104 protein-coding genes (1 of these 104 only partly in view) are annotated in these 111,354 nt (G+C 72.1%); 50 read left to right on the forward strand and 54 right to left on the reverse strand.

What is annotated here, in order from left to right:
- The first annotated feature begins 572 nt into the window (after window positions 1–572).
- The 3 genes from H288_RS0109575 (at window position 573) to mscL (ending at window position 2,655) form a co-directional block, all read left to right on the forward strand.
- A complete protein-coding gene (locus tag H288_RS0109575; RefSeq protein ID WP_020092368.1) occupies window positions 573–1,283 on the forward strand; it encodes a phosphatidylserine decarboxylase in 711 nt (236 codons plus the stop codon).
- A 7-nt stretch (window positions 1,284–1,290) separates the two neighbouring features.
- Window positions 1,291–2,166, forward strand: a complete 876-nt coding sequence (locus H288_RS0109580; RefSeq protein WP_020092369.1) for a phosphatidylcholine/phosphatidylserine synthase — start codon at window positions 1,291–1,293, stop codon at window positions 2,164–2,166.
- 69 nt (window positions 2,167–2,235) lie between these two features.
- Window positions 2,236–2,655 carry a large conductance mechanosensitive channel protein MscL gene (mscL, locus tag H288_RS0109585; RefSeq protein WP_020092370.1) on the forward strand — a complete coding sequence of 140 codons (420 nt, stop codon included), beginning with the start codon at window positions 2,236–2,238 and terminating at the stop codon, window positions 2,653–2,655.
- 4 nt (window positions 2,656–2,659) lie between these two features.
- On the opposite strand, the gene H288_RS0109590 is transcribed toward mscL, so the two are convergent.
- The 14 genes from H288_RS0109590 to H288_RS0109655 all read right to left on the reverse strand — a co-directional run bounded on the left by H288_RS0109590 (window position 2,660) and on the right by H288_RS0109655 (window position 16,738).
- Window positions 2,660–2,935, reverse strand: a complete 276-nt coding sequence (locus H288_RS0109590; protein WP_020092371.1) for a hypothetical protein — start codon at window positions 2,933–2,935, stop codon at window positions 2,660–2,662.
- A gap of 132 nt (window positions 2,936–3,067) precedes the next feature.
- Window positions 3,068–3,481: a DUF1236 domain-containing protein gene (locus H288_RS0109595; protein ID WP_020092372.1), complete on the reverse strand. Its 414-nt coding sequence runs from the start codon at window positions 3,479–3,481 to the stop codon at window positions 3,068–3,070.
- Between the two features lie 126 nt (window positions 3,482–3,607).
- The gene (locus tag H288_RS0109600; RefSeq protein ID WP_020092373.1) at window positions 3,608–4,348 is read right to left on the reverse strand and encodes a NepR family anti-sigma factor; all 741 of its coding nucleotides are present in this window, start codon (window positions 4,346–4,348) and stop codon (window positions 3,608–3,610) included.
- A gap of 163 nt (window positions 4,349–4,511) precedes the next feature.
- Window positions 4,512–5,297: a class II glutamine amidotransferase gene (locus H288_RS0109605; RefSeq protein WP_020092374.1), complete on the reverse strand. Its 786-nt coding sequence runs from the start codon at window positions 5,295–5,297 to the stop codon at window positions 4,512–4,514.
- Between the two features lie 78 nt (window positions 5,298–5,375).
- Window positions 5,376–5,687 (reverse strand): hypothetical protein, encoded by a 312-nt coding sequence (locus tag H288_RS0109610; RefSeq protein ID WP_020092375.1) that lies wholly within the window; start codon window positions 5,685–5,687, stop codon window positions 5,376–5,378.
- A 1-nt stretch (window position 5,688) separates the two neighbouring features.
- On the reverse strand, window positions 5,689–6,348 hold the full coding sequence (locus tag H288_RS0109615; RefSeq protein WP_020092376.1) for a cytochrome c oxidase subunit 3: 660 nt from the start codon (window positions 6,346–6,348) through the stop codon (window positions 5,689–5,691).
- A complete protein-coding gene (locus H288_RS0109620) occupies window positions 6,345–8,021 on the reverse strand; it encodes a cbb3-type cytochrome c oxidase subunit I (RefSeq protein WP_020092377.1) in 1,677 nt (558 codons plus the stop codon). The genes H288_RS0109615 and H288_RS0109620 overlap by 4 nt, the downstream gene beginning before the upstream one ends.
- The gene (gene coxB, locus H288_RS0109625) at window positions 8,018–9,007 is read right to left on the reverse strand and encodes a cytochrome c oxidase subunit II (RefSeq protein ID WP_020092378.1); all 990 of its coding nucleotides are present in this window, start codon (window positions 9,005–9,007) and stop codon (window positions 8,018–8,020) included. Before coxB ends, H288_RS0109620 begins: the two co-directional genes overlap by 4 nt.
- A complete protein-coding gene (locus H288_RS0109630) occupies window positions 9,004–9,492 on the reverse strand; it encodes a hypothetical protein (protein WP_020092379.1) in 489 nt (162 codons plus the stop codon). The genes coxB and H288_RS0109630 overlap by 4 nt, the downstream gene beginning before the upstream one ends.
- Entirely contained in the window at window positions 9,489–10,550 is a 1,062-nt protein-coding gene (locus tag H288_RS0109635) for a hypothetical protein (protein WP_020092380.1), read from the reverse strand. Before H288_RS0109635 ends, H288_RS0109630 begins: the two co-directional genes overlap by 4 nt.
- Window positions 10,547–11,113, reverse strand: coding sequence for a cytochrome c (locus H288_RS0109640; protein ID WP_020092381.1), 567 nt, complete (start codon window positions 11,111–11,113; stop codon window positions 10,547–10,549). Before H288_RS0109640 ends, H288_RS0109635 begins: the two co-directional genes overlap by 4 nt.
- Entirely contained in the window at window positions 11,110–13,107 is a 1,998-nt protein-coding gene (locus H288_RS0109645; protein ID WP_020092382.1) for a DUF3341 domain-containing protein, read from the reverse strand. Before H288_RS0109645 ends, H288_RS0109640 begins: the two co-directional genes overlap by 4 nt.
- A gap of 2 nt (window positions 13,108–13,109) precedes the next feature.
- Window positions 13,110–16,082: a TAT-variant-translocated molybdopterin oxidoreductase gene (locus H288_RS0109650; RefSeq protein WP_020092383.1), complete on the reverse strand. Its 2,973-nt coding sequence runs from the start codon at window positions 16,080–16,082 to the stop codon at window positions 13,110–13,112.
- Window positions 16,079–16,738, reverse strand: a complete 660-nt coding sequence (locus H288_RS0109655) for a cytochrome c3 family protein (protein WP_020092384.1) — start codon at window positions 16,736–16,738, stop codon at window positions 16,079–16,081. Before H288_RS0109655 ends, H288_RS0109650 begins: the two co-directional genes overlap by 4 nt.
- A 354-nt stretch (window positions 16,739–17,092) precedes the next feature.
- Between H288_RS0109655 and H288_RS0109660 the strand changes: the two genes are divergently transcribed.
- From H288_RS0109660 to H288_RS0109670, 3 genes are all read left to right on the forward strand, one after another.
- Window positions 17,093–19,678, forward strand: coding sequence for an ABC transporter ATP-binding protein/permease (locus tag H288_RS0109660; RefSeq protein ID WP_020092385.1), 2,586 nt, complete (start codon window positions 17,093–17,095; stop codon window positions 19,676–19,678).
- Window positions 19,679–19,848: 170 nt separating this feature from the next.
- Complete coding sequence (locus tag H288_RS0109665) at window positions 19,849–21,042, forward strand: murein L,D-transpeptidase family protein (protein WP_020092386.1); 1,194 nt, start codon at window positions 19,849–19,851, stop codon at window positions 21,040–21,042.
- Between the two features lie 205 nt (window positions 21,043–21,247).
- Complete coding sequence (locus tag H288_RS0109670; RefSeq protein WP_020092387.1) at window positions 21,248–22,189, forward strand: MBL fold metallo-hydrolase; 942 nt, start codon at window positions 21,248–21,250, stop codon at window positions 22,187–22,189.
- 9 nt (window positions 22,190–22,198) lie between these two features.
- Here H288_RS0109670 and H288_RS0109675 read toward each other — a convergent pair whose 3' ends face one another.
- The gene (locus H288_RS0109675; protein ID WP_020092388.1) at window positions 22,199–22,381 is read right to left on the reverse strand and encodes a hypothetical protein; all 183 of its coding nucleotides are present in this window, start codon (window positions 22,379–22,381) and stop codon (window positions 22,199–22,201) included.
- A gap of 271 nt (window positions 22,382–22,652) precedes the next feature.
- Between H288_RS0109675 and H288_RS0109680 the strand changes: the two genes are divergently transcribed.
- Together H288_RS0109680 and H288_RS0109685 are read left to right on the forward strand one after the other, a co-directional pair.
- Window positions 22,653–23,891, forward strand: a complete 1,239-nt coding sequence (locus H288_RS0109680) for a complex I NDUFA9 subunit family protein (RefSeq protein ID WP_020092389.1) — start codon at window positions 22,653–22,655, stop codon at window positions 23,889–23,891.
- Window positions 23,892–23,917: 26 nt separating this feature from the next.
- Window positions 23,918–24,946: a GDP-mannose 4,6-dehydratase gene (locus H288_RS0109685; RefSeq protein WP_020092390.1), complete on the forward strand. Its 1,029-nt coding sequence runs from the start codon at window positions 23,918–23,920 to the stop codon at window positions 24,944–24,946.
- 27 nt (window positions 24,947–24,973) lie between these two features.
- On the opposite strand, the gene H288_RS0109690 is transcribed toward H288_RS0109685, so the two are convergent.
- Window positions 24,974–25,753, reverse strand: a complete 780-nt coding sequence (locus tag H288_RS0109690) for a class I SAM-dependent methyltransferase (protein WP_020092391.1) — start codon at window positions 25,751–25,753, stop codon at window positions 24,974–24,976.
- A gap of 88 nt (window positions 25,754–25,841) precedes the next feature.
- Here H288_RS0109690 and H288_RS0109695 point away from each other — a divergent pair, with 88 nt between their 5' ends.
- Both H288_RS0109695 and H288_RS0109700 read left to right on the forward strand, forming a co-directional pair.
- Window positions 25,842–26,297, forward strand: coding sequence for an Rrf2 family transcriptional regulator (locus H288_RS0109695; protein WP_020092392.1), 456 nt, complete (start codon window positions 25,842–25,844; stop codon window positions 26,295–26,297).
- Window positions 26,298–26,371: 74 nt separating this feature from the next.
- On the forward strand, window positions 26,372–26,749 hold the full coding sequence (locus H288_RS0109700; protein ID WP_020092393.1) for a PH domain-containing protein: 378 nt from the start codon (window positions 26,372–26,374) through the stop codon (window positions 26,747–26,749).
- Window positions 26,750–26,781: 32 nt separating this feature from the next.
- Here the strand turns inward: H288_RS0109700 and H288_RS0109705 are convergent, their stop codons facing one another.
- From H288_RS0109705 to H288_RS0109720, 4 genes are read right to left on the reverse strand one after another with little or no spacing between them, the layout of a single operon-like run.
- A complete protein-coding gene (locus tag H288_RS0109705) occupies window positions 26,782–27,990 on the reverse strand; it encodes a CaiB/BaiF CoA-transferase family protein (protein WP_020092394.1) in 1,209 nt (402 codons plus the stop codon).
- 11 nt (window positions 27,991–28,001) lie between these two features.
- Complete coding sequence (locus tag H288_RS0109710; RefSeq protein ID WP_234080995.1) at window positions 28,002–28,856, reverse strand: IclR family transcriptional regulator; 855 nt, start codon at window positions 28,854–28,856, stop codon at window positions 28,002–28,004.
- Window positions 28,853–29,590 (reverse strand): enoyl-CoA hydratase-related protein, encoded by a 738-nt coding sequence (locus H288_RS0109715; RefSeq protein WP_020092396.1) that lies wholly within the window; start codon window positions 29,588–29,590, stop codon window positions 28,853–28,855. The genes H288_RS0109710 and H288_RS0109715 overlap by 4 nt, the downstream gene beginning before the upstream one ends.
- A complete protein-coding gene (locus tag H288_RS0109720; RefSeq protein WP_020092397.1) occupies window positions 29,587–30,615 on the reverse strand; it encodes a nitronate monooxygenase family protein in 1,029 nt (342 codons plus the stop codon). Before H288_RS0109720 ends, H288_RS0109715 begins: the two co-directional genes overlap by 4 nt.
- Window positions 30,616–30,952: 337 nt before the next feature.
- Between H288_RS0109720 and H288_RS0109725 the strand changes: the two genes are divergently transcribed.
- The 4 genes from H288_RS0109725 (at window position 30,953) to H288_RS0109740 (ending at window position 36,649) form a co-directional block, all read left to right on the forward strand.
- Window positions 30,953–33,022, forward strand: coding sequence for a 3-hydroxyacyl-CoA dehydrogenase NAD-binding domain-containing protein (locus tag H288_RS0109725; protein WP_020092398.1), 2,070 nt, complete (start codon window positions 30,953–30,955; stop codon window positions 33,020–33,022).
- 14 nt (window positions 33,023–33,036) lie between these two features.
- A complete protein-coding gene (locus tag H288_RS0109730) occupies window positions 33,037–34,221 on the forward strand; it encodes an acetyl-CoA C-acyltransferase (protein WP_020092399.1) in 1,185 nt (394 codons plus the stop codon).
- Between the two features lie 2 nt (window positions 34,222–34,223).
- Window positions 34,224–35,420, forward strand: coding sequence for an acyl-CoA dehydrogenase family protein (locus tag H288_RS0109735; protein WP_020092400.1), 1,197 nt, complete (start codon window positions 34,224–34,226; stop codon window positions 35,418–35,420).
- Between the two features lie 74 nt (window positions 35,421–35,494).
- The gene (locus H288_RS0109740) at window positions 35,495–36,649 is read left to right on the forward strand and encodes an acyl-CoA dehydrogenase (RefSeq protein WP_020092401.1); all 1,155 of its coding nucleotides are present in this window, start codon (window positions 35,495–35,497) and stop codon (window positions 36,647–36,649) included.
- A 114-nt stretch (window positions 36,650–36,763) separates the two neighbouring features.
- Here H288_RS0109740 and H288_RS0109745 read toward each other — a convergent pair whose 3' ends face one another.
- From H288_RS0109745 to H288_RS0109760, 4 genes are all read right to left on the reverse strand, one after another.
- Window positions 36,764–37,636, reverse strand: coding sequence for a tetratricopeptide repeat protein (locus tag H288_RS0109745; protein WP_020092402.1), 873 nt, complete (start codon window positions 37,634–37,636; stop codon window positions 36,764–36,766).
- A gap of 332 nt (window positions 37,637–37,968) precedes the next feature.
- Complete coding sequence (locus tag H288_RS0109750) at window positions 37,969–39,081, reverse strand: 5-(carboxyamino)imidazole ribonucleotide synthase (protein WP_020092403.1); 1,113 nt, start codon at window positions 39,079–39,081, stop codon at window positions 37,969–37,971.
- Window positions 39,078–39,578, reverse strand: a complete 501-nt coding sequence (gene purE, locus H288_RS0109755) for a 5-(carboxyamino)imidazole ribonucleotide mutase (RefSeq protein WP_020092404.1) — start codon at window positions 39,576–39,578, stop codon at window positions 39,078–39,080. The genes H288_RS0109750 and purE overlap by 4 nt, the downstream gene beginning before the upstream one ends.
- A gap of 78 nt (window positions 39,579–39,656) precedes the next feature.
- Window positions 39,657–39,917 (reverse strand): DUF465 domain-containing protein, encoded by a 261-nt coding sequence (locus H288_RS0109760; RefSeq protein WP_081636461.1) that lies wholly within the window; start codon window positions 39,915–39,917, stop codon window positions 39,657–39,659.
- A 131-nt stretch (window positions 39,918–40,048) separates the two neighbouring features.
- Here H288_RS0109760 and H288_RS0109765 point away from each other — a divergent pair, with 131 nt between their 5' ends.
- Together H288_RS0109765 and H288_RS0109770 are read left to right on the forward strand one after the other, a co-directional pair.
- On the forward strand, window positions 40,049–40,231 hold the full coding sequence (locus H288_RS0109765; protein WP_012318068.1) for a DUF465 domain-containing protein: 183 nt from the start codon (window positions 40,049–40,051) through the stop codon (window positions 40,229–40,231).
- 209 nt (window positions 40,232–40,440) lie between these two features.
- On the forward strand, window positions 40,441–42,369 hold the full coding sequence (locus tag H288_RS0109770) for a propionyl-CoA synthetase (RefSeq protein WP_020092406.1): 1,929 nt from the start codon (window positions 40,441–40,443) through the stop codon (window positions 42,367–42,369).
- 58 nt (window positions 42,370–42,427) lie between these two features.
- On the opposite strand, the gene H288_RS0109775 is transcribed toward H288_RS0109770, so the two are convergent.
- Window positions 42,428–42,901, reverse strand: a complete 474-nt coding sequence (locus H288_RS0109775) for a hypothetical protein (protein ID WP_020092407.1) — start codon at window positions 42,899–42,901, stop codon at window positions 42,428–42,430.
- Between the two features lie 187 nt (window positions 42,902–43,088).
- Here H288_RS0109775 and H288_RS0109780 point away from each other — a divergent pair, with 187 nt between their 5' ends.
- Window positions 43,089–44,207, forward strand: coding sequence for an NADH:flavin oxidoreductase/NADH oxidase (locus H288_RS0109780; protein ID WP_020092408.1), 1,119 nt, complete (start codon window positions 43,089–43,091; stop codon window positions 44,205–44,207).
- Between the two features lie 9 nt (window positions 44,208–44,216).
- Here the strand turns inward: H288_RS0109780 and H288_RS0109785 are convergent, their stop codons facing one another.
- Window positions 44,217–44,966 (reverse strand): phosphodiester glycosidase family protein, encoded by a 750-nt coding sequence (locus H288_RS0109785; protein ID WP_103985541.1) that lies wholly within the window; start codon window positions 44,964–44,966, stop codon window positions 44,217–44,219.
- 223 nt (window positions 44,967–45,189) lie between these two features.
- On the opposite strand from H288_RS0109785, the gene H288_RS0109790 reads away from it, so the two are divergent.
- From H288_RS0109790 to H288_RS0109800, 3 genes are all read left to right on the forward strand, one after another.
- The gene (locus H288_RS0109790; protein WP_020092410.1) at window positions 45,190–45,714 is read left to right on the forward strand and encodes a hypothetical protein; all 525 of its coding nucleotides are present in this window, start codon (window positions 45,190–45,192) and stop codon (window positions 45,712–45,714) included.
- Window positions 45,715–45,853: 139 nt separating this feature from the next.
- Window positions 45,854–47,158, forward strand: a complete 1,305-nt coding sequence (locus tag H288_RS0109795) for an MFS transporter (protein ID WP_026604804.1) — start codon at window positions 45,854–45,856, stop codon at window positions 47,156–47,158.
- A gap of 2 nt (window positions 47,159–47,160) precedes the next feature.
- Window positions 47,161–48,030, forward strand: a complete 870-nt coding sequence (locus H288_RS0109800) for an amidohydrolase family protein (RefSeq protein WP_020092412.1) — start codon at window positions 47,161–47,163, stop codon at window positions 48,028–48,030.
- A 102-nt stretch (window positions 48,031–48,132) separates the two neighbouring features.
- Here the strand turns inward: H288_RS0109800 and H288_RS0109805 are convergent, their stop codons facing one another.
- The 3 genes from H288_RS0109805 to H288_RS0109815 form a co-directional block, all read right to left on the reverse strand.
- Complete coding sequence (locus tag H288_RS0109805) at window positions 48,133–48,330, reverse strand: hypothetical protein (RefSeq protein ID WP_020092413.1); 198 nt, start codon at window positions 48,328–48,330, stop codon at window positions 48,133–48,135.
- Between the two features lie 68 nt (window positions 48,331–48,398).
- Window positions 48,399–49,718: an MFS transporter gene (locus tag H288_RS0109810; RefSeq protein ID WP_020092414.1), complete on the reverse strand. Its 1,320-nt coding sequence runs from the start codon at window positions 49,716–49,718 to the stop codon at window positions 48,399–48,401.
- Window positions 49,719–49,836: 118 nt separating this feature from the next.
- Window positions 49,837–50,397, reverse strand: coding sequence for a cupin domain-containing protein (locus H288_RS0109815; protein ID WP_020092415.1), 561 nt, complete (start codon window positions 50,395–50,397; stop codon window positions 49,837–49,839).
- 165 nt (window positions 50,398–50,562) lie between these two features.
- Between H288_RS0109815 and H288_RS0109820 the strand changes: the two genes are divergently transcribed.
- Both H288_RS0109820 and H288_RS0109825 read left to right on the forward strand, forming a co-directional pair.
- On the forward strand, window positions 50,563–51,897 hold the full coding sequence (locus tag H288_RS0109820) for an aspartate aminotransferase family protein (RefSeq protein WP_020092416.1): 1,335 nt from the start codon (window positions 50,563–50,565) through the stop codon (window positions 51,895–51,897).
- Between the two features lie 226 nt (window positions 51,898–52,123).
- A complete protein-coding gene (locus H288_RS0109825) occupies window positions 52,124–53,185 on the forward strand; it encodes an SDR family oxidoreductase (RefSeq protein WP_020092417.1) in 1,062 nt (353 codons plus the stop codon).
- A gap of 90 nt (window positions 53,186–53,275) precedes the next feature.
- Here H288_RS0109825 and H288_RS0109830 read toward each other — a convergent pair whose 3' ends face one another.
- Both H288_RS0109830 and H288_RS0109835 read right to left on the reverse strand, forming a co-directional pair.
- Entirely contained in the window at window positions 53,276–54,568 is a 1,293-nt protein-coding gene (locus H288_RS0109830; RefSeq protein WP_020092418.1) for an ArgE/DapE family deacylase, read from the reverse strand.
- Window positions 54,569–54,667: 99 nt separating this feature from the next.
- Window positions 54,668–55,558 carry a LysR family transcriptional regulator gene (locus H288_RS0109835; protein WP_020092419.1) on the reverse strand — a complete coding sequence of 297 codons (891 nt, stop codon included), beginning with the start codon at window positions 55,556–55,558 and terminating at the stop codon, window positions 54,668–54,670.
- Window positions 55,559–55,674: 116 nt separating this feature from the next.
- Between H288_RS0109835 and H288_RS0109840 the strand changes: the two genes are divergently transcribed.
- The 4 genes from H288_RS0109840 (at window position 55,675) to H288_RS0109855 (ending at window position 58,698) form a co-directional block, all read left to right on the forward strand.
- On the forward strand, window positions 55,675–56,661 hold the full coding sequence (locus H288_RS0109840) for a nitronate monooxygenase (RefSeq protein WP_020092420.1): 987 nt from the start codon (window positions 55,675–55,677) through the stop codon (window positions 56,659–56,661).
- 156 nt (window positions 56,662–56,817) lie between these two features.
- Window positions 56,818–57,456, forward strand: coding sequence for a L,D-transpeptidase (locus H288_RS32250; protein WP_020092421.1), 639 nt, complete (start codon window positions 56,818–56,820; stop codon window positions 57,454–57,456).
- 212 nt (window positions 57,457–57,668) lie between these two features.
- Window positions 57,669–58,154, forward strand: a complete 486-nt coding sequence (locus tag H288_RS0109850) for an SRPBCC family protein (RefSeq protein WP_020092422.1) — start codon at window positions 57,669–57,671, stop codon at window positions 58,152–58,154.
- Between the two features lie 199 nt (window positions 58,155–58,353).
- Window positions 58,354–58,698, forward strand: coding sequence for a hypothetical protein (locus H288_RS0109855; protein ID WP_020092423.1), 345 nt, complete (start codon window positions 58,354–58,356; stop codon window positions 58,696–58,698).
- Window positions 58,699–58,910: 212 nt separating this feature from the next.
- Here the strand turns inward: H288_RS0109855 and fdhE are convergent, their stop codons facing one another.
- The 5 genes from fdhE to H288_RS0109885 all read right to left on the reverse strand — a co-directional run bounded on the left by fdhE (window position 58,911) and on the right by H288_RS0109885 (window position 65,304).
- On the reverse strand, window positions 58,911–59,906 hold the full coding sequence (gene fdhE, locus H288_RS0109860) for a formate dehydrogenase accessory protein FdhE (RefSeq protein ID WP_020092424.1): 996 nt from the start codon (window positions 59,904–59,906) through the stop codon (window positions 58,911–58,913).
- Window positions 59,907–59,910: 4 nt separating this feature from the next.
- Window positions 59,911–60,633 carry a formate dehydrogenase subunit gamma gene (locus H288_RS0109865; RefSeq protein WP_020092425.1) on the reverse strand — a complete coding sequence of 241 codons (723 nt, stop codon included), beginning with the start codon at window positions 60,631–60,633 and terminating at the stop codon, window positions 59,911–59,913.
- A gap of 147 nt (window positions 60,634–60,780) precedes the next feature.
- Window positions 60,781–61,713, reverse strand: a complete 933-nt coding sequence (fdxH, locus tag H288_RS0109870) for a formate dehydrogenase subunit beta (protein WP_020092426.1) — start codon at window positions 61,711–61,713, stop codon at window positions 60,781–60,783.
- Window positions 61,714–61,728: 15 nt separating this feature from the next.
- Window positions 61,729–64,809 (reverse strand): formate dehydrogenase-N subunit alpha, encoded by a 3,081-nt coding sequence (fdnG, locus tag H288_RS0109875; RefSeq protein ID WP_081636462.1) that lies wholly within the window; start codon window positions 64,807–64,809, stop codon window positions 61,729–61,731.
- 153 nt (window positions 64,810–64,962) lie between these two features.
- Window positions 64,963–65,304 (reverse strand): hypothetical protein, encoded by a 342-nt coding sequence (locus H288_RS0109885; RefSeq protein ID WP_020092429.1) that lies wholly within the window; start codon window positions 65,302–65,304, stop codon window positions 64,963–64,965.
- 224 nt (window positions 65,305–65,528) lie between these two features.
- Here H288_RS0109885 and H288_RS0109890 point away from each other — a divergent pair, with 224 nt between their 5' ends.
- From H288_RS0109890 to H288_RS34755, 7 genes are all read left to right on the forward strand, one after another.
- A complete protein-coding gene (locus H288_RS0109890; protein WP_020092430.1) occupies window positions 65,529–65,714 on the forward strand; it encodes a hypothetical protein in 186 nt (61 codons plus the stop codon).
- A 411-nt stretch (window positions 65,715–66,125) separates the two neighbouring features.
- A complete protein-coding gene (locus H288_RS0109895; RefSeq protein WP_020092431.1) occupies window positions 66,126–67,136 on the forward strand; it encodes a sulfate ABC transporter substrate-binding protein in 1,011 nt (336 codons plus the stop codon).
- 11 nt (window positions 67,137–67,147) lie between these two features.
- The gene (gene cysT / locus H288_RS0109900; RefSeq protein ID WP_012318099.1) at window positions 67,148–68,002 is read left to right on the forward strand and encodes a sulfate ABC transporter permease subunit CysT; all 855 of its coding nucleotides are present in this window, start codon (window positions 67,148–67,150) and stop codon (window positions 68,000–68,002) included.
- Entirely contained in the window at window positions 67,995–68,876 is an 882-nt protein-coding gene (gene cysW, locus H288_RS0109905) for a sulfate ABC transporter permease subunit CysW (RefSeq protein ID WP_020092433.1), read from the forward strand. Before cysT ends, cysW begins: the two co-directional genes overlap by 8 nt.
- Before the next feature lie 16 nt (window positions 68,877–68,892).
- On the forward strand, window positions 68,893–69,918 hold the full coding sequence (locus H288_RS0109910) for a sulfate/molybdate ABC transporter ATP-binding protein (protein ID WP_026604806.1): 1,026 nt from the start codon (window positions 68,893–68,895) through the stop codon (window positions 69,916–69,918).
- Window positions 69,919–69,957: 39 nt separating this feature from the next.
- Entirely contained in the window at window positions 69,958–71,007 is a 1,050-nt protein-coding gene (locus H288_RS0109915; RefSeq protein WP_020092435.1) for a cysteine synthase A, read from the forward strand.
- Between the two features lie 121 nt (window positions 71,008–71,128).
- A complete protein-coding gene (locus H288_RS34755; protein ID WP_007563230.1) occupies window positions 71,129–71,284 on the forward strand; it encodes a hypothetical protein in 156 nt (51 codons plus the stop codon).
- 100 nt (window positions 71,285–71,384) lie between these two features.
- Here the strand turns inward: H288_RS34755 and H288_RS0109925 are convergent, their stop codons facing one another.
- The gene (locus H288_RS0109925; protein ID WP_020092436.1) at window positions 71,385–72,860 is read right to left on the reverse strand and encodes a serine protease; all 1,476 of its coding nucleotides are present in this window, start codon (window positions 72,858–72,860) and stop codon (window positions 71,385–71,387) included.
- A 224-nt stretch (window positions 72,861–73,084) separates the two neighbouring features.
- Between H288_RS0109925 and H288_RS35610 the strand changes: the two genes are divergently transcribed.
- The gene (locus H288_RS35610) at window positions 73,085–73,261 is read left to right on the forward strand and encodes a hypothetical protein (RefSeq protein WP_012318104.1); all 177 of its coding nucleotides are present in this window, start codon (window positions 73,085–73,087) and stop codon (window positions 73,259–73,261) included.
- Between the two features lie 37 nt (window positions 73,262–73,298).
- Here H288_RS35610 and H288_RS0109935 read toward each other — a convergent pair whose 3' ends face one another.
- Window positions 73,299–73,598: an alkylphosphonate utilization protein gene (locus tag H288_RS0109935; RefSeq protein ID WP_020092438.1), complete on the reverse strand. Its 300-nt coding sequence runs from the start codon at window positions 73,596–73,598 to the stop codon at window positions 73,299–73,301.
- 166 nt (window positions 73,599–73,764) lie between these two features.
- On the reverse strand, window positions 73,765–75,051 hold the full coding sequence (ccrA, locus tag H288_RS0109940; RefSeq protein WP_020092439.1) for a crotonyl-CoA carboxylase/reductase: 1,287 nt from the start codon (window positions 75,049–75,051) through the stop codon (window positions 73,765–73,767).
- 612 nt (window positions 75,052–75,663) lie between these two features.
- On the opposite strand from ccrA, the gene H288_RS0109945 reads away from it, so the two are divergent.
- The 4 genes from H288_RS0109945 to H288_RS0109960 all read left to right on the forward strand — a co-directional run bounded on the left by H288_RS0109945 (window position 75,664) and on the right by H288_RS0109960 (window position 81,589).
- Window positions 75,664–77,706 carry a protein meaA gene (locus H288_RS0109945; protein ID WP_020092440.1) on the forward strand — a complete coding sequence of 681 codons (2,043 nt, stop codon included), beginning with the start codon at window positions 75,664–75,666 and terminating at the stop codon, window positions 77,704–77,706.
- A 110-nt stretch (window positions 77,707–77,816) separates the two neighbouring features.
- On the forward strand, window positions 77,817–79,502 hold the full coding sequence (locus H288_RS0109950) for a methyl-accepting chemotaxis protein (RefSeq protein WP_020092441.1): 1,686 nt from the start codon (window positions 77,817–77,819) through the stop codon (window positions 79,500–79,502).
- Between the two features lie 40 nt (window positions 79,503–79,542).
- Window positions 79,543–80,637 (forward strand): glycosyltransferase family 4 protein, encoded by a 1,095-nt coding sequence (locus H288_RS0109955; protein WP_020092442.1) that lies wholly within the window; start codon window positions 79,543–79,545, stop codon window positions 80,635–80,637.
- 16 nt (window positions 80,638–80,653) lie between these two features.
- Window positions 80,654–81,589: an NAD-dependent epimerase/dehydratase family protein gene (locus tag H288_RS0109960; protein WP_020092443.1), complete on the forward strand. Its 936-nt coding sequence runs from the start codon at window positions 80,654–80,656 to the stop codon at window positions 81,587–81,589.
- Between the two features lie 13 nt (window positions 81,590–81,602).
- On the opposite strand, the gene H288_RS0109965 is transcribed toward H288_RS0109960, so the two are convergent.
- Complete coding sequence (locus tag H288_RS0109965; RefSeq protein ID WP_020092444.1) at window positions 81,603–82,526, reverse strand: class I fructose-bisphosphate aldolase; 924 nt, start codon at window positions 82,524–82,526, stop codon at window positions 81,603–81,605.
- Window positions 82,527–82,739: 213 nt separating this feature from the next.
- Between H288_RS0109965 and H288_RS0109970 the strand changes: the two genes are divergently transcribed.
- A complete protein-coding gene (locus H288_RS0109970; RefSeq protein ID WP_020092445.1) occupies window positions 82,740–83,264 on the forward strand; it encodes a histidine phosphatase family protein in 525 nt (174 codons plus the stop codon).
- A 4-nt stretch (window positions 83,265–83,268) separates the two neighbouring features.
- On the opposite strand, the gene H288_RS0109975 is transcribed toward H288_RS0109970, so the two are convergent.
- On the reverse strand, window positions 83,269–84,303 hold the full coding sequence (locus H288_RS0109975) for an alpha/beta hydrolase (RefSeq protein ID WP_020092446.1): 1,035 nt from the start codon (window positions 84,301–84,303) through the stop codon (window positions 83,269–83,271).
- Window positions 84,304–84,520: 217 nt separating this feature from the next.
- Here H288_RS0109975 and H288_RS0109980 point away from each other — a divergent pair, with 217 nt between their 5' ends.
- Together H288_RS0109980 and H288_RS0109985 are read left to right on the forward strand one after the other, a co-directional pair.
- Window positions 84,521–85,003 (forward strand): Hsp20 family protein, encoded by a 483-nt coding sequence (locus H288_RS0109980; RefSeq protein WP_020092447.1) that lies wholly within the window; start codon window positions 84,521–84,523, stop codon window positions 85,001–85,003.
- A gap of 173 nt (window positions 85,004–85,176) precedes the next feature.
- Window positions 85,177–86,175, forward strand: coding sequence for a GNAT family N-acyltransferase (locus H288_RS0109985; protein ID WP_026604808.1), 999 nt, complete (start codon window positions 85,177–85,179; stop codon window positions 86,173–86,175).
- A gap of 136 nt (window positions 86,176–86,311) precedes the next feature.
- On the opposite strand, the gene H288_RS0109990 is transcribed toward H288_RS0109985, so the two are convergent.
- Window positions 86,312–86,761, reverse strand: coding sequence for a DNA-directed RNA polymerase sigma-70 factor (locus tag H288_RS0109990; RefSeq protein ID WP_026604809.1), 450 nt, complete (start codon window positions 86,759–86,761; stop codon window positions 86,312–86,314).
- A 206-nt stretch (window positions 86,762–86,967) separates the two neighbouring features.
- Between H288_RS0109990 and H288_RS0109995 the strand changes: the two genes are divergently transcribed.
- From H288_RS0109995 to H288_RS0110010, 4 genes are all read left to right on the forward strand, one after another.
- A complete protein-coding gene (locus H288_RS0109995) occupies window positions 86,968–87,390 on the forward strand; it encodes a Kdo hydroxylase family protein (RefSeq protein WP_026604810.1) in 423 nt (140 codons plus the stop codon).
- Between the two features lie 16 nt (window positions 87,391–87,406).
- Window positions 87,407–87,706, forward strand: a complete 300-nt coding sequence (locus tag H288_RS0110000; RefSeq protein ID WP_010685588.1) for an antibiotic biosynthesis monooxygenase family protein — start codon at window positions 87,407–87,409, stop codon at window positions 87,704–87,706.
- Window positions 87,707–87,835: 129 nt separating this feature from the next.
- On the forward strand, window positions 87,836–93,127 hold the full coding sequence (locus tag H288_RS0110005; protein ID WP_026604811.1) for an alpha-2-macroglobulin: 5,292 nt from the start codon (window positions 87,836–87,838) through the stop codon (window positions 93,125–93,127).
- Between the two features lie 299 nt (window positions 93,128–93,426).
- Window positions 93,427–94,551 (forward strand): mechanosensitive ion channel family protein, encoded by a 1,125-nt coding sequence (locus H288_RS0110010; RefSeq protein WP_020092452.1) that lies wholly within the window; start codon window positions 93,427–93,429, stop codon window positions 94,549–94,551.
- A gap of 103 nt (window positions 94,552–94,654) precedes the next feature.
- Here the strand turns inward: H288_RS0110010 and rlmN are convergent, their stop codons facing one another.
- Window positions 94,655–95,929: a 23S rRNA (adenine(2503)-C(2))-methyltransferase RlmN gene (gene rlmN / locus H288_RS0110015; RefSeq protein ID WP_020092453.1), complete on the reverse strand. Its 1,275-nt coding sequence runs from the start codon at window positions 95,927–95,929 to the stop codon at window positions 94,655–94,657.
- Window positions 95,930–96,027: 98 nt separating this feature from the next.
- Here rlmN and H288_RS0110020 point away from each other — a divergent pair, with 98 nt between their 5' ends.
- Window positions 96,028–96,684, forward strand: coding sequence for a class I SAM-dependent methyltransferase (locus H288_RS0110020; protein ID WP_020092454.1), 657 nt, complete (start codon window positions 96,028–96,030; stop codon window positions 96,682–96,684).
- Window positions 96,685–96,840: 156 nt separating this feature from the next.
- Here the strand turns inward: H288_RS0110020 and grxD are convergent, their stop codons facing one another.
- From grxD to recQ, 5 genes are all read right to left on the reverse strand, one after another.
- Window positions 96,841–97,179, reverse strand: a complete 339-nt coding sequence (gene grxD / locus H288_RS0110025) for a Grx4 family monothiol glutaredoxin (RefSeq protein ID WP_012318124.1) — start codon at window positions 97,177–97,179, stop codon at window positions 96,841–96,843.
- A 39-nt stretch (window positions 97,180–97,218) separates the two neighbouring features.
- Complete coding sequence (locus H288_RS0110030) at window positions 97,219–97,713, reverse strand: DUF29 domain-containing protein (protein WP_020092455.1); 495 nt, start codon at window positions 97,711–97,713, stop codon at window positions 97,219–97,221.
- Between the two features lie 23 nt (window positions 97,714–97,736).
- Window positions 97,737–97,973, reverse strand: coding sequence for a BolA family transcriptional regulator (locus tag H288_RS0110035; RefSeq protein WP_007568343.1), 237 nt, complete (start codon window positions 97,971–97,973; stop codon window positions 97,737–97,739).
- Window positions 97,974–97,999: 26 nt separating this feature from the next.
- Complete coding sequence (gene purL / locus H288_RS0110040; protein WP_020092456.1) at window positions 98,000–100,225, reverse strand: phosphoribosylformylglycinamidine synthase subunit PurL; 2,226 nt, start codon at window positions 100,223–100,225, stop codon at window positions 98,000–98,002.
- Window positions 100,226–100,379: 154 nt separating this feature from the next.
- The gene (gene recQ, locus H288_RS0110045; protein ID WP_020092457.1) at window positions 100,380–102,221 is read right to left on the reverse strand and encodes a DNA helicase RecQ; all 1,842 of its coding nucleotides are present in this window, start codon (window positions 102,219–102,221) and stop codon (window positions 100,380–100,382) included.
- 83 nt (window positions 102,222–102,304) lie between these two features.
- Between recQ and H288_RS0110050 the strand changes: the two genes are divergently transcribed.
- Entirely contained in the window at window positions 102,305–102,544 is a 240-nt protein-coding gene (locus H288_RS0110050) for a type II toxin-antitoxin system VapB family antitoxin (protein ID WP_020092458.1), read from the forward strand.
- On the forward strand, window positions 102,544–102,945 hold the full coding sequence (locus H288_RS0110055; RefSeq protein ID WP_020092459.1) for a type II toxin-antitoxin system VapC family toxin: 402 nt from the start codon (window positions 102,544–102,546) through the stop codon (window positions 102,943–102,945). The genes H288_RS0110050 and H288_RS0110055 overlap by 1 nt, the downstream gene beginning before the upstream one ends.
- A 4-nt stretch (window positions 102,946–102,949) precedes the next feature.
- On the opposite strand, the gene denD is transcribed toward H288_RS0110055, so the two are convergent.
- From denD to H288_RS0110080, 5 genes are all read right to left on the reverse strand, one after another.
- Window positions 102,950–103,927 carry a D-erythronate dehydrogenase gene (gene denD / locus H288_RS0110060; RefSeq protein ID WP_020092460.1) on the reverse strand — a complete coding sequence of 326 codons (978 nt, stop codon included), beginning with the start codon at window positions 103,925–103,927 and terminating at the stop codon, window positions 102,950–102,952.
- A 26-nt stretch (window positions 103,928–103,953) separates the two neighbouring features.
- The gene (gene otnK, locus H288_RS0110065) at window positions 103,954–105,228 is read right to left on the reverse strand and encodes a 3-oxo-tetronate kinase (RefSeq protein WP_020092461.1); all 1,275 of its coding nucleotides are present in this window, start codon (window positions 105,226–105,228) and stop codon (window positions 103,954–103,956) included.
- On the reverse strand, window positions 105,225–106,007 hold the full coding sequence (otnI, locus tag H288_RS0110070; RefSeq protein ID WP_020092462.1) for a 2-oxo-tetronate isomerase: 783 nt from the start codon (window positions 106,005–106,007) through the stop codon (window positions 105,225–105,227). Before otnI ends, otnK begins: the two co-directional genes overlap by 4 nt.
- A gap of 12 nt (window positions 106,008–106,019) precedes the next feature.
- Window positions 106,020–106,928 (reverse strand): L-threonate dehydrogenase, encoded by a 909-nt coding sequence (gene ltnD / locus H288_RS0110075; protein ID WP_020092463.1) that lies wholly within the window; start codon window positions 106,926–106,928, stop codon window positions 106,020–106,022.
- A 106-nt stretch (window positions 106,929–107,034) separates the two neighbouring features.
- Window positions 107,035–108,357, reverse strand: coding sequence for an MFS transporter (locus H288_RS0110080; protein WP_020092464.1), 1,323 nt, complete (start codon window positions 108,355–108,357; stop codon window positions 107,035–107,037).
- A gap of 308 nt (window positions 108,358–108,665) precedes the next feature.
- Between H288_RS0110080 and H288_RS0110085 the strand changes: the two genes are divergently transcribed.
- Window positions 108,666–109,673, forward strand: a complete 1,008-nt coding sequence (locus H288_RS0110085) for a LacI family DNA-binding transcriptional regulator (protein ID WP_020092465.1) — start codon at window positions 108,666–108,668, stop codon at window positions 109,671–109,673.
- Window positions 109,670–110,350, forward strand: coding sequence for an aldolase (locus tag H288_RS0110090; protein WP_020092466.1), 681 nt, complete (start codon window positions 109,670–109,672; stop codon window positions 110,348–110,350). Before H288_RS0110085 ends, H288_RS0110090 begins: the two co-directional genes overlap by 4 nt.
- 173 nt (window positions 110,351–110,523) lie before the next feature.
- Here H288_RS0110090 and glyS read toward each other — a convergent pair whose 3' ends face one another.
- Window positions 110,524–111,354 carry the end of a glycine--tRNA ligase subunit beta gene (glyS, locus tag H288_RS0110095; protein ID WP_020092467.1) on the reverse strand. It continues 1,269 nt past the right edge of the window, so 831 of the gene's 2,100 nt are visible here — the last part of the coding sequence; the start codon falls outside the window, past its right edge; its stop codon occupies window positions 110,524–110,526.

Below are 111,354 nucleotides of genomic sequence, written 5' to 3' on the forward strand. Positions count from 1 at the left end.
TGCCCGGCGGGGTGAGGAAATGCCCCCGCGCCGACCCGCCTCTGGGCCGACCCTGAGCGACCTGCGGACCCGCCCACTACGAGGCGGGGGACGGCTGGAAGGCCACGGCGCCGATGCGGGTTCCGGAGGTGCGGGCACGGCGTACGAGCACGGCGTGCACGCACCTCGACAGAGACCGCTAACGGGGAGTCGCAGGACCGGGACGTCGGAGACGCCGCGACGAGACAGACGGCACCGGCCGGGGACCATGCCCGGCCGATGCCGCGGGGCGCCGCGGGGATCGGATCCCGCGCGTACTTGGCCGACACCTGGGTTCCCGCGGCGTCCCGCGTCCCTCGTGCTCGCCTCCCGGGCCATGCCCCCGGCGCCACGCGCGCGCCGGGACGATCACGCGTGTCCGCGAGCCTCGGCGTTTCGCGCCCGAATCGGCGCAGGAGCGCCCCCCGGCCGGAGCGGGCGCCCAAGCCCGCGGCGACCCGCGACCCCTGGAAAGTTGACGGCGGCCCGGCGGACTGCCATCCGCCCGTCCGACACGTCCGCCCGCCCGCGACATCCTCGAGTCCGAAGAGCCCATGACCGACCTGATCGAGACGATCCGCCGGACGCTCGTGCCGATCCACAAGGAGGGCTATCCCTTCATCCTGATCGGCATCGTGCTGACGGTGCTGGCCGGCTACTTCTCCCAGTTCTTCGGCTGGATCTTCCTGATCCTCACCCTCTGGGTCTGCTACTTCTTCCGCGATCCGGAGCGCGTCACCCCGGTGGCGGACGGGCTCGTGATCTCGCCCGCCGACGGGCGCGTGAACCTCATCGCCACCGTCCTGCCGCCGCCCGAGCTCGACCTGCCGCAGGTGCCGACCCTGCGGGTCTCCGTGTTCATGAACGTGTTCGACTGCCACGTGAACCGGGTGCCGGTGGCGGGCCGGATCGGCCAGATCCACTACACGCCGGGCCTGTTCCTCAACGCCGAGCTCGACAAGGCCAGCGACGACAACGAGCGCAACGGCATGGTCATCGAGACGACCCATGCCGGCCAGCCGAAGCGGGTCGGCGTGGTGCAGATCGCCGGCCTCGTGGCCCGGCGCATCGTCGGCTTCGTTGCGGCGGGCGACGTGCTCGGCGTCGGCGAGCGGTTCGGCCTGATCCGCTTCGGCTCGCGGGTGGACGTGTACCTTCCGGCCGGCTCGACCGTGCTGGTCGGCCTCGGCCAGAAGGCGGTGGCCGGCGAGACGGTGCTGGCCGATCTCGGCGGCGGCCCGGAGCGGCTGTTCAAGCGGATCTGAGGCGGCCATGGACGATCTCTTCCCGCCCTTCGCGCCCGACCCGAACGAGCCGCGGCCGCGCCGGTTCAAGCCGGTGCCGTTCCGGATGATCGCGCCCAACATGATCACCCTGATGGCGCTCTGCCTCGGGCTGACGGCGATCCGGCTCGCCTTCGAGGGCAAGTTCGAGCCCGCCGTCATCGCCGTGGTCGTGGCCGGGGTGCTCGACGGCATCGACGGGCGGGTGGCGCGGCTGCTCAAGGGCACGTCGCGCTTCGGCGCCGAGCTCGACTCGCTCGCCGACTTCGTGAATTTCGGCTGCGCCCCGGCGCTCATCCTCTACGGCTTCGTGCTGTTCCACCTGAAGTCGGTCGGCTGGATCGTGGCGCTGATCTTCGCCATCGCCATGGCGCTGCGCCTCGCCCGCTTCAACGCGATGCTGGACGACCCGAACCGGCCGGAATGGAAGAAGGACTTCTTCGTCGGCATGCCGGCGCCGGCGGGGGCGCTCACCGCGATGCTGCCGCTCTACCTGCACTTCCTGGGCTTCGGCATCGAGACCTGGGCGGCGCCCGCGGTCCTGATCTACGTGCTGTGCATCGCCCTCCTGGTGGTCTCCACGGTCCCGACCTACTCGGGCAAGACCATGGGCAAGCGGGTGCCGCGCAGCCTCGTCCTGCCGATCTTCCTGTTCGGCGTCGCGGCCTTCGGCATCCTGATCAGTTACCCGTTCGAGGCGCTGGTGGCGGTGAGCGGCGGCTACCTGCTGACCATCCCGGTCGTCGCCGCCCAGTATCGCCGGCGGCTCAAGGCAGAGCCGGCGCTCCCGGCCGGGGAGCGGCCCGCGGCCGGGGCGGATGCGCAGCCCGAGAGCGGTGCGGAGGCGCGGCCGCCGGCCGTCTAGCCGGACCGGGCGCTGGCCGCCGCGGGATTCTCCCCTACCTTGGCAGCGTTCGTGGAGGGGGTTCCGGAGATGCTCGAGGAATTCAAGAAATTCGCGCTGCGCGGGAACGTGGTCGATCTCGCGGTCGGCGTGATCATCGGCGCGGCCTTCGGGGCCATCGTCAATTCAGCCGTGCAGGACATCTTCATGCCGGTGATCGGCGCGATCACCGGCGGGCTCGATTTCTCGAACTACTACATCCCGCTCTCGTCCAAGGTGCAGGCCGGCTTGCCCTACGTGGACGCGAAGAAGCAGGGCGCCGTCCTCGGCTACGGCCAGTTCCTGACGCTGACGCTCAACTTCGCCATCGTCGCCTTCGTGCTGTTCCTGGTGATCCGGGCGATGAACCGTCTCCAGCACGCCGAGGTCAAGAAGCCCGACGAGGTGCCGGCCGACGTGAAGCTGCTCTCCGAGATCCGCGACCTGCTGGCGACGAAGCCGCGCGTCTGACGGCTCAGCCCGCGCGCGTGTCGTCGTCCGACGGCTTGACCCCGAAGGCGTCGAGGATCTGGTCGAGGGCCTGCCCGACGGCGCCGGTGCCCTCCTCGTGGGTCTTCAAGCGGGTCTCGAGCCTGCGGATCTGCGGCTCGAACGCGTCGGGCACCGGGTCGTCGCCCAGGAAGCGCGGCTTGTCGGTCCCGACCGGCAGGACGCTACGCAGCTGCTGGCCGAGATGGTCGCGCACCGGTTCCGGCAGGGTGGATTTCGGATCGGTGGGAGTGTCGCTCATGGTCGCCTCACGGGTCGAACCGTCGTCAACGGCCGGACGGATGAAGCGTTGCGCCGGCGGCCGCGTCTGCGGGAATGCCCCCGAAGCCAAGCTCCGGGGGCATTCGGGCCGGCACGAGACCGGCCCAGGGTCTTAGTCGATGACCTCGACGATGCGGTGACCGCGGTCGACCAGCACCGGGCGGTCGTTCACCACGGTGTAGCGGTAGCCCGGCTGCACGCGGTACTCGCTCGGCACGTCGTAGTAGGTCACGCCCGAGTTCGGCAGGGTGGTGCCGACGGCGACGCGGCCGTCGTAGTCGTACGAGCGGACGTTGCGCTCGCGGACGTAGCTGCGAAAGCGCGGGGCCATGTCGACGCCGAGGATGCCGCCCACCGTGCCGGTGGCCGCGCCGACCGCGCCGCCGACGATGCCGCCGATCGGGCCGGCCGCGTCGGCACCCGCGGCGGCGCCGCGCTCGGCGCCCGGGATGGTACCCTGGGCCTGAGCGGCCAGCGGCAGCGACAGGGCGAGGGCCGAGGCGGCGATGAGGGTCTTGAAGGTCATGCGGTGCGTCTCCGTTCCGTGGTGTTTCGCCGCGCTGGCGCAGCGAAGCTCGGGCCGGTAACGCCCGATCCCCGGAATCGGATGCATCTTTTTTTGTGGAGCGCCGGACCGCGGCTGGCCGGCCGCCTACGCGTCCTTGGGCATCGCCGACTGGATGAACCGGTCGGAGCCGAGATCCTCCTCGTCGTAGCCCAGGAGTTCCGCGAGGCGGCCGCGGGCGCGGCTGACGCGGCTCTTCACGGTGCCGACCTTGCAGCCCATGATCGTCGCGGCCTCCTCGTAGGAGACGCCCTCGGCGCCGACCAGCACCAGCGCCTCGCGCTGGTCCGGCGGCAGCTTGGCGAGCGCCGACTGCAGGTCCTCGACGTCGAGCCTGTCGCCCTGGTGCGGCGCGGTGGCGAGCCGGGCCGCGTAGGACCCGTCCTGGTCCTCGACCTCGCGGACACGCTTGCGGTGGTCCGAGTAGAAGATGTTGCGCAGGATCGTGAACAGCCACGCGTTCAGGTTCGTCCCCGGCTGGAACCGGGCGCGGTGCTGCCAACCCTTCAGCAGGGTGTCCTGGACGAGGTCGTCCGAGCGGGCCGGGTTCGAGGTCAGCGACAGCGCGAAGGCGCGCAGCGACGGCACGGCCGCGAGCAGGCCGTTGCGGAATTCCGGCTCGATCGCCTCGCCCCGGGCGCGCAGCGCCGCCTCGAGCTTCTCGATCAGCTCGGCGAAGCGGGACGGCAGCGTCTCCTCGCCGATCCGGTCGTAGACCGTGCGCAGGTGCTCCCCGAGATGCGTGCGGATGCCGGGCGCCAGGTTCGGGCGGCCATCCCGAGTCCCGTCCTCCTGGGACAGGACGGTGTCGGTGTCGTCGCGGGTCATGCGTATCGCGCTCGTCAACTCATCGTGGCTCGACCTGTGGTCCCGAGCGGGTCGAGGCGGAGCGCTTGCCGGCTCGAACCGGTGGTGAGGTCCGGCCGATGCGCTCCTGTTACCGGGATTCTAGCGCATCGGCCGCGGCCATGCACCCTCGGGCAAAACACACTTAAGCTAAGTTGGCCGGTCTCAACAGCCGGATCGCCCCGTCGCGCAGGGTCAGGACGTCGCCGCGGGCGAGATCGGTCCAGCACTCGTCCCGGGTCAGCGCCTGCGTGGCGATGACCGTCACCACGTCGTGCTCGGTGGTCTCCTGGGCGAAATCCACCTGCCAGTCCTCGTCGATCAGGGTGGCCTTCCCGAAGGGGGCGCAGCGGGTGAGGTAGCAGAGGCGCTTGCCGCAATGGGCGTAGAGGGTGCGGCTGTCGGTGAGCAGCATGTTGAACACGCCGAGCGCGTGCAGCTCGCCCGCGAGGTCGGCTACCGCCCGGTCGAGGGTCTCGGGGCGGGGCAGGGCGCGGAACCGGGCCTGGAGCCGGCCGAGCATCCAGCAGAAGGCGTGCTCGCTGTCGGTGGAGCCGATCGGCATGAAGCCGCCCAGCGGCAGCCGCTTCACGCCCTTGAGCTGACCGTTATGCGCGAAGGTCCAGCGGCGGCCCCACAATTCCCGGGAGAACGGGTGGGTGTTCTCCAGGCTGACCCGGCCGCGATTGGCCTTGCGGACATGGGCGACCACGATCCGGCTCTTGATCGGCATGTCGCGCAGGAGCCGGGCGAGCTGCGAGCGGGCGCTGGGCTCCGGCTCGTGGAAGCTGCGGCAGGTGCGGCCGTCGTAGAAGCTGATACCCCAGCCGTCGGCGTGCGGCCCGGTCTCGCCGCCGCGCCGGGCGAGGCCCGCGAAGGAGAAGCGGATGTCGGTCGGCACGTTGGCGCTCATGCCGAGCAGTTCGCACATCGTCTTTCAGCCGGGCCATGCGGGGAAGCGGCCCCGTTTAGGAGCGTTCGGCCGTCCCGACAACGGCTTTCGCGCGGGTCAGCGGGCGAGATAGTCGGTCAGCGTCATGCCGACCATGATGGCGACCCAGAAGAAGCCGAGCCCCGAGAATAGCCGGATCAGGGGCGGCTCGTGGATCACCTCCATGGAGACGAGGAGGATCAGCGCCACCATCACGGCGACGACCGCGAGCTCCACGATCCAGACCTGCGCGAAGGGGAGGGTGGCGCCCAGCGTCACGTTGACGGCGAGCAGGGCGAGCAGCGCCAGGAAGGTGAGGACGGGCGTGCGCAGGCGCTTCCGGAGCAGGGCGCGGTCGTCGGCGCTCAGGGTCGCGAGGGGGTTCCGCATCCTACCGGTTCACCACGTAGAGGATCGGGAAGGCGAGGATCCAGACCAGATCGATGAAGTGCCAGTACAGGCCGTAGACCTCGATCCAGTTCTGGTGCCGGGCGAGGAACCCGGCCCTGGCGGCCATCCACGTCATGCCGAGCAGGAGCGTGATGCCGGTGAACAGGTGCAGCGCGTGGAGCAGCGTCGCGACGTAGTAGAGGTTCACGAACAGCCGCGCCGCCGGCGTCTCGGCGAGGGCGAAGGGCCTGTCGCTGAGGAACGGCATCATGTGCTCGGCCCAGTCGGCGTAGTACTCGTAGCCCTTGAGCACGAGGAACAGGCCGCCCAAAGCCGCGGTCGCCAGCATCGCCCGGACCATGGCGCGCTGCCAGCCCATGCGCGAGAACTCGATCGCCATCGACATGGTCAGGCTGGAGCAGATCAGCACCACGGTGTTGGTGGCCCCGATCCAGAACTTCAGGTGCTTGGCCGCCGCGACCGTCGCCTCGGGGTGCTGGATCCGGGTGATCAGCGCCACCAGGAACAGGGCCGCGAACAGTAGCAATTCGGTGATCAGCCACGCCCAGATGCCGAGCGTCGCCGCTTCGCGCTGCTGCGCCACGCTCTCGAAATGGTGGGCGCGGGCGACCCCGACGCCGTCGGCGAGGGGCTCGCTCATCCGTGCTGGTCCCGGGCTTCCTGGGCCTGGATCGGGTAGTCGTAGGGGATGCGCGGCACCTCCGGCGGGGACAGGAAATTGTGCGTCGGCGGCGGGGACGACGTCTCCCACTCGAGCCCCTTCGCGTTCCACGGGTTGGCGGGCGCCTTCCGCCCGAACCAGAGGGAGTAGACGAGGTAGAGCATCGGGAAGAGGTAGCCCGCCGCCAGGATCGTGGCGCCGGCCGAGGACAGGACGTTCAGGAGCTGGAACTCGGCCGGGTAGGTCGCGTAGCGCCGCGGCATCCCCAGATAGCCGAGGATGAACTGCGGGAAGAAGGTCACGTTGAAGCCGAGGAAGATCAGCAGCGCCGAGACCCGCCCCCAGGGCTCGCTGTACATGCGGCCGGTGAATTTCGGCCACCAGAAGTGCAGGCCGCCGAGGAAGGCCAGCACCGTGCCGCCGACCATGATGTAGTGGAAATGCGCGACCACGAAGTAGGTCGCGTGGATGTGCTGGTTGATGGCGAGCGTCGCGAGGTAGAGCCCGGTGAGCCCGCCGAGCACGAACAGGCCGATATAGCCCATCGCGTAGAGCATCGGCGTGTCGAGGCGCAGCGCCCCCTTATGGATCGTCGCGGTCCAGTTGTAGACCTTCACGGCCGAGGGCACCGCCACCGCGAAGGACAGGGCGGAGAATACCAGCGAGGCCAGGTCGCTCTGGCCGTTGACGAACATGTGGTGACCCCAGACGAAGAAGGTCACCGAGGCCAGCCCGATCGACGCGTAGGCGACGAAGCGGTAGCCGAACAGCTTCTTCTGCGCGAAGGCCGGGACGATCTCGGAGATCACCCCCATGCCGGGCAGGACCATGATGTACACGGCCGGGTGCGAGTAGAACCAGAACAGGTGCTGGAACAGCACCGGGTCGCCGCCATAGGCCGGATCGAACACGCCGATATGGAAGGCGCGCTCCGCGATCAGCAGGATCAGCGCGGTGGTGATCACGGGCGTCGCCAGCAGGAAGATCAGGCTCGTGGCGTAGTGCGCCCAGACGAAGATCGGCAGCTTGAACCACGTCATGCCGGGCGCCCGCATGGTGTGGATCGTGACGACGAAATTGAGCCCGGTCAGGATCGACGAGAAGCCCACGATGGTCACGCCGATCAGCGCCGGCAGGACCCAGGTGTTCGAGAAGGCCGTGGAGAGCGGGGCGTAGAAGGTCCAGCCGGTATCGACCCCGCCCAGCACCACCGAGACCAGGGTGAACAGGGCGCCGGCCATGAACACGTACCAGCTGGTCAGGTTGAGCTTCGGGAAGGCGAGGTCCCTGGCCCCGATCATCAAGGGGATCAGGAAGTTGCCGAAGGTCGCGGGGATCGACGGGATCAGGAAGAACCAGACCATCACCACCCCGTGGATGGTGAAGGCCTTGTTGTAGGTGTCGTTGGTCATGATCGCGCCGTTCGGCACGATCAGCGCGAGGCGCACCACGCCCGCCGCCAGGGCGCCGATCACGAAGAAGCCGGTGATCGAGGCGAGGTAGAGGATCGCGATGCGCTTGTGATCGGTGGTGAGGAACCACGAGCGCAGGGTCGATTCCGCGTGCAGGTAGTCGGATTTTCGCCCGATCGTGGATTCGGGGGCGTGGGGTTCCCGGCGGGCGGTGCCGCCGACGCTGCCCGATGCGCTCATCGTGTCGCTCCCGGCAGCGTCGCGTCCGCGGCCTTGCCGGAGGCCGGACCCGCGTAGGATTTCAGGAAATCGATCAGCGTGCCGAGCTCGTCCGCCGGGATCCGGCCGGCGAAGCTCGGCATCACCTGCTTGCCACCGCCGGCGAGCCGGTCACCGTTCGGGTTCAGGATCTTCTCGCGCAGCCACGCGTCGTCGGCGGTGACGGTGCGCCCGTCCGCGAGCTTGACTTGGCTGCCGTAGAGGCCCGCGAGGCTCGGCGCCTTCACGGACGAACCGGGGTCGTGGCAGCCGGCGCAGCCATAGGCCTCGTAGAGCGCCCGGCCCGCCGCGACCTTGCCCTGCTGCGCGCCGGCGTGGGTCAGCCAGTCCTGGTAGTCGCCGGGATTCATGAAGGTGACCTCGCCGCCCATCACGGAATGGTCGGTGCCGCAATATTCCGAGCAGTAGAGATGGTAGGTGCCGGTTTTCTCGGCCTTGAACCACAGGTCGGTGTAGCGGTCGGGCAGGGCCGCCACCTGCATCCGCACGGCCGGCAGGTAGAGGGCGTGGATCACGTCCTGGCTGATGATGTGCAGCCGGATCGGCTGGCCGATCGGCAGGTGCAGGTTGTTGATCTCGGACTGGCCCGTCGGGTGCTGGAACTTCCACATCCACTGCCGGCCGATCACCTCGACCACCATGGCGTCGGGGGGCGGGTTCTTCGACTCGACGAACAGTCGGGCGCCCCAGACGAAGAAGATCAGCGTCAGCAGGAACGGGATCAGCATCCAGCTGATCTCGATGAGGTTCGACCGGATGCCCGAGGGGCTCCGATCCGCCTCGGAGCCCTCGCGGTAGCGCAGGGCGAAGTAGGTGATCGCCACGAAGACCGGCACGGTCAGCAGCAGCGTCAGCACCGTGAAGGCCAGGATCAGCCAATCGGTCTCGATCGCCGTGGCGGAGACCGCGGCGGGCCAGAGCTGGAGGGAATCGTGGCTCGGCGTCATCGCGCAGCGGGCTCCGCCGGTTCGAGGGAGCGGCCGACGGTCAGGTCCATGGCGCGCCCGATCGGGATGCGGGCGCGGGTGTGGGCCTCGTCCCGGTAGCCGTAGCCGGAGAGGCGCGCCGCGGCCTCGGCCCGCTCGCGGTCGAGGTCGGCGTAGGGGTCGGCCTGCAGGTTCGGCGGCGGCGGCGCCAGCCGCGTCGTCTGCTGCGGCGTCAGGGTGGGCAGCGCCCGGCGCTGGCTCGCCGCGAAGGTGCCCATCAGCCAGACCATCGCGCCGACGACCGCCAGCGCCGCGAGCGCGAGGCCCGCCATCACCAGCACGGTGTTGCGGACGTTGACGTCGCGCGTCTCGTGCCCGGGATCGTCGGGATGGCGCTGGGTGTTGGCCGCCGGGCGCGGCGGCCGCCCGTTCAGGAGGCCGCTGCCGCGCAGGGTCAGCCCCGCGAGGATCGCCGGGATCAGGCCGGTGGGTCCGTCCGCGCTCATGCCGGCCTCCCGGCGCGGCGGGCGGTCGCGGCCGCGCGGTCTGCGCGCGGACGCATCAGCGGGCGCAAAGCGGCCGCGAGGCAGGCCACGGCGCCGGCGGCCAGCACGTCGCTCGGCCGGAGGACGAAGCGGTCGCGCACCGCCGGGGTGATCAGCCAGAACATCTCCAGGGCGTGGACGGCGACCGCCGCGCCGGCCAGGATCCGGGTGGTCGGGCGGCCCGGCCGCAGGGTCGCGAGCCCGGCCAGGACCACGACCGCGCCGGCCACGATCGCCAGCGCCCGCCCGACCCAGCCGCCGCGGGCGAGGTACCACGCCACCTCGGGCGGCAGGTTGGCCGACCAGACGATCAGGAACTGCACGAAGTGCATGTAGGCCCAGAGGCCGAGGAGCACGACGAGGGGGACGAGCCGGCCCCGGCCGGGGGCCGTGCGGCCGCGCCCCACGGGCTCCGGCTCCTCCCAGGCCAGCAGGATCGCCGCCGCGAAGGCGAGGCCGCTCCACGCCGTCATCACCAGGAGACCCAGGAGGGTGGAGTCGAGCCGCGGATCCAGGGAGGCGACGACGTCGGTGACGAACAGCGTGCCGATGACCGCGTGCAGGCCCACCGCCGGCACGGTCCGCCCCTCGCCGGGCGCGTCGAACGGTCTGGCGAAGCGCAGCGCCAGCCAGGTCCAGGCCGCGAGGTAGGCGATGACCCGGACCGCGAAGAACGGCACCGTGAACCACAGGGCGGCCAGCGGCGTGCGCGCCGGGGCGCTCACCCAGGGATAGAGCAGCGGCGCGGCGGCCAGCAGCGGCAGCGCCAGCACGGCCGCGACCGGCATCAGAGCCGTCAGCCGGCGCAGGCCCGCCAGCATCTCGATGCCGCCGCGCTCGCGGACCCGCTTGCCGAAGCGCTCGGCCACGATGACCACCGGCAGGGCGCCGACCGGCAGGGCGAGGAGGACCAGCCACGCCGCGAGATACGAGGCCGCAGCCCCGCGCCAGCCGCCCGCGATCAGGCAGACGGCCAAGAGGACGAGGCCGGCGAGGCCGAGAAGGGCGGGGCGCCTCACCGCGTCGCCTCCAGTCGCGCGCGATCCGCCTCGGGCAGGCTCGCCACCGGAGCGTCCTGGCTGAGCTGGAGGGCGCGGACGTAGGCGACGATCGCCCAGCGGTCGGCCGAGGGGATCATCTGGGCCATGCCGAACATCGCCTTCCGGCCGTTCGAGATGGCGTCGTAGAGGTCGGACGCGGAGGCCGCGCGCACCGGCCCGGCGGTGAGGTCGCCGGCGGACGGGAAGCCCCGGGCCACGATCATCCCGGCGCCGCGGCCGTCCTGCCCGTGGCAGGGGGTGCAGAACACCCCGTAGCGCTCGCGGCCCTGGTCGAGCAGCGCCCGGCTGATCGCCTGCGGCTGCGGCGCCGCGCGGGCCGGATCGCTCCGCGGCACGGTGCCGGCCACCGGCTGGCGCATCGTGATCTCGCGGGGGAAGAACGGGTTCTTGTCCCAGGTCTTGGCCCGGGCCTGATCGGCCATGTCGGCCTCGCCGCAGGCGGCGAGCGGCGCGAGGGCCAGGCAGGCGAGGAGGGCGCGTGGCCCGGCGCGGCGGGCGGCGCGGCGGACGGCGCGCCTCATCGCGGGATCCGCCGGATCTCGAGGGGGCGCCCGGCCTCGGCCGGCAGGGAGGCGAGCCGCCGCTCGATCCGCGCCGCGTCGAACCGGTCGCCCCGCGCCTCCGCGGAGAGGAAGAACCGGTCCTCCGAGGCGCGCAGGAAGCCCGGGATGTTGAAGGCCGGATGGTTCAGCCGGGGCAGGCGGTTGAGCACGAGGAGCGCGAGGTGGATCGCCACGCAGCCCGCCATCATCGCGAAGGAGACGCTCGGGACCACGAAGGACGGCCAGGACAGGCGCGGGCGGCCGCCGATCAGGAACACGTAGTCGTAGGCCGTGGCGTAGATGCACAGCGCGAAGAAGCCGGAGCCGCCGAGCAGGGCGCCCGCCAGGGCGTAGGGCAGGATCGAGCGCCCCTCCAGGCCCAGGGGCCGCAGGGTGCGGGGCATCGGCACCGGTCCGTGCCCGTCGAGATGGACGTGGTCCGGGCCGATCCCGGAGACCGCCTGGAGGGCGGCAGCGAGGTCGCCCTGGCTCGCGAAGGTCGCGGACACGCCCCACAGGGGCGCGGTGACCGGGTTCTCCTCGGGGCGACCCGTGGCCCCGGACGCGGCCGCGCGGGCGGCCTCCTGCGCGGCCGGCGACGCCGTCAGGGCGAGGCGGCGGCTCTCGACGATCGAGACGGCCGGCAGGTAGCGCAGGAACAGGAGCAGCAGGGTCAGGAACAGCCCGATCGAGCCCGCGAAGGTGGCGATGCCCCAGATGTCGGTCGTGTAGGGCAGCCTCGAGGAGGGCAGGAAGTCCTGCGTCAGGGTGACGACCAGGACCATGACGTGGTCGGCGTAGGCACCGATCGCCACGAGCAGCCCCACCGCCGCGATCGCCGGCGGCGCCGTGCGGGCGCGGGCCGACCAGAGGATCTGCGCGGGCAGGACGAGGCACAGGACCGCCGTCCAGGACACCAGGGCGTGGTCGCCGGTCATGCGCCGGACCAGGACGCCGCGCCCCTCAGCGTCGCCGTTGAGGAAGGTGTCGAAGTACTCGGCCGCGTAGCAGTAGGCGCTGGCGCAGCCGAGGCAGAGCAGCAGCCGCCCGAGCACGTCGAGATGGCGGTCCGTCACCAAGGCGTCGAGGCCGTAGACGAGGCGGATCAGCATCACGGTCACCGCCGTGACGCCGACGCCCGAATAGACCGCGTTGACCAGGAAGCTCACCGGCAGCAGCGTGCTGTGCCAGCCGGGCATCAGCGAGCCCGCCAGCATGACCGAGGCCCCGGTCTGGACCGAGACCACCAGCAGCACGCCGAGGAGCGCCACCGTCCGGTAGGCCTGGACCCAGATCTGCCAGTGGGCCGCCGAGCCGCGCCAGCCCGAGGCGAGGATGCCGTAGACCTGCGCGCGCAGGAGGGCGAGCTTGCGGGTCGGCGCCTTCGCGTCGAACTGGCGGAGCGCCTCGACGTGGGCCCGGTCGCGCAGCGTCGCGAGGTCCGGCAGCAGGCCGATGAACCAGAGGCTGACGCAGATCACCAGGAACGACACGATGTCGATCGCGTCCCACAGGAGCGGCGAGCGGAACTGCGGCCAGAGATCGTAGGTGTTGGGGTAGGGCAGGTTCCAGAAGAAGAACCAGGGCCGCCCGAGATGGATGATCGGGTAGAGGCCGGCGGCCGCGGTGGCGAGCAGCGCCAGGGTCTCGGCGACTCGGTTCACCGCCCCGCGCCACTCCGCGCCGAGCAGGAGCAGGATCGCCGAGACCAGCAGGCTGCCGGAGGCGACGCCGATCCACCAGTCGTAGCTCGCGATGTCCAGCGCCCAGACGACGGCGTTGTTGTTCGCCCAGATGCCGGGGCCGGCGTAGAGCAGGTAGCCGAGGGTGAGGACGAACAGGCCGAGGAGCGAGGCCGCCCCCGCGAAGGCGATCCACCAGCGGCGGTTACCGGGATGCGTCAGCGGGATCTCCGCGACCGCGCCGCCGATGTCCTCGAGGGTCGCGTCGGGCCGGATCAGGGCGCCGGACATGCTCAGCCCTCCCGTCCGTTGGGATCGGCGGCCGGGGCGAGCCCGGCGAGGTAAGTGGTGCGCGGCCGCGTGTTGAGATGCCCGAGGAGCGCGTATTCCCGCGTGTCCCGGCGGGCGGCCGAGACCTGGCTCCCCGGGTCGGCAACGTTGCCGAAGGTGATCGCCCGGGTCGGGCAGGCGCCCTGGCAGGCGGTCTCGACGCTGCCGTCGGGGATCGGCGCGTGGGCGTCCTTGGCCGAGGTGATCCGCGCCGCCGTGATCCGCTGGATGCAGTATGTGCACTTCTCCATCACGCCGCGGGACCGGACCGTGACCTCGGAGTTGCGCTGCTGCTGCTCCACCGGGGTCGTGCCGCCGGTATAGTCGCGGTAGTTGAAGCGCCGGACCTTGTAGGGGCAGTAGCTCTGGCAGGTCCGGGTGCCGACGCAGCGGTTGTAGACCTGCAGGTTCAGGCCCTCGCTGTCGTGGAGCGTCGCCTCGACGGGGCAGCCGAGCTCGCAGGGCGCCTGCTCGCAATGCATGCAGGGCACCGGCTGGAAATGCGTGGTCGGGGCGTCGAGGCCGCCCGCGTAGTAGCGGTCGACCCGCAGCCAGCCCATCCAGCGGCCGAGCGCGACCTCCTCGCGCCCGACCACCGGGATGTTGTTCTCCGCCTGGCAGGCGGTGACGCAGGCATTGCAGCCGATGCAGGCATCGAGGTCGATGGCCATGCCCCACTGCGCGGCGACCCAGCGGTCCTGGCTCTCCGGGGGCGGATAGAACGAGGCGGGGGTCGGCGCGCCCTTCGGGTCGCCCGCGGGCGCGGCGCCGAGCGCCTGCACGCGCACGAGATCCTGCCCCTCCATCGTGCCGAGATGCTGGGTAGTGACCGGCTTGCGCACGCGGCCGGTCTTCGTCAGCCGGGCGCCGGCGAGGCGCCAGGTCGAACCGGCCGGGCGCAGGGGCGCGGAATCGTAGCCGAGGCCGCGGGCGAGGTGGTCCGGCACGTCGCGGCCGTAGCCCAGGGTGAGGGTGACGGTGTCGTCGGCCTGGCCGGGCAGGATCCAGGCCGGCCCCTCGACCGCGCGGCCGCCGGCCTCGACCCGCAGGATGTCGCCGGTCGCGATCCCCGAGCGCTCGGCGAGGCGCGGGCTCACCGCGACCACGTTCTCCCAGACCACCTTGGTCAGCGGCTTCGGGAGTTCCTGCAGCCACGCGAGGTCGGCGTGGGTGCCGTCCCAGATCGTCGGATCGGGCCGGAACAGCACCTCGACCTCGCCGGCGGACGCGGGGGATGGGGCGGCCGCGGGGGCCGCCGCCTGCGTCAGCGCGACGGTCTCGGCCGGGCGCGCGCTGTCCGCCCAGAAGCCGAGGCGCAGGGCCTCGGTGAAGCGGGCCTCGAAGGCCGCGTCGTCCTCGCCGGCGCTGCGCGCGCCCGCCTTGAGGAGGTCGAGGGCGTCCTGGCCGCTCTCCCCGCCCTCGCCGCCGGCCAGGAAGGCCAGCATCTCCGAGGGCGTCCGACCGTTGTAGAGGGGCGCGACGGTCGGCTGGATCAGCCCCACGGTCCCGTCGAGGGACCGGATGTCGCCCCAGGATTCCAGCGGGTGGGCAGCGGGCAGGTGCCAGTCGGCGTGCGCGCCCGTCTCGTCGTAGTAGAGTCCCGCGTGGATCTTGAGCGGGACGCGCGCCATCCGGGCGGCAAAGTCGAGGGCGCCCGGCGCCTCGTAGACCGGGTTGGCGCCGAGCACGACGAGCGCCTTGACGGCACCCTGATCCATGGCCTCCGCGAGCTCCGCGAGGGTCCCGGCGCCCGTCTCTTCCGCGGGCGCCGTGTGGACCAGGGTCGCGCCGGTGTTGCCGAGGGCGCCGTTGAGGCGGTGGACCAGCGCGTGCAGTTCCGGGCTCGCGGTCAGGCCGGCGGTGACGATGCCGCTTCCCCGGGCCTCGGTGAGCGCCGTGCCGGCGCCCCGCGTCCAGCGCGCGACGGGGTCGTCGCCCATCGGCGCCGCGCCGCCCGCAGCCAGGGCGAGGAGGTCCCGGGCGAGGTCCTCCAGCCGGCCGGCCGGGACCGCGAGACCGTAATCCGCCTTGGCGCTGGTCAGCGTCGGCGTCGGCGCCGCCGCGTGGAGGGTGAGGAGGCGCCCCTCCGCGTAGGCCGCGCGCCGCGCCTCGCTCCAGCGCCGCGACAGGCCGACCTGGCCGGGCCCGAGGTCCAGGAAATCGCCGTCCAGCGCCACGATGGTGCGGGCGCGGCCGAAATCCGGGATGGTCTCCAGCGGCCGGCCGTAGGCCTGGCGGGCGCCCTCGTAGATCCCGCCGCGGCCGGCCCCGGCGCCGGTGTACCAGCGCAGAGCCGGGTAGGCGGCCCGCAGCCGCACGATCTGGGCCGCCACGCCGGGCGACGTCACCGGGCCGGTGAGCAGGGCGAGACCCTCGCCCCGGCTCTCGCGCCAGCCCGGCATCCGCGCCTGGAGATCCGCCCGGAACGCCGGCCAGGAGCTCGGCCGCCCGAGATGCTGCACCGCCTGGGAGCGGAACGGGTCGTAGAGCCCGAGGACCGAAGCCTGGGCCAGCACGTCGGTGCCGCCGCGGCTCCAGGGATGCTCGGGGTTGCCCTCGATCTTCAGGGGGCGGCCGTTGCGGGTGGTGACCAGGATGCCGTTGCCGAAGCCGTCGAACACCGCCGAGGAGGCGTAGGACAGGTCCGTGCCGGGCACGATCCGCTCGGGCTGGTTGACGTAGGGCACCTCGTAGTCGCGGCCGTTGCCCCCGCCGCAGGCGTTGAGGCCGCCCAGCGCGAAGGAGGCGGCCATGAGCTTCAGGAAGCCGCGCCGCTCCGGGGCGGCGGCGAGCCGGGACGCCGACGGGAACTCGGCCGCCAGATAGGCGCGGAACTCGGGGCTGTCGGCCACGGCGTCGAGGCTGCGCCAGAAGCGCGGTCCGTCGCCGCCGGCGAGTTTTTCGCGCAGGGCCGCGATGTCGGGGGCGCCGGTCATCGGTGGCAGATCCCGCATTCGGTCAGCCGCTCCCCGCCGCGGATGTGGTACTGGGCCACGAGCTTGGGGCCCAGACTCGCCTGGTCGGCCGGCGGCTTCCAGGTCATGTTCCAGACCTGATCCGGCGTGCGGACGTACTTCTCCGGGGCCCGGTGGCAATCGAGGCAGAACTGCATCTCAAAGGCGTTGGCCCGGTAGGTCATCTGCATCGACGTGACGTCGCCGTGGCAGGTCGAGCAGCCGATCCCCTTCGTCACGTGGACGGAGTGGTTGTAGTAGACGTATTGCGGCAGCTTGTTCAGCCGCTTCCATTCCAGCGGCTTGTCCTGCGCGTAGCTGTCGCGCACCGGCTTGAGCATCTCGGAGCCGGTCCAGATCTGCGAGTGGCAGGTCATGCAGGTGTGCGTCGGCGGGATGCCGGCGGTGGCCTCCCGGTCGACCGTGGTGTGGCAGTAGCGGCACTGGATGCCGAGCTCGCCGGAATGGTGCTTGTGGCTGAACGGCAGCGGCTGGGCCGGCGCGATCCCGACGCCCGTGACGTAGTTCGAGCGCACGATCCCGGCCGCCAGGACCGGGACGCCCACCAGGCAGGCCACGCCGGTCATCAGCGCGAGGCGGTAGAGCGCGTCGGCGCCGGGGGTGAACAGCTGCGCCATCAGGCCGTCCCGGACGTCGAGCCGGCCGTGCCGTGCCCTTCGGTCTGCTCAGCCCCTCGCCGCACGCGTCACCCCATCCTCTGGTCCCGCCCGAGATCGGCTGCGCCGGCACGCCCACGCGATGCGGTCCGGGCGGACGCGGCGACCGGACCTCGCGGCGCGCTCCAGATCGCGCCGCGTGCAGAGAATCGAACCTAGAGCGCTTCCAGACCAGGGCTAGAACTTGGATCAGTCCGGCCGACATGTCGCACGGGGCCGGGCCGCGCCGGCCGCCCTTTCCGCCGCGGCCCCGAAGGCCTATGCCGCGGACGGCGGCGGACCGCGGCGGACCCGCCCGATGCTGTCCGGAGACGCATGGAATCCGATCCTCTCCTCCTGACGTGGCGCGCCGCGCGGCCGCAGCACACCGTCGCGGCGGCCCTCGCGGTCGGGGTCGGCGCGCCGCTCTGCGCGCTCGCGCTCCTGTGCCTGCGCGACCTAATCGCGGTCCTGCCGCGCGACGAGGCGCCGGTCCTCCCGTTCCTGCGCGTGGCGGCGGAGCTCCCGGGCCGGGAACTGGTGCTCGTCCCCGGCATCCCGATGCGCCCCGCCGAACTCGAACTCACGGCCTTCCTGTGCATCGCGGTCTGCGCGCTGGCGCTGGCGGGGGTCGGCTGGTTCGTGGCGCGCCTGTGCTTCAAGGCGCAGAACAGGGCCGGGGACGCCGTCCGCGAGGGCGTGCTGCAGGCGATCCTCGACGCGCCCGCGGGCGCGCGGGACGAGGCGCGCGGCCTCACCCGGATCGTCGGCGAGGTACTGGCCCGGGCCGACCGCCTGCTGGCCGCCGGCATCGTGCTGCCGGCGATGACCCTCGCGGCCCTGATCCTGGCCCTCGGCTTCGCGGCGCTCGCCGCGCCCAGGCTGGTCCCCGCGGCGGTGATCGGCCTCGCGGCGATCGGCCTCGCCTACGGGCTGGTGCTCGAGCGCGCGCGCGACCGGCACGATCTGCGCCTGCGCTCGAGCGCGCGCGCCGAGGAGAGCCTGAACGACCTCGTCCGGCGGCTGCCCGCCGTGCGCAACCACGGCGCGGCGGCCATCGAGCGCCGCCGGATCGCCGCCCGCGTCGCCGCGATGCGGGCCAATGTCGGGCGGGCCGAGGCGCGGCTGGCCTATGCCCGGGCGCCGGCCCTGGCCCTGGCGGTGATCCTTCCGGCGATCGCCGCCGGCACCGCGCTGTGGCGCTCGGGACCGGGCCAGCCGCCCGCGGCCCCGGTGGATCCGGCCGCCCTCGTGGCGGCCGTGGGCGCCTTCGGCCTCGCCGGCTGGCTCGCGGCGATCTGCGCGCGGCTCTGGATGGTCCGCAGGTCGGTGCGCCCGCGCCTGCGCGACCTCGCCCGCACCATCGCGGCCCTCGAGGGGCGGCGGGCCCGGGCCGCCCGCAGCGGCGCCGCCGCCCTGCCGCTGCCCCGGTCCGGAATCCTGGCCACCGAGGGCGTCGGCGCCTTCGATCCGGCCACGGGCGAGCGCCTGACCGGCGTCGACGTGGCCGTGTCGATGCCGGGGCACGTGGCGATCACGGGCAGCCGCGGCAGCGGCGCCCGCGCGCTGGCGGCGGTGCTGGCCGGCCAGGTCGAGCCGACGGCCGGCGCCGTCACCTACGCGGGCACGGACCTGCGCGACTTCGACGCCGCCGAGCGCGCCCGGCGGATCGCCTTCACGTCCGGCGAGGCGATCCTGATGGAGGGCTCCCTCCGGCAGAACCTGCTCTACGGCACCGATCCGGCGACCGCGCCCGACGACATCGCGCTGATCGGGATCAGCCGGCTCACCGGCCTCGACGGCTTCGTGTACGCCCGCGGGCTGACCGGGCGGCTCGACCCGGCCGCCCAGCCGCGGCTCGCCGCCGCGATCGTCGCCGCGCGCCGCACCATGCGGGTGGCGCTGGCCGCCAAGGGCGCCGAGCGCCTCGTCGAGCCCTTCGACCCCGACCGCTACAACAATCAGGCGAGCATCGGCGAGAACATCCTGTTCGGCGAGCCGGTGGGCGGCACCTTCGCGCCCCTGCGCTTCGCGCGCCACCCCTACCTGCGGGCGGTCCTGGAGGCCGAGGGGCTGGTCCGGCCGCTCACCGAGATCGGCCTGTCGGTGGCCCGCAGCACGGTGGAGATCTTCGCCGACCTGCCCAACGACCACCCCCTGTTCGACGCCTACTCGCTGTTCCAGGCGGCCGAGCGGGGCTATTTCGAGGATCTCGTGGCGCGCCTGCCCGGGGCGGCGAGCCTGCGGCGGGGACCGGCGGGCCAGCGCGACCGCGCGCGGCTGATCGGCCTCGCGCTGCGCTACAGCGAGTCCCGCCACCGCTTCGGCCTGATCGACGGCCCGTTCGAGGAGCGCCTCGTGCAGGCGCGCCGGTCCTTCGCCCGGATGCTGCCGGCCCACCTCGCCGGCGCGGTGGTCTTCCACGATCCCTCGCGGGTTAATCCGGCCGCGAGCCTGGAGGAGAACCTGCTGTTCGGCCGGATCAGCCTCGGCGAGGCCAATGCCGAGCCGCGGGTGCGCGAGCTGGTGCGCCGGGTGCTGGCCGACGAGGGCCTCGAGGCCTCGGTCTACGGCCTCGGCCTCGACAGCAAGGTCGAGATCCAGCCCAGCACCGGGGCGCTGGCGGACGGCGCGATCAACGCCCGCGAGCGGGTGGCGATCGAGCTGAGCCGGTGCCTCGCCCGCGACCCCGACATCCTCGTGGTGGCGGTCGCGATGGACGAGCGGAAGGCCGAGGGCGCGCGCGAGCGTCTCGCCCAACTGCGGCAGGCGCGGGCCGGGCGCGGCCTCATCGTCTTCCTGTCCGAGACGGGCCTCGCCGAGTGCGCCGCGCCGTTCGACGCGGTGATCGCCGTGGAGAACAGCGCGGTCGTCGCGCCCGTGCCGGCGGATGCCGAGCGGGAGCCGGAACCCGCGGCCTGAGGGGAACCGGCGGCGGTGCCCGTCCGCGGGGGAGGCGGCGCCTCCGCGGAGCGACGGGCGGGGCGACGGGCGGACCGGACGCGCAGCCTCACGGCCGCCGCAATACTCCGTCAGGTCGCGAGGCCGCGCCCGTCCGGCAGCCATCCCGGCCGATCCAGCGCGGACGGTTCATGCCCCTGTCGACCTCGCTTCCCCTCGCCGCCGGCCTCGTTCTGCTGGCCCTCGCAGGCCCGGCCGCCGCGCAGGCGGGCAAGGCCGAGGCGCCGATTCCGGCCGCGACCCTCGCGCTGATGGCGCAGAAGGGCGTGACGGCCGCCTCGCCGGTCCTGTTCCGGGCCTACAAGAAGGAATCGGAGATCGAGGTCTGGAAGAAGGGCGCCGCGGGCTACGTCTACATCAAGACCTTCCCGATCTGCCGCTGGTCCGGCCAGCTCGGGCCCAAGCGCAAGACCGGCGACCGTCAGACCCCGGAGGGGTTCTACGCCGTGCCCCGGCGCCAGATGAACCCGAACTCGCACTACTATCTGTCCTTCGACGTCGGCTATCCCAACGCCTACGACCGGGCCCATGGCGGCACCGGCTCCGCCGTGATGGTGCACGGGATCTGCTCGTCCATGGGCTGCTTCGCCATGACCAACGGCACGGTCGGCGAGATCTACGCCATCGCCCGGGACGCGCTGAACGGCGGGCAGGCGGCCTTCCAGTTCCAGTCCTACCCGTTCCGGATGACGGCCGAGAACATGGCCCGCCACCGGACCGATCCCAACATCGCCTTCTGGCGGGAGCTCAAGGCCGGCTCCGACCGGTTCGAGGCCAGCCGGGAGGAGCTGCAGGTCTCGGTCGTCGCGGGCCGGTACGCCTTCGCGCCCGCCCGGGATCCCGCCGTCGAGGCGGCCGTCACCACCCGCCGGGCGGTCGAGGAGGCGCGGATGGCCGCGCTCGCCGAGGCGGGCGAGCCCGCCGTGCGCACCACCTATTCCGACGGCGGGCAGAACGCCTTCTGGGCGGCCTACACGGCCCGGGGCGGCGCGGTGGGGGACATCAGCCGGCCGGAGGCCCTGGCCTTCGCCGGGCAGGAGGTGGTGGTCGTGCCCGGCCATCGCGTCCATCGCCCGGTGCCCGAGACGGTCTGGGCCGGCTGGGCCGCGCCCGGATCGGGCCTGTCGCCGCGGCAGATGGCGGGGTTCGTGCCGGTCTACGAGCGGGCGCCTGACCCGTTCGGGGCCCTGGTCGCGCCGCTCCCGACGCGGTACAGCGACGCACTCCCGTCCTGGCTGGCCGCGGGACTCGCCGGATCGGCGACCGGCCGCCCGATTCTGGCCGGGTCGCCGGCCGGTCTCCTGGCCGCCGCGGAGCCCCTCTGAGCATGCGAAGGCCCTTCGCGGCGGCCCGTGCGTGTGCGCGGACGCACATCACGACCGCGTGCGGCACACCAATTCATGATACGGCAGGGGATGAGCGGTACACCTGCTCCGTCGGCCTGCCGTATTCAAAGCTACCTTCCCGGAACGGCGACGGGGTTTCGATCATAAGTGATCGGGACCGACTGTCCGCGGATTCGTGATCGCCATGTCGAACAGTTCCGAGCCGACCATCCTGGCGGCCGACCAGGACCTCGCACTGCGCTTCTGGGGCGTCCGCGGCTCGACGCCCGTCAGCGGCCCGCAATACGCCGAGTTCGGCGGCAGCACGCCCTGCATCGAGGTGCGGTGCGGCCAGCGCATGTTCATCGTCGACGCGGGCTCGGGCATCTACAACCTCGGGCAGGGTCACCGGACCGATCTGCCCCAGGAAGTCGACCTGCTGTTCAGCCACCTGCATCTCGACCACACCGCGGGTCTGCCCTTCTTCAAGCCGGCGGTCCTCGATCCCGACCGGGTGATCAACACCTATTGCGGCAACCTCGGCGGCGAATCGGCCGGGCCGACCCTCGACCGCCTGTTCGCGCCGCCGCTCTTCCCGGTTACGCTCGACAAGCTGTGCTGCACCTTTCACCACCACGGCTTCGAGGCGGGTCAGACCCTGGCCTTCCCGGACGGCACGCGCGTCGCCACAATCCTGCTGAACCATCCGCAGGGATCGGTCGGCTATCGGTTCGAGCACGGCGGCCGACGCCTGTGCCTGATCAGTGACATCGAGCACAGCGACCCGTGGCCGGATCCGGAGCTCGCCGCCTTCGTCGCCGACGCCGACCTGATGGTCTACGACGGCATGTTCACCGACGGGGAATATCCGACCTGCCGGGGCTGGGGGCACTCGACCTGGCAGAAGGGCGTGGAGCTCGCCCGGAACGCCGGCGTGAAGGCGCTCGGGATCATCCACCTGCACCCGGCCCATTCCGACACGGCGCTGCGCGACATGGAGGCCGACCTCCAGGCCGAGATGCCGACGGCGTTCATCGCGCGCGAGCGCCAGAGCCTCATCGTCGGTGCCCCGCGGGCGGTCAGCGGCCGGCCGAGCGCGCGCCCGGCCGTGGCGCGGGAGATGCGCCGCCGGATCAAGGTCGCCTGAGGCCGGGCGTCAGACGGAGCGCCGTCGGCGCGTCCGGCTGTACCGGGCCCAGGTGAACAGCACGAACAGCGCGACACCGATGATCAGGATGCTCCAGCCGTAGTTGCTGACGAGCTGCGCGTCGATCGGGTGGCCGACGTACCCGAGCGCCACCAGCAGACCGAGCACCGCGATCGCCGCGGAAACGAGCATCCCTACAATCATCGAAGTCCCCGGCGCGTCCCATCCGCGCGATTCGGCAGGGCCGTATGGTGGGGAAGAATGCACGGCGGCGGCACCCGTTCCAGCCCCGTGATCAGCCTCCCGCGAGCCGGCGCGCGGTCCCTCGGCCGCGATCATCCGCCCAGCGCTGTTCACCGGAATGGCGCGGCGGCGCATTCGGCGGCTCCCATCGCGCCGAAGTTAGGCTAAGTAGGCCGCCTGACGGCGCCCCGAGGCGCGCGAGGAGCTCGAGACCACGGCGATGAGCGGCCAAGACAACACGACGGCGTCCGCGACGGCGCACACCAGCGAGCAGACGCATTCCGCCGCCGCCCCGGGCCCCCTGCGCCCGCAGGACCAGCTCGTGACCATCTACGGCGGCTCCGGCTTCCTGGGCCGGCACGTGGTGCGGGCTCTGGCCAAGCGCGGCTACCGGATCCGCGTCGCGGTGCGCCGGCCGGACCTCGCGCTGTTCCTGCAGCCGCTCGGGAAGGTCAACCAGATCGTCGCCGTCCAGGCGAACCTGCGCTACCCGGACTCGGTGGCCCGGGCCGCCGAGCGGTCGGACGTGCTGATCAACCTCGTCGGCATCCTGCAGGAGACCGGCTCCCAGAGCTTCGCGCGGCTGCAGGTCGACGGGGCCGAGGCGATCGCCCGCGCCGCGGCGCGCCAGGGCGCCCGGATGATCCAGGTCTCGGCGATCGGCGCCGATCCGGCCTCGCCGTCGCTCTACGCGCGCACCAAGGCGGAGGGCGAGGCGCGGGTCTTCGCCGCCTGCCCGGACGCGGTCGTGTTCCGGCCCTCGCTGATCTTCGGGCCGGGTGACAGCTTCTTCAACCGCTTCGCCGGCCTCGCCCGGGCGCTCCCGGTCCTGCCGCTGGCCGGCGGCCAGTCCCGCTTCCAGCCGGCCTTCGTGGGCGACGTCGCCGAGGCGATCGCCCGCGCGGTCGACGGCACCCTGGCGCCCGGCAAGGTCTACGAGCTCGGCGGCCCGGAGGTGGGCACGCTGGAGCATTTCGTGCGCTACATGCTGAAGACGATCCGGCGGAAGCGGGTCGTCGTGGACCTGCCCGTGCCGGCGGCCAAGCTCCAGGCCCGCATGCTGGAGATCGCCGACACGCTGACCTTCGGCCTGCTGCCGGATTCGCTGAAGCTGACCCGCGATCAGGTCACGCTGCTCCAGAACGACAACGTCGTCTCGGAGGCCGCCAAGGCCGAGGGCCGGACCTTCGAGGGAATCGGGATCACGCCGACCGCCGCGGAGGCGGTGGTGCCGGGCTATCTCTGGACCTTCCGCAAGGCGGGCCAGTTCGCCACCGATCGCGACGAGGAAGTCCTGTCCGAGGTGCCCGACACGCTGGCGTCGCAGCCCCTGGCGGCCGGCTCGCAGCACCGGCCGAAGACCGCCTCCGGCCCGGCGATCGGCGCCGATGCCGGCAGCTCGCCGGGGGCCGGGCAGGGCAGCATGGGCGTGCGCTGGGGAACCCGGAACCCGGGCTAGGTGACGCTCCCCGCCCGGATCGCGCCGTGAGCGCGCCCTCTCCCCACGGGTCCGGCGGCCCGGCCCCGCGGCGCGTCCTCGTCACCGGGGCGGCCGGTTTCGTGGGCGGCCACGTCCTGCCGCTCCTGGCGGGGGCGACGGCGGGGTCGACGGCGCGGGCGGGCGACTGCGTGGCCGGGATCGGGCGGGGGCGGTCGCCGCGCCTGCCGGAGGGCGTAACCTACGCGGCGATCGACCTCCTCGACGAGGCCGCGCTCGGCGGCTTCGTGGCGCGGTTCCGGCCGACCGCGATCCTGCACCTGGCGGGCCTCGCCTCGGTGGCGGATTCCGCGAGCGGCCCGGGCCAGACGTGGCGGGTCAACGTCAACGGCCTGATGAACCTCGTGGCCGCGGTGGAGGCGGTGCCGGGCTGCACCTTCTTCTTCGTCAGTTCCGGCGAGGTCTACGGCAGCGCGTTCCTCGCCGGCCACGCCCTCAGCGAGGCGGTCGAGCCGCTGCCGCGCAACACCTACGCCCGGTCGAAATGGGTCGGCGAGCAGCTGCTCCGCGACCTGCTGCCCCGCATCGGCGTGAAGCTCGTCGTGCTGCGGCCGTTCAACCATATCGGTCCCGGCCAGGATGAACGCTTCGTCGTGGCCTCCTTCGCGGGACAGATCGCCCGGATCGAGGCCGGCCTCGTGCCGCCCTGCCTGGAGGTCGGCAACCTCTCGTCCTACCGCGACTTCCTCGACGTCGCCGACGTGGCGAACGCCTACGCCGACCTGATCGGCCGCGCGGACTCCCTGGCGGACGGGAGCGTGTTCAACATCAGCTCGGGCCAGCCGCGGACGATCGCCAGCGTCCTCGAGGACCTGCGCGCCCGGGCCCGGGTGCCGTTCGAGATCCGCATCGCCCCGGAGCGGGTACGGCCGACCGAGATCCCCCTGGCCGCGGGCGATGCCGGCCGCCTCCACGCCGCCACCGGCTGGCAGCCGCGGGTCACGTGGGATGCGGCCCTGACCCGGGTTCTGGACGACGCGCGGGCGCGGCTCGCGGACGCGCGCGAGACCCGCTGAGGCGCCGGGCCCCGCGCGAAGCGGCGCTCAGCGCTCCGCGACGCCGATCAGGGCAGTGGAGGGGATCGGCAGGACGGGTCGTCCGGCCGCCATGCGCCGCGCCTCCGCGATCACCGCGGCCCGGTCGTCCGCGCTCAGGTCGACCCAGTCCGGCGACAGGCCGAACACCGTGTCGGGGTCGTCGAGCAGGGCGACGTCGAGCGCGTAGTCGAAGGTCACGCGGTCGATCCGCGGGGCCGCGTACCCGGCCGCGACCAGTTCCCGGGCGAAGCCGGCCGGATCGCCGAGCGCCCGCACCCCGTCGGGCATCGCCCGGCTCTCGCGCTCGGGGAACAGCCGGCGGCGGATCTCGCCGAGCAGCAGGAACGTCGCCGCGCCCTGATCCTGCCACGTCGCGACGACGCCCCGTCCCCCGGGTCGCGTCACGCGCGCCATCTCGGCGAGGCCCTTCCGCCAGTCGGGGAACATGATCACCCCGAAGATCGAGAACACCGCGTCGAAACCGCCGTCGGGCAGGTCGAGGGCCTGGCCATCCATGACCCGCGCGTCGACGTTGGGCAGGGCCGCGCCGGCGATGCGCGCGACCATGCCGGGCGCGAAATCGACCGCGAGGACCTGCGCCCCCGTCCGCGCCGCGGCCAGCGCGAGGGCGCCGGTGCCGGCCGCGACGTCGAGGACGCGGCTGCTCTCGGTCAGCCGCACCCGCGCGAGCGCCGCCTCGGCGAAGCGCGCCGTGAACGGGTGGGCGGTCGTCTCGTAGTGCTCGGCGACCTTGTCCCACCGATCGGGGTTCTCGAACTCGCGCACCGCTTCGGCTCCGCTCTATCACGTAACTTGATAAGTATCGTGATGCGGCACGGTTGCCAATCCCGGGCCCGGTGTGATGGATCGGCGGGTGCGCACCGATAGCCGCCTCTCCCGGACGCTCCATGTGCTGCTTCACATGGCCCGCCACGACGGACCGATGACGTCCGAGGCGATCGGGCGGATGCTCGGGACGAACCCGGTGGTCGTCCGGCGGACGATGGCCGGGCTCCGGAACGCGGGCTACGTGAAATCCGAGAAGGGGCACGGCGGCGGATGGTCCATCGCGGCGGACCTGAACGCGGTCTCGCTGCTCGACGTCCACCGCGCGGTCGGCGGCCCCCGCATCTTCGCGATCGGCAGCGATCGCGCGAACCCGGCCTGCGCGGTCGAGAAGGTCGTCAACGCGGCGGTCGAGGACACGCTGCGCGAGGCCGAGGCGCTCCTGGTCGCGCGGCTCGGTTCCGTCAGCCTCGCCGAGCTCGCGCGAAGCTTCGACGCCCGGTGCCGGCCCGACAGGCCGTCGGACGCCTCGACCTGCGCCTGACGGCGGGCGGTTGCCGCGGCGACGCTCAGGCGCCATCCTCGGCATCGACGCGGACCAGCACGAGATGAGCGGCCATGGGCCTACTGGACGGATTGCTCGGACACGGCTCGGCCGTCGACGCGGCCTCCCTGGAGCGCCGGCTCGACGGCATCCTGATCGAGGGCGAGACGGCGCGGCTCGCCTTCAAGATCATCCGGGACGTGTTCGTGTTCACCGAGCGCCGCGTCATCCTGATCGACGTCCAGGGCGTGACCGGCAGCAAGGTCGAGTTCCTGTCGGTGCCGTACCGCGCGATCGTGCGTTTCTCGGTCGAGACCGCCGGCACGTTCGACCTCGACGCCGAGTTGAAGATCTGGGTCTCGGGGGCGGCGGAGCCGATCCAGCGGACCTTGAAGAAGGGCGCGGATGTCCGGGGCATCCAGCGGGCCCTCGCCGAGGGCGTGCTGCGCTAGCCCACGTCACGCGCCGGCCGGCGACGGCCTGACTACCGGACCACGCCCTTGGCCCGCAGCGCGTCGCGCGCGTCCTCGGGATACTCCAGCTGTTCCGCCAGGATCTCGGCGCTCGAATCCCCGAGGCCCGGCGGCATGCGCCGCACCGGCAGCCGGCGGCCGTCGAGCCGGTAGGGTGGGGCGATGACGTGGGCGGTCGCGGATGCCGTCCCCGGTGCCGCGACCACCAGCCCGGCCTCCCGGGCGCGGTCGCAGGTGAGCGCCTCGCGCAGGCCCATCACCTCGCCGCAGGGGATGCCCGCCGCCCGGAGCCGGGCGATCAGCGGCGCGCGCTCCCACTTGGCGAGCTCGGCCTCGAGCACGGGGATGAAGGCGGCGCGGCTGCGCGACCGGTCGAGGTTGGTGGCGAAGCGCGGGTCCGCGACCCAGTCCGGCCGCTCCAGCACCTGCTCGCAGAAGCGGCGGTACTGCCCGTTGTTGCCGACCGTGATCACCACCGGCCCGTCGCCGGCCTCGAACACCCCGTAGGGCACGATCGACGGGTGGGCGTTGCCGTAGCGGGGCGGATCGATCCCCCGGGCGAGCGCCTCCAGGCCGTAATAGGAGGTCAGCGCCACGCCGCAATCGAACAGGGCGAGGTCGACGGTCCGGCCGCGCCCGGTCCGCTCCCGCTGGTACAGGGCCGCCAGCACCGCCTGGGCGGCGAACTGGCCGGTGAACAGGTCGACCGCCGCGACCCCGAACTTGAGGGGCGGTCCCCCGGCCTCGCCGTTGAGCGCCATCACGCCGGATTCGCCCTGGACCACGAGGTCGTAGCCGGGCCGGCCGGCCTCGGAGCCGTCGGAGCTGTAGCCGGCGATCGAGCAGTAGATCAGGCCGGAATTCTCCGCCGACAGGTCCGCGTAGCCGAGGCCGAGCTTCTCGGCCCCGCCGGTCTTGAAGTTCTGGACCAGCACGTCGCTCTCGCGGGCGAGCGCCTTGACGATCGCCAGCCCCTCCGGCGTGGCGAGGTCGACGCCGATCGAGCGCTTGTTGCGGTTCACGCTGTCGAAATACGAGGTGTTGCCGGGGCTCGTCGGCACGCCCCAGTCGCGGGTGTCGTCGCCGCGCTCCGGGTGCTCCACCTTGATCACGTCGGCGCCGAGATCGCCCAGCACCTGCGCGCACCAGGGTCCCGCCAGGACCCGGGACAGGTCGAGGACGCGGATTCCGGCGAGCGGCAGGTCGGCAACGGCATCCATCGCGATGGTCCTCAGGCTCCCATGACGCCGTCGAGGCTGCGCACGGCGTCGATCAGTCTCGGGCGCGCCACCTCCAGGAGGAAGCGCGCGTCGGTGATGACGGTGGGGGCACCGCAATTGACCGACATGGGCGGCAGCCCGCCGCCGGGATGGAACCCCACCGCGATGGCGCAGACCGTCTCCTGCCACTCGCCGAACGAGGTGCAGCAGCCGAGTTCCCGGTGCTCCTCCACCGCGCGGTCGAGGCCGGCGCGCAGCACCGGCCAGGCCACGGGATCCAGCGCCTTCAGGTCCTCGTAGATGCCCGCGCGCTCCCGGTCCGGGCAGACCGCCACGTAGGCGCGGCCCATTGCGCTGCGGGCCAGCGAGATGCGCGAGCCGGTGTCGAGGTTGAGCGAGATCGCCGCCGGGCCGCGCTGGCAGTCGACGTAGCGCATGCTGAGCCGGTCCCGCACCCCGAGGCCGACCGAGGCGTTGGCCGCCTCCGCAACCGCGCGCAGCACCGGCCGGGCGATGGCGCGGACGTCGAGGCCGCCCAGGGCGGCCGAGCTCAGCGCGATGGTGGCGGTGCCGAGCCGGTAGCGGCCGAGCTCGGCCATGTGCTGCAGGTAGCCGAGCTTGGTCAGCGTGTAGGTCAGCCGCGACACGGTGGAGCGCGGCAGGCCGCAGGCCTCCGCGATGTCGTGGTTGGCGAGGCTCGTGCGCCCCGGGCCGAAGCAGGCGAGCACCGACAGCCCCCGGGCCAGGGCCGTGACGAAGTGCCGGTCCTCCTTCGCGCCGGCGCCGGCCGCGTCGGGCTCGGCCGTGTCGAGCCCGATGTCGGATCCGGCGCGCGGGCCGGCCTCCACCTCCATCCGCCCGCTCATCGGCGCAGGAACGCCGCGAAGGCCGCCTGCGCCGCCGGACCGCGGCGGAGAGCGTGGAAGACCTCCGCCTCGGCGTCGAGCGCGCGGGCGACGCTGTCGTCGTGGCCGCGCCGCAGCGCCTGCTTGGTGGCGGCGATCGAGACCCGAGGCAGGACGGCGAGCGCGCGCGCCTTGGCGAGCGCGGTCTCCAGGGCCGTCCCGGCCGGGACGGCGGCGTTGATCAGGCCGGCCGCGGCGGCGTCCGCGGCCGTGAAGGGCTCGCCGAGCATCAGCAGCTCGGCGGCGCGCTTCGATCCCGCCACCAGGGGCAAAAGGTAGCTCGACCCGCCCTCCGGGCTGAGGCCCAGGGCCGTGAAGGGCAGGCGGAACCGTGCCCCGTCCCCCGCGTAGGCGAGGTCGCAGTGGAGCAGCAGCGTCGTGCCGATGCCGACCGCGTGGCCCTCCACGGCGGCCACGACCGGGAGCGGGCAGGCGCGCAGGGCCTTGAGGAAGGTGAGGCCGGGACTGTCGCCCCCGGTCTCGACGTCCTGGAAATCCTTGAGATCGTTGCCGGCGGTGAAGCAGCCGCCCGCGCCGGTGAGGACCAGGGCGCGCACCTCCGCGTCCCGTCCCGCGGCCTCCAGGGCGTCGGTCAGGCCCGCGTAGGTCGCCCGGTCGAGGGCGTTGCGCCGGTCCGGCCGGTCGATCGTGACGAGCCGGATCCCGGGCTCCGGATCGGCGAGGCGGACGCTCACGGAACGGCACCGCCGTCGCGGTCCGCAACGTAGTCCGCGGACTGGCCGGCCGTCCGCGCCCGCGCCGCCGCGTATTCCCGGGCGAGCCGGGCGACGAGGTCGGCGGTCGCCGGCGCGTCCGCGATGGTGCCGACACCCTGGCCGGCGCCCCAGACGTCGCGCCACGCCTTCACGCTGGCGCTGCCGAAGTCCATCGCGGTCTTGTCGCGCACCGGCAGGGCCTCGGGATCGAGCCCGGCGGCGCGGATGCTCGGCGTCAGGTAGTTGCCCGGAACGCCGGTGAAGTAGGGGGTGTAGAGGATGTCGGCGGCCGCGCTGCCGGCGATCATGTCCTTGTAGGCCGCCGCCGCGTTCGCCTCCCGGGTGGCGATGAAGCGGGTGCCCATGTAGGCGAGGTCGGCACCCATGGCCTGGGCCGTCAGAATCGCGGAGCCCGAGGTGATCGCCCCCGACAGGATCAGCGGCCCGTCGTAGAACCGCCGGATCTCGCCCACCAGGGCGAAGGGGCTCAGTGTCCCCGCGTGGCCGCCCGCCCCGGCGCAGACCAGGATCAGCCCGTCGACGCCGGCCTCCAGCGCCTTCTCGGCGTGGCGGACATTGGTGACGTCGTGGAACACCACCCCGCCATAGGCGTGGACCGGGCGGATCACCGCGTCCGGCGCCCGCAGGGAGGTGATGATGATCGGCACACGGTGCCGCACGCAGGCCTCGACATCCTGCGCCAGCCGGTCGTTGGAGGCGTGGACGATCTGGTTCACCGCGAACGGCGCGACCCGCCGCGACGGGTCGGCGGCGCGGGCCTCCGCGAGCGTCTGCGTGATCCGCGCGAGCCACGCGTCGAGGAGTTCGGCCGGCCGGGCATTCAGCGCGGGGAAGGAGCCGACGACCCCGGACAGGCACTGGGCGATGACCAGCTCCGGGCCGGAGACGATGAACATCGGGGCGCAGATCACCGGCAGGGCGAGCCGGCCGCGCAGGATCTCGGGCAGGCGCCCGCCCGGGTCGCGCTCGGGACCGTCGCTCACCGCCCGCTCCCCGCTGCCGGAACCCGCGCCGGACAGGCGCCCCCGGGCCGCTCGCCCCGATCCTTGCCGCGCACCGCGATCCTCCCCCGTGCCTCCGGCGGCCCGGCCTTCGCGCGCCGGGCGGCATCCGCAACCGAGTCTCGTTAAGGGCCGTTGTGATGGCATGGCCCCGGGCCGCGGGTCAAACGGCCGAGGCGACGCTTTTCTGCACTGCAGAACAGTTGGCTGCACCCCGATGACAGACCCTGCCCATCCTTGACGCTGGCGGGCACTCGGACCAACATCCCGCCGAAATGCGGACATTTATTCTGCATTGCAGAACAACAGGGAGTATCGGGTGGTTCGTCAGGAGGTCGACGGCGGCGTGGCCGTGCTCACGCTCGCCAACCCGCCGGTCAACGCGCTGGGCGCCGCGCTGCGGGCGGCCCTCGACGAGGCCCTGACGAACGCCATCGCGGACGCGTCGGTCCGGGCCGTCGTCCTGGCCGCGGAGGGCAAGGTGTTCGTCGGCGGCGCCGATATCGGCGAGTTCGGCAAGCCGCAGCGCCCGCCGAGCCTGCCGGACATCCTGGACCGGCTCGATGCCAGCCCGAAGCCGGTGGTGGCGGCGATCGGCGGCGCGGCCCTCGGCGGCGGCCTGGAGCTGGCGATGGCCTGCCACGGCCGCGTCGCGGCCCCGTCGGCCCGGATCGGCCTGCCGGAGATCAAGCTCGGGATCATCCCGGGGGCGGGGGGCACGCAGCGCCTTCCGCGCCTGATCGGGCCCGACGCCGCCTTCCCGATGATGCTCACCGGCGAGCCGGTCTCCGCCGAGACGGCGGCGGCGCTGGGCATCGTGGACGCCGTGGTGCTCGGCGACCTCGTCGCGGAAGCGCGCACCCGCGCCCTGGAACTCGCCGATTCCGGCGCCCTGCCACGCGCGCGCGACCGGTCCGAGACGCTGACGCCGGAAGCACGGGAAAAATTCGAGGCGCAGGCCGCCGAGGCGGTGAAGCGCGATCCCGACGCCACCAACGTCCACGCCCTGGCGCGGGCGGTGCGCGCGGGCCTGGAGCAGGATTTCGATGCCGCCGTGGCGGTAGAGCGGGCAGAGTTCCGCACCCTGGTGGAGGATCCGCGCTCGAAGGCCCTGCGCTACGCCTTCTTCGCCGAGCGCGAGGCCGGCCGGGTGCCCGGCCTGCCGAAGGACACGCCGCGCCGCCCCGTCCGCACGGCCGCGGTGATCGGCGCCGGCACGATGGGCGGCGGCATCGCCATGTGCTTCGCCAATGCCGGGATCCCCGTGACGGTGATCGAGACGGAAGAGGGCGCCCTGGCGCGTGGCCTCGACCGGGTGAGGGGGCTCTACGCCGGCTCGGCCAAGCGCGGCTCGATCACCGAGGCCCAGCGCGACGAGCGGGTCGGCCGGATCACGGGGGCGCTCGGCCTGGAGAACGCCGGGGAGGCCGACATCGTCGTCGAGGCGGCCTTCGAGGACATGGGCGTCAAGCGCGAGATCTTCACCAAACTCGACCAGGTCGCCAAGCCCGGCGCGATCCTGGCCACCAACACCTCCTACCTCGACGTGAACGCCATCGCGGCGGTGACCAACCGGCCGCAGGACGTGCTCGGCCTGCACTTCTTCAGCCCGGCCAACGTCATGCGCCTCGTGGAGGTGGTCCGTGCGGAGAGAACCGCGCCGGACGTCCTCGCCACCGCCCTCGACCTGGGCAAGCGCCTCAACAAGCTGCCGGTGACGGTGGGGGTCTGCTTCGGCTTCGTGGGCAACCGCATGCTGGAGCGCCGCAGCCGGGCCGGCGAGCGGCTGCTGCTCGAGGGCGCGCTGCCGCACGAGGTCGACGCGGCGGTGACCGGGTTCGGCTTCCGGATGGGCCCCTTCGCCATGAGCGACCTCGCGGGGCTCGATATCGGCTGGCGCTCGCGCAAGGATTTCGGCGGCCGGGCGCCGGTGGCGGACTCGCTCGCCGAGCAGGGCCGGTTCGGCCAGAAGACCGGCCGCGGCTTCTATCTCTACCCGGACGGCGCCCGCGCCGGCACGCGCGACCCGGAGGTGGAGGCGCTGATCGCGCGCGTCGCCGCCGAGCACGGCGTCGCGCGCCGCAGCTTCACGGCCGACGAGATCGTCGCGCGGCTCATGTACCCGATGGTCAACGAGGGCGCGCGGATCCTGGAGGAGGGCATCGTGGCCCGGCCCGGCGACATCGATACGATCTGGATCAACGGCTACAATTGGCCCGCCTGGCGCGGCGGCCCGATGCACTGGGCCGACACGGTCGGATTGAAGACCGTCGTCGAAGCCTTGTCGCGCTTCGCGGCCGAGACCGGCGACGACAGCCAGGAGCCGGCGCCGCTCCTGAAGAAGCTCGCCGCCGAGGGCGGCAGCTTCGCCGGCCTGAAGAACGCCTGAGCGGGAGAGCGATCATGACCGACGCGGTGATCGTCTCGACTGCCCGCACGCCCATCGGCAAGGCGCATCGCGGCGCGCTGAACCTCACCCGCGGCGCCGACCTCGCGGCCCACGCGATCCGCGGCGCCCTGGACCGGGCGTCCCTGGAGCCCGCGGCCGTCGAGGAGGTGGTGCTCGGCTGCGGCTATCCCGAGAATGCCACGGGCGGCAACGTCGCCCGCCACGCCGCCCTGGTGGCGGGGATCCCGGTCGAGTCGGCCGGCGTCACCGTCTCGCGCTTCTGCGCCTCGGGCCTGGAGGCGATCGCCAGCGCGGCGCACCGGATCATCCTCGACGGTGTGCCGGTGGCAGTGGCCGGCGGCGTCGAGTCGATCAGCCTCGTCCAGCCGAAGGTCCAGCGGGAGCTGACCCGCAACGCGTGGCTGGAGGCGCATCTGCCGGCGATCTACATGCCGATGATCGAGACCGCCGACATCGTGGCGGAGCGCTATCGGATCTCCCGGGAGGCGCAGGACCACTTCGCCCTGGAGAGCCAGCGACGGACCGCGGCGGCGCAGGAACGCGGGCTGTTCGACGACGAGATCGTCCCGATGAGCGCCGTCATGGCGGTGACCGACAAGGCCACCGGCGAGACCCGGGAGGTCGAGACGCGGCTCGCCAAGGACGAGGGCAACCGCCCGGACACGACCCTGGAGGGTCTCGCCAAGCTCAAGCCCGTGCGCGGGGAGGGGGCCTTCATCACGGCGGGCAATGCCAGCCAGCTCTCGGACGGGGCCTCGGCCAGCGTGCTGATGTCGGCCGACGAGGCTGCGCGGCGCGGCCTCGAACCGCTGGGCATCTTCCGGGGCTTCGCCTCGGCGGGCTGCGGGCCGGACGAGATGGGCATCGGCCCGGTCTTCGCGGTGCCGCGGCTCCTCGAGCGCCAGGGCCTGCGCGTCGCCGACATCGACCTGTGGGAGCTGAACGAGGCCTTCGCGTCCCAGTCTGTCTACTGCCGGGACACGCTCGGGATCGACCCCGAGAAGGTCAACGTCAACGGCGGCGCCATCGCGGTCGGCCACCCGTTCGGCATGTCGGGGGCGCGGCTTGTCGGCCACGCCCTGCTGGAGGGCCGCCGCCGCGGCGCGCGCTACGCCGTCGTGACCATGTGCGTCGCCGGCGGCCAGGGCTGCGCCGGCCTGTTCGAGATCGGAGGCTGACGATGGATCTCCGCTTTACGCCGGAAGAGATCGCGTTCCGCGACGAGGTCCGGAGCTTCTGCCGCGAAGAAATCCCGGCGGAGATCCGGAAAAAGGTCTCGGAGGGGCGCAGCCTCTCGAAGGAGGACTACGTCACGAGCCAGCGGATCCTCAACGCCAAGGGCTGGGCGGTGCCGCACTGGCCGCAGGAATGGGGCGGCCGGGATTGGACCCCGATCCAGCGCTACATCTACACCGAGGAGCTGTTCCAGGCGGCGGTGCCGCTGCCGCAGCAGTTCAACTGCTACATGTTCGGCCCGGTGCTGGCGACCTTCGGGCGGCAGGACCAGAAGGCGCGCTTCCTGCCGCGCGCCGCCAACCTCGACGACTGGTGGTGCCAGGGCTTCTCGGAGCCGGGCGCCGGCTCGGACCTCGCCTCGCTGAAGACCAGGGCGGTGCGCGACGGCGACCACTACGTCGTGGACGGCCAGAAGACCTGGACCACGCTCGGCCAGCACGCCGACTGGATCTTCTGCCTGGTGCGCACCGACTTCGAGGCCAAGAAGCAGCGCGGCATCTCCTTCCTGCTCATCGACATGACGACGCCCGGGATCACCGTGCGGCCGATCCTGACGCTGGAGGGGCGGCACGAGGTCAACGAGGTCTTCTTCGACGCCGTGCGCGTGCCCGTGGAGAACCTCGTCGGCGAGGAGAACCGGGGCTGGGACTACGCGAAGTTCCTGCTCGCCAACGAGCGCACCGGCATCGCCCGGATCGGGCTGACCAAGGAGCGGATCGCCCGCATCAAGCGGCTGGCCCGCGAGATGCCGGCCGGGTCCGGCACGATGTGGGACGATCCCGCCTTCCGCGCCCGCGTCGCGGAGGTCGAGGTCGAGCTGAAGGCCCTGGAGATCACCCAGATGCGGGTGGCGGCCAAGCAGGGAAGGGCGGATTCGGTGGAGCCGGACCCCGCTTCCTCGCTCCTCAAGATCCGCGGCTCGCAGCTCCAGCAGGCGGCGACAGAATTGCTGGTGGAGCTCGCCGGGCCCTTCGCCCTGGCGGCGCCCGCGCGCGGGGCCGGGGCCAACAACCTGCCCGGCGGCTTCGACTGGGTCGACGCGGCGGCGCCGAGCTACTTCAACAACCGCAAGGTCTCGATCTACGGCGGCTCGAACGAGATCCAGCACAACGTCATCGCCAAGGGCATCCTGGGGTTGTGAGCGGTCGCCTCGCCCCGTCCTCCCCCTCATCCTGAGGTGCCGGGCGCCTCCGACGACATCCGCGAGGGAACACCATGGATTTCGACCTGAACGAGGACCAGTCGCTCCTGCGCGACAGCGTCGAGCGGCTGGCCGCCGACCTCTACCCGTCGCTGGAGAGCCGGCAGGCGCGGCTCAAGGCGCCCCTCGGCTTCCCCGAGGACGGCTGGGCGGCCTTCGCGGAACTCGGCGTCGCCGGCCTGCCCTTCTCCGAGGACGAGGGCGGCCTCGGCGGCGGCCCGGTCGAGACCATGCTGGTCATGGAGGCGGTGGGCCGCAACCTCGTGGTCGAGCCCCTGCTCGCGAGCCTCGTGCTGGGCTCGACGGCCCTGCGGCTCGGCGGCAGCGCCGCGCAGCGGGAGCGCCTCGTCCCGGGACTCGTCGCCGGCGACCTCCGCCTGACCCTCGCCCACACCGAGCGCCAGTCCCGCTACGACCTCGCCGACGTGGCGACGACCGCCCGTCGCAGCGGCGACGGCTACGTGCTGAGCGGGGCGAAGAGCGTCGTGCCCAATGCCGACGCGGCCGGCCTGATGGTGGTCTCGGCCCGCGTCTCGGGCGAGCGGCGCGACCCGAGCGGGATCGGCCTGTTCCTCGTCCCGACCGACGCGGCGGGCGTCGCCATCGAGGCCTACCCGACCCAGGACGGCGGCCGGGCCGCCGAGGTGTCCTTCTCCGACGCGACGCTCCCGGCCGACGCCGCGCTCGGCGACCCGGAGGGCGGCCTGCCGCTCCTGGAGCGCGTGGTGGAGCACGGGATCGCGGCGCTCGCCGCCGAGGCGGTCGGCTCCATGGACGCGCTCCACAAGCTCACGGTGGAGTACCTCAAGACCCGCAAGCAGTTCGGCGTCAGCGTCGGCTCGTTCCAGGCGCTGCAGCACCGCGCCGTCGACATGCTGATCCAGCTTGAGCAGGCCCGCTCCATGGCGCTCTACGCCGCCATGATGGTGGACACGCCGGACGCGGGGGCGCGGGCCGCGGCCCTCTCGGCCGTGAAGGTGCAGATCAACAAGGCCTGCCGCTACGTCGGCCAGGAGGCGGTCCAGCTCCACGGCGGCATCGGCATGACGCTCGAGTATATCGGCGCCCACCACTTCAAGCGGCTCGCCATGATCGAGTACCAGCTCGGCGACACCGCCCACCACCTGCGCCGGATCACGCAGGACGAGAACGGCCTGCTAGCGGCGTAGTTCGCCTCGGGCGCTGGCACCGTCTCCGCTCGCGGAGCGAAGCGATCCGGCGGCGCCACGCTCGAACGTGTCGCGCTGCCCTTCGTCGCTCCGCTCCCCGCGATGACGGAGCGATCAGTTGAACAGCGTGCCGACACCGCCCTGCACGCGGCCGAGGCCGGCCCGCGCGACGGTGTTGTTGGGGTCGATCGTCGAGGCGCGCTGGTAGTTCTCCATCGCCTCCTTGCGCTGGCCCTGCTTCTCGTAGGCGAGGCCCCGATAGGCCCAGGAGGTGGCGTCCTTGGCGTTCACGTTGAGCGCGGCGTTGTAGTCCTCGATCGCCTTCGCGTACTGGTTGGTCGCGATCAGGCTCTGGCCGCGGGCCGCGTAGGGCGCGGCCACGAACGGGTCGCGGTCGATGGCGGCGTCGAAATCGGCGATCGCCTGGGTGTCCTGGCCCTGCTTCTGCTTCACGAGGCCGCGGGCATGGTACGCCTGCGCGGATTCGGGGCTCAGGCGGATCGCGACGTTGAGGTCGTTCAGCGCCTGGTCGAGGTTGCCCTGCGCGCGCTCGACATTGGCCCGGCCGATATAGGCCGGCCCGTAATTCGGATCGATCCCGATCGCCTTGGAGAAGTCCTGCAGCGCCGGGCCGTCGCGGCCGATCTGGCGGTTCGCCAGGGCGCGGTTGTTGTAGGCGGAGGCGGAGTTCGGATCGAGCTGGATCGCCTTGGTGAAGTCGCCGATGGCGTCGTTGAACTGGCCGGCGCGGGCGTAGGCGGCGCCGCGGGTGTTGTAGGCCGCCGCGTCGTTCGGGTTGCGCTGCACGACCTCGGTCAGGGAGGCGATGTTGACGTTCGTGGCGCCAGTCGTGTCCTTCTCCAGGACCGCGTATTGCCGCGGACCGGCCGCGCTGCCGACGGTCTCGCAGCCCGCGAGGCCGGCAGCCGAGACCAAGGCCGCGCCGATCAGTGCCGTCTTCCGTCCCAGCCGGTTGCGTACGTTCATTGCCCCACTCTCCCCGAGGCGTCGCCCGCTCCGCGCGCGCCCGCCCCGCCCCTCACAGTCCAAGAGCCCGCGCCGAGCGCCGGGCACGCCCGAGTTCGGGGCACCGTCGCGCATCACGGTGAAGGCCGGCTTAAGAAGCGCCGCGTCGTGATCCGGCCCCCGCCGGTCCCGGCGGGACCGAGCGGTGCGGGCGGGTTCGAGCGACAGCATACGGAACCGACCACACTGTCGTGGAAGCGGCGGGATGTGGCGAAGGTATGGCTCGACCGTTCCGCGGGGCCGCGGACGGCCCTCCGGCGATCACGCGGCGACGCGGGTGTGCCCTCGAAGCCTCAGGATCCGGTCGGACCCGGCCCGAAGCGCGTGACGTGGCCCATCTTGCGGCCGGGGCGCGCCTCGCCCTTGCCGTACAGGTGCAGGTGGGCACCGGGCTCGGCCAGCAGGGCGTGCCAGTCGTCGGCCTGGGCGCCGATCAGGTTGCGCATCTCGACGGGCAAACCGCCGACCCGGCCCGCATCGCCCAGCGGCCAGCCGCAGACGGCGCGGACGTGCTGGGCGAACTGCGAGGTCAGCGCGCCCTCGCTGGTCCAGTGGCCGGAATTGTGCACCCGGGGCGCGATCTCGTTGACCACCAGCCGCTCCGCCCCGTCCTCGCGGACGAGGAACATCTCGACGGCGAGCACGCCGACATAGTCGAGGGCGTCGGCGATCCGCCGGGCGATCTCGACGGCGGCGCGACCCGTCTCGGCGGACACGCCGGGCGCCGGCACCCGGGTCAGCGCGAGGATGTGGTCGCGGTGCTCGTTCTCGCAGAGATCGTAGGCCGCGAAGCTGCCGTCGCGCCCGCGCGCGCCCACCACCGAGACCTCGCGCTCGAACGGCACGAAGCCCTCCAAGATCAGCGGCGCGCCGCCGAACTCGGCGAACAGGGCGTTGCGGTCGCCCTCGGCCCGCTCGCGGAGCATGCGCTGCCCCTTGCCGTCGTAGCCGAAGCGGCGGGTCTTGAGCACGGCCGGCAGGCCGATCACCTCGATCGCCCGGTCGAGGTCGTCGGGCGTGTCCACCGCCCGGAACGGCGCCGTCGGGATGCCCAGGCCGTTGATGAACTCCTTCTCGGAGAGCCGGTCCTGCGTGGTCGAGAGCGCGCGCGCGTTCGGGTGCAGGGCGGCGTGCCGGGCGAGGACGTCGGCGGTGGCGTGCGGGATGTTCTCGAACTCGTAGGTCACGACGTCGACGCCGCGGGCGAAATCCGCCAGCGCCGCGGCGTCGTCGTAGGCCGCGCAGGTGGTCCGGGCGGCCACGTCGAAGGCGGGGCTGTCCGCGTCGGGCGCGTAGACATGCGCCTTGAGGCCGTAATCGGCCGCCGCGAGCGCGATCATGCGCCCGAGCTGGCCCCCACCGACGATGCCGAGGATGGAGCCGGGGCCGAGGATCTTGTCCGTCACGCGTTCTCTTCCGTCACCGGCCGTTCGGCCACCGAGGCGCTCTGGGCCGCGCGCCACGCCTCCAGGCGCTCCGCCAGGTCCGGATCGGTCAGCGCCAGGACGGCGGCGGCGAGCAGGGCCGCGTTCACCGCCCCGGCCCGGCCGATCGCCAGGGTCCCCACCGGGATGCCGGCCGGCATCTGGACGATGGAGAGCAGGCTGTCCTGGCCGGAGAGGGCCTTCGACTCCACCGGCACGCCGAAGACCGGCAGGCGGGTCATCGCGGCCGCCATGCCGGGCAGGTGCGCGGCGCCGCCCGCACCGGCGATCACCACCTTGAGGCCAGCTGCGACCGCGCCCTTGGCGAAGGCGACGAGCCGGTCCGGCGTGCGGTGGGCCGACACGATGCGCGCGTCGTACGGTACGCCGAGCGCGTCGAGCGTCTCGGCGGCATGACGCATGGTCGCCCAGTCGGACTGGCTGCCCATGATGATCGCGACCGGAGGAGGCGACGCCATCGTTGATCCCGGCAAAAGAGGGCGCTTACAGGCGGCGCGGGCCCGCGGCAAGGCGGGGCCGGAGGGCGTCCACCGGCATCAGGCGATGATGTCCGGCGTGAGCGCGTCCTCGATGTGATAGATGCGGTCGCGCAGCGTGAGCTTGCGCTTCTTCAGGCGCTGGATCTGGAGCTGGTCCCCGGCGACGCTGCGCTCCAGCGCCTCGATGGCGCTGTCGAGATCCCGGTGCTCCTCGCGCAGCCGCGCCAGTTCGCCCAGGAGGTCCGACTGCGCACCCTCACCCGCCTCGTCCGCCATCGTCACCTGAGAACCCGAAGACCGTTCGTCGCCCGAGAGCATGCGTCACGCTCCGGCGCCGGACAAGGCGGCGCGGTAAGCAATCATCAGACTTAGCAGCAGAAAACGCTTCGACAGGTCCGGCATCCTGTGCCAATCTCGTTGTGTCGAAACGATGACAGGAGATTCGACTCATGTCGCTGCAGACGCATCTGAACCAACTCGCCCGGAAGCACGAAGCCCTCGAGCGCGAGATTCAGGAAGCGATCCACAGACCTTCGGCGAACGACCTCCACATCGCCGAGCTGAAGCGACGGAAACTCCTCCTCAAGGACGAGATCAACAAGCTTCAGGCGGGCAACGACACGTTGCACTGACGCCTGAGACGTCCAATCCGATAGCGAATTCAAGCTGACGACCGCCGCATCGGGAGCCCCGGTGCGGCGGTTTTCTTTTGGCGGACGTCCGGCCTCGGCCACCGCGACCTGGGCGCGGCCTTCTCTCCGGTGGTCACTCCCGCGCGCGCCAGAATGGGCTACTCTGCGGCCCGCCGCCGGAGAGCGGTCCGCGAGGAAACGCCCAACCGATGACGAGAGCCAGCCTGCCGGGCCGCTACCCGGAGATCTACGAATCGGCCTGCCGCGACCCCGAGGCGTTCTGGCTCGGTGCGGCGCGGGCCCTCGACTGGGCGCGGGCGCCGGAGCGGGCCTTCGCGCCGGATTCCGGCCCCTACGGACGCTGGTTCCCGGACGGCACCCTGAACGCCTGCCACAACGCGGTGGACCGCCACGCGGACGGGGCCCGGGCGGATCAGGTGGCGATCCGCTACGACTCGCCCGTGACCGGGACCAAGCGCAGCATCACCTACCGGGCGCTGCGCGACGAGGTGGCGGTGCTGGCCGCCGTGCTGGCCGACCTCGGTGTCGGCAAGGGCGACCGGGTGATCCTGTACATGCCGATGGTGCCCGAGGCGCTGTTCGGCATGCTGGCCTGCGCCCGGCTCGGCGCGGTCCACTCGGTGGTGTTCGGCGGCTTCGCCGCCAACGAGCTGGCGGTGCGGATCGAGGACGCGGCGCCGAAGGTGGTGCTCGCCGCCTCCTGCGGGATCGAGCCGAACCGCGTGGTCGCCTACAAGCCGCTCCTCGACGCGGCGATCGCGGCCTCGCGGCACAAGCCGGAGGCCTGCCTGATCCTCCAGCGCCCGCAAGGGCCCGCGACCCTCGTCGCGGACCGGGATCGCGACTGGGGTGAGACCGTGGCGGCCGCCCGGGCGGCGGGGCGGAGCGCGGCGTGCGTGCCGGTCGCCGCCACCGACCCGCTCTACGTCCTCTACACCTCCGGCACGACCGGGAAGCCGAAGGGCGTGGTCCGCGATACCGGCGGCTACCTCGTCGCCCTGGCCTGGTCGATGCCGAACCTCTACGGCGTCCAGCCCGGCGAGACCTACTTCTGCGCCTCCGACATCGGCTGGGTCGTCGGCCACTCCTACATCGTCTACGCGCCGCTCCTGCACGGCTGCACCACGGTCCTCTACGAGGGAAAACCTGTCGGCACGCCCGATGCCGGCGCCTTCTGGCGGGTGGTCGCCGAGTACGGGGTGGTCTGCCTGTTCACCGCGCCCACGGCCCTGCGGGCGATCAAGAAGGAGGATTCGAAGGGCGCCCGGATCGCCGATCACGACCTCTCGTCCTTCCGCAGCCTGTTCCTGGCGGGCGAGCGCGCCGATCCCGACTCGGTCGCCTGGGCCGAGCGCGTGCTGGGCCGACCGGTGGTCGACCATTGGTGGCAGACCGAGACCGGCTGGCCGATCGCCGGCAACCCGATGGGCCTCGGCCTCCTGCCGGTGAAGCACGGCAGCACCTGCGTGCCGATGCCGGGCTACCGGGTCGAAGTGCTGGACGAGGGCGGCAAGCCGGTTCCGGCGGGCACCATGGGCACCATCGCGATCCGCCTGCCCCTGCCGCCCGGCTGCCTGCCGACGCTCTGGGGCTCGGACGACCGGATGCGGTCGAGCTACCTCGCCACCTTCCCGGGCTACTACGACACGTCGGATGCCGGGGTGATCGACGCCGACGGCTACATCACGGTCCTGGGACGGACCGACGACATCATCAACGTCGCGGGCCACCGGCTGTCCACCGGCGGCATGGAGGCGGTGCTGGCGAGCCACCCGGACGTGGCGGAATGCGCGGTCATCGGCATCCGCGACGCGCTGAAGGGGGAGGTGCCCTGCGGGTTCGTGGTGCTGAAGGCCGGCGTCGCCCGGCCGACCGAGACGATCGAGCGGGAACTCGTCGCCAAGGTGCGGGACGAGATCGGCCCGGTGGCGGCCTTCAAGCTGGCGCTGACCGTGCCGCGGCTGCCCAAGACCCGATCGGGCAAGATCCTGCGGGCCACCATGAAGCGCATCGCCGATCACGAGCCCTGGACGATGCCGGCGACGATCGACGACGCGGCGGCCCTCGACGAGATCGGCGACAGCCTGAAGGACCGGGGGATCGGCGCGGACCGGTAGGGTGCCGGACCGCGCCGCTTGCGCGTTGACGGGCGATCGCGGCCCGCCTCAATCCGCCTCAATCCGCGTCAGCGCCGTCGTCGTCGGTGTCGATATCGACCGTCGGCGCCGGCTGCGTGAGGGCGGGCGCGTAGGTCCCCGCGGTCGGACCCGTGGTGACCGAGGCCGGGACGCGCCGGGCGTTCGGCTCGGACGGGATCAGCGTCGCGGTGGCGGCCACGAGGCCGGCGAGGGACCGGACATCCTGCGGCTGCCGCGGATCGCGCGAGATCAGCGTCGCCTCCTGTTGCAGGCGGAGATTGCAGGCCTCCGAAGGCAGGCCTCCGTTCGGCGTACAGGCGTCGTGGCGGGCGCAGGCGGCATCGAGGGCGTCGATCGGCGGGAGTGGCGCGTTGTTGCCCGGTCCGCAGTAATTCCCGTGGATCAGCATCTTGGGGCCGCCGAAGGCGGCGGGCTGGGCCTGGGCGGTGCCCGCGAGGGCGGCGCAGCCGGCGGCCAGGGCGAGCGGGACGGCGAGTCTGGTGAGCATCATCTGGACCTCGGGCGATCTCGCCCCCTCAGGCGGTTCGCGTCGATTGCCGCAATGCGGCGACAGGCCAGGAAACGGGCGGCCACATCCGCAAGTTCCCGCAACGCCCGCCCGCAGAGGTGCTCTGCCGCACCGCACTGGCCGCCGCGCCCGTCCTGGGCCAGAGTGAACCCTCCACCAGGAGTTGCCGATGACCGCTCGCCTGTTCGAACCGCTGACACTCGACGCGCTCACGCTCGAGAACCGCATCCTCGTCGCGCCGATGTGCCAGTACTCGGCGCGGGACGGCGAGGCGACCGACTGGCACATGATGCATCTCGGCCAGCTCGCCATGTCGGGGGCCGGCCTGCTGACCCTGGAGGCCACCGCGGTCTCCCCGGAGGCGCGGATCACCGCCTGGGATCTCGGCCTCTACAACGACGGCTGCGAGCGGGCGCTGGGCCGGGTGCTCGACGCCGTGCGCGAGTACGCGCCGATCCCGGTCTGCATCCAGATCGCCCATGCCGGGCGCAAGGCCTCCAGCGAGGCCCCCTGGGCCGGCGGCCAGCAGATCCCGCCGGAGCACGCCTACGGCTGGCGCACCGAGGCGCCCTCGGCGGTCGCGCACGGCGAGGGCGAGGTCCCGCCCCACGCCCTCGACGGCGCCGACCTGAAGCGCGTCCGCGACCAGTTCGTGGCCACCGCCAAGCGGGCCGTGCGCCTCGGTATCGAGGCCGTCGAGCTGCACGGCGCCCACGGCTACCTGCTGCACCAGTTCCTGTCGCCGATCGCCAACAAGCGGACAGATGAATACGGCGGCAGCCTCGCCAACCGCATGCGCTTCCCCCTCGAGGTCTACGACGCGGTGCGGGATGTCGTGCCTGCCGGCAGCCCGGTCTGGCTGCGGGTCTCGGCCACCGACTGGGTCGAGGACGGCTGGGATCTCGACGAGACGGTGGAGCTGGCCCAGGCGCTCAAGCGGGCCGGATCGCCGGCGATCCACGTCTCCACGGGCGGCGTCTCGCCGAAGCAGGCGATCAGGCTCGGGCCGGGCTATCAGGTGCCCTACGCCGAGCGGATCAAGGCGGAGACCGGGCTCACCACCATCGCGGTCGGGCTGATCACCGAGGCCCGGCAGGCGGAGACGATCCTGCAGGAGGGCCGGGCGGACGCGATCTCGCTCGCCCGCGCCATGCTGTACGATCCGCGCTGGCCCTGGCACGCGGCGGCCGAGCTCGGTGCCCGGGTGCGCGCCCCCAAGCAGTACTGGCGCTCGCAGCCGCGGGAGTACAAGGACCTGTTCAAGGACACGGCCTTCGGCCAGCGCTGAGGGCGGCCCTCACCGCGGCAGCGCGCCGACCAGCGGCCCGAGAGGGCGGCTGATGTCGGTGCGGCCGAGGTTCGGCGCGTAGAGGCTGGAGACCGAGCCGTCGAGGAACAGGGCGTTGCGGCAGCCGAGATCGTCGCGGAACAGCCGCGCGAAGGCGCCGAAGGTCACCGGGCGCTCTGAGATCGCGAAGATCGCCACGTGCCCGTCGCCGGGCACGCCGACGCCGTTGCGGATCTTCTGGCTCGGCCCGTCGGCGGCGATCTTCGGGTGGATCTGGCCGTCGATCACCAGCATCGGCCCGGACTGCGTGGCGAAATCCGGCCGGATCTTCGCCCGCAGGTAGCGGGACGTGTCGACCACCCCGGCGCGCTCACCCTTCAGCCAGAAGATCCCGTTGGGCTTCAGGTGGAAATTGCCCGGCCCGTCCGCCGTGGAGACGCGCTTCAGCTCGTGCCCGTTCTCGACGTAGAGGCCGACCGGCGCCTGGTCCTTGTCGTACATGCCGGCGTTCATCGCGAAGGCGAGGCGACCGCCCTGCTTCTCGGCGAGGGTGCCGAGGGCGCCGTAGGGCTTGCCGTCGTCCTGGAGCCAGAACAGCCGCAGCCGCCGCTTCCGGAGGTCGATGGTGCAGACCGTGAAGGTCTCACCCTGCGCCTCGACCGCCCGACAGGGCTCCGTCGCGGCCGGGGCGGCCGCCCGGGCCGGGGCCGCGAGGGCGAGCAGCGTGATCAAGAGGGCGTGAGCCGGGCGCAGCATCATCATTCGTTCCAGGCAGCTCGGGGACGGCGAGTCGGGGACGGCGAAGCTCGTTCGGCCCGCCCTTCGCCCTGGAAAGCGGCGAATTTCGTGTCCGAGCCGCGCCCGGATGGGTCCGGACGCGGCCGGGTGCGTCTCGCGACCGCGCGCCGCGGCCGGGGCTGGACCGTTTTACCGGTTCGAGCGTTCTTAGCCGCAGAGGGCGTGTTTCCACGGAGATGACGTGATGAAGGGTGCAGTGCTCGGCTCGGCCCTGCTGGCGGCGGGTGCTCTGGCCTTGGCGCCGGCCAGCGCGGACGCGCGCGGCTTCGGCGGCGGCGGCTTCCATGGCGGCGGTTTCGGCGGCGGCTTCCACGGTGGCGGGTTCGGCGGCGGCTTCCGCGGCGGCGGGTTCGGCGGGTTCCGCAACGGCGGCTTCGGAGGCGGCTTCCGCGGCGTCGGCTTCCGTCCGGGCGGCTTCGGCTACGGCCGTGGCTTCTACGGCCGTGGCTACGGCTGGCGCGGCGGCTACGGCTACCGCGGCGGGTACGGCTACGGGCTCGGCGGCCTGGGCCTCGGTGTCGGGCTCGGCCTCGCGGCCGGCGGCCTCTACGGCGGCTACGGTGGCTACGGCTATCCGGGTTACGGCTACGGCGGCTACTACGCCCCGGCGGCCTACGATTACGGCTACGGCGGCGGCTGCTACACGGTCCCGCGGGTGCGCTGGACGCCCTACGGCTACCGCCGGGTTCTGGTCGAGCGCTGCTACTGAGCGTCGATCGAGCGTGAAAAGAACGGGACAGGCCGCCTCCGGGCGGCCTTTTCCTTTCCGGTTGCTTGCGTGACCCGCCGCATCGTTGGACAGCTCGGCCCGGGACGCTGATACTGGTATCGGGCGGCGGGAGGCGGTGATGAGTTCAGCAACCGGGCAGGGGCCCACGGGCGTGGACGCGGTCGAGATCCGCGACGCCAGCCTCACCGCCTTCTACCGATCGATGACGCCGCCGGAGCGGCACACCTTCTGGGCGTGCGCCGCCGGCTGGTGCCTCGACGGCATGGACTTCATGATCTACCCGCTGGTGATCGGCACGATCATGGCGCTGTGGCACGTCGATGCCGGCACGGCCGGGCTCGCCGCCACGGTGACGCTGCTGGCCTCGGCGCTCGGCGGCTGGCTCGCGGGCTTCGTCGCCGACCGCATCGGCCGGGTGCTGACGCTGCAGATCACGATCCTCTGGTTCTCGCTGTTCTCCCTCCTCTGCGCCTTCGTGCAGAACTTCGAGCAGCTGCTCATCGCGCGGGCGCTGCTCGGCCTCGGCTTCGGCGGCGAGTGGGCGGCCGGCGCCGTGCTGATCGGCGAGACGATCCGGGCCGAGTATCGCGGCCGGGCGGTGGGCTCGGTCCAGTCCGGCTGGGCGATCGGCTGGGGCCTCGCGGTCCTGTCGCAGGCGGTGCTGTTCTCGCTTCTGCCGCCCGAGACCGCGTGGCGCTGGATGTTCGCGGTGGGCGCGCTGCCGGCGCTGCTGGTGTTCTACCTGCGCCGCTACGTGAAGGAGCCGGAGGTCGCCGCCGAATCCCGTGCCCGGGCCGCCGCCACGGGCGACCGGCCGCAGATCTGGGAGATCTTCTCCGGTCCGATCCTCAAGACCACCCTGCTCGCCTCCCTGGCGGCGGCGGGCTGCCAGGGCGGCTACTACGCAATCACCACCTGGGTGCCGCGCTTCCTGACCACCGAGCGCCACCTGTCGATCGTGTCCTCCACCGGCTACCTCGCGGCCCTGATCATTGGCTCGTTCACCGGCTACCTCGTGGGCGCGTGGCTCGCCGACCGGCTCGGCCGGCGGCCCCTCTTCCTGATCTTCTCGCTGGGCGCCATCGCGGTGATCGTCGCCTACACGCAGATCCCGCTCTCGAACGGCGTGCTCTGGGTGCTGGGCTTCCCGCTGGGCTTCTTCGCCTCCGGCTACTTCTCCGGCATGGGCGCCTTCCTGACCGAACTGTACCCGACCCGCCTGCGCGGCTCGGGGCAGGGGTTCTGCTACAATTTCGGCCGCGGCATCGGCGCCCTGTTCCCGGCGCTGGTCGGCTACCTCGCGGAGCGCGCCGGTCTCGCCTCGGCCATCGCGATCTTCGCGGCCGTCGCCTACGGGATCTTCTTCCTGGCGGCCTTCGCGCTGCCCGAGACGCGCGGCAAGGTCCTCCACGCGGATTCCTGATCATGCCCGAGATCCGAGACTGCCCCGCCCCGGACCCGCATCCGGAAGGCCCGACCCGCTACGCCGTGCCGGAGGGCGCGGTCGACACGCACGCCCACGTCATCGGCCTGCCGCCGGACTATCCCCTGGTGGCGGACCGGAGCTACACGCCCCCGGCGGCGCCGGCCGAGCGGTATCTGGCGATGCTCGACGGGACCGGCATGGCCAACGGCGTGCTGATCCAGGTCAGCGTGCACGGCACCGACAACCGGCTGATGGTCGAGACGCTGCGCGCCCACCGACAGCGCCTGCGCGGCGTCGCGGTGATCCCGCTCGGCCTGCCCGACGCGGAGCTCGCCGCGCTGAAGGAGGCCGGCGTGGTCGGCCTGCGCCTCAACGTCCTGTTCGGCGGCGGGGTCGGGCTCGACGCGGTCGAGTCCTACGGGGCGCTCGCCCGCGAGATGGGCTGGCACCTCCAGTTCCTGCTCGATGCCCGCGAGTTGCCGCCGATCGCCGGCCGCCTGGCGCGGCTGCCCGTGCCGCTGGTCTTCGACCATATGGGCCACATGCCGACCTCGGCGGGCGTGGACCATCCGGGGTTCCGGGCACTGCTCGGCCTCGTCGCCGACGGCAACTGGGTCAAGCTCTCGGGCGCCTTCCGGGATTCCGTGACCGGGCCCCCCTACGCCGACACGATCCCCTTCGCCCGGGCGCTCAACGACGCCGCGCCGGACCGCTGCCTCTGGGGCTCGGACTGGCCGCACGTGGCCGCCTGGGACGGGCCGCCGCGGACGCGGGAACTCCTCGACCTGATGGCCGACTGGGTGCCGGACGCGGATCGGCGCCGGATGGTGTTCGTGGACAACCCACGGCGGCTCTACGGCTTCGGGTAGGGGCGGCCGTTCAACGGCCGCCGGAGAGCCCGCCGACATCGCGCGCGCAGCGAAGCACCCCAGGTTCGCGCGAGGCCCGGAAAGCGGAGCGCGGCGTCTCCGTCACACCCGCAGGTCGACGCTCTGGCCCTGTCCGGGAGGGGCCGGCGGGCCGGCGCTCGCCGCCTCGGCGGCGCTGTCCGCCACCAGCCCGGCGACCGCCTTGTCGGCGGAGAGCTGCTGCTTGGCGACGGCGATGCCGATCTGCTGGTTCTGGGACGAACCCAGCATCTGGACGGCGGCTGCGGCGATCGAATCCATGCCGCCGATCCTGGACCACCGGTCTGAATCCCGCGTTACCCGGATCCGGCGCCTTTGACCGGTCGCGCTCACCCGTCGAGGAAACCCCGCTGCCGCGCCCGGTAGCCGCCGATCGCCGTGACGCACAGGAACGACACGCCGGCCAGCGCCGTGCCGAACACCGCGATCGGCCACCAGTGGCCCTGGAAGCGCTCGGCCAGCACGGTGCCGACGATCGGCGTCAGGCCGCCGGCGAGCGCCCCGCAGAACTGGTACGCGATCGAGATCGCCGTGTAGCGCACCCGCGTCGGGAAGGCGCCCGCGAGGTAGCCGGCGATCACCGCGTAGAAGGTCGCGCTGCCGATGACGTTGAGGGCGAGCCCCAGCACGATCAGGGGCACCGACTGCGTCTCGACCAGCCAGAACAGCGGGTAGGGGGCCAGCATCGCCCAGACCAGCGTCCCCTGGAGGAACAGCCGTTCATTGCGGATCAGCTCGGCAATCCGGGCGCCCACCGGGGTCATCACCAGCTGGACCACGGCGGCGATCAGCAGGGCGTCGAGGATCGTCGCCCGCGCGATGCCGAGATACTGCGTGGTGAACGCGATCATGAAGGTGTTGAACAGGTAGACCGAGGCGATCGCGAAGGTGTTGGCCCCCGCCGCCAGCAGCACCGGCTTCAGGCAGGTCGTCAGCACCTCGCGCACCGGCGCCGGCGGCGGCCCGCCGGCGGCCCGGGCCTTCTCGAAGGCCGGGGATTCCGCGACGCCGAGGCGGATCGCGAGCCCGACGCCGAGCAGCAGGATGCTGACGAGGAACGGCACCCGCCAGCCCCAGGTCAGGAAGCTCTCCTTGTCGAGGAGGCCCGCGAGCCGGAAGGCCAGCAGCGACAGGATCTGCCCGGCCGGGCTGCCGAGCTGCGCGAAGGAGGCGAAGAAGGTGTTGCGCCCGGCCGGCGCGTGCTCGGCGGCCATCAGCACCGCGCCGCCCCACTCGCCGCCGACCGCGAGCCCCTGGATCAGCCGCAAGACGACCAGCATCACCGGCGCCCAGAGGCCGACCGACGCGTAGGTCGGCAGCAGGCCGATACACGAGGTGGCGATGCCCATCATCACGAGCGTCGCCACCAAGGCGCGCTTGCGCCCGAACCGGTCGCCGAGATGGCCGAAAATCAGGCCGCCGAGTGGTCGTGCGAGGAAGCCGACCGCGAAGGTGCCGAAGGCCGAGAGCGTCGCGATGTAGGGCGATTCCGCCGTGAAGAAGAGCGGCCCGAACACCAGCGCCGCCGCCGTGCCGTAGATGAAGAAGTCGTACCACTCGATCGTGGTGCCCACGAAGGCCGCGAGCGCCGCGCGCGCCGACTGGTTCTGTCCGGGCCCGGCGGCCGGGCTTGCGGTCGTGACGGCCATCGATCCTCGCGCGGCATTATGAATTCAAACGCCGCCCTGCATGCGCCACTCTGCTGGCCGACCGCAACGCCTGCACGCGACAGGGCGGGCGTTTCATCCGCCGCAGCCGGGCTCCGTCTCAGAAGCTCGGCGGCGTGCAGGCGCTCACCACCTCGCAGGGGTTGGGCCCGACGCAGCGGAACCGGTGCGGGCGGCGGCTGTCGAAGCTGTAGGCGTCGCCGGGGCCGAGGATCCGGCGCTCGGCATCCACCGTGACCTCGAGGCGCCCGGAGAGCACGATGCCACCCTCCTCGCCCTCGTGGGAGAGCGGCACCCGGCCAGTATCGGCGCCCGGCTCGTAGCGCTCCTTGAGGATCTGGAGCTTGCGCCCGAACAGGCTGTCGCCGACCTGACGGTACGAAATCGCCCCCTTGGCGGCCCGGCGGCCGATCTCGGTGAGGTCCTCGGCGGCGAAGAACGCCTTGCGCTCCGGCTCCGGCTCCAGGGCGAAGAACTCGGCCATGCCGATCGGCACCCCGTCGAGGATCCGCTTCAGGGCGCCCACCGACGGGTTCACCCGGTTGGCCTCGATCAGCGAGATCGCCGAGTTGGTCACGCCGGCGCGCTTGGCGAGGGTCCGCTGCGACAGGCCGTGGCGGGCCCGAACGAAGCGCAGGCGCGCGCCGACATCGATGCTCATCCGGCCAGGGCCCGTTTCAGGTGTTGCGGATCCCGCAACGGTGCCACCCGCGGCCCCGATCCTGCAAGGGGTTGGCGGCGACCAGAAAAGGACTTGTTGCCCGATCGGTGAAGGTGTCCCCTGGTCCCGCCGCCGATCCGCGTCGCCCGTCCCGGAGAACCGCCCATGACCGACCATCCGCTCCGCAATACGCCCGCGATGGACGCCTTCTGGATGCCGTTCACGGCCAACCGCCAGTTCAAGGCGGCGCCGCGCCTGCTCGTGTCGGCCGAGGGCATGCACTACACCGCCGACGACGGCCGCAAGGTCCTCGACGGCTCCGCGGGCCTCTGGTGCGTCAACGCCGGCCACGGGCGGCGGGGCATCGCTGCGGCCGTGGAGCGCCAGCTCGCGACCCTCGACTTCGCCCCGACCTTCCAGATGGGTCACCCCATCGCCTTCGAGTTCGCCGAGCGCCTCGCCGAGATCGCCCCGGGCGGTCCCAATAAGCGCCTCGACCGGGTGTTCTTCACCAATTCCGGCTCGGAATCGGTCGACACCGCCCTCAAGATCGCGCTCGCCTACCAGCGGGCGATCGGGCAGGGCACCCGCACCCGGCTGATCGGGCGCGAGCGCGGCTACCACGGCGTCGGCTTCGGCGGCCTGTCGGTCGGCGGCATCGTGTCGAACCGGCGGGTCTTCCCGCAGCTCAACGGCACCGACCACCTCCGCCACACGCACGACCCGGCCCGCAACGCCTTCGTGAAGGGCCAGCCCGAGCACGGGGCGGAACTCGCCGAGGATCTGGAGCGCCTGGTGGCGCTCCACGGGGCCGAGACCATCGCGGCCTGCATCGTCGAGCCGGTGGCGGGATCCACGGGCGTGCTGATCCCGCCGAAGGGCTACCTCGAGCGCCTGCGCGAGATCTGCACCAAGCACGGCATCCTGCTGATCTTCGACGAGGTGATTTCTGGGTTCGGCCGCCTCGGCGCGCCGTTCGCGACCGACTTCTTCGGCGTCGTCCCGGACCTCGTGACCAGCGCCAAGGGCCTGACCAACGGCACGGTGCCGATGGGGGCGGTCTTCGCGAGCCGCGCGGTCCACGACGCGCTGATGCAGGGCCCGGACGGGATCGAGCTGTTCCACGGCTACACCTATTCCGGGCACCCGATCGCCTGCGCGGCCGGCCTCGCGACGCTGGACATCTACCGGGAGGAGGGGCTCCTCACCCGCGTCGCCGACATCGCCGATGACTGGGCGGCGGCGATCCACGACCTGCGCGGGCGCAAGAACGTCATCGACATCCGCACCATCGGCCTCGTCGCCGGCGTCGAGCTGGCGCCGCGCCCGGACGCGCCGGGCAAGCGCGCCTACGACGTGTTCGTGGACTGCTTCGAGCGCGGCCTGCTCACCCGGGTGACCGGCGACATCATCGCCCTGTCGCCGCCGCTGATCATCGAGCGCGGCCAGATCGGCGAGATCGTCGACATCCTCGGCGCCGCGATCGACCGGGTCGCCTGAGAACCCTCCCGTCTCTGCGAGCGGAGCGAAGCAATCCAGGGTCGCGCCATGGTTCGAAACCGCGCGCTGCCCTGGGTCGCTTCGCTACGCTCGCGATGACGTGGGGCTCGCGATCACACAACCCTTGCGCGCCGCACAGGCGTCCCCGCCGCGCGGCGGGGTTGTCGCGACACCGCCCCTGCCCATCTGCCCCGGACCCGGATTTGGGCCGGGCACGAGGGTTTCCATGTCGAACACCGCCCTGATCGTCGGCGCCAGCGGGATCGTCGGCAGCGCCACGGCGGCGCTGCTCCATCGAGAGGGCTGGCGGGTCGCGGGCCTCGCGCGCCATCCGGTGCAGCAGGACGGCGTCGCGCCGGTGGCGGGCGACCTGCAGGATCCGGCCTCCCTGGAGGAGGCGCTCTCCGACCTCGCCCCGAGCCACGTGTTCCTGGCGACCTGGCAGCGGCGTCCGACCGAGGCGGAGATGATCCGCGTCAACCGGGCGATGGTGGAGAACCTGCTCGACGCGCTCCGCCCCAAGAAGAGCGTCCGCCACGTCGCCCTGGTGACCGGGCTGAAGCACTATCTCGGCCCGTTCGAGGCCTACGGCAAAGGCACCCTGCCGCAGACGCCGTTCCGCGAGGACCAGGGCCGCCTCGACATCGAGAATTTCTACTACGCCCAGGAGGACGCCGTGTTCGCGGCCGCCGCGCGCGACGGCTTCACCTGGAGCGTGCACCGCCCGCACACGATCATCGGCAAGGCGGTGGGCAACGCCATGAACATGGGCACGACGCTCGCCTGCTACGCCACCCTGTGCCGGGAGTTGGGGCGGCCCTTCATCTTCCCGGGCTCGGCCGCGCAGTGGAACGGCCTCACCGACATGACCGACGCGCGGCTGCTCGCCCGCCAGCTTCTCTGGGCCTCGACCGAGCCGAAGGCCGCCAACGAGGCGTTCAACGTCGTGAACGGCGACGTCTTCCGCTGGAGCTGGATGTGGGGCCGGATCGCCGCGTGGTTCGGGATCGAGGCGGTGCCGTTCGACGGCACGCACCGGCCGCTGGAGCCCCGGATGGCGCAGGACGGCCCGGCCTGGGCCGAGATCGCGGCCCGTTACGGCCTCGCCGAGCCGGATCTCACCAAGCTGGCCTCTCCCTGGCACACGGATGCCGATCTCGGCCGGCCGATCGAGGTCGTCACCGACATGAGCAAGAGCCGCCGCCTCGGCTTCACGACCTACCAGCCGACCGACGACGCGTTCTACGACCTGTTCGCCCAGCTCCGCGCGGACCGGCTGATCCCCTGACGGCGAGCACCGCCGTCATCGCGAGCGAAGCGACGCGACCCAGGGCGGCGCGACCCTGGATTGCTTCGCTGCGCTCGCAAGGACGGCGGCTCACCCCGCCTTCCGCTCCGTCCCGCACCACTCGGCCACGAACAGCGCCATGGTGGTCGTGATCCGCTTCACCGAGGCGAGGCTCACGCGCTCGTCGAAGCCGTGGATGTTCTGGGAGGTCGGGCCGTAGCAGAGGGCCGGCACCCGGTCGTAGAGGGCATGCACCCGGGTATCGAGGTAGCCCGCCGTCATGAAGCTCTGGAGCGGCGACCCGATCGCCCGCTCGTGGGCGCGGCCGAGCACGGCCTCGGCCTCCGAGCCTTCCTCCAGCACGTAACCCTCAGCGAAGAAGCCGTTGAACACCACCCGCGGCGGGCTGTTGGCCAGGAACGGGTCGGTGCGGGAGAAGCTGGCCACCGCGGCCTCGATCTCGGCGGCGGCCTGCGCGGCGGCAACGCCCGGGTAGAGCGCCACCCGGCAGTGGATCCGGCACCAGGCCGGGACCGAGGAGGCCCAGTCGCCACCCTCGATCTTGCCGATGTTGAGGTTGATCGGGTGGTCCTCGGTCTCGAAATGCGGGTGCGCGGCCTTCTCGGCGTTCCAGCGGGCCTCGACCTCCCGCAGCGCCCCGATCACCCGGTAGGTGGCGTCGATGGCGTTGGCGCCCGCGCCCATCTCGCGGACGTGGACCGGGACGCCCCGCACTTCCACCGTGAACCAGAGCACGCCGGTATTGGCGCGCACGAGCTTCTCGTCCTCGGGCTCGGGGATCAGCACGGCGTCGGCGCGGTAGCCGCGCAGATGGGTCATCAGGGCGCCGTTGCCGGTGGATTCCTCCTCGACCACCGACTGCACCGTCACGGAGGCCGCCGGCTGCAGGCCGAGGCGCGCCAGGGCGTCGAGGGCGAACAGGTTGGCGGCGTGCCCGGCCTTCATGTCGCCGGCGCCGCGGCCGTACATCCAGTCGCCCTGGATCACCGGATCGAAGGGCCGGTGGGTCCAGAGGTCGAGGGGCCCCGGCGGCACGACGTCGACATGGGCCTGCAGGATCAGCGAGCGCCCGGTCTCGGTACCCGGCCTGTGGTGGCAGACCACGATCGGCGCGTCCGAATGGTGCGCCGCGTCGATCTTCGAGCCGCCCGGATGGGCCGCGATGGCGGCCCGGTCCATGGCGAAGCGCTCGGTGGCGTAGCCGCGGGCACGGAACTGGTCGAAGACGTAATCCTGGCAGGCATGCTCCTCCCCGCGCAGGGACGCGAACCGGACCAGCGCCTGCGTGTGGGCGACCTGATCGGCGAAGCCCTCCGCCACGGAGGCTTCGATCTCGGCGGCGAGGGTGGGGTCGAGGGCCATGGAAACTCCGAACCGTCTGCGGCCGGGAGGAAGCGCCCGGGCCCGGGCCGCTGTCAACCGGCGGTTGCCGAGAGCATGGCGCGTGCCGGAACCGGGATCCTAGGTCACATCCGGGAGCGCCGTCCGCACCTGCTCGGCGAACCGCGCGAAGGCCGCGCTCGGCCGGTCGTCGGCGCGGTGGACCAGCAGCGTCGAGACGTGCCCGTCCCCGTCGGGCACCGGGTGAACCGAGACCCGGCCCGCGCGGTGCGCCGGCTCTGCCACGGCCCGCGGAACCAGGGTCACGCCCAGGCCGGCCGCCACGCAGCCGAGGATGCCGTCGAGGGTCCCGAATTCCATGCGTCGCACATGCACGAGGCCCTGGCGGGCTAGGAACGCCTCCAGGCGCCTCCGGTACGAGCAGCCGGCCCGGAACACGAGCACCTTCGCGTCGCGCGCCCGGGCCAGCCGGTCGAGCAGCGCCGCGAGGTCGCCGACGGCCGGGTGCGCCACCAGCACCAGCTCCTCCGTGAAGACCGGGAGCCCGACGAGGTCGGCCTGCGCGACCGGACCGGCCACGAAGGCCCCCTCCAGGCTCCGGTCGAGGACCCGGGCGATCAGGTGCTCGGTCGGGCCGGTCTCCAGCTCGATGTCGACGTCCGGGTGGCGCGCGGCGAAGTCGGCGAGCGGGCCGGGCAGTCGCAGGGCCGCGGTCGTCTCCATGGCGCCGATCCGCAGGGGTCCGCGCGGCTCGCCCTCGGCCAGCAGGGCGTGGCGCGCCTCCGCGAGCAGCTGTGCGACCTGGAGCGCGTAGGGCAGGAGCCGCTCACCCGCCCGGGTCAGCGTCACACCGCGGCTGCCGCGGTGGAACAGCGGCACGCGCAGGGCCTGCTCCAGGGCGCGGATCCGGCCGGTGACGTTGGACTGGACAGTGTTGAGCCGCGCCGCCGCCCGCCCGATGCCGCCGGTCTCGGCCACCGCCGCGAAGAACATCAGGTCGGTGCTGTTCATGTCATCTGCTTTTCCGATGCCTTCCTTCAGAAGGAATCATTTTTTCCGCCACCGCGCGAGCGTTAAGCCCTGGCGGGCGGCGCGCGCAATCGAGACGCTTCCCGGAGAGGGGACCCATGGCCTTGAGGACCAGACTCACCGACGCCTTCGGGCTGCGGCACCCGATCGTGCTGGCCCCCATGGACCCGGCCTCGGGGGGCGCCCTCGCGGCGGCGGTGAGCGCCGCCGGCGGCCTCGGCCTGATCGGCGGCGGCTACGGCGACCACGCGACGCTCGACCGGGAATTCGCCCGCGCGGGCAATCAGCGGGTCGGCTGCGGCTTCATCACGTGGTCCATGGCCCGGGACCCGTCGCTCCTCGACGCGGCGCTCGCCCGGTCGCCCGCGGCCCTGATGCTCTCCTTCGCGGATCCCGCGCCCTTCGCGGACCGGATCCGCGCCGCCGGCGTGCCGCTGATCTGCCAGGTGCACACCCTGGCGCATGCGAGGCGTGCCCTGGAGGTCGGCGCGGCCGCGGTGGTGGCGCAGGGGACGGAGGCCGGCGGCCACGGCCTCACCGCCCGCGGCACCGCGGCGTTCGTGCCGGCAGTCGCCGACCTGATCGCCCGCGAGCGCCCCGAGACGCTGCTCCTCGCGGCGGGCGGCATCGCGGACGGGCGCGGCCTCGCCGCCGCCCTGGCGCTGGGGGCTGACGGTGTCCTGATGGGGACGCGGTTCTGGGCCAGCCGGGAGGCGCTGATCCACCCGGCCGCGAAGCAGCGGGTCCTCGCCGCCACCGGCGACGACACGATCCGCACGCAGGTCTACGACATCGCCCGCCAGCGGGCCTGGCCGGCGCCCTATACCGGGCGACTCCTGCGCAACACCTTCATCGAGACGTGGCACGGCCGCGAGGACGCGCTGCGCGCGGTCTCGGCCGAGCGGCGCCGGGACGTGGAGGATGCCGACGCGGCGGGCGACTACGACGTCGCCAACGTCACGGTCGGCGAGGCTGTGGGGCTGATCGACGACCTGCCGGGCGCCGGCGACCTCGTCCAGCGCATCGCCGAGGAGGCCGAGGCCGCGATCCGCCGGATCTCCGGCATGGCCGCGGCTGCACCGTGAGGGCGCCGCCAGGGTGCTGTGATGGTGCTGTGAGGGTGCTCAGCAAAGCGTGACTACGCAGGGTTGCCGCGGACCGGAACCTCGGTGTTGCCGACGGTTTAGCGTGACGGCAAACCGTCGCGGTTTCTCGAGGCGCGTCTCGAGTCGGAGTCGCTCATGCGTATCGGTCTGATCTCCGTCCTGTCCGGGCTGCTCCTGTGCGCGGGGATCCCCGCGACGGCCAGCGCGGACGTGCTCGTCAACGTCGACAAGACCACCCAGCGCATGGAGGTCTCCGTCGACGGCCAGCCGCGCTATTCCTGGCCGGTCTCGACCGGCGTCGCGAGCTACGACACCCCGTCCGGCGCCTACCGCCCGTTCCGGATGGAGCGCACGCACTTCTCGAAGGAGTGGGACGACGCGCCCATGCCCTTCGCGATGTTCTTCACGACCCAGGGCCACGCCATCCACGGCACCAACCACGTCCGGAGCCTCGGGCGCGCGGCCTCGCACGGCTGCGTGCGCCTGTCGGTGCGCAACGCCGCGACCCTGTTCAACCTCGTGAAGAGCCAGGGCATGGGCCGGACGCGGGTGGTGATCGAGGGGGCGGATGTCCCGATGGCGGACCGCGGGCGGCGCGGCACCCGGCTCGCCCGGAACCGCAGCCCCTACGAGCCGGACGACCTGCTGGCGAACAGCGATCAGATGGGGCGCCGGTCGGTGCCGGCCTATTACCGCCCGGCGGCCCGGCCCGCCTATGCGCCCGCGACGGTCTACGGCTACCCGGCCGACGCCGACGAGACGGACGGCTGGTAGGCCTGATCGCGGCCCAGGCCCCGAGTATCAGCCGATCGGCGGCACGACAGCCCCTGCGCGCAGACGATCACCGGCCGCGTCGTCTGAGCGCGAAAGTCATGCGCCGCAGCGCCCGCCCATTGCCGAGCGCCCCCTCCCGGCCTAGCTCCTGCGCGGCCATCAGAGCCTGCGCGGCCCCTGCCGCGACCTGAGACGGACGGAGACACCCCGAGATGCCCTTCGCTTTCTGCCGGTCCCTTCCCCTCGCCGCCCTGGCGCTCGCCGCGGCCACCGTGCCGGGCTACGCCCTCGAGGTGACGCGCTCGGCCGACATCGCCGCGCCGCCGGCCAAGGTCTGGCAGACCATCGGCGAGTTCTGCGGCATCGGCGACTGGCACCCCGCCATCGAGAAGTGCGTCCTGTCGGACAAGGACGGCATGAAGGTCCGCACCCTCAGCCTCAAGGGCGGCGGCACCATCAAGGAGGAGCAGGTCTCCCGCGACGACAAGGTGATGAGCTACACCTACACGATCTTGGAGAGCCCGCTGCCGGTCTCGGACTACAAGTCGACCCTCTCGGTCGCCCCCGCCGGCTCCGGCTCGAAGGTGACCTGGAGCGGAACCTTCAACGCCAAGGGCGCGCCGGACACGGTCGCCACCGACGCGATCCAGGGCATCTACGATTCCGGCCTGAAGGCGCTCGCCGACAAGGCGAAGTAAGCCCGTCACGATTCGGAGCGCGCCGCCGACGCCGGATGCCGGCGGCGCGCACCAAGTCCCTCAGGCAACAGCGGAATCGCACGTTCGCGGCGAACCGCGTCCCGCGCTTCGCGCCCCTTCGGCATGTCGCCGGGGCGATTGACCCACCGCCAAGCTCGGCTCAGAACCTCGGCGGCGCGGCCCCTCGCGCCCCAACAGGATGATCGCCGTGCCCGCGTCCCGCCTCCCGATGCGCCTCAGCCTCGTCGCCCTCGCCGTCGCGGCGCTGGGCGCCTGCCAGCAGCGCGCCACGCCCGCGGTCACCGAGCCCTCGCCGATCGTGCCGGCGCCCCTGGCCCTGCCCACGGGCAGCGGTTGCGGCCCGGAGATCGCCCGCACGAAGGCGATCGTCGACAGCGACGTGGCCACCGGCAACCTCAACAAGCCGGTGGGCGACCGCTTCAGCGCCGACCTCGCCCACGCCGCCGCGGAGTGCTCGGCCGGCAAGTCGGGCGAAGCCCTGCACCTGCTCGCCGCCGCCAAGAGCCGCTACGGCTACCGCTGAGCGCGGGGCTTTCCTTTCCCGCCGCGCCTGCAGGATCGCGCTGTCGATCCTGCAGGCGCGTCCGACCCGGCCCCTCATCCCGCGGTGCGGAGCGCGGCGGAGGTCTCGAAGGCGGCCTCCAGGCGCCGCGCGCTCTCTGGAACTCGCCCTCGAGGCCCCCCGACACGGCCACCTCGGGACGAGGCCGTCGGTCGGGATGGGCGCATCCCGCGCTAGATCACGAACAGCAGGTTCAGTCCGGCGCGCCGGAACCCGTCCTCGGCGATCTTCAGGTCGAGCCCGTAGGACGCGATGTCGTCCGCCACCGGGTCGAGGGCCGGCGCTCGGTGCTGGTGGAGGTGCTTGATGTAGCTGTGGCAGGTCGTGCAGGTCTCGACCTGGACGTCCTTCGAGACCTCATCGAGCCCGTAATAGCTGACACTCTCGCCGTCGCCGCAGGCGGTGCAGCGGATCCGGACGTGGTTCCAGTACGTGCCGCAGACCGAGCAGCTGAGATACCGGGCCTTGTCGGCCGGGGTCCAGGAGACGATGACGCTCGCCACCGGCGCGCCGCCGCAGCACGGGCAGACGCCGTCCGCGACGGGCTTCAGCGTCCGCGTGTCGAGGCGCGCGGCCCGCTCGGCGAAGCGCACCTGCAACGCGGCTGAGACGAACAGGCATTCAGCGATCCGGTCGACCGGCAGCGCGCCCTCGAAAACCTGCACGGCGAGATCGCGGCGCTCCTCCGGCGCGGCGGCCCGCAGGGCATCCCGCGCCGCGGCCGAGGCCTCGGGCGCGGTCGCGAGATCCAGCGCGTCGAGCAGCGCCAGGAGGCACGCGTCGAAATCCTGGTCGGCCTCGAGGCTGTGCCGCGACAGCGGCGGCATGCCGTGCTCGCTCCGCAGCGCCTGATCGGCGGGATCCGGCGCCGGCGGGGCCGGAAACCGTGCCTGGATCGCCGCCTGGGCGCGGGCGACCTCACCGACGAACCGGAGATAGGCCTCCAGCGGGTGCCCTGGCGCGGCCTCCGCCAGGCGCGCGGCCCGGTCGGCGAACAGCGTCGCGGGATCGGGCAGGCGCACGAACGGGACCGAGCCCGAGATCCCGATCTTGTCGGGATCGGGCTTGAGCTCGCTGAAATCCCGGCGTCGGGGCTTCGGGGCCTCGGCGGGTTTCGGGGTCTTGTCCGCGGCCGGAGCCGCGGGTTTCCGCCTGAAGAAGTTGGCCACGCGATCAGGATCCGCGCTTGTCCACCGAGCCGCGGCGCGCCGGGCCGCCGGCCATCTGACGGAACCACTTGCGGTGATGCCGGTAGGCCCAGCCGCCCGTGACCGTGCCGCGGACCATCGCCCGGCCGGTGCCGCGCACCCAGATGCCGGCGTAGACGTGCACCACGATGATCGCGATGGCGATGACGGCGGCCAGCGAGTGCGCGAGCAGCGCCCAGCGCTGGGTCTCGATCGAGGTGAGGCCGCCGAAATAGGTGTTCCAGATCACGAGGCCGGTCACGAACATCACGCCGATCAGCGCGGTCTGGCCCCAGAACACGCCCTTCTGGCCGGCATTGTACTTGCCGAGCTCCGGCAGCCGGTCCTCGCGGTTGGTGACCACGTCGCCGATCTTCTTCGACCACTCGACATCGTCCTTGTTGGGGATGTTGAGCCGCCAGAAGCGCACGAACAGGAAGAGGAAGCTGATCGCCAGCGCCACGCCGAACCACGGGTGGACCGCCCGGGTCGCCTGCCCGCCGCCGAACAGGCCGGTCAGCGAGAACAGGTAGGGCGTGAACATCGCCAGCCCCGAGAGGGTCAGCAGCGTGAACAGGATCGCGGTGATCCAGTGGTTCACGCGCTGCACTCCGGTGTAGCGCGGGACGTACATCACCTCCGGCGCCTCGGACTTGGCGTGGTGGAGGGGGCGGGAATCGCCGTCCCGGACATCGTTCTGGATCGTCATCGGCCTTCACTCGCCTGACGGGGCCGCCCGTCGCGGCGGGCGGGCCGTGAAACTCGAAATCGGGTCTGGCGCCCGAGCCGTCTCCGCCCTACCGAAACCGTTCGGCGCGGCGCTCCCTCCCCCGCGGGGGAGGGAGACCGTCGCGTCTCAGTGCGGCCGGGCCTCGCCGCCATTCTCCCGGCGCTTGGCCTCGTCGTACTCGACCGCCTCTTCCTCCTCCTCGGGCACGACCTCGTTGGGGCCGGCCGTGACGTAGTGGAAGAAGCCCGCCACCGCCGCGAAGCCCATCGCGGCGAGACCGAACACCTTGGCGCCGCCCTTCCAGAAGGCGACCAGCGGCGAGATCTTCGGGTCGTTCGGCAGGCCCGCGTAGAGGTTCGGCTGGTCGGCGTGGTGCAGCACGTACATGACGTGCGTGCCGCCGACGCCGGCCGGGTCGTAGAGGCCGGCATGCGCGAAGCCACGCGACTTCAGGTCCTCGACCCGGTCGTGGGCCTGATCGATCATGGCCTGCTTGGTGCCGAACATGATCGAGCCGGTCGGGCAGGCCTTGGCGCAGGCCGGGGCCTGACCCACCGCCACTCTGTCCGAGCACAGGGTGCACTTGTACGCCTTGTGGTCGGTCTGGCTGATGCGCGGGATGTTGAAGGGGCAGCCCTTCACGCAGTAGCCGCAGCCGATGCAGTTCTCCTCGATGAAGTCGACGATGCCGTTGGAGTACTGCACGATCGCGCCGGGAGACGGGCAGGCCTTCAGGCAGCCCGGCTCGGTGCAGTGCATGCAGCCGTCCTTGCGGATCAGCCATTCGAGGTTGTTGGTCTCCGGGTTCTCGTACTCGGTGAACCGCATCAGGGTCCACGACTTCGGCGTGAGGTCGTGGGGGTTCTGGTAGGTGCCCGTGTTGACACCGATGTCGTCGCGCAGGTCGTTCCACTCCTCGCACGCCGACTGGCAGGCCTTGCAGCCGATGCACTTCGACACGTCGATGAGCTTGGCGACCTCCACCTGACGGCGGATCTCCGGCGGCGTCTCCGTGGAGGCGGAGCGCTGGCGGATGTCGAGGGAGCTGTAGTCAGCCATGTCTGCCGCTCCCCCTTACGCGACCGCGTCCGACGGAGGCGTGGTCGGCTCGATGTTCACGAGCCAAGCCTTGAACTCCGGCGTCTCGGTGTTCGCGTCGCCGACGACGGGCGTCAGCGAGTTCGGGTGCCATCCTTTCTTGGTGTGGCCCATGAAGCCCCAGTGCTGCGGGATGCCGACGACGTGGACGGGCTTGCCGTCGCAGATCAGCGGCTTGATCCGCTTCGTCACCACCGCCTTGGCCTTCAGGGAGCCGCGCTTCGACCAGACGCGGACCCAGCCGCCCTTGGCGATGCCCTTCTCCTTGGCGAGCTCCTCCGAGATCTCCACGAAGGCCTCCGGCTGGAGGATCGCGTTGATCCGGGCGTGCTTGGTCCAGCCGTGGAAGTGCTCGGTCAGGCGGTAGCTCGTCGCCGCGTAGGGGAACTCCTTCGCGTCGCCGAGGTCGGCGAGGTCGTCCTTGAAGATGCGGGACGCGGGCGCGCCCTTGATCTTCGGGAAGGCGAGGTTGGCCACCGGGGACTCGAAGGGCTCGTAGTGCGTCGGGAACGGCCCGTCGCGCATGAGGCCGCGGGTCCACAGGCGGGCGACGCCCTCCTGGTTCAGGATGAACGGGCCGACGCCCTTATCGGGGGCGACGGTGACGCCGTAATCCGGCACGTCGAAGCCGATCCACTGCTTGCCGTTCCACTCGATGAGCTTCTTCTTCTCCGACCACGGGCGACCCTCGGGGTCGCACGAGGCGCGGTTGTAGAGCACGCGCCGGTTGGCCGGCCACGCGAAGGCCCAGTTCGGCGCGATGCCGCGGTCACCGGGGTCGGTGTTGTCCCGGCGGGCCATCATGTTGCCCTTCTCGGTGTAGCAGCCCGAGTAGATCCAGCAGCCGCAGGCGGTCGTCCCGTCGTCCTTGAGCTGGGCGAAGCCGTCGACCTGCTTGCCCGCCGGGATGATCGTCCCGTTGAGGTCCGGCGTCGGCGCCAGCGTGTAGCCGTTGAGCTCGCGGGCGAGCTCGGTCGGCGTCGGCGCCTCGGCGATCGCGTAATCCCACTTCAGATTGACGATCGGGTCCGGGAAGGCCCCGCCATCCTTCTTGTAGGCCGCCTTCATGCGGAGGAAGATCTCCGACATGATCTCGATGTCGGAGCGGCACTCGCCCGGCGCCTCCTGCGCCTGCCAGTGCCACTGCAGCCACCGGCTGGAGTTCGACAGCGAGCCTTCCTCCTCCACGAACAGGGTGGTCGGAAGCTCGAACACCTCAGTCTGGATCTTGGTCGGATCGACGTCGTTGTACTCGCCGTGATTCTCCCAGAACCGGGCCGTCTCGGTCTTGAGCGGATCCATCACCACGATGAACTTCATCTTGGAGAAGGCTTCCGTCATCTTGGCGCGATTGGGGAACGACAGCAGGGGGTTGAAGCCCTGGATGACGTAGCCGGTCATCTTGCCCTGCTTGGCGAGCTCGAACCCGCGCAGCACGTCGTAGGTCGGCACGTCGAGCTTGGGCAGGTAATCGTACGCCCAGTCGTTCTCCTTGGTGGCCTTGTCGCCCCACATCGCCTTCTGGAACGAGACGAAGAACTTGTTGTAGTTCTGCCAGTAGCTCGTCTGCCCAGGACGCAGCGGCTTGAACTGCCGCTTGGCGATGTAGCTCGCGTAGTCGGGCTCCTTCTCCACCGGGATGTTCAGGTATCCGGGGATGAGGTTCGACATCAGCCCGATATCGGTCAGCCCCTGGATGTTGGAGTGACCGCGCAGGGCCTGCATGCCGCCGCCGAGCACGCCGATGTTCCCGAGCAGCGTCTGCACGATGCACATCGAGCGGATGTTCTGCGAGCCCTTGGAGTGATGGGTCCAGCCGAGCGCGTAGAGCGAGGCCATCGACTTCTCGGGGGAAGCCGTCGTCGCCATCAGCTCGCAGACCTTCAGGAAGGTCTCCTTGGGCGAGCCGCAGATTTTTTCCACCATCTCGGGCGTGTAGATCGCGAGATGCTTCTTGAGGAGCTGCATCACGCAGCGCGGATGCTGCATCGTCTCGTCGACCACGGCGTAGCCGTCGGGGCCGATCTCGTAGTCCCAGGTGGTCTTGTCGTAGTCGCGCTTGTCCGCGTCGTAGCCCGTGAACAGCCCCTCGCTGAAGTCGTAGCCCTCGCGGACCACGTACCCGGCGTTGGTGTAGGCGGAGACGTAGCGGTGCTGCAGCTTGTCGTTGTCGAACAGGTACTTGGCCACCCCCGACAGGAAGGCGATGTCGGTCCCCTGCCGGATCGGGCAGTAGAGATCGGCCACCGACGCCGTGCGGGTGAAGCGCGGATCGACGACGATCAGCTTGGCATTGTTATGGGCTTTCGCCTCCACGACCCACTTGAAGCCGCAGGGGTGGGCCTCGGCGGCATTGCCGCCCATCACGGTGATCACGTCCGCGTGCTTGATGTCCATCCAGAGGTTGGTCATCGCACCGCGTCCGAAGGAGGGCGCCAAACTGGCGACCGACGGACCGTGTCAAACTCTGGCCTGATTATCGAAGACCAGGGCCCCCATGCTTCGGACTGTCTTGTAGGTCAGCCACGCCGTCTCGTTGGTGGTGGCCGAGGCCCCGAGGAAGCCCATCGTGGTCCACCGGTTGACCGTGAGGTCGCCGTTCTTGGCCACGAAGTTCTTGTCCCGGTCCTCCTTCATGAGCTGCGCGATGCGGTCGAGGGCGAAGTCCCAGGACACGCGCTTGAACTCGGAGGAACCCGGGGCCCGATGGAGCGGGTACTTGGTGCGGGTCTCGGCGTGCACGAAGTCGAGCAGCGCCGAGCCCTTCGGGCAGAGCGTGCCGCGGTTGACCGGATGATCCGGATCGCCCTCGATGTGCATGACCGAGGAGCGCGCGTTCTTCGAACGGTCGCCGAGGCTGTAGAGGATGACGCCGCACGCGACCGAGCAGTACGGGCACGTGTTGCGGGTCTCGCGCATCTGCGCGAGCTTGAACGGCCGCACCGCGGCGGCCATGGCGGGCTCGAGTCCGCCGAATCCGAGCGCGCCCAGCGAGCCGCCAGCGAGGCCGGCGCCGGCCCCCTTGAGCAGGCCACGCCTTGAGACCTGGACCGTCATCTCCGCTCCGTAAAAGCGATCTGGTATAATTCCAAGCTGTCCCAAAAAAGCGTGCGCGAGGCAAGTGCGGTTGCGTGACACAGCAAGTTGCCGTGTCTCAGCCGAAGCAACACGTTTGTCGCACCGGCATCATCCTGCATGAGAACGGTTTTTTTACTTGCTGGGATTGGCCGGATTGGCGCCTGACGGGCCGGCCGTGCGGTGCTCCAGGGGCGCCTGCGGCTCGGTGGCGGAGGTGCCGCCGGGCTGGGCCGGCGGCACGGGACGGTCGGCATTCTCCTTGATCGAGTTGCCGCCCGGGTCCGGCGCGTCCTTGGCGGCCGACTGCTCCCGCGGCACCGGGGCCTGGCTCCAGCCGTCCTGCGCGCTGCGGGACTTGTCGCCCATTGCGTCGACGCCCTTGATCTCGCCCGGTTTCGTCTGCGCGAGACAGGGCGACGCCGCCGTCGCGAGACCGAGGAGCACCGACATCATCAGGGGAATCGAGCGGGACACGGGGCGCCTCCTGGCAGCAGGGGGAATGCGGGGAGAATGGCAGCGGGGGATGAAGAGCGGGGAATGCCCGGGCAACGTAGCCTTTGCGGCGGCAGTTCCGGCCTGCGACACCGACCCGGCACGGGGCACCGGGATCGCGCGGCGGCAGCGCGGCCGCGGCGGTGACGGCTCCTTAACCAAACCTTGCAACCGTACGTGTCCACAGGTGCGAGGATTTTCCGGTCATGTCGAAGCCGCATCCCGAACGCCCCTGCGAGACCGAGCGGTCGGTCGACGCGCCGCCGCTGAGCTCCGACATCCGGCGCCATCTCGGCCAGAACCTGCGCGCGCTCTTCAGCGAGACGCTGGCGGCCCCGGTCGACAAGCGGCTGGAGGCCCTGATCGCCCGGCTCGACAAGCCGAAGCGCTGACCCGGACCGCCGCCGGCAGGGGAGCGGAGGATCGCCGTCTTGCGGGCAACCGCGTGCGGCGCGAACCGCCGACGGCTCTCGCCGGCCCGCGGAATGCCGCCCGATGTGCGCTAGAGCACTTAAGATCGTTCGTTCTGAGAAACCCGATTCCGCGCACGAAATCTTCTCCATCGGCGACGCCACAGAGAAGATCCATGCGTTCTGATCGTCTACCGCCCTGAGTTATCTTGCATTTCCGGCACGATCGTCGATCCTGATCACGTTACGGCATCACGCGGGTCCACACCCGAGACTTGACTTCGTTCGGTAAAAAGAACGATTTCGCGCCTCCCGGGGACGCCTGTCCCCTGCGTCGCAACCGCGGATGGCTGGGGATCGGACGTGATGACGAACGCTTCAGGTCTGGGCCGGATGGCTCGGGCGATCGGGCTGACCCTTCTGGCCGGAGCCGGCCTGCTGACCTGCGCGCTGCCGGCCGCGGCCGAGACCGCGCTCCTCAACGTCTCGTACGATCCGACCCGCGAGCTCTACCGCGAGATCAACGCCGCCTTCGCGGAAGAGTGGAAGGCCAAGACTGGCGAGGCCATCACGGTGCGGGCCTCGCACGGCGGCTCGGGCGCGCAGGCGCGCACGGTGATCGACGGGGTGGACGCCGACGTGGTCACCCTCGGCATCCCGTCCGACATCGACGCGATCGCCAAGCTCACCCGCAAGATCCCGGAGGATTGGCGCAGCAAGCTGCCGAACCAGGGGACGCCCTACACCTCGACGGTGGTGTTCCTGGTCCGGAAGGGCAACCCGAAGGGCGTCAAGGACTGGGACGACCTGGTCAAGCCCGACGTGAAGGTGATCACCCCGAATCCGAAGACCTCGGCCGGCGGGCGCTGGAACTTCCTCGCCGCCTGGGGCTACGCCTACGGGAAGGACAAGGACGCCGCGAAGGCCGACGCCTTCGTCGGGCAGGTCTACAAGAACGTGCCGGTGCTCGACACCGGCGCCCGCGGCTCGACGGTGACCTTCGCGCAGCGCGGCCTCGGCGACGTCCTGCCGACCTGGGAGAACGAGGCCTACCTCGTGCTCCAGGAATTCGGCGCCGACAAGTTCGACATCGTCTCGCCGCCGACCTCGATCTACGCCGAGCCGCCTGTGGCCCTGGTGGCGGTCAATGCCGAGCGGAAGGGCACCACCAAGGCGGCCCAGGCCTATCTCGACTTCCTCTACGGCGACCGCGCCCAGGCGATCTTCGCCAAGCACCATTACCGGCCGATCCGGCGGGAGGCGGCCGCCCCGGCGGACCTCGCCCAGCTGCCCGAGATCAAGCTGTTCAAGATCGAGGACCTCCAGGGATCCTGGGACGAGATCCAGAAGCGGAACTTCGACGCCGGCGGCCTGTTCGACCGTCTGAGCCGGGCCGGCCGCTGAGGCTTCAGATCATGGTCCAGACGCCCCGTCCCCGTCGGACGTTCCGACGGCCGAGCGTGATCCCGGGCTTCGGGATCAGCTTCGGCTACACGCTGACCTGCCTCGGCCTGATCGTCCTGCTGCCGCTGGCCGGACTGGTGGTGAAGGCCTCGGGGCTCGGCCTGTCGGGCATTTGGGAGGTCGCCACCGATCCGCGGGTCGCCAGCGCCCTGCGGATCAGCTTCGGCGTCTCGGCCATCGCGGCGCTCGTCGCCTCGGCCTTCGGCTTCCTGGTGGCCTGGGTGCTGACGCGCTACCGCTTCCCGGGCCGCAAGCTGGTCGACGCCGCCGTCGACCTGCCCTTCGCCCTGCCCACCGCGGTCGCCGGCATCGCGCTCGCCTCGCTCTACGCGCCGGACGGTCTGCTCGGCGCGCCGCTCGCGCGCCTCGGCATCCAGGCGGCCTACACGCCGGTCGGCATCTTCATCGCCATGGTGTTCATCGGCCTGCCCTTCGCGGTGCGGACCGTGCAGCCGCTGATCGCCGAGATCGACAAAGAGATCGAGGAGGCGTCGGCCACCCTCGGGGCGACGCGCCTCGTCACCCTCACCCGGGTGGTGCTGCCACCGCTGATCCCAGCGGTGCTCACCGGCTTCGCGCTCGCCTTCGCCCGGGGTGTCGGCGAGTACGGCTCGATCATCTTCATCGCCGGCAACCTGCCCTACGTGTCGGAGATCGCGCCGCTGCTCATCGTCATCAAGCTCTCCGAGTTCGACTACGGCGGCGCGGCGGCCATCGCGACGATCATGCTCGGGATCTCGTTCCTGACGCTGCTCGCCATCAACCTCATCCAGGCCTGGTCACGGCGGCGGTTCGGCTATGTCTGAGATCTTCTCCCCCGCCTTCGTGCCGGCCGCCAAGCCGGCCCCGGTCGCCTCGGAAGGGGTCGGCGTCCGCGCGGTCCTGATCGGGATCGCCGTGGCGTTCCTGGCGCTGTTCCTGGTGCTGCCGCTGTTCGCGGTCTTCCTCCAGGCCTTCTCGAAGGGGCTCGGGGCCTTCCTGGACGCGTTCCGGGAGCCCGACGCCTGGAGCGCGATCCGCCTGACGCTGACCGTGGCGGCGATCGCGGTGCCGTTCAACGTCGTGTTCGGGCTGGCCGCCTCCTGGGCGATCGCCAAGTTCGAGTTTCCTGGCAAGTCGCTGCTGATCACCCTGATCGACCTGCCGTTCTCGGTCTCGCCGGTGGTCTCCGGGATGATCTACGTGCTGCTGTTCGGGTCCCAGGGCCTGTTCGGCTCCTGGCTCGTCGATCACGGCATCCAGATCCTGTTCGCCTTGCCGGGGATCGTCCTGGCGACGGTGTTCGTGACCTTCCCGTTCGTCGCCCGCGAGCTGATCCCGCTGATGCAGGAGCAGGGCACCGCCGAGGAGGAGGCGGCGCTGACGCTCGGCGCCTCGGGCCTGCACGCGTTCCGGACGGTGACGCTGCCCAATATCCGCTGGGGCCTGCTCTACAGCGTGCTCCTCTGCAATGCCCGGGCGATGGGCGAATTCGGAGCGGTGTCGGTGGTGTCGGGCCACATCCGCGGCCTGACCAACACCATCCCACTCCACGTGGAGATCCTCTACAATGAGTACAACTTCGTCGCCGCATTCGCCGTCGCTTCGCTCCTCGCCGTCCTTGCCCTCATCACCCTCGTCCTCAAATCCGTCCTCGAATGGCGCTTCGCGGGTGAGCTCGCGCACGGCCGGGCACACTGATCGCCCCTCCACGGCGATCCGGGTCGAGAACGTCTCGAAGACGTTCGACACAGCGGCGGTGCTGCACGACCTGTCGCTGGACGTGCGGGCGGGCGAGCTGATCGGGCTCCTCGGCCCGTCGGGCTCGGGCAAGACGACGCTGCTGCGGATCATCGCCGGGCTCGACGCGCCGGACCGGGGCCGGATCCTGTTCGGCGGCGACGACGCCACCGGCCTGCCGGTGCAGGAGCGGGCCGTGGGCTTCGTGTTCCAGCACTACGCCCTGTTCAAGCACATGAGCGTGGCCGACAACATCGCCTACGGGCTGAACGCGCGGCGCCGCGTCGACCGGCCGGCCAAGGCCGAGATCAAGCGCCGGGTCGGCGACCTGCTCGACCTGATCCGCCTCTCCGGCTTCGGCGACCGCTACCCGTCGCAGCTCTCCGGCGGCCAGCGGCAGCGGGTGGCGCTCGCCCGGGCCCTCGCGGTCGAGCCGCGGGTTCTCCTGCTGGACGAGCCCTTCGGCGCGCTCGACGCCCAGGTCCGCAAGGACCTGCGCCGCTGGCTGCGCGAGATCCACGACCGCACCGGCCAGACCACGATCTTCGTCACCCACGACCAGGACGAGGCGCTGGAGCTGTCCGACCGCGTGGCCGTGCTCGATCGCGGCCGCCTGGAGCAGGTCGGCACGCCCGACGAGGTGCAGGAGAACCCGGCCTCCGCCACCGTGATGAAGTTCCTGGGCGATTCCGTCGAGGTCGAGGCGATCGCCGAGGGCGGCCGGGTGCTGGTCCGGGGCCGGGAGACGCCGGTCGTGGCGCCCGCCAGCCTGTTCGGCCCGGTCAAGCTCTACGTCCGGCCCTGGCAGCTGCAGCTCGCCGAGCCCGAGGCCGCGCACCTGTCGGGCACCGTGCGCAGCTCGTACCGGACGCAGGGGCGCCAGCGGATCGAGGTGGCCGACGCCGAGGGGCGCGTCCTCGCCGTGGAGGATTTCGACGGCGTGCGCTACCCGGCCGGGCACCCGGTCGGCCTGCGGATCAACGGCGGGCACGTGTTCGGGTGAGGCTCGCCAGCGGCCGCGCGGCACCCTAGGCTCCCGACCATGACCGTACCGAGTCGCGAACCCGCCTCCGACGTCCTGGCCGCCATCGGCCAGACGCCGCTGATCCGCCTGCGCCGCGCCTCCGAGGAGACCAGCTGCACCATCTACGGCAAAGCGGAGTTCCTGAATCCCGGCCTGTCGGTGAAGGACCGGGCGGCGCTCTCGATCGTGCGGGACGCGGAGTCGCGGGGCCTGATCCGCCCGGGCGGCACGATCGTCGAGGGCACTGCCGGCAACACCGGCATCGGCCTCGCCCTGGTGGCCTCGGTGCGCGGCTACCGGACGCTGATCGTCATCCCGGTCACCCAGTCCGAGGAGAAGAAGCAGACCCTGCGGCTCGCGGGCGCCCGGCTGGTGGAAGTGCCGGCGGTGCCCTTCGCCAACCCGAACAACTACGTCCACGTGGCCCGGCGGCTCGCGGAGAAGCTCGCCGCCACCGAGCCGGCGGGCGCCTTCTTCGCCGACCAGTTCGACAACGTCGCCAATCGGCAGGCCCATGTCGACGGCACCGGCCCGGAGATCTGGGCGCAGACCGGAGGCCGGGTCGACGGCTTCGTCTGCGCGGCCGGCACCGGCGGCACGCTGGCCGGCACCGCCGAGGCCCTGCGCGCCCGCAATCCGCAGGTGCGGATCGCGCTGTCGGATCCGGAGGGTTCGGCCCTCTACGCCCACTACACGACCGGCACCCTGAAGGCCGAGGGCTCCTCGATCACCGAGGGGATCGGCCAGGGGCGGATCACCCGGAACCTCGAGGGCTTCACCCCCGACCGCGCCTTCCAGATCCCGGACCGCGAGGCCCTCGACATCGTCTTCGAGCTGATGCGGGAGGAGGGGCTGTCGCTGGGCGGCTCGTCGGGCATCAACGTCGCCGGGGCGATCCGGCTGGCCCGGGACCTCGGGCCCGGTCACACGATCGTGACGATCCTCTGCGACGGGGCGGCCCGCTACGCCTCGAAGCTGTTCAACCCGGCCTTCCTCACCGAGCGCGGCCTGCCGGTTCCGGGCTGGCTCGACGCGCCCGCGGAGGCTCTGCCGGACTGGCACGCCTGAGGCCGGGGTCTCATCCGGAATTTTCCTCACAAAAGCGTGGCTTGGCGTTGAACGGAACGGAATGTCGCAGCGTTTGAACGGTCACGCTCGCACCAGCGCGACCGTCCGGAGAACGCGACCGATGTCCCTCGTCACCATCCTGCTCATCATCCTGATCATCCTGGCCTTCGGCGGCGGCGGCTTCCTCGGCGGCGGCGCGTATCGCGGCCCCGGCTTCGGCCTGGGCGGCATCCTGCTCATCGTGCTGATCGTGCTCCTGGTCACCGGGCGGCTCTGAGCGGCGGCCCGTCGCCTGGGCGGACGACTTGTCCGCCCAGGCTCGTGAACGCCGGCGGATCCCGCGCGAGCGACAGGGGATCCGCAGCGCGACCCCCATCTCAGCGGCAGGTGATCCCCACCACGGCGGGCGCGACCCCGCCGGGCCCGCCACCCGAGTGCGGCGCCGCCGCGGCGATGCCCTGGGCGGCGAGGAAGGCGGAGATCGCCCGCGCCGAAACGACCGGCAGGCGTGCCGGCGGCACCACCCCGGCGACCCGGCGCGGCGCCGCGGGATAGCGGGCGACGAGACCGACGAGGGCCCCCGACCGGTCCAGCACCGGCGCGCCGCCGGAACCCGGCTGGAGCGCCGCGATCACGTCGCCGCCCCGCGCCTCACCGGGAGCGGCCTGGACCCCGTCCGCACCCGGCGCCAGGGCGATCACGCTCTCCTCGGCACCGACGGGCTCGGTCCGGAGCGCGGGCCGGAGCGGGGCGGGGGCGCCGGGCACATCGAGGAGGGCGAGGCCGGCGGGATCGGTGGCGAGCACCCGCGCCGATGCCGCGCCGATCCTGGGCTGGGCGCAGCCCTCCAGCACGGCTGCGGCGGTCAGCACGCGTCCCGGCGCCACCGCGAGACCCGCGCCCGCGGCCGGCGCGGGGGAGAGGCTCGCCGGCCTCAGCGGCGCGGCCTGCGGCTGGGGCGCCGGGTGGGCGGCGACGCGGGCCGCCGGTGCCGGACCCGGGCTCGGGGGTAGCTGCGCGGCCGGCGCGGCGGCGGGATCGGGAAACGGCACGAAAGCGTTTGCCACGGCGATCACGAGCCGGTCGACCTCCGGCGCCAGGGCGCGATCGTAGCCGAGCAGGAACCCCCGCACGCCCTCCGGTCCGGATGCGTAGCGGATGTAGGACAGTCCCGGCCCGGTCTCGGCGGTGACCACCACGGTGTCCGGCCGCCGCAGCTTGTAGGTCACCTTGCGGCCGGGGAGCGGCGCGGTCGCCTTCTCGAACAGCGCGTCCAGGCTCTCGCTCCCTGGCGGGAAGGCGCGGGATTCGAGGGTGACGCGGCCGTCCTGGCTCTGCCAGCGGGTTCCGGAGGGGAGGGCGGTCCGTTTCGCCAGGAGTCTCTCGGGCACGCCCATCACGGCGCCGGTCCCGGGATCGACCGCGACGCGGAAGCGCGCCGCGTTCCGCGCCGCCGCGCCGGCGGCCAGCAGCGCCGCCCGGCCGCGCGGATCGAGGGGGTCGGCCCCGCCGGTCCGGGCGCCGTAGGCGGTGAGCGCCTCGAGAGTCCGGCGCCCGAAGGCCCCCGACACGACGGCGTTGAAGTTGCCGGTCCAGACCAGGGCGTCCTGGACGGCCTTGCGGTCGGCCTCCGGCAGGGCCTCGAAGCCCGCCCGCATCGCCTCGAAGACGGGGTCGGCCGGCGCGCCGGCCGCCGACGCGGGTCTGGGGGCGGCCCGGGCGGGCGCCGGCCGGTCCTGGGCCCCGACAGGCCCGGTGCCGAGGGCGATCAGGATCGCGAGGGCCGTCGCGCGCCGGGCGCGGCCGCGCAGGGTATCCGGGTTCCGACACCGCGACGCGTCACCCGAATCCATGCCCGCCCCCGACCCTTTCTGCCCCGCGTCGTCCCGATCCTGGCAGAGGCCGCCGCGACAGGCCAGATCAATCCGGTGCCGGGCCGGTGTCGGCCCGGTCCCGGCAGCCGTGCGTCCGGCGCCGCGATGCGCTACAGGGCCGATGTCCGGCCATGGGCGGCGGCCGGATCCCGGATCGGTCGTCCGGCCACGCGATGCCGCCACGGTTCGACGCGGAGCCCGGCATGAGCGACACGAACAACACCTTCAAGAAGGCGCCCAAGCGCAAGGCCGCCAAGGGCAAGAGCATCAGCGTCTCACCGGAGATGCGGCAGGCCTACGCCGACCTGATCCAGGAGCGCGCCGAGAAGCAGGAGGCCTACGGCCGCCACCTGCCGCAGGACGAGACGCGGCGGCGGTAGCGCGGGCGGCCGAAGGAAGCGCCGCCCCGCATCGGCCTCAGCGCTTGCGCACGAACTCGGTGCGCAGCACGAGGCCCTTGATGGTGTCGTGGCGGCAGTCGATCTCCTCCGGATCGTCCGTGAGCCGGATCGACCGGATGACCGTACCCTGCTTCAGGGTCTGGTTCGCGCCCTTGACCTTGAGGTCCTTGATCAGCGTGACCGAATCGCCGTCGGCCAGGACGTTGCCGGCCGCGTCGCGGACGGCTCTCGCCTCGGCGGGCGCGGCCGCGGATCCGGGCGGGAGCCACTCGCCCGTCGCCTCGTCGTAGACGTAAGCCTCGTCGTCGCCGCTCAAAACCGTGCCCCCTGTCCGGATCGGGGCCGGGTCCTGTGAGGATCGCGTGGGCCCGTCATCAGCGCCCCGGCACACCGAATCGGTCGCCGAGTCGGCGCGGGACGCCGCGAGCCTAGCCGATCGGGCCGTCCCCGCGCGAGAGCGGGAACCGGCCCGACGGAGCGCCTTACCGCTTCAGCGGACCGGCCTCGATCACGTCCTCGACCGTGCGCAGGCCGGCGCGCGGGGAGTTGACGAGGCAGGCCATGTTACCCGGCGGGTGCTGGTTCTTCCACATCTTGGTGTGGGCCTGGGGGATCTTGTCCCAGGGGAAGACCTCGCTCATGCACGGGTCGATCCGCCGGTCGAGCACGAACTGGTTCGCCGACGAGGCCTGCTTGAGGTGGGCGAAGTGCGAGCCCTGGATGCGCTTCTGCCGCATCCAGACGTAGCGGGCGTCGAAGGTGATGTTGAAGCCGGTCGTGCCGGCGCAGAACACCACCATGCCGCCGCGCTTCACCACCAGCGCCGAGACCGGGAAGGTCGCCTCGCCCGGATGCTCGAACACGATGTCGACGTCCTGCTTGCCGGTGATGTCCCAGATCGCCTTGCCGAACTTCCGCGCCTCCTTGGTCCAGGCGTGGAACTCGGTGCTGTTGACCTTGGGGAGCTGACCCCAGCAGTCGAAGTCCTTGCGGTTGATGACGCCCTTGGCGCCGAGGCTCATCACGTAGTCGCGCTTCGACTCGTCCGAGATCACCGCGATGGCGTTGGCGCCCGAGGCCGCGCAGAGCTGCACGCCGAACACGCCGAGGCCGCCGGAGGCACCCCAGATCAGCACGTTCTGGCCCGGCTTCACCGTGTGCGGGGCGTGGCCGAACAGCATGCGGTAGGCGGTGGCGAGCGTCAGCGTGTAGCAGGCGGCCTCCTCCCAGGTGAGGTGCTTCGGCCGGACCATGAGCTGGCGGGACTGCACCCGGCAGAACTGCGCGAACGAGCCGTCGCCGGTCTCGTAGCCCCAGATCCGCTGCGAGGGCGAGAACATCGGGTCGCCGCCGTTGCACTCCTCGTCGTCGCCGTCGTCGCGGTTGCAGTGGACGATGACCTCGTCGCCGACCTTCCAGCGCTTCACCTTGGAGCCGACCTTCCAGACGATGCCGGAGGCGTCGGAGCCCGCGATGTGGTACTCGCCCTTATGGACGTCGAAGGGCGAGATCGGCTCGCCGAGGCCGGCCCAGACGCCGTTGTAGTTGACGCCCGCCGCCATGACGTAGACCAGCACCTCGTCGTCGCCGATCTCCCAGACCGGCAGCACCTCGAGCTGGTGGGACTGTTCCGGGGGTCCGTGCCGCTCGCGCCGGATCGCCCAGGCATACATCTTGGCCGGCACATGACCCAGCGGCGGGATCTCACCCATCTCGTAGAGGTCCTTGACCTCCCCGCCCGTCGGACTGATCGCAGCGCTCGCCGCCATCTCGCTCTCCTCTCGTCCCGCGTGTTTCTCACGGCCGCGGTTCTCCATCGCGCTATACCGGCGATGCCGGAGGCGTCCAAGTGGGCCGAAAGTCGAAAGCCGACGGTTTCCGACATGAAAAAAGCGCGAGCACAGGGCGCGCAGCCACGTATTCAAAATCGGCTTTCCGGCAGACCAAGTATTATTCGGCGCCGGCCTCGGTCGCCCCGGCCCCGAGACCTTGCCCGACTCCACCGCCGCGCACCCGAGCTACCCCGGGCCGTCCGGCGAGCACATGCACCTCTAAGTCATTGTTTCGACTTGCTCTCTCGCGCCTGAACAGCGGCCAATCCCGCGAAGAACAGTTCAGGTGGACATTATACCAGCACTGATAAAGCGGATCGGGACCGTCGCGCGGCACCGTCCGGACCGCGGGTGCGGGCGGCGCGCGGGCGGCGGCGCGCCGCGGCGCCTTCAAATCCCGCTGTTCCGGCGGGCAAGTTTTTTCATGAGCCGCGGATGCCCGCGCGGGCGTCTTGCACTTCCGTCCCGGATGACGCGTGCTCAAGCCTTCGCTACGGTGACCGCAAGGCCGCGCCCCGCGCGGATACAAAGATCACACGGAGGCGAGGAATGGGCGCGAGCGTCGCCGAGACCAGGAGCGACAAGTCGAGCCGCGACAAGCCCTGGATCATCCGCACCTACGCGGGGCACTCGACCGCGGCGGAGTCCAACAAGCTCTATCGGGGCAACCTCGCCAAGGGTCAGACCGGCCTATCGGTTGCCTTCGACCTGCCGACCCAGACCGGCTACGACCCCGACCACGAGCTGTCCCGCGGCGAGGTCGGCAAGGTCGGCGTCTCGATCGCGCATCTCGGCGACATGCGGACCCTGTTCCAGGACATCCCGCTCGCCCAGATGAACACCTCGATGACGATCAACGCCACGGCCCCGTGGCTGCTGGCGCTCTACCTCGCGGTGGCCGAGGAGCAGGGCGCGCCGATCGCCGCCCTCCAGGGCACGACCCAGAACGACATCATCAAGGAATACCTGTCGCGCGGCACCTACGTGTTCCCGCCCGCGCCGTCCCTCCGGCTCACCAAGGACGTGATCCTGTTCACGACCAAGAACGTGCCGAAGTGGAACCCGATGAACGTCTGCTCCTACCACCTGCAGGAGGCGGGGGCGACGCCGGTCCAGGAGCTGTCCTACGCGCTCGCCATCGCCATCGCGGTGCTCGACACCGTGCGCGAGGACCCCGAGTTCGACGCCGCGAGCTTCCCCGAGGTGTTCGGCCGGATCTCGTTCTTCGTGAACGCGGGCCTGCGGTTCGTCACCGAGATCTGCAAGATGCGGGCGTTCTCGGAGCTCTGGGACGAGATCGCCCGCGAGCGCTACGGCATCGACGATCCGAAGAAGCGCATCTTCCGGTACGGCGTGCAGGTGAACTCCCTGGGGCTCACCGAGCAGCAGCCCGAGAACAACGTCCACCGCATCCTGATCGAGATGCTGGCGGTGACGCTGTCCAAGCGCGCCCGCGCCCGCGCGGTGCAGCTCCCGGCCTGGAACGAGGCGCTCGGCCTGCCGCGGCCCTGGGACCAGCAATGGTCCATGCGCATGCAGCAGATCCTGGCCTTCGAGACCGACCTCCTCGAATACGACGACATCTTCGACGGCAGCCACGTGATCGAGGCCAAGGTCGAGGAGCTGAAGGCGCAGACCCGCGCCGAACTGGAGCGGATCGGCGGCATCGGCGGCGCGGTCGCGGCCGTCGAGACCGGGGCGCTCAAGCGCGCGCTGGTGGAATCGAACGCGCGCCGGATCTCGGCGATCGAGGCCGGCGATCAGATCGTGGTCGGCGTCAACAAGTGGCAGCAGGGCGAGCCGTCGCCGCTCACGGCCGGGGAGGGGGCAATCTTCTCCGTCTCCGAGACCGTCGAGATGGAGGCGCAGAGCCGGATCCGCGAGTGGCGCGGCCGCCGCGACGAGAACGCCGTGGGCCAGGCCCTCGACGCCCTGGAGCAGGCGGCGCGCTCCGGCGCCAACATCATGCCGCCCTCGATCGAGGCGGCCAGGGCCGGCGTCACGACCGGCGAGTGGGGCGCGCGCCTGCGCGCGGTGTTCGGCGAGTACCGGGCGCCCACCGGCGTCACCGTGGAGACCGTCTCCAGCGGCGCGGCCGAGGAGGCCAAGCTCCTGATCGCCGATCTCGGCGAGCGGCTCGGCGAAACGCCGAAGCTCGTGGTCGGCAAGCCGGGCCTCGACGGCCACTCCAACGGTGCCGAGCAGATCGCGCTCCGCGCCCGGGACGTCGGCTTCGACGTCACCTACGACGGCATCCGCCAGACGCCGGCCGAGATCGTCGCGAAGGCCAAGGAGACCGGCGCCCACGTGGTCGGCCTGTCGATCCTGTCCGGCTCCCACGTGCCGCTGGTGCGGGAGGTCCGCGCCAAGATGCGCGAGGCGGGGCTCGACCACATCCCGGTGGTGGTCGGCGGCATCATCTCGCCGGAGGACGAGCTGGTCCTCAAGAACATGGGCGTGCGCGCCGTCTACACGCCGAAGGACTACGCCATCGACCAGATCATGGTCGGGCTCGCCAAGGTCGTGGAGAAGGGTCTGGATCGACGGGACGGCCCGGCGGATCCGCCGCGCGCCGAGGCCCAGGTCTACTAGCGGACCGAGACTGCCCGGACCGCACGCGGTCCGGGCAGGACCAAACAACCTTAATATTTCTCAGACAAGCATAGGCCCCGGTCCCACGTGCGGGACCGGGGACGAATCCTATGCGCGCCGGTATCTCCATCGCGGCCAAGCTCGGCCTGTGTCTCGCGGCCCTGGTGCTGCTGATCGCCGCGACGAGCGGCCTCTCGCTGGCCGAGCTCGGCCGCATCGAATCCGCCGCCGCGCAGCTGCGCGACACGCGCATCCCGGCCACCGACGCCCTCGGCCGGATCGGCATCAACTTCATGCGGCAGCGGGTCAACGCCGTCCGCCTGATCACCGCCGACACGCCGGCGCTGCGCGCCGAGGTCGCCGACCAGATCGCCAAGCGCGACGCGCTGCTCGCGGCCCAGTACGCCCGGTACGAGGCCCTGCCGCTGACCCAGCCCGAGCGCGAGGCCTACGCGGTGTTCCGCCAGCACGTGGCCACCTACGCCGAGCAGCAGCGGGAGGCGGTGGCCAAGGCCGAGGCGGGCGACGTCGCCGGCGGGCAGCGGATCTACAACACGGTGATGTCGGACAGCATCCGCGCCATCATGGCCGACTGGGAGAAGCTCGTCGCCCTGAACGGCGACGGATCGCAGGCGAGCGGCACGCTGATCGCGCAGACCTACGACGCCGCCAAGCGGAACGTGCTGGCGCTCGCCGGCCTCGCCCTGCTGGTGGCCCTCGGGGCCTTCGTGCTGGTGACCCGCGGCGTCAGCGGGCCGCTCCGCAAGATCGCCGCCGTCACGCAGCGCCTCGCGGCGGGCGACGCCGAGGTGGCGATCTCCGGGCAGGAGCGCCGCGACGAGATCGGGGCGCTCGCGGGCTCCGTGGTGGTGTTCCGCGACAACCTCGTCCGCGCGCGCGCCCTGGAGGCCGAGACGGCGCTGGCCCGCGCCGATGCCGAGACGCAGCGCCGGGCCGCGACCCGGGCCATGGCCGACGCCTTCGAGCAGGCGGTGGGCGGCATCGTCGGCGGCGTGTCGGCGGCCGCGACCGAGCTGGAGGCCACCGCCCGGACCCTGACCGGCAGCGCGACCGAGGCCGCCGGGCAGTCCGGCACCGTCGCGGGCGCCGCGAGCGACGCCGCCGCCAACGTCAACACCGTCGCGGCCGCCGCCGAGGAGCTCGGCTCCTCGGTGCAGGAGATCGGCCGGCAGGTCAGCAGCTCGGCGGAGCTCGCGCGGGTCGCGGTCGCCGAGGCGACCAACACGGTGGCGCTGGTCCAGGACCTGAGCGGCGCGGCCGCGAAGGTCGGCGACGTGGTGGCGCTGATCTCCGGGATCGCCGCCCAGACCAACCTGCTGGCGCTCAACGCCACGATCGAGGCGGCGCGCGCCGGCGCCGCGGGCCGCGGCTTCGCGGTGGTGGCCTCGGAGGTCAAGGCGCTCGCCGAGCAGACCGCCCGGGCCACCGAGGAGATCACCGGCCAGATCGGCCGGATCCAGTCCTCCACCGGGCAGGCGGCGTCGGCGATCGACGGGATCGGCCGGCGCATCCGCGAGATCGACGGCGTGGCCTCCAGCATCGCGGCCGCCGTGGAGCAGCAGGGCGCGGCCACGCAGGAGATCGTCCGCAACGTCGCCGAGGCGGCCGCCGGCACCGGCGCGGTCACCGGCACCATCGCGAGTCTCGCCCAGTCCGCCGAGGAGACCGGCGCCGCCGCCGCGCAGGTGCTCGGGGCCGCGAGCGAGATGTCGCGCCAGTCCGAGCATCTCGGGGCCGAGGTCGCGCGCTTCCTCGCCACGGTGCGGGCGGCGTAACCCCCTCACGGTCGGGCGGCGGATCGCGTAGGACGGCGCCATGCCGCCCAACTTGCCGCCCGACGCGCCGCCCGCCCTGTCCGCCCTCCCGTCCGCCCTGCCGTCCGCCCTGACCGCGATCCTGCTCCTGGCGGTGCCCCTCGCCGCGGCGCTCTCGGCGGGCCTGATCCTGCGCCTGCGCCCGCTGCTGCAGCGCTACGCCCTCGCCCGGCCGAACGCCCGCTCCAGCCACACCGTGCCGACCCCGCAGGGGGGCGGGATCGCCGTGGTGACGGCGCTGGTCACGATCTCGGGCCTGCTGATCGCGGCGCCGGAGATCGGCGGCCGGCCGGACTGGATCTGGCTCGCCGGCGGCGCCCTGGCCCTGGCGGTCCTCGGCGCCGTGGACGACGTCCGGCCGCTGCCGGCCGCCCTGCGGCTCGCCGCGCAGGCCGTCGTGGTCGGCCTGCTGGTCTGGCACCTGGACGGGCGCCTGCTGCCCGGCCTGCCGCTCTGGCTGGAGCGCGGCCTCGCGCTGCTGGCCGGCCTGTGGTTCGTCAACCTGACGAACTTCATGGACGGGCTCGACTGGATGACGGTGGCGGAGATCGTCCCGGTGGCGGGCGCGCTCCTGCTCATCGGCCTCGCCGGGCACCTGCCGCCGCTGCCGACCCTGGTGGCGGCGAGCCTGCTCGGCGCGGTGCTGGGCTTCGCGCCGTTCAACCGGCCGGTCGCGCGGCTCTTCCTCGGGGATGTCGGCTCGCTGCCGGTCGGGCTCGTCACCGCGTGGCTGCTGTGCCAGCTCGCCCTGGCGGGCGGACTCGCCGCCGCCCTGCTGCTGCCGCTCGTCTACCTCGCCGATGCCAGCCTGACCCTCGCCGCGCGGGCGGCGCGGGGCGAGCGGGTCTGGGAGGCGCATCGCGGGCACTATTACCAGCGGGCCACCGTCAACGGGCTCACCGTGCCCGGCGTGGTCGGACGGGTGTTCGCGGCCAATCTCGCCCTGGCGGCGCTCGCCGCCGCGACCTTGTTTTGGCCGTCCTGGCCGGTCACGCTCGCCGCATCGGTCGCCGGGCTCGCCCTGGTCGCCGCCCTGCTCCGCCGCTTCGCCCGCGCCCCGGCGCCGGCCCCAGCCGAAGGTGCCGCCCAGCCGTGACAGAGGCCGCCCAGCCGTGACCGGACTCATCGCGCTCACCGGGGCGACCGGGTTCATCGGCCGCCACCTGCTCGCCGACCTCACCGCGCGCGGCTACCGGGTCCGCGTGCTGCTGCGCCGGCCCACGACCGTGCCGGAGGGCGCGGCGAGCGCGGTCGTCGGCGACCTGACCCGCCCGATCAACATGGCGGCGGCCCTCAGCGGCGTCGACGCGGTGGTGCACTCGGCCGGCCTCGCCCACGCCAATCTCGGACCGGCGGCGTCGGGGGCACCGGAGGACGACTACCGCACGCTCAACACCGAGGCGACGCGCCGGCTGGCGGAGGCCGCGGCGCGCGCGAAGGTGTGCCGCTTCGTGTTCCTGTCGTCGATCCGCGCGCAGGTCGGGGCGAGCGCGCCGGGCGTGGTCGGGGAGGGCGATCCGCCCCGGCCCACCGACGCCTACGGCCGCTCCAAGCTGGAGGCCGAGGCGGCGCTCGCCGAGACCGGCCTGGACTGGGTCGCGCTCCGCCCGGTCCTCGTCTACGGCGCCGGCGTGAAGGGCAACATGGCCGCGCTCCTGCGGCTGGCGCGCAGTCCCTACCCGCTGCCGCTGGGCGGCCTCGCGGCGCGGCGCTCGCTGATCTCGCTGGAGAGCCTGTCGGGTGCCGTGGACGCGGTGCTGGCGGCGCCCGCCCCCCTGAACCGCGCCCTCGTCGCGGCCGACCCGGACCCGCTCAGCCTGCCCGAGATGATCGCGGCCCTCCGACAGGGTCTCGGCCGCGGCCCGGGCCTCGTCCCGGTCCCGGCCGGGCTCCTCCGGCTGGCCTGCCGGCTGACCGGCCGGGACGCGCAGTTCGCCCGCGTCGCCGAGGGTCTCGTCGCCCGCGCCGACGGGCTCGCGTCCCTCGGCTGGCGGCCGGCCGGGCCGACCCGCGACGGGCTCGCCCGGCTGGCCCGCGACGGCGGCTGAGGCGCGGCCCGCCTCAGCGGCCCGCGTAGATGTCGGTGATCTTGCCGAGCAGCGACAGGGCGTCCGCCTTCGAGCGCTGGAACGCGTTGCGGCCCACGATCGAGCCGAATCCGCCGCCCGCCTGGATGGCGCGGATCTCGTCGAGGAAGCTGGCCTCCTCGGCCTGGGCGCCGCCGGAGAAGATCACGATCCGCCGGCCGTTGAACGCGCACTGCACCACGTGGCGGACGCGCTCGGCCGCCGTGCCGATCGGGATGCCGGTCGATTCGTAGACCTTCTTCGCCGCCGGCTGCTCGATATGGGCCGAGGGCAGCTTCACCTTGATGATGTGGGCGCCGAGCTGCGCGGCGATCTGGGCCGCGTAGCCGATCACGTCGATGGCGGTCTCGCCCTCCTTCGACAGGGCCGAGCCGCGGGCGTAGGACCAGATCACCACGGCGAGGCCGACGCTCTTGGCCTCCTCGGCGATCGCGCGGATCTGCCCGTACATGGCGTTGCGGTGTGCGGAGCCCGGGTAGATCGTGAAGCCGATGGCGCAGGCGCCGAGCCGCAGGGCGTCGGCCACCGAGCCGGTGATCGCCTGCTCGGGATCCTCCTCGTCGGCCAGGAGGTCGTGATCGTTGAGCTTCAGGATGAGCGGGATGCGCCCGGCATAGTCGCGCGCGCCCGCCTCGAGGAAGCCGAGCGGCGCCGCGTAGGCGTTGCAGCCTGCCGCCAGGGCCAGCTCGAAATGGTAGTGCGGGTCGTAGGCCGGCGGGTTCGGGCCGAAGCTGCGGGCGGGCCCGTGCTCGAAGCCCTGGTCGACGGGCAGGATCAGCATCTTGCCGGTGCCGCCGAGCTTGCCGTGCTCCAGCATCCGGGCGAGGTTGGTGAGGGTCCCGGGGCTGTCGGCCCCGTACCACGACAGGATCTCGGTGACGCGGGCGGATCGGTCCATCGGGCAGCCTCCTGGCCAGAGACCGTCGCGCCGCGGATCGGGCCGCGGGCCGTGCTGCGGACGGCTCCCGGTCGGAACGGTGCGGGCAAAGCCGCGGTTCCCGCACGCGGCGCTTTCGGCTAACCGGGCGGGAGCGGGCGCCGCCCGGTCCGGCCGCGCGCGCCCGAACCGGCAGCCCGAGACCGGCCCACGAGACGCGTCAGAGGTTCGCTCATGCGCAGGCTGATCCTGCTGCGGCACGCCAAGTCCGACCGTCCGCCGGGCGTGGCGGACCACGAGCGCCCGCTCAGCGCGCGCGGGAAACGGGCCGCCCCGGCGGTGGGCACCCACCTCGCGCGGGAGGACCTGTGCCCGGACCTCGCCCTGGTCTCCACCGCCGCGCGGACCCGCGAGACCTGGGCCGCGATGGAGGCGGCCCTCGGCAGCCCCGAGACGCGCTGGCATTCCGAGATCTACGAGGCGCCGGCGGACCGGATCCTCGGGGTGATCCGGCAGGCGCCCGACGCGGCCGCCACGCTGATCGTCGTCGGCCACAATCCGGGCCTCGGGGACCTCGCCGCAATCCTCGCGGGCTTGGGACCGCGGGCGGCCCGGGACCGGCTGGCCCTGGAATTCCCGACCGCGGCCTTCGTGGTGATCGACTTTGACGGCGACCGCTGGGCGGAGATCGCGCCGGACCGCGGGCACCTCGACCGGTACGTGCGCCCGCGGGACATCGACCCGGATCTCGGCGGCTGACGCCTCAGGCGACCGGCACCGCCACGGCGTGCGCCTCGACCTCCGCGTGGGTCGGCAGGGGCGAGCCCGGCACGAAGGCCTCGAAGGCCGCCCAGAAATCCTGCCGGATCGCGTCGCGCTCGGTCAGGATCTCGTGTCGGGAATCCGGCAGGACCAGGATATGGCCGGCCTTCAGCCGGGCGGCGAAGCGCTCGGTTTCCGCCGTGCCGCAGACCGGGTCGGCGCCCGCCGCGACGATCAGGGTCGGCAGCCCGATCCGCGGCGCCGCCCGCGGGTCGCGCAGCCGCGCCATCGCACGGAACGCCTCGGCGAGCCACGCGATCGTCGGGTCGCCGACCGCGCCGGCGCCGACCTGCCGCGCCGCCGCGGCGTTGCGGGCGTAGCGGATGGGATCGCGCGACAGGCGGTTGCCGGCGTACGGGTTGGTGGCGATCGAGACCGGCTTGCCGAACGGGATGTAGCGGCTCCCGAGGCCGAGCCGCTGCAGGCTCCGCGACAGGATCGCGGCGCCAGCCGGCCAGCGGACCATCCGGATCGACAGCATCGGCGCCAGGGTCACCAGCCGCCGGAACGGCAGCGCGCCGTCGAGGGCCGCGAGGAGCGCGACGCATCCGCCCATGGAATGCGCGAGGCCGACATGGGGCTCGGGCATCAGCGGCACCAGGATCGTCTCGGCCACCGCCCGCAGGTCGAGCCGGTAATCGTCGAACCGGGCGACGTGGCCCTTGTGGGGGTCGTCGACCCGGCGATCCGATTCGCCCTGGCCGCGCCAGTCGAAGGCCACGACCGCAAAGCCCCGGGCGCGCAGCTCGTGGATCGTCTCGTAGTACTTCTCGATGAACTCGGCCCGGCCCTGCAGCAGGCAGACCGTGCCCCGGCAGGTGCGCGCCGTGGTCTGCCAGTAGGCCGCCCGCAGGGTGCAGTCGTCGCGCGTGCCGACGGCGATCAGCGTGCCGCCCGGCGGGACCGGGTTGTCGGGGGTGCTGCGCAGCGTCAGGAGCGGCGGCTCGCGCCCGGTGTCACCGTCGAAGCGTCTCACTGGCCTCACCTCAGCGCCTCCGCGCATCGTCCGATACACGCCCGGATGCACTCTGCGACCGTAGCGAAAAAATCTCGTTTCCGACCCTCGCCGGGGGTCTTGAAGCGCGATTTTCCCCCTCCGATATCTCGTCTGTGCCGGCCGTCAGGCGGCACGAGAGACGGGTCCGGCCCATCGGGCGGACCGGAATTGCATGTTGCTCAGACGAGGATATGTCATGCGTCAGTTCGATCTCGCTCCCCTGTACCGTTCCACCGTCGGCTTCGACCGCCTGTTCTCCGCCCTCGACCAGTTCGCGAGCGCCGAGGCGGCCCCGACCTACCCGCCCTACAACATCGAGCGGACCGGCGAGAACGCCTACCGCATCACCGTCGCGGTCGCCGGCTTCACCGAGTCCGACCTGTCGATCGAAGTGCGGGAGAACGCGCTCACGCTGAAGGGCGAGCGTAAGGCCGAGGGCAGGGCGGAGTTCCTGCACCAGGGCATCGCGGCCCGCGCCTTCGAGCGGCGGTTCCAGCTCGCCGACCACGTCCAGGTGACGGGTGCGGCGCTCGAGAACGGCCTCCTTCACATCGACCTCGTCCGCGAGGTTCCGGAGGCGAAGAAGCCCCGTCGCATCGAGATCGCCTCGGCGGCGCGCGCCAGCGCCCCGGTGATCGAGGGCGACGTCCGCAGGGACGCGGTCCAGCAGGCCGCCTGAACCCGCCCTGCGCGGGAGCCGTTCAGGTCCACATCAGGTACCGATCAGGTTCTTGGAGCGCCCCGGCCCCGGCCGGGGCGCTTTCTCGTGGCGGCTGTCATAATGGCGTGTGGCCGTCGTGCTCTCTGTCGGATTCGACGGTGCAGGGACGCGCACCCGGAGTGAACCCGACGATGGTCGCCAATCTCGCCCGCGGAGCCTACAGCGCGCTCGGAGCCGGCTGGCACAGGGGCGTGCAGTGGGGCGTCGGCGCGCCGATCGCCAAGCTGCGCCGCCGGTCGGTCCCGCTGCCGGGCGTCGAGGGCGTGGGCGGAATCGACGACGTGCTCTCGGCCGAGCGGGCGATCCGCCTGCCCGAGCCGTTCGAGGGCCGCAGCCTCGGCCGCATCGGCAGCCTCGAGGTCCGGCTGGCGACGCGGAAATCGGAGATCCGGCGGGCCCAGCGGCTGCGCTACAAGGTCTTCTACGAGGAGATGTCGGCGGTGCCCTCCGGGCTCGCCGCCCTGTCCCGCCGCGACGTCGACGGTTACGACGCGGTCTGCGACCACCTCCTCGTCCTCGACCACGCGGCGGCGCGGCGGAAGAAACCCTTCGTCGAGCCGCGCCCGAAGGTCGTCGGCACCTACCGGCTGCTGCGCGGCGAGGTGGCCGAGCGGCATACTGGCTTCTACTCGGAGAGCGAGTACGACCTCGCACCGCTTCTCGCCGCGCAGGGGCACCGGCGGCTCCTCGAGCTCGGCCGCTCCTGCGTGCTCAAGCCCTACCGGAGCAAGCGGACCGTCGAGCTGCTGTGGCAGGGGATCTACGCCTACGTCCTGCACCACCGGATCGACGCGCTGATCGGCTGCGCGAGCCTGGAGGGCACCGACCCGGATCGGCTGGCCCTGCCGCTCGCCTTCCTGCACCACCACGCCCGCGCGCCGGAGGGCTGGCGGGCCCGGGCGCTGCCGGAGCGGGCGGTGGCGATGGACCGGATGCCGCGAGAGTCGGTGGACGCCAAGGCGGCCCTGCAGGCGCTGCCGCCCCTGATCAAGGGCTACCTGCGCCTCGGCGCCACCTTCGGCGACGGCGCGGTGATCGACCGCCAGTTCGGAACGACGGACGTGTTCGTCGCGCTGCCGGTCGAGGTGATCGGAGCGCGCTACCGGGGCCATTTCGCGCCGGCCGGGTGAGAGCGCGGGGCATCGGAGGCGGGAGCCCGTACCGTCCTCGCGAGCGGAGCGGAGCGATCCAGCGTCGCCGCGCTTCGCAGGGTCGCGCTGCCCTGGGTTGCTCCGATCCACGCGCGAGGACGACGGCGGCCGCCCCTCAGAGATCCCCCAGCGCCAGCTGACCCTGGTTGCGCGCCTTCGGCGGCGCGGCCTTGCGCTCCTTGGCCCGCCCGGAGGCGGGGCGCGCGGCGGCCGCCTTCCTGGGCTTCGGGTCGCCGCGCATCCGGGCCACCGCCTTGTCGCGGGCCACGGCCTCCGGGGCGTTCGGGTCGTCGCTCAGCCACTTGCCGCGCTTGATCACCTCGTTCACGCGGCCCTGGTTGACCCCGACCTTGAAGGCGATCTCCTGCTGGGTCATGCCCGTCGTGGCGTGCAGGTCCAGGATCGCCCGGGCGAGTTCCGGGGTCATCTTCTGTCCGGTCAGCCGCCGGGCGGGCTTCACCGTCCGGGTGGCGCGGTCGCGCTCGCGCAGGCGCTCCAGCAGCGCCAGCGCCATGTTCATGCCGTGCTCGCGCAGGGCCTCCTCGAATTCCTTCAGGGTCGCCATCGGCGCCATCCTCCGCCGGGCTCTCGGGCCGGGTGCTGGCCGGGGAACGTGCCGGGAACGAAGCGGTTGCGCAAGCCGATCCGGCGGGTGCCCTCCGCCGCGCCGGTGGATGACACCCGCCGTCCACCGGAAATGCGCGGCCCTGGCCTCCCTCCGGCGGCTCCGCTAGAGGGGGCCGGACCGTGACGGCCGCGGGCGCGCAGACGATGATCACCCCGATCCGCAGAATTGTCCCCGGCGAGGCGTCCGGCTCCCGGGCGCGGGGGCTGGAGGCCGCGGCGGTGCTGCTGTTCCCCGATCTGCCCTTCCCGTTCAGCGCGTTCGAGCGCCGGTTCACCGAGCAGCCCTTCGCGGACGGCAGGGCCGAGAACGTCAGCATCCGCGGCGCGGCCGCCGAGCTGCGCGGCGCGGCCGGCACGCCGGAGGTGCAGGAGTCCCTGCGCCAGCTGCTGATCCGCGTCCCCGCCTTCACCCGAGACCCTCTCTCGGACCTCGTGATGCACGGCGCCATGGGCGGCCGCTACATGCTGGAGCAGACCGCCTACCTGCCGGTCGCCGCCCAGGCCGACCCGGACCTGAACCCGCAGCGCATCCTCGCGGCCAAGCTCGGCCGCGCCCTTCGCACCTGAGACAGGAACCGCACCGATGATCCTCGAAATCGCGCAGATCGAGATCAAGCCCGGCCTCGAGGCCGAGTTCGAGAAGGGCATCACCGAGGCCTCGGCGATCTTCAAGCAGGCCAAGGGCTGCCGGCACTTCGAGGTCCGGCGCTCGATCGAGCATCCGCAGCGCTACCGCCTGCTGATCCACTGGGACACGCTGGAGGCCCACACCAAGGACTTCACCGGCTCGCAGCCCTGGCAGGATTATCGCGCCCTGGTCTCCCACTGCTTCGCCGGCCCGGTGGCCGTCGAGCACGCCGAGCAGGTGCTGAAGGCGTTCTGAGCCTCGGCGCGGGGCCGGGCAGGGACCCCGGCCACCCGGAGCGTTGCGAGCCCGACCGCCGGTGCTAGGCTCCCGCGCGATCGAGCCCGAAGCGAATCATCGGGAATGCGGCTGGTGGGGAACAGGCTGATGGCGCGGCTCGGACGGCTCGCGGGTGCCCTGGCGCTCCTCGGAGGGATCGCCAGCGGTCCAGCCCTCGCCCAGACCTCGCCGGCGGCCCGCACCGCGCCCCGGCCGGCCACGGCCGTCGCCGCGCCGTTCGCCAGGACCTTCGTCCGGGCCGACCTCGCCAGCGCGGCGGTCCGCCTGGAGACCGCGCTGAAGGCGGAGGCCGGCGGCCCGCTGCGGCCCGCCGGCCAGTCCCGCGCCGCCGGACTGGCCCTGCTCGCCGCCGACAAGCCCGACGAGGCGCTGGCGCCTCTGACCGCCGCGGTGGCGGCCGATCCCGCCGACGCGCGCAACTGGCAGGCCTATGCCCGGGGGGCCGCGGCGGCCCTGGGTGCCCTCGAGGACAACGACTACCAGGGCCGGTCGCGCCTGCGCGGGCGGGTGACGGCCGCCGCCTACCGCGCCTACGAGCGCGCCGGCACGGCGGCCGACGCCGCGGCCGCGCTGGCGGCGCTCGGCGCCGCCGAGGCCGAGCAGGAATCCTGGCGCCCGGCGCTCGACGCCTACGCGGCGAGCCTCGCGCTGGCCGAGACCGATTCGGTCCGGGAGACTTACGAGACCGTGCGGGCGCAGCACGGCTTCCGCATCCTCGACTACAAGGTCGATTCCGACGCGGCCGCTCCCCGGGCCTGCTTCACCTTCTCGGAGGCGATCCGCCCCAAGACCGACTACGCTCCCTTCGTCGCCGTCTCGGGCAGCAGCGCGGCCGCCGTGACCGGGGAGGGCTCCCAGGTCTGCGTCGACGGGCTCAAGCACGGCGGCCGCTACGCCATCGTGGTCCGCCAGGGCCTGCCCTCCGCGGTCGGCGAGAGCCTGCTCAAGGCCGCCGATTACGAGATCTACGTCCGCGACCGCGCCCCGCAGGTGCGCTTCACCGGGCGCAACTACGTCCTGCCCCGGACCGGCCAGGCGGGCGTGCCCCTGGTCTCGGTGAACGCGCCCAAGCTCGACGTCGAGGTGCTGCGGATCGGCGATCGCGGCCTGCTGCCGACCCTGCGGTCGGAGGATTTCCTGGGCCAGCTCAGCGGGTCCACCGCTCGGACGATCGCGTCCGAGAAGGGTCAGCGCGTCTGGAAGGGCACCCTCGACACCGCCAAGGCCGAGCTGAACCAGGAGGCCGTCACCGCCTTCCCGGTCCTCCAGGCCGTGGGCAAGCTCGAGCCCGGCCTCTACGTGATGCTGGCCCGCCCCTCCGGCACGGCCGCCGCCGACGAGGAGTACGACACCCAGGCGACCCAGTGGTTCGTGGTCTCCGATCTGGGGCTGACCGCCACCAAGGGCCGGGACGGGGTCACCGTGGTCCTGCGCTCGCTCGCCTCCGCGCAGGTGATGCCGGGCGCCGAGATCCGGCTGGTCGCCCGCAACAACGAGGTGCTGGGCACCCGGACCACGGACGCGCAGGGCCACGTCGCCTTCGATCCCGGGCTCGCCCGCGGGGAGGGCGGTCTGGCGCCGAGCCTCGTGGTCGCCCAGGCGGGCGGCGATTACGGCTTCCTCGACCTCAACCTCGGCGCCTTCGACCTCACCGACCGCGGCGTGAAGGGACGGCCCGAGACCGGCGGCCTCGACGCCCACCTGTTCCCGGAGCGCGGGGTCTACCGCACCGGCGAGACCGTCCAGCTCACCGCCCTGCTGCGCGACCCCCGCGGCGCCGCCGTGCCGGACCTGCCGCTGACCCTGGTGGTGAAGCGGCCGGACGGCGTCGAGTACCGGCGCGTCTCGGTGCCCGACCAGGGGCTCGGCGGCCGGGCCCTGCCGCTGCCGCTCCTGTCGGGGGCGATGCACGGCACGTGGCGGGTCTCCGCCTACACGGACCCGAAGGCGCCCGCGATCGGCGAGACCAGCTTCCTCGTGGAGGATTACGTCCCCGAGCGGCTGGAGGTGACCCTCAAGGCCCGGCAGGCGGCCCTGAACCGGGGCGAGGCCGCGCAGGTCGACGTCGCCGCCCGCTACCTCTACGGCGCCCCGGGCTCCGATCTCGACGTATCGGGCAGCGTGACCGTGCAGGTGGCGGCCACCAGCGGCATCAAGGGGCTGGAGACTTATTCCATCGGTCTCGACGACGAGGCCGTGGAGCCGACGACCCAGGAGTTGCAGGACCACGCCACCACGAACGCGCAGGGTGCCGCCACCGTCACGGTGCCGGTACCCCAGGTCGCGGCACCGCGGGCGCTGGAAGCGAAGATCACGCTGGCGGTCGGCGAGCCCGGCGGCCGGGCGCTGTCGCGCAGCCTGACCCTGCCGATCCTCCCGGCCAGCCCGGTCCTCGCCCTGCGCAAGGGCTTCACCGACCTCAAGGAGGGCGGGATCGCGGGCTTCGACGTGGTGTTCGCGCGCCCCGACGGGGCGCTCGTTGCCCGGCCGGGCGTGAGCTGGACCCTGTCGCGGATCGACTCCTCCTACCAGTGGTACCGGGCGGACGGGCGCTGGTCGTTCGAGGCGGTCAAGTCCGCCCGGCGGGTCGCCAGCGGCACCGTCGACCTCACGGCCGCCGGCCCGAGCCGGATCGAGGCGCCGGTCGGCCTCGGCCGCTACCGGCTGGAGGTCTCGACCGCGGGCGCCCCGGAGGCGGGTGCGAGCCTCGGCTTCGAGGTGGGCTGGGGCGGCTCCGAGACCGCGGAGGCGCCGGACCTCCTCGACCTGACCCTCGATAAGGCCGCCTACGCGGCCGGCGACACGCTGCGGGCCAAGCTCAGCCCGAAGTTCAAGGGTCAGGCCAGCCTGATGGTCGTCAGCGACCGCGTGCACCAGACCCTGGAGGTCAGCGTGCCCGAGGGCGGCACCACGGTCAGCATCCCGGTGAAGGCCGAGTGGGGCGCCGGCGCCTATCTGGTGGCCACCGCCTACCGGCCCCTCGACCAGGCGGCCAAGCGCCTGCCCGGCCGGGCGCTGGGCCTGGCGTGGTTCTCGGTCGACCGGGAGCGGCGCAGCCTCGGGGTCGCCCTGAAGGCGCCGGAGCGGGCGCGCCCGCGCCAGGACCTGACCCTGCCGGTCCAGCTCACCGGGCTGAAGGCCGGCGAGCCGGCGCGGATCACCGTGGCGCTGGTCGATGTCGGCATCCTCAACCTGACCCGCTACGCGGCGCCGGACCCGACCCAGTACTTCCTCGGCCAGCGGGCGCTCGGGCCGGAGGTCCGCGACCTCTACGGCTACCTGATCGACGGCATGCAGGGCTCGGCCGGGGCGATCCGCTCCGGCGGCGACGCGGGCGGCGGCGAACTCGCCGATTCCCCGCCGACCCAGGCGCCGCTGGCGCTCTATTCCGGCGTGGTGACCGTGGGGTCGGACGGCGCGGCCAGCGTCACCTTCCCGATCCCGGCCTTCAACGGCACCGGCCGCGTCATGGTCACCGCCTGGAGCGGCGACCGGGTCGGGCAGGCCCAGGCCGACGTGATCATCCGCGATCCGGTCGTGCTCAGCGCCACGCTCCCGCGCTTCCTCGACACCGGCGACCGCTCGCGCCTGTTCGTGGCCCTCGACAACGTCGAGGGGCAGGCGGGCGAGTACACGGTCGACCTGAGCCCGACCGGCCCGGTCGTGGTCGGCGCCAGCGCGCTGCGCCAGACGCTGCGGCTGGAGGCCGGCGCGAAGGGCCAGTTCGCGATCCCCCTCACCGCCGCCGGACCCGGCACGGCCCGGCTCGACCTCGCCCTGTCGGGGCCCGGCCTCCCGGCCGCCCTCAACCAGAGCTTCGCCCTCGGGATCTCGCCGGGGACGGGCGCCCTGCTGCGCCGCTCGGTGCGCAGCCTCGCCCCGGGGGCGAACCTGACGCTGACCTCGGACCTCCTCGCCGACCTGCAGCCGGGCACCGGCAGCGTCTCGCTCTCGGCCACGGCCCTGCCGGGGGTCGACGTGGCGGCCCTGCTCCGGGCGCTCGACCGCTACCCCTACGGCTGCTCCGAGCAGGTGGTGAGCCGGGCGATGCCGCTGCTCTACGTCAACAAGCTCGCGGCGCTGGAGAAGCTCGCCCTCGACGCGGGCGCGGACGAAAGGGTGCGCGAATCGATCGAGCGCCTGCTCGCCCGCCAGGATTCGAGCGGCGATTTCGGCCTGTGGTCGGCGCAGGGGTCGAGCGACCTCTGGCTCGACGCCTACGTGACCGACTTCCTGACCCGCGCCCGCGAGCGCGGTTTCGCGGTCCCGCAGAAGGCCTTCGCCCAGGCCCTCGACTACCTGCGCAACGCGGTGGCCAACGCCACCGAGGTGCGCAACGGCGGCGCCGACCTCGCCTACGCGGCCTACGTGCTCGCCCGGAACGGCCGGCCGGTGATGGGCGACCTGCGCTACCTCGCCGACACCAAGATCGGCGACTTCTCCTCCGCCCTCGGGCGGGCGCAGCTCGCCGCCGCCCTGGCGCTGCTCGGCGACCGCGGCCGCGCCGCCAAGACCATGGAATCGGCGCTCACGGTCCTGCGCGCCGAGCGCGACAAGGGTGTCTACCGCGCCGATTACGGCTCCCGCCTGCGCGACGGGGCCGGGCTGATCACGCTCGCCGCCGAGAGCGGGCTGGCGCAGGGGGCGCTGGGCCCCGCGGCTTCCGTGCTCGGCGAGGAGCAGCAATCCGAGCGTGCGACGAGCACGCAGGAGAATGCCTGGCTGGTGCTCGCGGCCGAGAGCCTGTCGAACGAGGCGGGCGCCCTCTCGTTCACCCTGGACGGCGCCCCGCAGACCGGGATGCTGGCGCGGGTCTACCGGGAGGCGGCCCTGGCCGACCGGGGCGTTCAGCTCACCAATACCGGCCGCGCGCCTGTGCAGGTGGCCGTGACCGTCAACGGCAGCCCCCTGGTGCCGGAGCCGGCGGCGCAGCAGGGCTACACGATCGAGCGCAGCTTCCGCCGCCTCGACGGCAGCGTCGTCGATCCGGCGAGCGGCCTGCGCCAGAACGACAGGCTGGTGGTGGTGCTCAAGGTCACCGAGGCCAAAGCGGAGGCGGCGCGGCTCCTCTTGGTCGACCCGCTGCCGGCGGGGCTGGAGATCGACAATCCGAAGCTCCTCGACGCCGACGCCCTCCAGGGGCTCGCCTTCGCCAAGTCCGACGTGCAGCCGGTCCACACCGAGTTCCGGGACGACCGGTTCGTGGCCGCCTACGACCGCGACCCGAGCCAGTCGGCCTTCTTCACCGTGGCCTACACGGTGCGGGCGGTCTCGCCCGGGACCTACGTCCATCCGGGCGCCACGGTGGAGGACATGTACCGGCCGGCGCGGTTCGGCCGGACCGCCTCGGGCAGCGTGACGGTCGGGGCCGCGAAGTAGGGCGGACGGCGTTCGCGCGCTCCGCTCAACTTCAACCTCCCGTCATCGCGAGCGCAGCGAAGCGACCCAGGGCCAGCACGAGGTCGGTGAGCGTGGCGCTTCCCTGGATTGCTTCGCTCCGCTCGCAAGGACGGTGGTGCTGAGGGCATCGTCCGGCCTCGGCCTCGGCCTCGAGCACGGAGGCGCAACCCGCTGCGCCGAGCCGCTGCGTTGCGGCGGGCACATGGTGCGCTGCGGAACCGCCGCGAGCACCCACCCATTCCCACAGGTCCCGTTCGGAACCCGTGGAGCGATGCCCGATGCCGGACCTCGACGCGCTCGCCGGCTCCGCAGCCCGCGCGCTGGCCTACCTGCCGTGGTGGGCCGAGAGCCTGATCCTCATCGTCGCCTGCTGCGCCGTGGTGATGCCCCTGCACGGGATCGTCTACCGGGCGATGAAGCAGGCGGTCGCGACCAAGAGCCTGTTCTGGCGCTCGCTGGTCTCGCGCACCCGCGGGCCGAGCCGCCTTGGCCTGATCGTGGTGGCGATCAGCCTCGCCTCGACCACCGTGCACCTGTCCTGGGAGGTGCGGATCGCCCTCAACCAGATCCTTCTGGTGGCCTTCGTGACGCTGACCGGCTGGTGCTGCGCCACCGCGCTGCACATCGCCACGGTGATCTACCTGCGGCGGTTCAAGCTCGACGCCGAGGACAACCTCCTGGCGCGCAAGCACTTCACGCAGATGCGCATCCTGGAGCGGGCCGGCGTGACGCTAGTGGCGCTCGTCACCCTGTCGGTGGCGCTGATGACCTTCGAGCCGGTGCGCCAGTACGGCGTCAGCCTCCTGGCCTCGGCGGGCGCGGCGGGCCTCGTCCTGGGCCTCGCCATGCAGCCGGTCCTGTCGAACCTCGTGGCCGGCATCCAGATCGCCATCACGCAGCCGATCCGGATCGAGGACGCCATCATCGTCGAGAACGAGTGGGGCTGGGTCGAGGAGATCACCGCGACCTACGTGGTGGTCCGCCTCTGGGACTGGCGCCGGCTGGTCCTGCCCCTGACCTACTTCATCCAGAAGCCGTTCCAGAACTGGACCCGCGACGGCGCCTCGCTGATCGGCAGCGTGTTCGTCTACGTCGACCACCGGGCACCGGTCGCAGCGATGCGCGAGAAGCTCGCCGAGATCGCCAGGGCCACGCCCCTGTGGGACGGCAAGGTGGTGAACCTCCAGGTCTCGGACGCAAAGGAATCCACGATCGAGATCCGAATGCTGGTGAGCGCCCGCAACGCGCCCCAGGCCTGGGACCTGCGCTGCGTGGTCCGCGAGGCGATGATCACGTGGCTCCAGGCCGAGCACCCGGAGGCCCTGCCGCGGCACCGCACGGAATGGGTCGGGGCCGCGGAGATGCCGCTTCGCCGTGCGGAGGAGCGGCGGTTTGCGGCGTGAGCCACCTCGTCATCGCGAGCGCAGCGAAGCGACCCAGGGCTGCGCGCCATCTGTGCGCGTGGCGCTACTCTGGATTGCTTCGCTGCGCTCGCAAAGACGGGTGTCAGTCGTCGGCGCCGGCGTAAAAACTCTCCACGCCGATGCCTTCCTCCTGCATCAGCCGGGCGCGGGCGCGCAGCTTCTCGGTCTCGCTCTTGAGCTGGCCGCAGGCCGCCAGGATGTCCCGGCCCCGGGGCGTGCGCACCGGCGAGGCGTAGCCGGCGTTGAACACGATCTCGGAGAAGCGCTCGATCCGGTCCCAGTCCGAGCACTCGTAGCGGCTGCCCGGCCAGGGGTTGAACGGGATCAGGTTGATCTTGGCCGGGATGCCCTTGAGCAGGCGCACCAGCTCCCGCGCGTCCGCGTCCGAATCGTTGACGCCCTTCAGCATCACGTACTCGAAGGTGATCCGGCGGGCGTTGCTCAGGCCCGGATAGACCCGGCAGGCCGCGAGCAGCTCGGCGATCGGGTATTTCCGGTTGAGCGGCACCAGCTCGTCGCGCAGGTCGTCGCGCACGGCGTGGAGCGAGATCGCCAGCATGGCGTTGGCCTGCTCGCCGAGCCGCGGGATCTGCGGCACGACCCCCGACGTCGAGACCGTGATCCGCCGCCGGGACAGGCCGAGGCCCTCCTGGTCCGACATTACCCCGACCGCGTCGACCACGGCGTCGAGGTTATAGAGGGGCTCGCCCATGCCCATGAACACGATGTTGGTCACGAGCCGGCCGACCTCGCCGGCCCCGCCGGCGTCGCGGCTCGGCATCTGGCCGGGCCAGTCGCCGAGCTCGTCCCGGGCGGTGACGAGCTGCTGGACGATCTCGGCCGCCGAGAGGTTGCGCACGAGGCGCTGCGTGCCGGTGTGGCAGAACGAGCAGGTGAGCGTGCAGCCGACCTGGGACGACACGCAGAGTGTGCCCCGGTCAGGGCCGGGAATGTAGACGCACTCGATCTCAGCGCCGCGGTTGTGCTCCTGCCGGTTGGTCGGCGCCATGCGCAGCAGCCACTTGCGGGTGCCGTCGCGGGAGACCTGCCGGCTCGCCACCTCCGGCCGCTCCAGGGTGAAGTGCTCGGCGAGCTGCGCCTTCAGCGCCTTGCCGACATTGGTCATCTCGGCGAAGTCGGACGCCCCGCGGAAATTGACCCAGTGCCAGACCTGGCCGGCGCGCATCCGGCTCTCGCGCTCGGGCACGCCCATGCCGATGAGCTGCGCCTTGAGGGCGTCGCGGGTCAGGCCGACCAGCGAGGGGCGGCGGCCGGGCAGCGCCTCGGGGAGGAGATCCGGCGCCTTCTCGATCGCGGCATCGGCCGCGCGGGCGCTGTCGAGCGACGGCGTCGCCATGGCGTTCAAACGATCCATACGTTGGAAAGGGTCTGATATACGCGATCGCGGCAGCGAAGGCGAATGCGTGCCGCCCACAGGGGCCCTGACGGAGAGCCATGGCGACCGACACCCGAGCCGGGCAGGCGATCTACAATCCGCGGACGCTGCAGATTTACGACCTTGTCGTGCTGCGCCTGTCGAACCCGCTGGTCTGGCGTTGCCCCACGGCGCGGATCCTCGATCTCTACGACCGGCACGCGGGCCTCGCGCATCTCGACGTCGGGGTCGGGACCGGCTGGTACCTCGACCGATGCCGGTTCCCGGCGCCCGCGCCGCGGGTCGGCCTGATGGACCTCAACGCCGACAGCCTCGCCTTCGCGGCCGACCGGATCGCGCGCTACCTGCCCGAGACCTACCGGGTCGACGTGCTCGCCGCCCCGGCCACCGGCATCGCGCCGTTCGACTCGATCGGGATGACCTACCTGCTGCACTGCTTGCCGGGCGACATCGCCGCGAAGGCGAGGGCCTTCGACACGGTGCGACCGTGCCTGGCCGATGACGGCGTGGTGTTCGGCGCCACGATCCTCGCGGGCGGCGTCCCGACCACGGGGGCGGCGCGGGCGCTGATGCGGGTCTACAACCGCAAGGGGGTGTTCTCGAACACCGCCGACACCCTGCCGGCGCTGCGCGCGGCGCTGGAGCAGCGGTTCCGGTCGGTCGAGATCACAGTCGTCGGCTGCGTGGCGCTGTTCGTCGCGCGGGAGCCGCGCTGATCCATTCGCCGTCTTTGCGAGCGGAGCGAAGCAATCCAGCGGCGCCACGCCCGCCGAGCTCGAGCCGCCCTGGATTGCTTCGCTGCGCTCGCAAAGACGGGCACGAAAAAGGGCGCCGGCGGGCGCCCTCTTCCAATGTGCCGAGTCTCAAAAGAGTCAGGCGGCGGCGGTCTTCACCGGCACGCCTTTCTCGGACAGGAAGGTCTGCAGCTCGCCCGACTGGAACATCTCGCGGGTGATGTCACAGCCGCCGACGAACTCGCCCTTCACGTAGATCTGCGGGATGGTCGGCCAGTTCGAGAAGGCCTTGATGCCCTCCCGGATCTCCTGGTCGGCCAGGACATTCACGCCCTTGAACGGCACGCCGAGGTAGTTGAGGATCTGCACCACCTGCCCCGAGAAGCCGCATTGCGGCATCTGCGGCGTGCCCTTCATGAACACCACCACGTCCTGGGAGGCGATCTCGTTCTGGATGGTCGTGTTGACGTCGGTCATCGCTCTGTCCTTGCTTGTCGCTTGTATGTGAGGCCTGAATCAGCGGCGCGCAACCGACGCGGCAATCGTACGAAGTGCGCGCTCTATGTCGAAAGTCTCGGTCAGCAGATCCTCAGGACGGAACGGGCAGGCCTCCGGCAGCCCCGGGAGCAGCGCGTTCCCATAGGCGCCGAGACCAGCCTCGGCCGCCGTGACGGCCGATTTCCAGATCCTGTTCCAATTCAGCCTTTGCCACATCGACGCTTCGTAGGTGTTCCGGGCGGTGATCTGGAAGGTCGCGACCTCCTCCCGCCAGTGCAGGCTGGCCGGCGCGAGCGGGGCGGATGCGCGCTTGAGGAGGTGGGCGAGCGTCTGGATCAGCAGACCTTCGACGGCCCGCAGATGCGAGCGCCCAACGCTCTCGATCTCCTCGGCAACGTTCTCCCAATCGACCGCGTTCGACAGTTCAGGTCGTTCGGCCAGCGCGCGCAGGGCCGCCGCCTGCTCCTCGGCCCAGGTCACGATGTCGTCGTCGTAGAGACCCGGTCGATCCATCGGGAGCGCTCCCGCCAGAAGACTCAATCCTGCGGGACGCCCGTGGTCAGCGCAAGGGCGTGGAGCACGCCGCCCATCCGGCCCTGGAGGGCGCCGTAGACCATCTGGTGCTGCGCGACCCGGGTCTTGCCCTTGAAGGCCGCCGACAGGACGGTGGCGGCATAGTGGTCGCCGTCGCCCGCGAGGTCGCGGATCTCCACCTGCGCGTCCGGCAGGGCCTCGCGGATCATGCGCTCGATCTCGCCCGCATCCATCGGCATCGGGAAACTCCTCGTCAGAACGGGGCTCAGGCGGCCGGCGCGGCCGGCTGGCTCGCCATGTAGTCGGGCAGCCAGCCCTCGTGCGCCGCATTCAGGTCGGCGAGCGATATGGTCTCGCCGCCCGGCAGGGTCAAACGGTCGGAGCCGGCGACGCCGACCGAGGCCGCGGCCACGCCCTGGGCCGCGGCAGCCGCGAGGAGATCGGTGGCCGCCTCCGGCCGCACCGCCAGCAGGTAGCGGCCTTGATCCTCGCCGAAGAGGTAGGCATGGGCCGGCAGGTCCACCGGCACGTCGGAGAGCGCCGCGCCGATCCGGCCCGCCATGGTCATCTCGGCGAGCGCGACGGCGAGGCCGCCATCCGCGAGGTCGTGGACCGTGTCGACGGTGCCGGCCTGGATCAGGCCGCGAACGAAGTCGCCGTTGCGGCGCTCCAGGGCGAGGTCGACGGGCGGCGGCGCCCCCTCCTCGCGGCCCTCGATCACCGACAGGTAGGCGGACTGACCGAGCCAGCCCTCGCTGTCCCCGATCAGCACCAGCACGTCGCCTTCGCGCTTCAGGGCGATGGTCGCGTGGCGCGCCACGTCGTCCAGCACGCCGACGCCGCCGATGGTCGGGGTCGGCAGGATGCCGACGCCGTTGGTCTCGTTGTAGAGCGAGACGTTGCCCGACACGACCGGGAAGTCGAGCGCCCGACAGGCCTCGCCGATGCCCTGGAGGCAGCCGACGAGCTGGCCCATCACCTCGGGCTTCTCGGGGTTGCCGAAGTTCAGGTTGTCGGTGATGGCGAGCGGCTTGGCGCCGACCGCCGTGATGTTGCGCCACGCTTCGGCCACGGCCTGCCGGCCGCCCTCGACCGGGTCGGCCTCGCAGTAGCGCGGGGTCACGTCGCAGGTGAGCGCGAGGCCCTTCGGCCCGTCCTCGACCCGCACGATGGCGGCGTCGCCGCCGGGCTTCTGCACGGTGTTCCCTAAGATGAAGTGGTCGTACTGCTCGAAGACCCAGCGCTTCGAGGCGAGGTCGGGGGAGCCGACGAGGCGCTTCAGCGCGTCGGTGAGCGAGGCCGGGGCCGCCACATCGGCGGCCGCGATCACCGGCTGGTGGGTGTTGGCGAGGTGCGGCCGGTCGTAGAGCGGGGCCTCGTCGCCGAGCTCCTTGATCGGCAGGTCGGCCACGGTCTCACCGTGCCATTTGATCACGAAGCGCAGCGTGTCGGTGGTCCGGCCGATGACCGCGAAGTCGAGCCCCCACTTCACGAAGATGGCTTCGGCCTCGGCCTCCATGCCGGGCTTGAGCACCATGAGCATGCGCTCCTGGCTCTCCGAGAGCATCATCTCGTAAGGCGTCATGCCCTCCTCGCGGGCCGGCACCTTGTCGATGTCGAGCTCGACGCCGAGGTCGCCCTTGGCGCCCATCTCCACCGCCGAGCAGGTGAGGCCCGCCGCGCCCATGTCCTGGATGGCGATGACCGCGCCGGAGGCCATCAGCTCCAGGCAGGCCTCCAGCAGCAGCTTCTCGGCGAAGGGGTCGCCGACCTGCACGGTCGGGCGCTTCGACTCGGATTCCTCGTCGAACTCGGCCGACGCCATGGTGGCGCCGTGGATGCCGTCGCGGCCGGTCTTGGAGCCGAGATAGACGATCGGGTTCCCGACGCCGGCGGCGGCCGCGTAGAAGATGCCGTCGGTGCGGGCGAGCCCCACCGCCATGGCGTTGACCAGGATGTTGCCGTCATAACGCTTGTGGAAGCCGGTCAGGCCGCCGACCGTCGGCACGCCGAAGGAGTTGCCGTAGCCGCCGACGCCCGCGACCACGCCCGAGACGAGGGCGCGCGTGCGCGGGTGGTCGGGGGAGCCGAAGCGCAGGGCGTTGAGCGCCGCGATCGGCCGCGCGCCCATGGTGAAGACGTCGCGCAGGATGCCGCCGACCCCGGTCGCCGCGCCCTGGTAGGGCTCGATGTAGCTCGGGTGGTTGTGGCTCTCCATCTTGAAGACGCAGGCGTGGCCGTCGCCGATGTCGATGACGCCCGCGTTCTCGCCCGGTCCCTGGATCACCCACGGCGCCGAGGTCGGCAGCCCGCGCAGGTGCTTGCGGGAGGACTTGTAGGAACAGTGCTCGTTCCACATGGCCGAGACGATGCCGAGCTCGGTCAGCGTCGGGTCGCGCCCGATCAGGCCGCGGAAGCGCTCGTACTCGTCCGGCGTCAGGCCGTGCTGGGCCACGAGCTCGGGGGTGATCGGAACGTCGTTGCGGAACATGGGCGGTCTCGACGAGGGCGGTCCGGGAGCCCCGGCAGGGCCCTCGACCCGATGCGCGGCCCGAACCGGGCCGCGCGCGGCGACGGTGACGGATTAGTGCGTTCCGCCACCGCGTTGCAATACGCCGGCCCTGCTGGCCGTGTATGGGTGCCGGTCACGCGGCCGGCGGATGGGCCAGAAAATCGGCGATCGCGGCCACGAACCTGTCGCCGTAGGCCTCGCGCTTGCGCTCGCCGACCCCGTGGACGGTGCGCAGCGCCCAGAGATCGACGGGCTTCTGGCGGGCCATCTCGATGAGGGTCCGGTCCGGGAAGACCATGAAGGCCGCGATGCCCTCGGCCCGGGCGAGCGTGGCGCGCAGGCCGCGCAGGTGCTGGAACAGCGCCTCGTCGGTCTCCGAGAGGGCGATCTCGCCGTCCTCGCGGGCGGCGGCCCGGCGGCGATCGCGGGATTCGGCCTTCGGCTCCGGATCGGGGCGGAGCTGGACCGGCTCCCGGCCGAACAGGATCGCCTCGCCCTTCTCGGTCATGGACAGGCCGCCGTAGCCGTCGGCGTTCTCGGCGATCGCCCCGGCGGCGAAGAGCTGGCGCAGGATCGCCCGCCACGCCGCCACCGGCTTGTCCGCCCCGACCCCGAAGGTCTTGAGGCTCGCGTGGCCGTTGCGGCGGATCTGGTCGCTCTCCTTCCCGTGGACCACGTCGCAGATATAGGCCGCGCCGAAGCGCTGCCCGGTGCGCACGATCGCCGAGAGGATCTTCTGGGCCGGGACGGTCCCGTCCACGAGGGTGACGCCGCCACGGCACAGGTCGCAGCGGCCGCAAGCGCCGCTCGACTCGCCGAAATAGGCGAGCAGCGACTGGCGGCGGCAGGTGGCGCCCTCGCACAGGGTGATCATCGCCTCGAGCTTGCGCCGCTCGACCCGGCGGCGGTCGTCCGAGATCTCCTTCTCGTCGATCTGGCGGCGGCGGAGCGCCATGTCGTCGAGGCCGTAGAGGGTCAGGGTGTCGGCGGGCAGCCCGTCGCGGCCGGCGCGGCCGATCTCCTGATAGTAGCCCTCGACGTTGTTGGGCATGTCGGCGTGGCAGACGAAGCGCACGTCCGGCTTGTTGATACCCATGCCGAAGGCGACGGTGGCGGTCATCACCACCCCGTCCTCCTGCAGGAACCGGTCCTGGTTCGCCATCCGCGTCGCCTGGTCGAGGCCGGCATGGTAGGGCAGGGCGTCGAACCCGTCCTTCCGGAGGGTCTCGGCCAGCTGCTCGGTGCGCTTGCGCGACGAGCAGTAGATGATCCCGCTCTCCGCGCGCCGGTGCTTCAGGAACCGCTCGATCTGCCGGGCCGGGTTGTCCTTGGGCTGGAAGGTCAGCCGGATGTTCGGCCGGTCGAAGGAGTGGACGAAGATCTTCGGGGGCCGGTCCTGCGGGAACAGGCGCTCGGCGATCTCGGCGCGGGTCGCGGCGTCGGCAGTGGCGGTGAGCGCCAGGGTCTGGACGTTGCCCAGCGCCGTCCGGGCTCGGGCGATCTCACGGTACTCCGGTCGGAAATCGTGCCCCCACTGCGAGACGCAGTGGGCCTCGTCGACGGCGAGCCGCCGGACGCCGGCGCCGCGCAGGGCGTCCATGCAGCCGTCCATCAGCAGGCGCTCGGGGGAGACGAACAGCAGCCGCAGGTCGCCGGAGCGCAGGGCGCGCCACGTCTCGCGGGATTCGGCTTCCGTGACCGTCGAGTTCAGGGTCGCGGCGCGGATGCCGACGCTGCGCATCTGCTGGACCTGATCGTGCATCAGCGCGATCAGCGGCGATACCACCACGGTGAGCCCCGGATCGACCAGCGCCGGGAGCTGGTAGGTCATCGACTTGCCCGAGCCCGTGGGCATCACGGCGAACACGTCGGTCCCGTCGAGCACCGCGCCGATCACCTCGTCCTGGCCGGGGCGGAAATCCTCGTAGCCGAACGTCTTCTTCAGCGCGGCGCGGGCCTCGTCGAGGCGGGTCATCGGGATCCTTGATCGGGTGTCTGCACCGGGCTTGCGGCGCGGATGTGTAGACACTAGTCTCAGCTGTCTACACGGAGGCGATCGTGCCGCTCAATATCCGCAGCGAAGTGGTGAATCAGCTGGCCGAGAAGCTGGCATCGCGGGCCGGCGTGAGCAAGACCGAGGCGGTGCGGATCGCGCTTCAGAACGAGCTGGATCGGCGGGAAGAGTCGCTGACCGAATTTCTGGAGAGGATTCGCCCGATACAGGAGGCCCTTGCCGCCTACCCGGAGACCGGCCTCAAGGCCGACAAGACCTTCTACGACAGCCTCTATGAGGACTGATGTTCATCGATGCGTCGGCGCTGGTGGCGATCCTGTGCCAGGAGCAGGGATATGAACGCGTGGCAGATTGTCTCCGCCAAGCTCCGCGTCGTCTGACCAGCGCCCTCGCCCAGTTCGAGGCTGTCTTGGCGGTGGCTCGCATTCGGTCACTGCCGCCTGAGACCGCCGAGAGACTCGTGAACAGCTTTCGCGAGACGGTCGGTATCGGAATGGTCTCCCTCGGCCTTGCAGAAATCCGCATCGCCGTTGCGGCCCATGCCCGCTACGGCAAGGGCCGCCACCCGGCGCGCCTGAACCTGGGCGACTGCTTCGCCTATGCCTGCGCACAGGTGCACGGCGTGCCGCTGCTCTATGTCGGCGACGATTTCCCGCAGACCGACATCCGCTCCGCCCTCGCCTGAGGCTTCAGCCCCCGTGGAACTCGGCCACGTGCTGGGCCACGATCGCGTCGAAGGATTCATCCGCCCGGAAGCCCAGGGCCAGGGCGGCCTCCGGCTCGAACGCCTCCGGCCAGGAGCCGACGATCCGCGCGATGGTGGCGTCGGGTTCGTGCCGGATCAGCGCCACGGCCTTGTCGCCCGCCGCGCGGCGCAGAGCCTCGATCTCCTCCGCCACCGTCGCCGAGACGCCCGGCATGGTCAGGCTGATCCGCGGGCCGATCGCCGCGAGGTCGAGCCCGGCCGCGTGCGTGAGGAAGCCCACCGCCGCCGCAGGGCTGGCGAACCAGTGCCGCACCGTGTCGGGCACCGGCAGGATCGCCTCCTGGCCGGCGAGCGGCTCGCGGATGATCCCCGAGAAGAAGCCCGAGGCCGCCTTGTTGGGCCTGCCCGGCCGCACGCAGATCGTCGGCAGCCGCAGGCCGATCCCGTCGAGGAAGCCGCGGCGCGCGTAGTCGGCGAGCATCAGCTCGCCCATGGCCTTCTGGACCCCGTAGGAGGAGGCCGGGCGCAGGATGTGGTCGTCCGGGATGACCTTGGGGAAGGGCGGCCCGAACACCGCGAGTGAGGAGGTGAAGACCAGCTTCGGCCGGTAGCCGTCCGCCGCGCTGGCCGCCCGGATCGCGTCGAGGAGCAGGCGGGTGCCGTCGAGGTTGACCCGGTAGCCCAGCTCGAGGTTCGCCTCGGCCTCGCCGGAGACCACGGCGGCGAGGTGGAAGATGACCCCCGGCCGCTCGGCGATGGCGGCCTCGGCGGCGCCGGGCGCCGTGAGGTCGGCCGCCTCGGCCCGCACCGGACCGGAGAAGCCCTCGGGCGCCGCGGGCGGGACCACGTCGAGGAGGGTGAGGGCGGTGAGCGGCTGTCCGCCGACCCGGCCATCCCTCACCAGGGCGTCCACGAGGCGGCGGCCAATCATGCCGGCGGCGCCGAGAATCAGGGCGTGCATGGAAAACCTCCCGTCGGGTTGTGGCGTCAGGCCATCATGTCGAGGGCGCGGCCGAAGAAATCGGCGCCGCCGAAATTGCCGGATTTGAGGGCGAGCAGCATCGGCTCGGGCCGGCCCGCCGTGCGCAGCACCGGCACACCCGCGGCGATCTCGGGGCCGAGCAGGAAGGCCGTGAGGCCCAGCCGGTCGACCACCGCGCCGGAGGTCTCGCCGCCGGCGACCACGAGCCGGCGCACCCCGCGGGCGACGAGGCCCTCGGCGATCGCTGCCAGCGCCGCCTCGATGGCGTGGCCGGCCGCGTCGACGCCGTGGGCGGCCTGGAGCGCGCGCACCGCCTCGGGCGGCGCCGAGGTGGCGATCAGTACCGGGCCCGAGGCCAAGTGCTTGTCCGCGAAGGCCAGGGCCTCGGCGACCACGTCGTCGCCCGCGAGCAGCCGCGCCGGGTCGAGGCGCAGCACCGGCATGATCGTTTCCGCGGCGGCGACCTGCTGGAGGGTTGCCTGCGAGCAGCTGCCGGCGAGGCAGGCGGAGGCGCCACCCACCGGTTCGCCCACGGCCGCGCCGGCGGCGTCCTGGGTTCCCCGCCCGTCGGCCGCGAGCGCCCGGGCGAGGCCGAGGCCGAGGCCGGACGCGCCCACCGAGAATTTGCGGCCGACGATCGCCCGGCCGAGCACCTCGAGGTCGCTGTCGAAGATCGCGTCCGCGATGGCGGCGCCCTTGCCCTCCTGCGCGAGGGCGTCGAGGCGGGCGGCCACGGCCTCCGCGCCCTTCGCCACCGTGGCGGTGTCGATCAGGCCGACGGGACTGCCGCTCTGGCGCCCGAGCACGCGCACGAGGTTGGCGTCGCGCATCGGGTTCAGCGGGTGGTCCTTGAGCGGGCTCTCGTTGAGCGGCACCGAGCCGACGAACAGGTTGCCCTGGTAGACGCTCCGCCCGGTCTCGGGGAAGGCCGGGGTGACGAGGGCGACGGTCTCGCCCGCCTCCGCCCGCAAGGCGTCCATCACGGGACCGATATTGCCCGCATCGGTGGAGTCGAAGGTCGAGCAGACCTTGAACATCACGTGGGCCGCGCCCCGGGCCCGCAGCCAGGCTTCCGCCTCGCGGGAGCGCGCCACGGCCTGGTCGGCGGGGATCGAGCGGCTCTTGAGGGCCACCACCACCGCGTCGGCCTCCGGCAGCGACCGGCCGTCCTCAGGCACGCCGATGGTCTGGATCGTGCGCAGGCCCGCCTTGGTCAGCGTGTTGGCGAGGTCCGAGGCGCCCGTGTAGTCGTCGGCGACGCATCCCAGCGCGAGGCTCATCGGGCGCTCCCCTTGTAGGCGGCGAGCCAGCCGAGGCCCGCGACGGTGTCGGCGGCCGGAATGTACTCGCAGCCGACGAAACCGCGGTAGCCGAGCCGGTCCAGCTCGTCGAACAGGAAGAAGTCGGCCATCTCGCCGGTGCCGGGCTCATGCCGCTCGGGCACGCTCGCGGTCTGGACGTGGCCGATGAGCGGCATCAGGGCGCGCAGCCGCACGGTCACGTCGCCGTGCAGGATCTGGCAATGGTAGAGGTCGAACTGGAGCTTCAGGTTCGGCAGGGCGAGCTCGCGGATCAGGTCGGCCGCGCGGCCGAAATCGTTGAGGAAATAGCCCGGCATGTTGCGGCCGTTGATCGGCTCCAGGACGAGGTCGAGGCCGGCCGACGCCAGCCGCTCCGCCGTCCAGGTCACGGCCCGGCGGTAGGATTCGACCGCCCTAAGATCGTCCCACGGGGCGAGGCCCGCCATGAGGTGGAGCCGGCCGACGCCGGTCGCCTCGGCGTAGCGGAGCGCCGTGTCGACCCCCGCCTTCAGCTCGTCGAACCGCTCGGGAAAGGCCGCGATCCCGCGCTCGCCCTGGGCGAAGTCGCCCGGCGGCAGGTTGAACAGGGCCTGGGTCAGGCCGTTCGCGCGGAGCCGCGCGCCGATGTCGTCCGGCGCGTGCTCGTAGGGGAACAGGAACTCGACGGCGTCGAACCCGGCCCGGGCCGCGGCCTCGAACCGGTCGAGGAACGGCACCTCGTTGAACATGAGGCTCAGGTTGGCGGCGAAGCGCGGCATGGTTCTGTCCCCTCAAGCTTTCTCGGGCAGCTTCGCCCCCGAGACCTGGGCGTAGAGCCGCGCCACCGAGGCGTCGTCGTCCCGACCCATGCCGGCGCCCGACGCCATCAGGAACATCTGCAGGGCCGCCGCCGCCACCGGGACCGGGTACTTCTCGGCCCGGGCCATGTCCTGCACGATGCCGAGATCCTTGACGAAGATGTCGACCGCGCTCTTCGGGCTGTAGTCGGCGTCGAGGATGTGCGGCACCCGGTTCTCGAACATCCACGAATTGCCGGCCGACTTGGTGATCACCTCGTAGACGCGCCGGAGGTCGAGCCCCTGCTTGGCCGCGAAGGCCATCGCCTCCGAGGCGGCGGCGATGTGAACGCCCGCGAGCAGCTGGTTGATCATCTTGAAGGCCGCGCCCTGGCCGGCGGCGTCGCCGAGCTCGTAGAGCGTGCCCGCCATGGCATCGAGGGCGGGCCGCGCCTTCGCGAAGGCCGCCGCCGAGCCCGAGGCAAGGAAGGTGAGGCCGCCCTCGGCCGCGCGGGCGGCGCCGCCGCTCATCGGGGCGTCGAGGTAGTGGCGGCCGGTGGCCTCCAACCGCGCCGCCAGCGCCCGGGCAACGGCCGGATCCATGGTGGCGGAGGAGACGAACACCGCGCCCTCCGGCATCGCGGCGGCGGCGCCGTCCTCGCCGAACAGGACCGCCTCGGTCTGGGCGGCGTTGACCACCACGCTCACCACCACGTCGGCGTCCCGCGCCGCTTCGGCGGGGTTCGCGGCGCCCCGGCCGCCGGCGGTCGCGAAGCGCGCCACCGCCTCCGGATTCACGTCGCAGGCGGAGACCGCGAAGCCCGCGCGCAGGAGCGAGCCGGCCATCCCGGAGCCCATGGAGCCCAGGCCGATCACCGCGGCGCGGGGTGTTGCGTTGGTCATCGGGGACGGCTCCTGAAGCTGGAAAAGGGCGCCTCGGCGTCGCCGCTCGAAGCGCGGGTCCCCTCTCCCGTGCGGGAGAGGGGCCAGGTCGCGCCCGGATCAGAGGTCAGCGGTTGACCATCCGGGCGGGCGTCACGAACACGCAGACCGCGCCGACCACCAGCATGGCGGCGAGCGCGTAGAGGCCCGTGGCGGTGCTGCCGGTGGCGTCGCGCAGTGCGCCGATCACGTAGGGGCTGACAAAGCCAGCGAGGTTCCCCACCGAGTTGATCAGCGCGATGCCGGCCGCCGCGCCCGCGCCGCTGAGGAACGCCGTGGGCAGCGACCAGAACAGGGGCGAGCAGGTCAGCACGCCGGCCGCCGCCACCGACAGCGCCGCGATGGCGATCGTCGTCGAGCCGGCGTTGGCCGAGACCACGAAGGCGACCGCGCCGATCAGCGCCGGGATGATCAGGTGCCAGCGCCGCTCGCGCATCCGGTCGGCGGAGCGGCCCAGCAGGACCATCACGATCGCGGCGCACACGAACGGGATCGCGCTGATCAGGCCGATGTTGAAGTTACCCTGCACGCCCGACGCCTTGACGATCGTCGGCATCCAGAAGGTCAGCCCGTACTGGCCGGTGACGAAGGCGAAGTAGATCAGGCTCATGAACCACACGCGGCCGTTGCGGAACACGGTCGCGATGGAGTGCGGGCTCGACTCCTTGCCCTGGTTGTCGGCCGCGATGTCGCGCTCGAGGAGCTGCTTCTCGGCGTCGGTCAGCCACGTGGCCTCGGCGGGGCGGTTGTCGAGGTAGAAGAACACCGCGAGGCCGATCAGCACCGCCGGCACCGCCTCGATCAGGAACATCCACTGCCAGCCCGACAGGCCATGGGCGCCGTTGAACGCGTCCATGATCCAGCCGGAGAGCGGGTTGCCGAAGATGCCGGAGATCGGGATCGCCGCCATGAACACGGCGATCACCCGGGCCCGGCGATGGGCCGGGAACCAAGAGGTCGTGTAGAGGATGACGCCCGGGTAGAACCCGGCCTCGGCGAGACCGAGGAGGAAGCGCATCCCGTAGAAGCTCCACTCGGAGTTCACGAAGAGGAACGCCCCGGAGATCACCCCCCAGGTGATCATGATCCGGGCGATCCACACCCGGGCGCCGACCCGGTGCAGGATCACGTTCGAGGGCACCTCGAACAGGAAGTAGCCGAGGAAGAAGATGCCGGCGCCGAGGCCGTAGACCGTCTCGGAGAATTTCAGCTCCTGGGACATCTGGAGCTTGGCGAAACCGACATTCACCCGGTCGAGATACGCCACGACGTAGCAGAGCATCAGGAACGGCACGAGGCGCCAGAACACCTTCGCGTAGGTGCGGTCGGCGAAGGACTTCTCGTCCGCGGGTGCGGTGGCGCCCCCCAGCGGGGCGGCTTGAACCGGCATGGCGTACTCCCTGGTCCGGGCCGCACGGCTGCCGGACATCGCTCTTCACCGCTCGTCGGGCGGCGCTGGGGCGGTGCCATATCGCCTTTTGGCAGCGCTGCCAATCCGGTTGTGCGAGATAATGCAGGCGGCTATGTCAGTCGTGGATCGACGCGGACGGTCTTCCCATCTCCTGCCTTATGCCGAGGCGCTGCAGCGTGGCGGAGGCCTCCTTCGGGGCCCGCTTCGCGGTCGTCTCAGGATGAGGGAAGGACGCCGGGAGGTTCGACGGGCGTCGTGAAAAAAAACCGCGCCGGGAGAGCGGGGCCATGGACGACATCCAGCCGCCGGGGCGGCTCGTCACCCTCACCGACGTCGCCCGTGAGGCCGGGGTCGGCGAGAGCACGGTCTCGCGGGTCCTGCGCAACCACGGCTCCTACTCCAAGCGCGCCGGCGAGCGGGTGGCGGAGGCGGTCGCCCGTCTCGGCTACGTGCCGAATCGCCTCGCCGGCAGCCTCGCCGGCCAGGGGGCGAGCGCGCGGCTCGTGGGCGTCGTCATCCCGTCGCTCGCCAACGTGGTCTTCCCCGACCTGCTGCGCGGCCTCACCGCCGCCCTCGACGCCGACGGCGTCCCCTGCGTGATCGGGGTGAGCGACTACGACCCGGACCGGGAGGAGGCGCTGGCCGCCGCGCTCCTCTCCTGGCGGCCGGCGGCGCTGCTGCTCACCGGGCTGGAGCACAATCCCGGGACGGTGGCCCTGGCGAAGGCCGGGGGCGTGCGCGTGGTCGAGATGATCGACACGGACGGGGAGGGGATCGACGCCGTGGTCGGCTTCTCCAACCGGGCCGTGGGGGCGGCGAGCGCGCGCCACCTCGTGGCGCGCGGGTACCGGCGGATCGGCTATCTCGGCCACGACCTCGCGGTCGACCTGCGCGCGGGCAAGCGGCTCGCCGGGTTCGAGGCCGCGCTCGGGCAGGCGGGTTTGGCGCTCCACGGCAAGGAGATCCGGACGGGACCGTCCTCGCCGGCCTCGGGCCGGGCCGGGCTGGAGGCGCTGCTGGCGCGCGTGCCCGATCTCGACGCGGTCTACTTCTCCAACGACGACATGGCGCTCGGCGGCTACTTCGCCTGCCTGTCGACGGGGCTGGCGGTGCCGGGACGGATCGCGCTGTTCGGCTTCAACGGGCTCGACTTCGCGGCGGCGATGCCGCAGCCCCTGTCGACGGTGCGCACGCCGCGCCTGGAGATCGGCCGGCAGGCCGCCGCCTGCCTGACCGGCGCAGGCCCGAGAAGAATCGATCTCGGATTCGAGCTGATCGAGGGAGCGACCGCATGAGCGACGAGAGCCGGCTGCGCGAGGAGATCTGCCGCTACGGCCGCTCGCTGTTCGAGCGCGGCCTGACGCCGGGCTCGTCCGGCAACATCTCGCTGCGCCTGCCCGACGGGGGCTGGCTGGTGACGCCGACCAACGCGTCGCTCGGGTTCCTCGACCCGGCGCGGATCTCGCGGCTGGACGATGCGGGGCGGCTGGTCTCCGGCGACAAGCCCACCAAGGAGATCCCGCTGCACAGCGCACTTTACGAGAGCCGGAACGAGGCGAAGGCCATCGTCCACCTGCACTCGACCCACGCGGTGGCGGTCTCGATGCTGCCGGAGGTCGACCCCAGGCAGGTGCTGCCGCCGCTGACGCCCTACTACCTGATGCGGACCGGCGGCACGGCGCTCGTGCCCTACTATCGGCCGGGCGACCCGGCCGTGGCGGACGCGATCCGGGGCCTCGCGGGTAAGTACAGTTCGGTGCTGCTCGCCAATCACGGACCGGTGGTGGCCGGCGACAGCTTGGAGGGCGCGGTCTTCGCCACCGAGGAGTTGGAGGAGACCGCCAAGCTCTACCTGCTGCTGCGCAACCTCAACCCGCGGCAGCTGAGCCCCGGGCAGGTGGCCGATCTGGTGAGCCATTTCGGCCTGACCCTGCCGGAGCCGGACGACCATACCGGCCACGATCACGGGTGAGGGCGGTGGGTCCGCTCTCCCATCAGACCACCTCATCCTGAGGTGCGAGCGCAGCGAGCCTCGATGGAGGGCTCCAAGGATCGCACGGCTGGCTGGAGGTCTCCTTCGAGGCCTCCGCTACGCTCCGGCACCTCAGGATGAGAGCGCGAGTGGGATTGAGGACGTCGTGCGCCTCACCCCTCGATCTTCGAGAAATCCGCCACCTCCCGCGTCGCGGCGCGGAGCGCGTTGAGCAGAGCCAAGCGGTTCTCGCGGAGCTTCGGATCGGGGGCGTTGACGGTCACGTCCTGAAAGAACGCGTCGACCGGCGCGCGCAGCGTCGAGAGCGCCTGCATGGCGCCGGAAAAATCCTCCCGCGCCACGGCCGCCGAGGCGGTCTCCCGCGCCTTCGCCAGCGCCTCGGCGAGCGCCCGCTCGGCCGGCTCGCCCGCGGCGGCCAGCGCCGCGTCGGGCGCGGAATCGTAGGCGCGGCCGTCCTTCTTCTCCTCGATCCGCAGGATGTTGGCCGCGCGCTTGTAGCCCGCCAGCAGGTTCTTGCCGTCCTCGGTGTCGAGGAAGTGGCCGAGCGCCTCGACGCGGCGCACGACCATCAGCAGATCGTCCTGGCCGGGGAGGGCGAAGACGGCGTCGATCAGGTCGTGGCGGGCGCCCTGGTCGCGGAGATAGACCTTCAGGCGGTCGGCGAGGAAGCCGAGGAGATCCCGCGCGTCGGCACCGGCCCGCCCGGCGAGGCCGCGATCCGCCGCGCCGACCTGCTCCAGCAGCCGCAGGCGCAGGCCGCGGTCAAGGATCAGCCGGATCACGCCCAGCGCCGCCCGGCGCAGGGCGAACGGATCCTTGCTGCCCGTGGGCTTCTCGTCGATCGCCCAGAAGCCCGCCAGCGTGTCGAGCTTGTCGGCGAGCGCCACCGCGATCGAGACCGGATCGGTCGGCACCCGGTCGGAGGGGCCGAGCGGCTTGTAGTGCTCCTCGATGGCCGCGCAGACGCTGTCGTGCTCGCCCTG

Origin of the sequence: Methylobacterium sp. 285MFTsu5.1 (genome assembly GCF_000383455.1) — a bacterium.
Classification (GTDB): domain Bacteria; phylum Pseudomonadota; class Alphaproteobacteria; order Rhizobiales; family Beijerinckiaceae; genus Methylobacterium.

Bases quoted from the DNA above. Each gene is read 5' to 3' on its own strand.
- H288_RS0109730 (WP_020092399.1), top strand. From the start codon at position 33,037: ATGACCGACGCGGTGATCGTCTCGACTGCCCGCACGCCCATCGGCAAG.
- H288_RS0109665 (WP_020092386.1), top strand. From the start codon at position 19,849: ATGCCCCTGTCGACCTCGCTTCCCCTCGCCGCCGGCCTCGTTCTGCTG.
- H288_RS0109890 (WP_020092430.1), top strand. From the start codon at position 65,529: ATGTCGAAGCCGCATCCCGAACGCCCCTGCGAGACCGAGCGGTCGGTC.
- H288_RS0110005 (WP_026604811.1), top strand. From the start codon at position 87,836: ATGGCGCGGCTCGGACGGCTCGCGGGTGCCCTGGCGCTCCTCGGAGGG.
- mscL (WP_020092370.1), top strand. From the start codon at position 2,236: ATGCTCGAGGAATTCAAGAAATTCGCGCTGCGCGGGAACGTGGTCGAT.
- H288_RS0109995 (WP_026604810.1), top strand. From the start codon at position 86,968: ATGATCACCCCGATCCGCAGAATTGTCCCCGGCGAGGCGTCCGGCTCC.
- H288_RS0110035 (WP_007568343.1), bottom strand. From the start codon at position 97,973: ATGCCGATGGATGCGGGCGAGATCGAGCGCATGATCCGCGAGGCCCTG.
- H288_RS0109805 (WP_020092413.1), bottom strand. From the start codon at position 48,330: ATGGATTCGATCGCCGCAGCCGCCGTCCAGATGCTGGGTTCGTCCCAG.
- H288_RS32250 (WP_020092421.1), top strand. From the start codon at position 56,818: ATGCGTATCGGTCTGATCTCCGTCCTGTCCGGGCTGCTCCTGTGCGCG.
- H288_RS0109835 (WP_020092419.1), bottom strand. From the start codon at position 55,558: ATGAACAGCACCGACCTGATGTTCTTCGCGGCGGTGGCCGAGACCGGC.
- H288_RS0109800 (WP_020092412.1), top strand. From the start codon at position 47,161: ATGCCCGAGATCCGAGACTGCCCCGCCCCGGACCCGCATCCGGAAGGC.
- H288_RS0109575 (WP_020092368.1), top strand. From the start codon at position 573: ATGACCGACCTGATCGAGACGATCCGCCGGACGCTCGTGCCGATCCAC.
- H288_RS0109990 (WP_026604809.1), bottom strand. From the start codon at position 86,761: ATGGCGACCCTGAAGGAATTCGAGGAGGCCCTGCGCGAGCACGGCATG.
- H288_RS0109745 (WP_020092402.1), bottom strand. From the start codon at position 37,636: ATGAACGTACGCAACCGGCTGGGACGGAAGACGGCACTGATCGGCGCG.
- fdxH (WP_020092426.1), bottom strand. From the start codon at position 61,713: ATGGCTGACTACAGCTCCCTCGACATCCGCCAGCGCTCCGCCTCCACG.
- H288_RS0109815 (WP_020092415.1), bottom strand. From the start codon at position 50,397: ATGAGCATCGATGTCGGCGCGCGCCTGCGCTTCGTTCGGGCCCGCCAC.
- H288_RS0109790 (WP_020092410.1), top strand. From the start codon at position 45,190: ATGAAGGGTGCAGTGCTCGGCTCGGCCCTGCTGGCGGCGGGTGCTCTG.
- H288_RS0109740 (WP_020092401.1), top strand. From the start codon at position 35,495: ATGGATTTCGACCTGAACGAGGACCAGTCGCTCCTGCGCGACAGCGTC.
- cysT (WP_012318099.1), top strand. From the start codon at position 67,148: ATGGTCCAGACGCCCCGTCCCCGTCGGACGTTCCGACGGCCGAGCGTG.
- H288_RS0109710 (WP_234080995.1), bottom strand. From the start codon at position 28,856: ATGAGCGGGCGGATGGAGGTGGAGGCCGGCCCGCGCGCCGGATCCGAC.
- H288_RS0109840 (WP_020092420.1), top strand. From the start codon at position 55,675: ATGGCCTTGAGGACCAGACTCACCGACGCCTTCGGGCTGCGGCACCCG.
- H288_RS0109915 (WP_020092435.1), top strand. From the start codon at position 69,958: ATGACCGTACCGAGTCGCGAACCCGCCTCCGACGTCCTGGCCGCCATC.
- H288_RS0109810 (WP_020092414.1), bottom strand. From the start codon at position 49,718: ATGGCCGTCACGACCGCAAGCCCGGCCGCCGGGCCCGGACAGAACCAG.
- H288_RS0109760 (WP_081636461.1), bottom strand. From the start codon at position 39,917: ATGCTCTCGGGCGACGAACGGTCTTCGGGTTCTCAGGTGACGATGGCG.
- H288_RS0109865 (WP_020092425.1), bottom strand. From the start codon at position 60,633: ATGACGATCCAGAACGATGTCCGGGACGGCGATTCCCGCCCCCTCCAC.
- H288_RS0109950 (WP_020092441.1), top strand. From the start codon at position 77,817: ATGCGCGCCGGTATCTCCATCGCGGCCAAGCTCGGCCTGTGTCTCGCG.
- H288_RS0109965 (WP_020092444.1), bottom strand. From the start codon at position 82,526: ATGGACCGATCCGCCCGCGTCACCGAGATCCTGTCGTGGTACGGGGCC.
- otnI (WP_020092462.1), bottom strand. From the start codon at position 106,007: ATGCCGCGCTTCGCCGCCAACCTGAGCCTCATGTTCAACGAGGTGCCG.
- H288_RS0109640 (WP_020092381.1), bottom strand. From the start codon at position 11,113: ATGAGGCGCGCCGTCCGCCGCGCCGCCCGCCGCGCCGGGCCACGCGCC.
- denD (WP_020092460.1), bottom strand. From the start codon at position 103,927: ATGCACGCCCTGATTCTCGGCGCCGCCGGCATGATTGGCCGCCGCCTC.
- H288_RS0110055 (WP_020092459.1), top strand. From the start codon at position 102,544: ATGTTCATCGATGCGTCGGCGCTGGTGGCGATCCTGTGCCAGGAGCAG.
- purE (WP_020092404.1), bottom strand. From the start codon at position 39,578: ATGGCGTCGCCTCCTCCGGTCGCGATCATCATGGGCAGCCAGTCCGAC.
- H288_RS0109780 (WP_020092408.1), top strand. From the start codon at position 43,089: ATGACCGCTCGCCTGTTCGAACCGCTGACACTCGACGCGCTCACGCTC.
- H288_RS0109820 (WP_020092416.1), top strand. From the start codon at position 50,563: ATGACCGACCATCCGCTCCGCAATACGCCCGCGATGGACGCCTTCTGG.
- H288_RS0109705 (WP_020092394.1), bottom strand. From the start codon at position 27,990: ATGGATGCCGTTGCCGACCTGCCGCTCGCCGGAATCCGCGTCCTCGAC.
- H288_RS0109795 (WP_026604804.1), top strand. From the start codon at position 45,854: ATGAGTTCAGCAACCGGGCAGGGGCCCACGGGCGTGGACGCGGTCGAG.
- H288_RS0109785 (WP_103985541.1), bottom strand. From the start codon at position 44,966: ATGATGCTGCGCCCGGCTCACGCCCTCTTGATCACGCTGCTCGCCCTC.
- H288_RS0110000 (WP_010685588.1), top strand. From the start codon at position 87,407: ATGATCCTCGAAATCGCGCAGATCGAGATCAAGCCCGGCCTCGAGGCC.
- H288_RS0109735 (WP_020092400.1), top strand. From the start codon at position 34,224: ATGGATCTCCGCTTTACGCCGGAAGAGATCGCGTTCCGCGACGAGGTC.
- H288_RS0109600 (WP_020092373.1), bottom strand. From the start codon at position 4,348: ATGACCCGCGACGACACCGACACCGTCCTGTCCCAGGAGGACGGGACT.
- purL (WP_020092456.1), bottom strand. From the start codon at position 100,225: ATGTTCCGCAACGACGTTCCGATCACCCCCGAGCTCGTGGCCCAGCAC.
- H288_RS0109945 (WP_020092440.1), top strand. From the start codon at position 75,664: ATGGGCGCGAGCGTCGCCGAGACCAGGAGCGACAAGTCGAGCCGCGAC.
- ccrA (WP_020092439.1), bottom strand. From the start codon at position 75,051: ATGGCGGCGAGCGCTGCGATCAGTCCGACGGGCGGGGAGGTCAAGGAC.
- H288_RS0109615 (WP_020092376.1), bottom strand. From the start codon at position 6,348: ATGAGCGAGCCCCTCGCCGACGGCGTCGGGGTCGCCCGCGCCCACCAT.
- H288_RS0109825 (WP_020092417.1), top strand. From the start codon at position 52,124: ATGTCGAACACCGCCCTGATCGTCGGCGCCAGCGGGATCGTCGGCAGC.
- H288_RS34755 (WP_007563230.1), top strand. From the start codon at position 71,129: ATGTCCCTCGTCACCATCCTGCTCATCATCCTGATCATCCTGGCCTTC.
- H288_RS0109980 (WP_020092447.1), top strand. From the start codon at position 84,521: ATGCGTCAGTTCGATCTCGCTCCCCTGTACCGTTCCACCGTCGGCTTC.
- H288_RS0109605 (WP_020092374.1), bottom strand. From the start codon at position 5,297: ATGTGCGAACTGCTCGGCATGAGCGCCAACGTGCCGACCGACATCCGC.
- H288_RS0109985 (WP_026604808.1), top strand. From the start codon at position 85,177: ATGGTCGCCAATCTCGCCCGCGGAGCCTACAGCGCGCTCGGAGCCGGC.
- grxD (WP_012318124.1), bottom strand. From the start codon at position 97,179: ATGACCGACGTCAACACGACCATCCAGAACGAGATCGCCTCCCAGGAC.
- H288_RS0109895 (WP_020092431.1), top strand. From the start codon at position 66,126: ATGGCTCGGGCGATCGGGCTGACCCTTCTGGCCGGAGCCGGCCTGCTG.
- H288_RS0109770 (WP_020092406.1), top strand. From the start codon at position 40,441: ATGACGAGAGCCAGCCTGCCGGGCCGCTACCCGGAGATCTACGAATCG.
- H288_RS0109680 (WP_020092389.1), top strand. From the start codon at position 22,653: ATGAGCGGCCAAGACAACACGACGGCGTCCGCGACGGCGCACACCAGC.
- H288_RS0109610 (WP_020092375.1), bottom strand. From the start codon at position 5,687: ATGCGGAACCCCCTCGCGACCCTGAGCGCCGACGACCGCGCCCTGCTC.
- H288_RS0110010 (WP_020092452.1), top strand. From the start codon at position 93,427: ATGCCGGACCTCGACGCGCTCGCCGGCTCCGCAGCCCGCGCGCTGGCC.
- H288_RS0110085 (WP_020092465.1), top strand. From the start codon at position 108,666: ATGGACGACATCCAGCCGCCGGGGCGGCTCGTCACCCTCACCGACGTC.
- rlmN (WP_020092453.1), bottom strand. From the start codon at position 95,929: ATGGCGACGCCGTCGCTCGACAGCGCCCGCGCGGCCGATGCCGCGATC.
- H288_RS0110030 (WP_020092455.1), bottom strand. From the start codon at position 97,713: ATGGATCGACCGGGTCTCTACGACGACGACATCGTGACCTGGGCCGAG.
- ltnD (WP_020092463.1), bottom strand. From the start codon at position 106,928: ATGACCAACGCAACACCCCGCGCCGCGGTGATCGGCCTGGGCTCCATG.
- H288_RS0110020 (WP_020092454.1), top strand. From the start codon at position 96,028: ATGGCGACCGACACCCGAGCCGGGCAGGCGATCTACAATCCGCGGACG.
- H288_RS0109655 (WP_020092384.1), bottom strand. From the start codon at position 16,738: ATGGCGCAGCTGTTCACCCCCGGCGCCGACGCGCTCTACCGCCTCGCG.
- H288_RS0109590 (WP_020092371.1), bottom strand. From the start codon at position 2,935: ATGAGCGACACTCCCACCGATCCGAAATCCACCCTGCCGGAACCGGTG.
- H288_RS0110080 (WP_020092464.1), bottom strand. From the start codon at position 108,357: ATGCCGGTTCAAGCCGCCCCGCTGGGGGGCGCCACCGCACCCGCGGAC.
- H288_RS0109620 (WP_020092377.1), bottom strand. From the start codon at position 8,021: ATGAGCGCATCGGGCAGCGTCGGCGGCACCGCCCGCCGGGAACCCCAC.
- H288_RS0109650 (WP_020092383.1), bottom strand. From the start codon at position 16,082: ATGACCGGCGCCCCCGACATCGCGGCCCTGCGCGAAAAACTCGCCGGC.
- H288_RS0109630 (WP_020092379.1), bottom strand. From the start codon at position 9,492: ATGAGCGCGGACGGACCCACCGGCCTGATCCCGGCGATCCTCGCGGGG.
- H288_RS35610 (WP_012318104.1), top strand. From the start codon at position 73,085: ATGAGCGACACGAACAACACCTTCAAGAAGGCGCCCAAGCGCAAGGCC.
- H288_RS0109660 (WP_020092385.1), top strand. From the start codon at position 17,093: ATGGAATCCGATCCTCTCCTCCTGACGTGGCGCGCCGCGCGGCCGCAG.
- H288_RS0109765 (WP_012318068.1), top strand. From the start codon at position 40,049: ATGTCGCTGCAGACGCATCTGAACCAACTCGCCCGGAAGCACGAAGCC.
- otnK (WP_020092461.1), bottom strand. From the start codon at position 105,228: ATGAGCCTCGCGCTGGGATGCGTCGCCGACGACTACACGGGCGCCTCG.
- H288_RS0109955 (WP_020092442.1), top strand. From the start codon at position 79,543: ATGCCGCCCAACTTGCCGCCCGACGCGCCGCCCGCCCTGTCCGCCCTC.
- H288_RS0109675 (WP_020092388.1), bottom strand. From the start codon at position 22,381: ATGCTCGTTTCCGCGGCGATCGCGGTGCTCGGTCTGCTGGTGGCGCTC.
- H288_RS0109595 (WP_020092372.1), bottom strand. From the start codon at position 3,481: ATGACCTTCAAGACCCTCATCGCCGCCTCGGCCCTCGCCCTGTCGCTG.
- H288_RS0109700 (WP_020092393.1), top strand. From the start codon at position 26,372: ATGGGCCTACTGGACGGATTGCTCGGACACGGCTCGGCCGTCGACGCG.
- H288_RS0109580 (WP_020092369.1), top strand. From the start codon at position 1,291: ATGGACGATCTCTTCCCGCCCTTCGCGCCCGACCCGAACGAGCCGCGG.
- H288_RS0109970 (WP_020092445.1), top strand. From the start codon at position 82,740: ATGCGCAGGCTGATCCTGCTGCGGCACGCCAAGTCCGACCGTCCGCCG.
- H288_RS0109850 (WP_020092422.1), top strand. From the start codon at position 57,669: ATGCCCTTCGCTTTCTGCCGGTCCCTTCCCCTCGCCGCCCTGGCGCTC.
- H288_RS0109775 (WP_020092407.1), bottom strand. From the start codon at position 42,901: ATGATGCTCACCAGACTCGCCGTCCCGCTCGCCCTGGCCGCCGGCTGC.
- H288_RS0110090 (WP_020092466.1), top strand. From the start codon at position 109,670: ATGAGCGACGAGAGCCGGCTGCGCGAGGAGATCTGCCGCTACGGCCGC.
- H288_RS0109855 (WP_020092423.1), top strand. From the start codon at position 58,354: ATGATCGCCGTGCCCGCGTCCCGCCTCCCGATGCGCCTCAGCCTCGTC.
- H288_RS0109670 (WP_020092387.1), top strand. From the start codon at position 21,248: ATGTCGAACAGTTCCGAGCCGACCATCCTGGCGGCCGACCAGGACCTC.
- H288_RS0109645 (WP_020092382.1), bottom strand. From the start codon at position 13,107: ATGTCCGGCGCCCTGATCCGGCCCGACGCGACCCTCGAGGACATCGGC.
- H288_RS0109830 (WP_020092418.1), bottom strand. From the start codon at position 54,568: ATGGCCCTCGACCCCACCCTCGCCGCCGAGATCGAAGCCTCCGTGGCG.
- coxB (WP_020092378.1), bottom strand. From the start codon at position 9,007: ATGACGCCGAGCCACGATTCCCTCCAGCTCTGGCCCGCCGCGGTCTCC.
- cysW (WP_020092433.1), top strand. From the start codon at position 67,995: ATGTCTGAGATCTTCTCCCCCGCCTTCGTGCCGGCCGCCAAGCCGGCC.
- recQ (WP_020092457.1), bottom strand. From the start codon at position 102,221: ATGACCCGCCTCGACGAGGCCCGCGCCGCGCTGAAGAAGACGTTCGGC.
- H288_RS0109925 (WP_020092436.1), bottom strand. From the start codon at position 72,860: ATGGATTCGGGTGACGCGTCGCGGTGTCGGAACCCGGATACCCTGCGC.